Consider the following 84,220-nt stretch of genomic DNA (forward strand, 5'->3'; position numbering starts at 1 on the left):
CCTTGGGGTCGCGGTCCATGCCCGCCGGATCCAGCCCCCCCACCACCTCGGCGCCCATACGCAGCGCCTCGTCCATCAGCTCCAGCGTGCCCGGGCGTATGAGCAGCCCGCTCTGGGGAAAGGCGACGATCTCCACGTCGATCTCATTGCGGTACTGCTCGCGCGCTCGCATCACGCCCTCGATCGCCGCCAGGCCGATGTCCGTGTCCACGTCCACGTGGGAGCGGATGTGGCTGGTGCCGTCGGCGACCGACATCACGATCTGCCGCGCCGACTGGCGGTACGGGTCGATTCCCAGTTCGCGCTTCGCGGCGCGCTCGTTCTCGATCTTGTCGATCAGGCGCGGCCCCACCTCGTTGCGGTACCAGGGCATGCCGTAGAGGGTCTTGTCCAGGTGCGCATGCGCGTCGATCAGTCCAGGCAGCAGGATGGCGCCGCCGCCATCCACGACCGGCACGCCCTCCGGCGCCTGGCCGCCCAGCGCCTGGATGCGGCCGTCGCGCACCAGCACGGAGGTCATCTGGCCGCCGGCGGGGCGGACTCGGGTATACAGCGTTGCGTTTTCCATGGTTCTACTCTTGAAAGGCCGCGCTCAGCGCAGACGGGGATTCAGGGCGTCGCGCAGCCAGTCGCCCAGCAGGTTCACCACCAGCACGATCAGGCTCAGGTAAAGCGCGGGGAATACCACCACCCACCACTGCCCCGAGAACAGGAACTGGTTGCCCAGCCGGATCAAGGTGCCCAGCGAGGGCTCCGTGGGCGGCATGCCCACGCCCAGGAAACTCAGCGTGGCCTCGACCAGGATCGCCAGGCCAAGATTCAGGGTGGCCGTCACCATGACCGGCGTCAGCGTGTTGGGCAGGATGTGCGTCAGCATGATGCGCAGCGATCCCACGCGGATCAGGCGCGCGGCCTGGACGTATTCCTTGCCGCGCTCCACCAGGGCCGAGGCGCGCACCGTCCGCGCGTACTGCACCCAGTTGGTCATGGAGATGGCCAGGATCAGGATCACCGCCGACAGGGTTTCCCGCAGGCCGGGTGGCAGCAGCTGGCGGAACACCGCGGTCACCAGGATCGCGACCAGGATGGTCGGGATGCTCAGCAACGTGTCGCCCAGGCGCATGAGCGCGTTGTCGATCCAGCCGCCGAAGTAGCCCGCCGCCAGGCCGACCAGCAGGCCGATCGCCAGCGACAGCACCACCGTAGCCAGGCCGATCACGAGCGACATGCGCGAGCCGTACAGGATGGCCGACCAGACGTCGCGGCCCTGAGTGTCCGTCCCGAGCAGGAACTGCGGGTCCGAGCCCGCCTCCCACACGGGCGGCAGCTCCGCGTTCAGCAGGTCGAGCTGCGCCAGGTCGTAGGGATTCTGCGGCGCGATCCACGGCGCGAACACCGCCAGCAGCACCACGGCGATGAGCACGATGCCCGCCCCCATGGCCACGTAGTCCTGCCTGAGGCTCCACCACAGATCGCTTTGCAGGAACCGGGCGTAGCGGCCCCGGCCGCCCCCCGCCAGAGGTTTAGTGAGCATTGGCGCCTCCCTTGACGTGCTGGCTGCGCAGGCGCGGATCCACCACGCCGTACATCATGTCCACCAGCGTGTTCAGCGCCACGAAGATGAAAGACACGATCACCAGATAGGCGGCCATGACGGGAATGTCCACGAACATGACCGATTGGATGAACAGCAGCCCCATTCCCGGCCACTGGAACACCGTTTCCGTGATCAGCGCGAAGGCGATCAGGTTGCCGATCTGCATGCCGGTCACCGTGATGACCGGCATCAGGCAGTTGCGCAGCGCAAGCCGGAAATGCACCACGCGGTCGGGCAGCCCGCGCGCGCGGGCGAATTTGATGAACTCGGTGCGCAGCGTCTCCAGCATCTCCGCCCGCACCAGCCGCATGATCAGCGTGATCTGGAACAGCGCCAGCGTGATGGACGGCAGCACGAGCGCGGCGCGGCCCGAAGGCGTGAGCAGCCCGGTGGACCACCAGCCTATCTTCACGGTATCGCCGCGTCCGAAGCCGGGCAGCCAGCCCAGCTGGACCGAGAAGACCAGGATCAGCATGATCCCCACGACGAAGCTGGGCAGCGATATGCCCAGGATGGAAACGAACTGCAGCGCCTGCGCCGCGCGCGACTTGCGGTAGATGGCGGTCAGCACGCCCAGCGGCACGCCGATGACGAGCGACAGCAGCGTCGCCATCAGCACCAGCTCGAAGGTGGCCGGAAAACGTTCGGCAACCAGCGCGAACACGTCCTGCTGGTTGCGGTAGGAAATGCCGAATTCGCCCTGCGCGGCATTGGCCACGAAATGCACGAACTGCATGCCCACCGACGCATTCAATCCCAGGCGCTCGCGCAATTCGTCGCGCTGCGTCTGCGAGGCCTGCTCGTTGAGCATCATGTCGACGGGATCGCCGACGAACCGGAAAATCACGAAGGCCAGCAACGCCACCGCCAGCATGACGCCGGCCGCGTTGAAGACCCGCCTAACTATGAACGCCAGCATGTGCGTCTCCCATAGGATTCACTTCCTGGCCCGGGACCGCCCGCGGCGAACGCGGCGGTCCATACGGGCATCTCGGGCATCACTGCATGCGCACGGTCCACAGGCGCGCCTTGTTGTCCGGCATCTGCAGCACCTCGCCCACCTTGTCGCCCACCGCCCAGGCCATCGGCTGCTGGTGCAGCGGCAGGAAGCGCGCATCGTCGTGCAGGGTCTGCAGCACGTCCTGCATCATCCGGACCCGCTTGGGCCGATCCATTTCGGCGGCCGCCGCGTCGATGCGGGCATCCAGCGCCGCGTCTCCCCACTGCCCCCAGTTGAAGACGCCGGCCGGGCCCGTGCGCGTGTGCATCACCTGCAGCAGGATGGACAGCGCGTCGATCTGCGGCTCGTTGGCCCAGCCATGGATGGTGATGTCGAATTCCCCGCGCGAACGCTTGGGGTTCTGCAGAGACCGCGGGCCGCTGGCCAGCGTCGCCTTCACGCCGATGCGCGCCCACATGGAGGCAGCCGCCTGGCAGATCTCCTCCTCGTTGACGAACATATCGTTCGAGCACAGCAGCGACACCGTGAAGCCATCCGGGTAGCCGGCCTCGGCCAATAGCTTCTTGGCGCGCGCGGCGTCGAACGGCAGGCGTTCTTCCTGCTTCGTGTCGTAGCCCGGGATGGACGGCGCCACCAGCGCGCCCGTGGTGCGCGACAGTCCGCGCATCACCCGCTTCTGGATCAGATCCGGCGACAGCGCCATATAGAGCGCCTGCCGCACCTTCAGGTCCTTCAGCGGATTCTTGTCCGCGACGTTGGAGCCGACCAGCTTGTCGCCCAGGTTGAAGCCGAAGTACAGCGTGCGCAGTTCCGTGCTGGCCAGCACCTTCACGTTGGACGCCGCGCGCAGGCGGTCCAGGTCCTGCAGCGGCGCGTTCTCGGTGAAATTGATGTCGCCCGACAGCAGGGCCGCCACCCGGGTCGGCGCGGAGGCGATGGGCGTGAACTCGATGCGGTCCAGGTTGTGGCGCGGCTTGTCCCACCAATCCGGATTCACCACCAGCACGGTGCGCGTATCGGGGCGGTACGACTCCACCTTGAATGGGCCGGTGCCGTTGGCGTGGTGCGTGGCGTAGCCTTCTATCTTCTTCGCTGCGTCCGTGGGCTTCAGGCTGTTGTTGTCCACCAGCCACTGGCGGTTGAAGATGAAGATGTTGGTCAGGTCGTTGAGCATCAGCGGGTACGGATGCGTCATCTCGATGTCGACCGTGTAGTCGTCCACTTTGCGCACCGCCTTGAACGCGGGCAGGTTGCCCTTGAGCGGCGACGCGCCGTCCGACACCCGCGTCATCGAGGCCACCACGTCGTCCGCCGAGAACGGCGCGCCGTTGTGGAATTTCACCCCCTGGCGCAGGCGGAAGCGCAAGACCGTGGGCGAGGTGGCCTCCCAGGACTCGGCCAGCGCGGGCGTAATGTTGAACTTGTCGTCGTAGCGGATCAGCGCTTCGTACACATGGTTCAGGAACGCCAGATTGAACGTGCTGCCGTAGGAATACGGGTCCAGCGAATCCAGGTCCCGGGCGGCGCCCCACTTCAGCGTGTTGGCCGCGGATGCCCCCGCCACCGCCGATAGCGCGATCACGGCCCCGGCGGCCCATTTGAACAAAGTCTTCATGGCTGCAAACTCCCTTGTGTATCGGTCTGAACTCGCCGGGGTCGGGCCCGGCTCGATGGGTACGGCGGAAAAAACCGGGCGGCGCGGATCAGCGGACAAGGCTCAGCCGCTGCGCCCGCTCCAGGGACGCCAGCGCCAGCACCTGCGCCAGGGCGGCACGGTAGGAATCGATGATGGGAACCTCCGGCAGGCGCGGCAGGCTGGGCAGGTAGCCGGCCAGGGCCGCGCCGGCCACGATGACGACGTCCGCGCCCTGCTCCACCGCCGCCTCCAACGCCAGGCTGACCTGCAGCACCGACTCCGGCGAACGCGAAACGTAGTCCAGCGCATTGCCAGGCAGGGCCAGGATGCCGGCGCAGCGCGACTCCACTCCCAATTGGCGGATCTGCTCGCGCAGCATGCCGGGCCAACGCCGCCCAACCGTCACGATGGCGTAGCGGTCCCCGCGTTGCATGGCGGTCATGATGGAAGCTTCCGCCATGCCCACGACGGGCACGCCCAGGCGCTCGCGCACCGCTCCGATGCCCGGTTCGCCGAAACAGGCGAGCAGACAGGCGTCGAACGGGACGCTGGCCTGCGCGGCCTCCCGTTCCACGAGTTCGAGCACGGCATGGGCGGAGATGGCAGCTTCCGTCCGGCTAGCGATGTAGGCGGGGCCGAATCCGGCGGTCACGGCGTGGACATGGGCGGTATCGCCTAGGAAAGCCCTGGCCTGGCCGGCCAGGCTGCCGGTCAGCTCCGACGTGGTGTTGCCGTTGACCACCAGCAGCCGATAGGGCGAGGCGGCGGGCAGATGCGTAACGGCGGCTATGGGTACTGCGGACATGGTTGGCCTCGATATTTGTATACAAACACTATCGCTAAAAATCGTTATACCTACGATTTTTGTATAAATATTTGTATACGATTTGTGTTGCCAATGTACCGCTTGCGGCCCCGGCGGCAAGCTATCGCTTACCCTTATCCCGCGTTGTAGTATGCTTGCCAGCACCCTGAAAAATGCGCGCCGGCGCCAATTGCCGGAAATTCCTACACACTGAAAAATGCGCAGGCATAGGAGCCAACAAAAAGATGACGTCCTCCGCGCCGTCGGCAGATGCACCCGCCAGGAAAGACATCAGCCGCAATGAAATCGTATACAAAAATCTCCGCCGGGCCATCATCGAGCAGGCCCTCCTGCCGGGCGACAAGCTGCCCGAGGACATCATCGGCGAGCGATTCGGAGTCAGCCGCACCATCGTGCGCGGCGTGCTGACTCGCCTGTTCAGCGAGGGACTGGTGGATTTGCGGCCCAATCGCGGGGCCGCGGTGGCCCGCCCCAGCCTGGAGGAAGCGCACGACATCTTCGAGGCGCGCCGCTGCCTGGAAAGGGATGTCGCCCGCCGGCTGCTGCAGCACATCACCGAGGCGGGGCTGGCCAGGCTGGAGCAGCACGTGTCCCAGGAAGAGGAAGCCCGCCAGCGCAACAGCACGAATGAATCCATCCGCCTCTCGGGCGAATTCCACATCCTGATGGCCGAACTGTCGGGTAACGCGGTGTATGCGCGCTATGTGAACGAGATCGTGTCGCGCTGCTCGCTGATCCTGGCTCTCTACGGCCGCCCGCATTCCAGCGAATGCGCGGTGAGCGAGCACCGGGAAATCGTCGCCGGCCTGCGCGCGCGTGACGAAAAACACGTGCTCCACCTGCTCGAGCATCACCTGGAGGCCGTTACCGCCCGCGCGCTGCTGACCGCCGACGGGCCGGGAGTGCGCGATATCCGCAAGATCCTGGACCGCTACGGCACCTGAAAACGCGCGCGCAAGCGCGGACCGCCCATGAAAAAGCGCCCGGTCGGGGCGCTTTTTCGTTCTGGGGGCCTAGATTTCGCGTTCTTCCGTCTTGAGGTTGTTGTCGCGGGCGAAATCCACGACGAACTTGTAGGCCAGCGGTTCCAGGTCGCGCAAGCGCAGATCGACCACGATCCCGCGCACGCCATCGATCACGACGGGCAGCACATAGGGCGAATAGGTGAGATGGTTACCGGCACAGCCGGCGGGCCGGAACTGTGCCATTACGCCGGCGAGCCTTTCCGCCCAATCGCTGGGGCGAAAGCGGCTACCGGTTTCGGTAACGCCATGAATTACGAATTGTCTGACGCGAGTTGCCATGAGTTCTTCACTACAGCGCGCCTTTCACGAAAGCCGGATCTTCGGCGTGATCAAACATGCGCCCTGCGCCGCGAATTGTATATGATTGATCCTTTGCCCTCTTTCAAACAGCGCTTTCCCCTGGGAAGCGCGCCTGCGAGAGGGTCCGGTTGCGAGCCTGCCCCGGCTCGACCCGCCATACCCCCAGGAGGATCCGCGATGAGCTCGCCTCTGGCCAATATCTATGCCCGGCTGCCGGTGTCGTTCACGCACGGCCAGGGCGTCTGGCTCTGGGACGCCGAGGGCCGCAAGTACCTGGATGCGCTGGCCGGGATCGGCGTGTCCTGCCTGGGCCACGCCCACCCGAAGCTGGTGGCCGCCATCGGCGAGCAGGCCGCCCGCGTCATCCATACCTCGAACATCTACGAAGTCCCTCAGCAGACCGCCCTGGCTGCCCGCCTGACCGAACTCTCCGGCATGCAGGAGGTCGCGTTCAACAACAGCGGCTCCGAAGCCAACGAGGCCGCGATCAAGCTGGCGCGCTACTACGCCTACCAGCGGGGGAACAAGCACGCCCACATCATCACCATGGACTCGTCCTGGCATGGCCGCACCCTGGCCACGCTCGCGGCCACGGGCAGCGACAAGGCGCGCAAGGGCTTCGAACCCCTGCCCTCGGGCTTCATCCAGGTGCCCTACAACCAGCTGGACGCCGTGCGCGCCGCCGGAGACGCCGAGCCGCGCACGGCCGCCGTGCTGCTGGAGGTGCTCCAGGGCGAGGGCGGCATCCGTCCCTCCGACATCGCTTACCTCCAGGAACTGCGCCGCCTGTGCACGGAGCGCGGCTGGCTGCTGATGATCGACGAGGTGCAGTCCGGCATCGGCCGCACCGGCAAATGGTTTGCCCACCAGTGGGCGGACATCCGTCCCGACGTGATGACCTTGGCCAAGGGCCTGGCGGGCGGCGTGCCGATCGGCGCCATGCTGGCCGCCGGCCCCGCCGCCGGCGTCCTCACCCCGGGCAGCCACGGCACCACCTTCGGCGGCGGCCCCCTGGTCTGCGCGGCCGGGCTCGCGGTGCTGGACGCCCTGGAATCCGAGAATCTGCTGGACAACGCCCATGCCGTGGGCGCCCACCTGAAAGATGCGCTGGCCAGGGAACTGGCCGGCACGCCCGGCGTCACCGATATCCGCGGCCGCGGCCTGATGCTGGGCATCGAGCTCGCCCGCCCTTGCGGCATCCTGGCCATGCGCGCCATGGAAGCCGGCCTGCTCATCAACGTCACACGCGACCGCGTCATCCGCATGCTGCCGCCGCTGATCCTGAACCGGGAAGAAGCCGACCGGATCGTCGCCATCCTGGTTCCCCTCATCCGTCAATTCCTGGCCGAACAACCATAATCAACGCCCCGCCCGGGCCAAGAGCCTGGCGGGCCCAATGACCTGCGACATCACCATGACTCCTCCCACGACTCAAAACGGCCCGTTGCGGCACTTCCTGCAGTTCAAGGACTTTTCGTCCGCCGAGATCGCCTACGTGCTGGACCGCGCGCGCCTGATCAAGGACAAGTTCAAACGCTACGAACCCCACATGCCGCTGCATGACCGCACGCTGGCGATGGTGTTCGAGAAAGCCAGCACGCGCACGCGCGTGTCGTTCGAGGCCGGCATGTACCAGATGGGCGGCTCGGTCATCAACCTGACCTCCAACGATTCGCAACTGGGCCGCTCCGAGCCCATCGAAGACACCGCGCGCGTGATCTCGCGCATGGTCGATATCGTCATGATCCGCACGTTCGAGCAGACCCGCATCGAGCGCTTCGCCTCGCATTCGCGCGTGCCCGTGATCAACGGCCTGACCAACGAATTCCACCCCTGCCAGATCCTGGCGGACATCTTCACCTACATCGAGCACCGCGGCTCCATCGCCGGCAAGACGGTGGCCTGGGTGGGCGACGCCAACAACATGGCCTACACCTGGCTGCAGGCCGCCGAAATGCTGGGGTTCACGCTGCACGTGTCCACGCCGGCCGGCTACGAACTCGAAGCCTCGCGCATCGGCACGCCGTCCGACAAGGTGCTGCGCCAGTTCAAGGACCCCATGGAAGCCTGCAAGGGCGCCCACCTCGTCACCACCGACGTCTGGACCAGCATGGGCTATGAGGCCGAGAACGAAGAACGCCGCGCGGCGTTTGCCGACTGGTGCGTGGACGCCGACATGATGGCCACGGCCGCCGACGACGCCGTATTCATGCACTGCCTCCCCGCCCACCGCGGCGAGGAAGTCACGGGCGAAGTCATCGACGGCCCGCAAAGCGTGGTCTGGGACGAAGCGGAAAACCGCCTGCACGTGCAGAAGGCGCTGATGGAATTCCTGCTGCTGGGACAGGTGTAGGATAGGTGGAGCGCGAGAGTTCTTGAGCTAGAACACCGCGCTCCAGCGCGCGAAACCCATGCGGCCGCGCGCAGACTGTTTTTTTGGCCGATGCCGGGCACTGTCTGCGCGCGGCCGCATGGGTTTCGCGCGTTGAGCATCTAGGTTCTTGCGCAGGAACTGCCGCGCTGCACCCATCCTACAGCACTCTTCGGAACATCGTGCGGCGCGTGTTCCTGAACGACGGCCGCACGCGGCTGCTCCAGTCGCTGGCGCGCACGGCCAGCCATGCGGGACTGCCGAAGGTGTCCCGCGTGCGCAGGTCATAGCAAGCCAGGTAGCGCGGCCCTTCGTGCCTGCACTCGTAGCGCATGGCGCGCACCGTGCCCGGCACCGAGGCCAGTCCCGGCAGATGCTCCTGGTCGTACCAGGCGTTCAGGTCGGCCTCCGCCTCGGGCAGCACGTCGGTCTCCACCACGTAGTGCCATGGCGCATCCTCGCCGGCGGACGCGCCCTGCAGATACAGCGTCAAGTGCAGCACCCGGGCGCGGGCGCCCGGGAAGCTTTCGGCCAGGCGGGCCTGGAACTCCGGCAGATTGCCGGTGGGCCCGCGCAGATACACGTAGGTTTCCTCCTCGTCCAAGGCGGCGAAGGCGGAAACGCGGGCGCCCTCCAGCCCATGCGTCAGCCGCTCGGAAAGATCGCGGGCGCGCGGCTCGTCGAAGCGCTCGCCCAGGGACACCAGCAATACGGTTTCCTGCACCCTGTTCTCCTTTCAATGCCCGACGCGCAACGCCACCAGGAAGCGCGACACCATGTTGTATGCCCCGACGGTGGCCGCCAGTTCGACCAGCTGCGTATCATCGTAACGCTCCCGCAAGGGCGCGAATACGGCGTCCGGCACCTCGATGTCGCGGGTCATCGCATCCGTCAGCGCCAGCACCTCGGCCTCTCCTGCCGCCAGTCCGCGCACGGCGGCCGGCTCCGGGCCATCCCGCAATTGCTCGACCAGCGCCTGCGGCATGCCGGCGGCCAGCGCATGCGGCACGTGCGCCTCGAACTCGTAGGGCGCCCGGTTCAGCGTGGCCACCCGCAGGATGATCAGCTCGCGCAGGCGCGGCGGCAGCGAGGTCTTCTGGCGGATGGCGGTCAGCATGGCTTCCCAGCCCTCGACCACGGCGGGACTGTTCAGCAGCACCTGGTACAGCGGCGAAATGCGGCCGCGCGCGGCGGCGATGCGTTCTTCCAGCACGGCCAGCTCACCGCGGGTGCCCGGCGCGACGGGCGCGACTCGGCTTGCGCTCATGGCATCACTCCGGACGGATGTTCTTGCGCTGGATCAGCGCGGTCCACTTTTCGCGGTCGGACGCGATCAGCGCCGCCAGCTCCTGCGGACTGCCGGGAGCGGCCTCGGCGCCGAACTTTTCCAGGCGGGCGCGCACGCTTTCCGTTCCCAGCGCGGCGCGCACCGCCTGGTTAAGCTTGGCTATGGTGGCCGGCGGCGTGGCGGCCGGCGCCACAATGCCGTACCAGTTGTTGGACTCCACGCCGGGGATGCCCTGCTCGGCCAGCGTCTTGACCTCCGGCAGCAGCGGATGGCGCGTCGGCGCCGCGATCCCCAGGGCCTTCAGCTTGCCGCCCTGGATATGGCCGATCAGGCCGGGCACGTCGCCGAAAAAGCCCGAGACCTGGTTGCCCATCACGTCATTGATGACCGGCGCCGCGCCCTTGTACGGCACGTGCATCACGTTCGCCTTGCTGGCGTCGGCGAACATTTCCAGCGTCAGGTGCGGAATGCTGCCGATGCCCGAAGAGCCGATCGCCACCGATTGCGCGGCCGCCTGCGACTTCTTGACGAAGTCCGCCGCGTCGCTTGCCGGATTGGACGGATTCACCACGAACACCGTAGCGTTGTTCACCACCTTGGACACCGGCGCGAAATCGCGCGCGGGATCGTACGGCAGGTCCTTGTACAGTGCCGGGCTGATTGCCACCGCGCCCACGCTGGTCAGGAACAGCACCGAACCGTCGGCGGGCGCCTTGGCCACGTAGGCCGCGGCAATGTTGCCGTTGGCCCCCGCCTTGTTTTCCACGATGACCTGCTGCTTGAGCTCGCGGCCCAGCTGATCGGCCAGCACGCGGCCCACCAGGTCCACCGGACCGCCCGGCGGAAAGGCGATGATGAGGCGTACCGGCCCCTCGGCATGGGCGGCGCCCAGGGCGGCCAGGCCCAGCAGGCCGGCCGACAGCATTTTCTTGAACATGACGTCTCCTCGTTATGGAATTCGCTTACCGTTTGCGCGCCGCCGAATGGCGGCCGCGCGGACCGCCACCTACTGAAATCCGTACAGCCGCGCCGGGTTGTCCACCAGGATCCGCTGGCGCAGCGCCGCATCCGGGCAGGCCTGGAACAAAAGGTCCGCCAATTCGCCGTCGTCGGGCATGTCTCCCGACACGTTCGGGTGCGGCCAGTCCGTGCCCCACAGGCAGCGCTCGGGCAAGGCCTCCGCCAGGGCGCGCACGAAGGGCAGGCCTTCGGCGTATGGGCGGCGGCCGGACGCAATGCGGTCGATGCCCGATACCTTCACCCAGGCCTGCGGCACCTCAGCCAGGCCGAGCAAAGCGCGCATCGCCGGCGAATCCAGCCCGTCCGCCGCCTTGAGCCTGCCCATGTGGTCGATCACGAACGGTATGGGCAGCGCCGCCAGCCTCGGCAGCAGTTCCGGCAGCATCGCACCGTCCAGATGCAGGCACAGATGCCAGCGCAGCGGCGCGATCAACGCCACCACATGGTCGAAAACAGCGGGGTCGGGCGCGCCGCCCAGGTGGGGCACGAAATTGAACCGGGCTCCCCGCACGCCGCCTTCGTGCAGCCGCCTGACGTCCGCCTCGGCGGCATCCGCGCCCAGCAGCGCCACGCCGCGATAGCGGCCGCCGCTTGCGGCCAGCGCGTGCAGCAATGCGCTGTGGTCCGAGCCGTGGCAATTGGCCTGCACCAGCACCGCGCGTTCCACGCCCAGGCGTTCATGCAACGCCGCCATGGCGGCGTACGGCGCGTCCGGCGGCGTGTAGGACCGGCCTTCCGCATAGGGGAATACGTCCGCCGGACCGAACACGTGGCAATGCGCGTCGCACGCCCCGGGCGGCAAGGCATAGCGGGGACGGGACGGCAATGCAAGCGGAGGACGGCAATCGGGCACGGCGGCTTCCAGAGGGGTGAAAGCGTCATCGTCCCGGATTGCAGGCCGCCCAACAATGCTATATCTTTGATTTCAGATATAGAAATAATGCATATCAGATGGACCTGAAGCAAATCGAATACTTCCTGCGGGTGGCGGAACGGCGCAGCTTCTCCCGCGCCGCCGAAATGCTGGACGTGGCGCAGCCCACGCTCAGCCGGCAGGTCCGCTTGCTGGAACTGGAGTTGGGCCAGCACCTGCTGTACCGCAACGGCCGCGGGGCCGAGCCCACCGAAGCCGGCCTGCGCTTCCTGGAGCATGCCCGCGCGCTGCTGACCCTGGCCGAACGCGCCAAGGAAGACCTGCAAAGCCTGCGCGAAACCCCCACCGGGAAAGTCGTGGTGGGCCTGCCGCCCCGCATCGCGCGGGTTTTGACCCCGCCGCTCGTCCAAGCCTTCCGCCATGGCTTTCCCGACGCCTCCATCGCGGTGGCCGAGGGGCTGAGCGCCCAGGTGCGCGAATGGCTGCTGGCGGGCCGGGTCGACTTGGCCCTGCTCTACGACCCCGCCCCCTCGCCCCAGTTGGCCTATGAGTCGCTGTTTCGCGAGGAGCTGGTGCTGGTGGCCGCGGCCAGACACCGCCCGCCCCTGCCTGCGCGGATTGCCGTCGCGCAATTGGGGGACTATCCGCTGGTGGTCCCCAGCCTGCCCAACGCCATCCGCACCCTGGTCGAAAGCGTGTGCCGCGCCCAGGGCGTGCGGCTGACGATCGCCGTCGAAGTGGATGCGGTCCAGACCATCGTCGAGCTGGCCGCCCAAGGCGACGCCTACGCCATCCTGCCGCGCTCGGCGGCGCGCGGCCCGGCCGCGGAACATGAACTGTCTCTCTGCGACATCCACGGCCCGGCGATCACCAACGACCTGGTGCTGGCCAGCGCCCGCCACCGGCCATCCACGCGCCTGGCCGCCGCCACCGCGCAGCTGATACGCCAGCTGGACGTGCCCGCGCTGTTTGCGCCCCGGCCCGCAGCCCAAAAGGGTTAAAATAGGGCCGATTTTTCTTGTTTGGCGGCTAGGGGCTTTCAAAGTCTGCTGCCAAAGCCTGCTGTCAAAGTCCTGTTGGCGTCTCACCTCGAACAATGACCACTATCCTCCCGAACCTTCCGACCGGCCAGAAGGTCGGCATCGCCTTCTCCGGCGGCCTCGACACCAGCGCAGCGCTCCTGTGGATGCGCAACAACGGCGTCGTCCCCTACGCCTACACGGCCAACCTCGGCCAGCCGGACGAATCCGACTACGATGAAATTCCCCGCAAGGCCATGGCCTACGGCGCCGAAAAGGCCCGCCTGATCGACTGCCGCGCGCAACTGGTCGCCGAAGGCATCGCCGCCCTGCAATCGGGCGCGTTCCACATCTCGACCGCCGGCATCACCTACTTCAACACCACCCCCATCGGCCGCGCCGTCACGGGCACGATGCTGGTGGCCGCCATGAAGGAAGACGACGTCAACATCTGGGGCGACGGCAGCACCTTCAAGGGCAACGACATCGAGCGCTTCTACCGCTACGGCCTGCTGACCAACCCGGACCTGAAGATCTACAAGCCCTGGCTCGACCAGCGCTTCATCGACGAGCTCGGCGGCCGTTCGGAGATGTCGGAATACATGCGCCAGGCCGGCTTCGACTACAAGATGTCGGCAGAAAAGGCCTATTCCACCGACTCCAACCTGCTGGGCGCCACCCACGAAGCCAAGGACCTGGAGCACCTGAACTCCGGCATCCGCATCGTCAAGCCCATCATGGGCGTGGCGTTCTGGCGCGACGACGTCGCCGTCAAGGCCGAGGAAGTCACCGTCCGCTTCGAGGAAGGCCAGCCGGTCGCCCTGAACGGCGTGGAATACAGCGACCCGGTCGAACTGATGCTCGAAGCCAACCGCATTGGCGGCCGCCACGGCCTGGGCATGAGCGACCAGATCGAGAACCGCATCATCGAAGCCAAGAGCCGCGGCATCTATGAAGCCCCGGGCCTGGCCCTGCTCTTCATCGCCTACGAGCGCCTGGTCACCGGCATCCACAACGAAGACACGATCGAACAGTACCGCGAAAGCGGCCGCAAGCTGGGCCGCCTGCTGTACCAGGGCCGCTGGTTCGACCCGCAAGCCATCATGCTGCGCGAAACCGCCCAGCGCTGGGTTGCCCGCGCCATCACCGGCGAAGTCACCATCGAACTGCGCCGCGGCAACGACTACTCGCTGCTGAACACCGAATCGCCCAACCTCACGTACGCGCCCGAGCGCCTGTCCATGGAGAAGGTGGAAAACGCCCCCTTCACCCCGGCGGACCGCATCGGCCAGCTGACCATGCGCAACCTCGACATCGTCGACACGCGCGAGAAGCTGTTCACCTACGTGAAGACGGGCCTGCTGGCCTCGTCGGGCACCTCGCTGCCCCAGCTGAAGGACGCCAACAAGAAGTAATCGCCTCCTTCGAAAAAGCCCTCCGCGGCGTCAAGCGGAGGGTTTTTTTTGGCTGTTCCAAGATAAAGCCATTTCGCGGAACGTAGGATGGGTGAAGCGCGAGATCCTCCGCACAAAAATGCCGCCCTCCAACGCGCGAAACCCATGCTGTTGTGAAAGACTGTTTTCAGGCCGCCATCAACCACCGTCTGCTCGCAACAGCATGGGTTTCGCGCGTTGAAGGGCGGTGTTCTAGCTTAAGAACTCTCGCGCCGCACCCATTCCTACAGTTCGACCTGCATCCCCATCTCCACGACCCGGTTGGCCGGGATCTTGAAGAACTTGGTGCTGCGAGTGGAGTTGCGGGCCATGAAGGAGAACACCGCGCGGCGCCAGCGCCACAATGCCGGCTTCTTGGCCGCCACCACGGTCTGGCGCGACAGGAAGTACGACGTGCGCATCGGCTCCAGGTCGATTTCGGGGTAGGCCTCGGCCACCAGGCGCAGCGCTTCCGGCACGTCGGGATCTTCCTTGAAGCCGTAGTTGATGGTGGCCTGCCAACTGGAGGCGCTGATCTTCTGCACGGTGAAGCGCTCCTCGGGCGACACATAGGGCACGTCCGCCACCAGGATGGTCAGGAACAGCACGTGGTCGTGCAGCACCTTGTTGTGCTTCAGGTTGTGCAGGAGCGCCGGCGGCACGTTCCCGGAATTCATCGTCATGAAGATGGCCGTGCCGGGCACGCGGGACGGCGGGTACTCCTCCAGCTGCGCCATGAATTCCTTGAGCGGCTGCCGGTCACGCTGCTGCATCTCGGACAGCAGCCGGCGGCCGCGGCGCCACGTCATCATCAGGGTGAACACCACGATCGCCACCACCAGCGGCAGCCAGCCGCCTTCGTGGATCTTGAATACGTTGGCGGAGAACAGCAGCACGTCGAACAGCAACAGCAGGCCCAGCACCACGAACCACACCATGCGCTTCACGCCCGTGCTGCCTCGCGGCAGCACCGCGAAAGCCAGCACCGAGGTCGTCAGCATGGTGCCCGTCACCGCGAAGCCGTAGGCGGCGGCCAGGTTGTCGGAATTGCGGAACAGCAGCACCAGGACCAGCACCGCGCACAATAGCAGCGCGTTGACCTGCGGCAGATAGATCTGCCCTTTCTCGATGGCCGAGGTGTGCAGGATCTGCATGCGCGGCCAGAAGCCCAGCTGCACCGCCTGGCGGGTCACCGAGTATGCGCCCGAGATGACCGCCTGCGACGCCACGATCGTCGCGATGGTGGCCAGCGCCACCAGGGGCGCCAGCCCCCAGTCGGGAGCCATCATGAAGAACGGATTGCGGATGGCCTCGGGATCGCGCAGCAGTAGCGCCCCCTGGCCGAAATAGCACAGCGTCAGCGCCGGCAGCACCATGCTGAACCAGGCCCTGCGGATCGCCGGACGGCCGAAGTGGCCCATGTCCGCATACAGCGCCTCGGCGCCCGTCAGCGCCAGCACCACGGCGCCCAGCAGCACGAAGCTGATCCAGGGAAATTCGACGATGAAGCGCAGCCCCCACATCGGATTCAGCGCGGCCAGCACCTCCGGCGTCTGCCAGATCTGCCAGCCCCCCAGCGCGGCCAGCGTGCCGAACCAGAGCAGCATCACCGGGCCGAAAAGCTTGCCCATGGCCCCCGTGCCGTGCGACTGGATCACGAACAGCGCCACCAGCACCACCAGCGCGATCGGCACGACCCAGTTGTCGAGCTGGTGCGACACGATGCCTATGCCTTCCAGGGCGGACAGCACGGAAATCGCCGGGGTGATCATGCTGTCGCCATAGAACAGCGCGGCCCCGAAGATTCCGAGCACGATCAGCACCCAGCGCAGCTTGCCTTCGCGGGCGCGCACCGCCAGCTCCAGCAGCGCCAGCGTGCCGCCCTCGCCGCGGTTGTCGGCGCGCAGCACCAGCGTCACATACTTGAACGAGACCACCACCATCAGCATCCAGAACAGGATGGACAGCACGCCCAGCAGATGCGGCGGCTCCAGGTCGGTGTGCACGCTCAGGCCGGTAAGGCAGGCACGCAGCGTGTACAGCGGGCTGGTGCCGATGTCACCGTAGACCACGCCCAGCGCCCCCAGGATGAGCGCGGCCCGCGACGATGGCGCGTGCGCGCCTGCTGCGTGGGCGCCGCCCGAGGTGGGAGCGCCAACGGTATCCTGGCTCATGATGTGGGTTCTTGACGAGTGAGTTGGGCCCCCTTGCGCGGGCCGGGAAACACAACGGATAGCCGTGTGCCGGAAAAATCGGGACGGCTGGTGAGCTTCCACCAGGCGCCGTGCGCGTGCGCGATCTCGCGCACGATGGCCAGCCCCAGGCCCGAGCCGCCGGCCGTGACCGTCGGCGAACGGTAGAACGCCTCGAACACGCGGTCGCGCTCTTCCGGCGGTATCCCCGGGCCGTCGTCCTCGACGGTCAGGGACGGCGGATTGGCGCCCACGATCAGCGTGATGCGGCCCGTCGCGTTGCCGTAGCGCAGAGCGTTGTCGATCAGGTTGCCCAATAGCTCCGCCAACAGCAGGGGATCGGCGTCGATCCAGATGGGCGCGTCCGGCGCCACCAGGTCTAGCTCATAGTGCGCTTCGCGCACGCGGGGAAACCATTCGGCGCCGTGCGCCCGGACCCATTCGCACAGGTCGATACGCACGAAACTGTCCTGCGGGCGGGCGTTGGGATCCGCGCGGGCCAGCACCAGCAATTGCTGGCCCAGCCGGATCATGCGGTCGCTCACCGCCTTGATGCGCTCGGCCCTTGCCCGCACATCGTCGGGCAGCGGCCGCGCCAGCATCAGTTCCGACTCCAGCCTCAGGCCGGACAAGGGAGTACGCAACTGGTGCGCCGCATGGCCGATGAAGCGCCGCTGGGCCGCCAGCGAGGCGTCCAGGCGCAGCAGAAGGTCATTGGTATGGGTTACCAGCGGTTCGATCTCCACCGGCACGCCCGCCACCTCCAGCGGCTGCATGTCGTCGATGGATCGCTGCCGGATCTCCTCGGACAGATGGTTCACCGACCGCAGGCCCGAGCGCACGCCCTGCACCACTACCCAGGTGAACAGCGCGATCAGCGCGACCTGCCCCACCACCATCAGCCAGAAGAAGTCCTCGAGCATCCAGAGCGACATGTCGATCTTGTGCGTGATGACCCAGGTAGCGGCCAGGTCCAGCAGGACGAGCAGCAGGATGGGCGGCATCAGCCGGACGACCAGATGCCGCGCAAGCGAACGGGAGGGAAGTAAGGGGCGTGAAGCCGGGGGGGCGTTGGAGGTGCGTTCCTGCGTCATGGCGCGATGCCCTTCTTGCTCAGGCGATGGGATGCGCTCGGCCGGCATGTGACGGCCGCCGCCTGGCCGCGAAGCCGTCAGGCCGTTTCGACATCCAGCATGTAGCCAAAGCCGCGCACGGTCTGGATGCTGGCGCCCGTGCCTTCCAGGCGTTTGCGCAGGCGGTACACGTAGACTTCGACGGCGTTCTCGCTGAAATCGGCGTCCCAGGCGGAAAGCGAGTTCACGATCTGGCGCTTGGTCACGACGCGGCCCACGCGGGCCATCAGCATTTCAAGCACCGAGAGCTCGCGCACGGACAGCGACAGGCGCTGGCCGTTGGCGCGGACTTCGCGTCCGACTGTGTCGAACACCAAGGGACCGACTTCGATCAGGGGCTGAGCCTGTCCGGCGCGGCGGCGGCCGAAGGCGCGCACCCGCGCCGCCAGCTCGGGCAGCTCGAAAGGCTTGGTAACGTAATCGTCCGCGCCGGCGTCCAGGCCGGCGACGCGGTCGTCGAGGCCGTCGCGGGCGGTGAGGATAAGCACGGGAACCTGGTTGCCGTCCTGGCGCAATTGCCGCAGGACGTCCAGTCCGCTCATGCCGGGCAGGTTGAGGTCGAGCAGCAGGAGGTCATACGGCTGGCCTGCCAGGGCGCCCAGGACACGGTCGCCTTCGGTCAGCCAGTCGACCGCATAACCCTGGTCGGCCAGGAATTCCTGGAGCGCATGGCCCAGGGTGGTGTCGTCTTCGATTACCAGAACTCGCATGCCGCGATTCTAGCGCGATCCCGGCCGAAAGGGGGCGCGAAGTGCGCCCCCGGCCGGAATTCGTTCAGCGCGCGGACGGCGCCGGGGCAGCCCCGGCCGCGGCGGGAGCCGCCTCGCCCGCGGGCGCGCCGCCCGAAGGCGGGGTGGTGACGAACCCGATGCGCGTCATGCCCGAACGGCGCGCGGAAGCCATGACCTTGGCCAGCGTTTCGTAGCGGGTGTTCTGGTCGGCGCGGATGCGGATCTCGGGTTGCGGCTTGGTGCCGGCGATCGATTTGAAGCGGTTGGGCAGGTCGTCGATGTTGACCGGCTTTTCATCCCAGAACAGCGCGCCGCTGGCGTCGATGGCCAGGTCGACCGTCTTGGGCTCTTCCTCGATCTGCTCGGCGGCCACCTGGGGCATGTTGATCTTGATCGAGTGCGCCAACAGCGGCGCGGTGATGATGAAGATCACCAGCAGCACCAGCATCACGTCGATCAGGGGCACCATGTTGATCTCGGAGACCGCATGGCTTCCGGATCCTTTGCCCTCGAAGCTGCCAAAGGCCATTATTCGCTCCCGCGTTGGGCGCCGCCATGCTGGCGGCGCAGGGCACGCACCTTGCCGTCGGACAGCGCGACTTGCTGGCCCGTGGTCAGGAACGCGAAGAGATCATGCGCGAAAGCATCCAGGCGCGACAGGAACACGCGGTTGTTGCGCACGAAGGTGTTGTACGCCAGCACCGCGGGAATGGCAACGGCCAGGCCCAGGCCCGTCATGATCAGCGCCTCGCCCACGGGACCGGCGATACGGTTGATGGTCACGCCGTCGGACAGGCCGATGCCGACCAGCGCGTGGTACACGCCCCACACCGTGCCGAAGAGGCCCACGAAAGGCGCCGTCGAGCCCACCGAGGCCAGCACGGTCAGGCCGTTCTCCAGCTTGGCCGTTTCTTCGTCGATGACCTTGCGCATGGTGCGCGTGACGAAGTCGGAGTTGCTGCCGGACTCTTCCAGCTTGGTGGCGCCGAACTTGTTGTGGTGGGCCTGGGCATGCATGGCATGGCTGGCCAGGTGCGAGAACGGATCGCGCGCGCCGTGCGTCACGATCTCGTTTTCAACCTGCTCTAGCGAGCTGGCGTTCCAGAATTTGTTCAGGAAGTCCGCGGCGCGCTTGCGCATGGCGACGTTGCTGGCGGCCTTGACCAGGATCAGGTACCAGGTCACCAGCGACATCAGGATCAGGATGATGAACAGGGTCTTGCCCACGAAGTCGCTCTGCGCGACGAAGTGCAGAAAGCCCATGTCGGGCGTGGCGATGGGCGCGACAGGCGTGGGCGCGGCAGGCAGCGCGGCGGCGGCGCTGTGCAGCGCGTCGGCCGACTGCTGGAGCGCGCCGGCAGCCTGTTGAGTCGCTTCGCCGACCGCCGAGGCGGCTTGCGGAAGCGCGGGCGCGGCGGCGGCGGCGGCGGCGGGCGCAGCGGCGGCAGCCGGCGCGGCCGGGCTGGTAGTCGCCTGCGCCACCAGGGTGGCGCTATGCAGTGCGTTGGACATCTCAGTTCCTCATTACGAAATCGAACGGAATCTTGGCTTTGGCGGGATAGGCCACGCCATTACGGGTATAAGGCTTGAAACGGCCCTTGCGGGCGGCCGTCAGCGCCGACTCGTCCAGGCGCGGGAAGCCCGAGGACGTATCGATGGTTGCGCGTTCGACCAGGCCCTGCGTATTGATCTCCACCAGCACCACCACCCTGCCCTCTTCGCGCATGCGGCGGGAAGCCATGGGGTAATTCGGCATCGGACGCGCGCCCTGGAATTCGATGCTGGAAACCAGCACCGGCTGATCGGGCGGCGGCCCCTGCTGCGGCCCCTGGGGAGCCTGGGTACCTTCCGGCGCGCCGCTGGGCGGCGTTTGCTGAGGCGGCGTTTCGGGCTTGACCTCCTGCTTCACCTCTTGCTTGGGCTTGGGCTTGGGTTTTGGCTTGGGTTTCGGCTTGGGCTTGGGCGCCGGCTCGGGCGGCTTTTCAACCACGGGCTCGGGTTCCGGTTCAGGCTCCGGTTCCGGCTTGAGCTCGGGCTCCGGCTCTGGTTCGGGCTCGATCTCGGGTTCCGGTTCGGGCGGCGGTTCCGTGACAGGTTGGGGCACTTCGGGAGCGGGCTCCGCCTTGGCAATCTGGGGGATGGGCGCGTCCACCACGCTCACCATGATTGCCTCGGGCTCTTCCAGCTCGGGACGGTTCTCGGGCGCCATGAAGATGGCGCCGATCACCGCAGCATGAAGCGCGAGAACCGCGAAGCCAGCGGCAGCGCGTATACCGAACGAAGACCGCGAAGAATTCCAACCGCGTTGAAGACTAGGCATGAATCAGCCAGGATGCATTGACTTATCCGGCCCGCGGGAGAAAGACGCGCACGCCGGGGCGGCGCCGGCTGACCGGTACAAGCCAATAATAATATCTTAAATGCGAATGATTCGCACGTCCTATTTCGTCTGAGAAAAGCTTGCACGGCTGATCGAGATCAAACCCGGCAGGACTGGACTGGCCGAAAAAAGGGACGCGCAAAACAAAAAACCCGCCACGGCGACGTGTGCGGGTCTTCTGCGAAGTGCAATGCTTTTGGTGGGTGCTACAGGGGTCGAACCTGTGACCTACGCCTTGTAAGGGCGCCGCTCTACCAACTGAGCTAAGCACCCTTTCTTGATGCAGCCTCAAGACGAAATTCGCGAAAATCCGTACAAGCAACTGCCAACCGGGGCACTCAAAAGCAATACGCGGGCCGGAGTATACCGGACCGCGCACTTGTCGGCAAATCGCAAGCAAAACGCTCTGCGACCTGCCTGCCGTCCATTAGTTGACGGCGTCCTTCAGGGCCTTGCCCGGACGGAACTTCGGCACCTTGGCCTTCTTGATCTTGATGGTTTCGCCCGTGCGCGGGTTGCGGCCGGTGCGAGCGGCGCGGGCCGACACGGCAAACGTACCAAAGCCAACCAGCGTAACCGTACCGCCCTTCTTCAGCGTGGTCTTGACGGCACCGATCAGGGCGTCGAGCGAACGGCCGGCAGCAGCCTTGGAGATGTCGGCCTTGCTGGCGATGTGATCGATGAGTTCGGTTTTGTTCATGCAGGTGTACCCCTCACAAGGTGTGGAGTCTGCCGGAGATGCAGTCCATGGCCGTCATGATTGGACGCCACGAAAGACGCAAGACCCGACAAACGACGAACAGACAGTGGATAAACTTTTTTCTTGCGCTGCAAAGCACAACTTTTAAACTGCTGCGCCGCTTAGGATTCAATGGCATAAGCCTTCGAACCGTCAGCGACGCAGAGGTGTATTAGGCCTTGGCGTAGCGCGGCTGTCAAGCGAAAACCTCACGATAACCCGCGCCAATACTAGCTTTTAGCCGTTTTCGCAATAAACAGAAACGCGCAATTCGGCGTTTGCGCGACACTGCGTTACGACGCATCAATGTTGCGTCAGACGTCGGCCCATCGACGCAGCAAATTGTGGTAAATCCCGGTCAACTGCACGATCGACGGATGCCCCGCGGCATCCTGGTTCAAGCGCTGTATGGCCACGTCCATGTCGAGAAGCAAGGCGCGCTGGCTGTCTTCGCGCACCAGGCTCTGCATCCAGAAGAAGGAAGAAACGCGCGCGCCGCGCGTGACCGGGTTGACCTTGTGCAGGCTGGTGCCGGGATACAGCACCATGTGCCCCGCCGGCAGCTTCACCGCGCGCGGGCCGTAGGTATCGTCGATGACGAGTTCGCCGCCATCGTAGGAATCGGGCTCGGAAAAGAACAGCGTGGCGGACAGGTCGGTGCGCACGCGCTCGGCGGTGCCGGCGATGCCGCGCACCGCGTTGTCCACGTGGTAGCCAAAGGCCTCGCCGCCCTCGTACCGGTTGAATAGCGGCGGAAAGATCTTGCGGGGCAGCGCCGCCGACATGAACAGGTTGCTGCCGGCCAGCCGCTGCAGGATCAGGTTGCCCAGTTCCTGGGCCAGGGGATGCTGCTCCGGCAGCTGGCGATTGTGCTTCACCTCGGCGGACTGATGGCCCGCCGTCACCTTGCCGTCGACCCAATCGGCCGCATCCAGGCGGCGCCGAATCTCCGCGGCCTCTTCCGTCGTGAAAATTTCTGCGATTTGAATGAGCATGCGCCCCACCCCGTTTGCGTTGCGGACGCGGGCCGCAAGGCCGCCCGCGTGCCGCATTATCCCTTCAGACAGCCGGTCAGGGCCTGATCGAAATCAAACAGCAAATCGGCTTCGTCCTCGATGCCGACCGACACGCGGATGAGGCTGTCCGCGATGCCCATCTGCTTGCGGCGCTCCGCGCCCATCTCGTAATAAATGGTGTGCGCGGCAGGCAGGGCCAGGCTGCGGGTGTCTCCCAGGTGGGTCGCCATGAGCACCACGCGCAGGCGGTTCAGGAAGTCGAAGCAGTCCACGCCATCGGCCAGCTCCACGCCCAGCAGGCCGCCGAAACGCGAACCGAACAGCGCCGCCGACCGCGCATGCTGCGGATGGCTGGCCAGGCCGGGGTAATGCACCTTGGCCACGCCAGGATGCTCTTCCAGGAAGCGCGCCAGCGCCAGCGCGTTGGCGCAGTGCTTGGCCATGCGCAGGGCCAGCGTTTCGGCGCCCACCGCGATGCGGTGCGCCGGCTCGGCCGCCAGCGTTCCACCCATATCGCGCAGGCCCTTCTTCTTGATCTGCGTGAGCCCCCAGCCGGTGGCCGGGCCCTTGCGATAGGCTTCGTAGATGTTCGCATAGCCCGACCAGTCGTACAGGCCGGTATCCGTCACCGCGCCGCCCAGCGCATTGCCATGGCCGCCGATGTACTTGGACAGCGAATTCATCACCAACGAGGCGCCCACGGACGCGGGACGGAACATCCAGGGCGAGGTCAGCGTGTTGTCCACGACATAGACCAGGCCCTTCTCGCGGCAGATCTCGCCAATCACGGCCAGGTCGGCCACCTGCGTGCCCGGGTTGGCGATGGTCTCGGTAAAGACCATGCGGGTATTCGGCTGGATGGCGGCGCGCACCTGCGAGGAATCCGTCGCGTCCACGAAGGTGATCTCGACGCCCAGTTCCTGCAGCGTGCCGAAAAGGCTGTTCGTATTGCCGAACACGAACTGGCTGGAGACCAGGTGGTCGCCGCGGCGCAGCAGCGTGGTGAAGATGGCGGCCAGCGCGGCCATGCCGGTCGCGAAGCTCACCGTGCCCTTGCCGGCCTCCATCTGGCTGACCTTGGATTCCAGCGCGGTCGTGGTGGGCGTGCCCTGGCGCGCGTACGTAAAGCCGGCCTTGCCCTGGAACACCGCGGCGAGCTCGCGCGCGTCGTCGTACGCGAACTCCGACGAGGGATGCATGGGCTTGTGCACCGCTCCGTGCTCGACGGATTGCTTGCGGTCGGAATGGAGGATGGTGGTGGTAAAGCCGTTCTCGTGCATGATGGGCTGAGGCGATAAGAAAAAGATCTGCTGTCTAGCAGGGAATCGAAACGGGCAAATCAGGACCGGCGCTGGCGCACGGTTTCATACAGGCAGACGGCGCTGGCCACGCTGACGTTCAGGCTTTCCACCGAACCCAGCATCGGGATGTTCACGAGCTGGTCGCAGGTTTCGCGCGTCAGCCGGCGCATGCCCTCGCCTTCGGCGCCCATGACCCACGCCATCGGCTGGCGCGCATCGATCTGGTGCATGCTGTCGGGGGCCTGGTCGTCGGTGCCCACCAGCCACACGCCGCGGTCCTTCAGGCTACGCATCGTGCGGGCCAGGTTGGTCACCATCAGGTAGGGCACCGTGTCGGCCGCGCCGCAAGCCACGCGTTGCACCGTCGCGTTCAGGCCGACGGCCCGGTCGCGCGGCGCAATGACGGCGTGCACGCCGGCGGCGTCGGCCGTGCGCAGGCAGGCGCCCAGGTTGTGCGGATCGGTCACGCCATCGAGGATCAGCAGCAGCGGCGGGCCTTCGATCACGTCGAGCACCTCGTCCACGCCCACCGCCAGCTGGCGCTCGTCCGCCAGCGCCACCACGCCCTGGTGGCGGGTGCCGCGAGCCAGGCCGTCCAGACGTTCCATCGGCACCGGATGCAGGCGGCAGCCCGCCCTTTCGGCCTGCTCGATGAACGTCTGCATCCGCTTGTCGCGGCGCGACGCCTCTACATAGATTTCCCTGATCGATTCGGGGGCGTGGCGCAGCCGCGCGACAACCGCGTGAAACCCGGCCAGAACTTGGGTCGACGCCATAAATGCAATACCTTTAGATAAACGAATACCCGCCCCAGAGCGGGGCGGGCCACCGGACCAGGCCGGCAATAAACGCAATGTTACCCCTTATGGCTTGCCGTATGGCCCGGCCGCCCGACGGCGACCGGGCCATCGGGAGAGCTCAATGGCGCTTGTGCGTTGCCTTCTTGGCGGGCGCGGCCCGCTTCGAAGCCTTGGACGCCCTGGGCGGCTTGCTGGCCTTCTTGGCCTCGGCGCGCCGTTCCTTGGCGGTCTGGCCCTTCAGGGCGGCCGGCTTCGGGGAAGCGGCCTTCTTCACGCGCCGGGCCGGCTCGTCCGGCCCGCGGGCCGCCGCCTTGCGCAGCGCGTCGAAGCTCGTGCCCTGCACCAGGCGGAACTCGATGCGGCGAGCCTCCAGGTCCACGCGCGACACCTGCACCTGCACCTTGTCGGTCAGGCGGTAGCGCATGCCGGTGCGCTCGCCGCGCAGCTCGTGCAAGGCATCGTTGAACTGGAAGTACTCGCCGCCCAGCTCCGACACATGCACGAGCCCTTCGACGTGCAGGGTGTCCAGCGTGACGAAGATGCCGAAACTGGCGACGCCGGTGACGGTGCCGCTGAAGTCCTCGCCCACGCGCTCCTTGACGAACCAGCACTTGAGCCAGGCCTCGACATCGCGCGAGGCCTCGTCGGCGCGGCGCTCGCTGGCCGACAGGACCAGGCCCATCTTTTCCCAGATGGCGTGTTCGTGCTCGCGCTGGGTGCGGCCGATGACGACCGGCTGGTCGTCCAGGCTGGGCACGTAGCGCTGCCCTGCCAGCAAGGCCTTGATCACCCGGTGCGTCAGCAAATCGGGATAGCGGCGGATCGGCGACGTGAAGTGGCTGTAGCCCGGATAGGCCAGGCCGAAGTGGCCCATGTTGTCGGGGCTGTAGACGGCCTGCTGCATGGAGCGCAGGCACATGGTCTGCAGCAGCTGGTAGTCGGGACGCCCGCGCACCGATTCCAGGAAATCCCCGTAGTCCTTGGCCGTGGGCGTGTCGCCGCCGCCCAGCGACAGCCCCATCGTGCGCAGGAATTCGCGCAGCGACTGCAGGCGCTCTGGCGTGGGCCCTTCATGGATACGGTACAGGCCCGGATGCTTGCTGCGGGTCATGAAGTCGGCCGCGCAGGTGTTGGCGGCCAGCATGCACTCTTCGATCAGCTTGTGCGCGTCGTTGCGCACGGAAGGCACGATCTGCTCGATGCGGCCGAGCTCATTGCAGACGATCTTGGTCTCGACGGTGTCGAAATCGATGGCGCCGCGCTTCTTGCGCCCCTGCGAGAGCAATTGGAAGAGCTCGTACAGATGCTGGACCTGCGGCATGACGCTGCGCATGGCGTGCGCGGCCGGGCCGCCGGGCTGCTGCAGGGCGGCCCAGATGTTCGTATAGGTCGTGCGCGCATGCGAATGCATGACGGCGTTGTAGAACTGATAGGCCGTGACGGTGCCGGCCTTGGCGCCGCTGGCCGGGATGACCATGTCGCAGACCAGCACCAGGCGGTCGACGTCGGGATTCAGCGAGCACAATCCGTTGGACAGCGACTCCGGCAGCATCGGAATGACCCGGCGCGGGAAATACACGCTGGTGCCGCGCTCGATGGCATCGTCGTCGAGCGCATCGCCCGGGCGCACGTAGTGGCTCACGTCCGCGATGGCAACCAGCAGGCGCCAGCCGGGGCGCTTGCGCTGGCCCGTGCCAAGCTCCACGGGCTCGCAATACACGGCATCGTCGAAGTCGCGCGCGTCCTCGCCGTCGATCGTGATGAGCGGCACGTCGCGCAGGTCGATGCGATCCTTCAGATCGGACTTCCTGACTACGTCCGGCAGGCGCGCGGCCTGCTTGCGGGCGGCCTCCGAGAATTCGACGGGCACGTCGAACTTGCGCACCGCGATCTCGATTTCCATGCCGGGGTCGTCGATTTCGCCGAGCACCTCGGCCACGCGGCCCAGCGGCTGCGTGTGGCGGGTGGGCTGCTCCATGATTTCCACCGCGACCACCTGCCCATGCTGGGCGCCATTGGTGTCGCTGGGAGGAATCAGGATGTCGTGCTTGATGCGCTGGTCTTCGGGAACGACGATGGACAGCCCGTGCTCATGCAGGAACCGCCCCACCAGTTTGTTGGTGCGGCGCTCGATGACTTCGACGATGGTGCCTTCCGGCTTGCCCCGGTATTCGCCCGTGGGCTTGACCAGCACGCGGTCGCCATGCAGCACCTTCAGCATTTCGCGCGGCGACAGGAACAGGTCCGGCCCGCCGTCGTCGCGCAGCAGGAAGCCGAAGCCGTCGCGATGCCCCAGTACCTTGCCGGCGATGAAATCCAATTTGGTGGCCAGCAGCAACACGCCCTTGCGGTTGGGCATCAGTTGCCCGTCGCGCTCCATCGCGCCCAGCCGGCGCTCGAATCCCACCATCGTTGCGGCGCGCTCGATGCCCATGCGCTCGGCCAGCTCCACCGGAGACAGCGGCGAGCCCGCGGCACGCAGCGCTTTCAGGATGGCTTCACGAGACGGTACATCAGGATCGAAGTCCGGCGGCGCTTCGGGCAAGGATGTTGATCTGTTGTTATTCGATTCGTTATTCGATCGTTTTGCCAAAGCTAAAATTTCCGTATATAATGCGCAGCTTCTGTGGTTCGCCCAAGGCTGAACACTGAAGCAGAAAATGGTCAGAAGGGATTTGAAACCCGGATTTAAAACTCGGATTTGAAACCCGGATTGTAAATCCAACTGCACCCTGAGCGCATAATTTAGTTAATGTGTTTTAACTAAACCGATGCAACCAGAGCCGCAGCGTATCACATCATTCTGACAGTATCTCTCAGTGCCCAGGTGGCGGAATTGGTAGACGCGCATGGTTCAGGTCCATGTGCCGCAAGGTGTGGAGGTTCGAGTCCTCTCCTGGGCACCACGGAATTCCAATCAAGACCAGGCTTTTTCGTCTTGATAGCAACGGCTAAAGAGCCCCGAAAATCGCAAGGTTTTCGGGGCTTTCGCTTTTTCGGCCGCCCCTGCCCTCAACGCCAGGGCACTTTGCGATTCAAGTGGTGCCGCGCATACAGATCCGCGCCCATCCCGGCGATCTGTCCGTCGATCAGCGCTTCGAACGGTTTGAGCAAGGCATCGAAATTGTCCGGCGACTCGATGGCGTTCAGGGCATGCGTGACGGCTTCGATCGTGGACAAGGCGCCAGGCATGTCGGCATGGCGGACCCGGTAGCGCGTGGACAGCCCCGCGGGCAGCATCACGCGCGGCAAGGCCGCCAACCCGGGATTGATGTGCAGAAGCTTGCGCGCATGCCCCCAGGTGCCGTCCGGAACGATCAGCTGTATGGGCATGCCCAGATCTCGCCCATAACCTGGCGACAGCACCTCGGCATCCTCGCCGGGAAACAGCAGGCGCGGCGCATGGCCCGGCTCCGCCCAGTCGGCCGGCGAGAAATGCTCGCCCACCACGCGGCGCGCGCCGGCCAGGCCCAGCACGGTCAGCCGGGCGGTGTTCAAGGCATGGCGCGCTTCGCTGGGATGCTGGAGCACCACCAGGCGGGTGCGGCAGGAAAGCGAGGGGATCAGCTCGCACAGGCAGTGCGATCGGGGGCGCAGGCAGCGCGTGCAAAGAGGGCGAGGCATGGGGCGACACTATATCGAAAGTCGAAAAAAGCCCGCCCACATCGAAAAAGTTAAAAAAAAGCCACGCGACTTGCACACTTCAGAAAAAGTGTGCATAATCTCGTTCCTCTGCTGCTGAACACGAAACAACGCGACAGCGAAGCGAACTGCAAGGCACGGCAGAGAATGAAGTAAAAGAAGTGAAAGTAAAGCCCAGGTGGCGGAATTGGTAGACGCGCATGGTTCAGGTCCATGTGCCGCAAGGTGTGGAGGTTCGAGTCCTCTCCTGGGCACCAATTATTACATCACGAGGTACCTGCGTGATGCGCCAGAAAAACCCCGAATGCGAAAGCGTCCGGGGTTTTTTCTTTGTCCGCGCGCTTTTGCGCGGCGCCTTCCCTATTCCATCGATACGCCAGGCCGCCCCTGCGCAGCCTGGCGAACCCGCGCCCTATTTCAGCACGCGAGTCATGACCACGTGGGGAATGCCGGCCTCGACGAATTCCTCGCCCTCCACCTTGAATCCGTGGGCCTTGTAGAAGCCCGCCGCGTGCGTCTGCGCGTGCAGCACCAGCATGCGGTGGCCGTCGCCATGGCCCTGCTCGATCAGGGCGTCCAGCAATTGGCCGCCCACTCCCATTCCCCGGGCCTGCTTGTGAACCGCCATGCGGCCGATATGGCCATCGGGCAGCAGCCGCCCGGTGCCCATCGGCGTGCCGTCGGGGCCGTAAGCCACGGCGTGCACCGATACCGCGTCGTCATCGTCCAATTCGATTTCGGCCGGCACTTTCTGTTCGACGACGAACACCTCGTGGCGCACCGAATAAGCGTCCTCCCGCAGGCGGTCCCAGGTTCCCAGGGCGATACGCACCGTTGCTTGTTTGTTGGTCGACATGTCCATCCTCGCGTGCAGCAAATGAATAAAAGAATCCTACGCCGCATTTTCGCAGGGATGAAGATGGCTCAAAAGGGGGTACGATCGCGGCTTGCCCACGCTGCCCGTGCCCCGACATGCCGCCCGCCGCTCCCCCCGCCTGGCTGAAAGCCGCTCCCGCGCTTTTCCTGCTCCTCTGGTCCAGCGGCTTCGTCGTGCTCAAGGTCGGGCTGGCCTACGCCGACCCCATGACGTTCCTGGCGTTGCGCTATGCCTGCGTGGTCCTGATCCTGACGCCCGTGCTGCTGCTCGTGCGCCCGCCGCTGCCGCGCGGCGCCGCCGCCTGGGGCCATCTGGCGATGGTCGGCCTGCTGTTGCAGGCAGGCTACTTCTGCTTCACCTACCTGTCGCTCAAGCAAGGCATGTCGGCCGGGGGAATCGCGCTGATCACCTCGCTGCAGCCCATATTGATCGGCCTGCTGGCGCCCGCAATCGCGCAAGAGCGGGTCGACGCCCGGCGCTGGGCCGGCCTGGGCCTGGGGGTATCGGGCGCCGCGCTCGTGATCGTCGCCAAGGCGTCGATCGACGTGCTGTCGCCGCTGGGCCTGCTGTTTGCCGTCGGCGCCCTGCTGTGCATCACGGGCGGCACGCTGTACGAAAAGCGCTTTGGCACGCAGACCCACCCCGTCGCCTCCAACCTGGTGCAGTATGCGGTCGGCCTGGCCGCCACCGCGCCCCTGGCGTTCTGGCTGGAGCCGATGCGCATCGAATGGACGGGCCCGCTCTGGGCGTCGCTCGCCTATCTCGTCGTGGGCAATTCGCTGGTGGCCATTACCTTGCTGCTGACCATGATCCGGCACGGCGAAGCCTCGCGGGTGTCCGCGCTGTTCTTCCTGGTTCCTCCCTGCACGGCCGTCATCGCGCTGGCGATCCTGGACGAACCCATACCCGCGCTGGCGTGGCCGGGCATGGCCCTCGCGGCCTTCGGCATCCTGCTCGTCACACGCGCAAAGCCCGCTGGCGCGCGCTAGAATGAGCGCCCTCCCGCAAGCATATCCATGAACGCCGTCATTACCGCCGCCCTGCCGGTCTTCGCCCTGATCCTGACCGGCTGGCTGGCCGCCCGCTGGCGCATCCTGGGCCCGGCCGCCACCGACGCGCTGAACCGCTACGTCGTCTATCTATCGCTGCCCGCGCTGCTGTTTCGCGCGATGACGCAGGTGGACCTGGCGCAGACGGCCCACTGGGGCTTCATCGCCGCATTTGCGGGCGGCATCGCCGCCACGTTCCTGGCGTCGTTCCTGGGAGCCCGGCGCACGCAGAGCGCGCTGACCGACCGCAGCATCCAGGGCCTGGCCGCCTCCTACGCCAACGCCGGCTACATGGGCATCCCGCTATGCCTGGCGCTGTTCGGCGCGGAAAGCCTGGCGCCCGCCACCTTCACCACCCTGATGACCGCCAGCGTGCTGTTCGGCTTCGCCATCGCGCTCATCGAGTTCGACCGCCAGCAGGCGCCCAGCCTGCGCGCCACCCTGCTCAAGGTGGGACGCGCGCTGATGCGCAATCCGCTGCTGGCTGCCCCGCTGCTGGGCCTGGGATGGGCCTTTACCGGGCTGGAGCTGCCGGAGGGCCTGGACCGCTACGTGTCGCTGCTGGGAGCCTCCGCCAGTCCTTGCGCGCTGGTCACGATCGGGCTGTTCCTGGCGCAGACCGAAACATCCAGTTCCGGGCCGGGCGTATTCCGCCTGGTTGCCGGCAAGCTGCTGCTGCAGCCCGCCGTGACCGCGGTGCTGGCCTTCTACGTATTTCCCATGCCGCCCATGTGGGCCTGGACCGCCGTGCTGATGAGCGCCTTGCCCATCGGCACCGGCCCTTTCATGCTGGCCTCGATGTATGGGCGCGATGCGCGCGTGACCTCGCGCGCCATCCTGGTCAGCACCGTCGCGTCGGTGCTGACCGTCAGCCTGCTCGTCGCCTGGGTCAGCGCGCACCCGCTATCCTGAGCCCGATTCCATGCTGCTCGCCGCCGCCATATTCGTCCTCACCATTACCCTGGTCATCTGGCAGCCCAAGGGCCTGTCCATCGGTTGGAGCGCGGTGCTCGGCGCCGGGCTCGCGCTGGCCACCGGCGTAGTCCAGCTGGCCGACATCGCCGACGTCTGGCGCATCGTCTGGAACGCCACCGCCACCTTCATCGCCATCATCATCACCAGCCTGATCCTGGACGAAGCCGGCTTCTTCGAATGGTCCGCCCTGCACGTGGCGCGCTGGGGCGGCGGCCGGGGCCGGCTCCTGTTCGTCCTGATCGTTCTTCTGGGCGCGGCCGTTTCCGCGCTGTTCGCCAACGATGGCGCGGCCTTGATCCTCACTCCCATCGTCATGGAAATGCTGGTGGCGCTGGGCTTCGGGCCCGGCGCTTCGCTGGCGTTCGTGATGGCCGCGGGCTTCATCGCGGACACGGGGAGCGTCGCGCTCATCGTGTCCAACCTGGTCAACATCGTCTCGGCCGACTTTTTCGGCATCGGTTTCGGCGAATACGCCTCGGTGATGCTGCCGGTCAACGTGATGGCAGTGGCCTCCACGCTGGCCGTGCTGCTGCTGTTTTTCCACCGCAGCATCCCGCCGCGTTACGACGTGAGCCAACTGCCCGCGCCGGCCTCGGCCATCCGGGACCTCACCACCTTCCGCGCCGGCTGGGTCGTGCTGGCGCTGCTGCTGGCAGGCTTCTTCGTGCTGGAACCGATGGGCATCCCCGTCAGCGCGATCGCCGCGACGGGCGCACTGGGCCTGCTGCTGATCGCCGGCCGGCAGCACGTCGTGGGCACGCGGCGCATCATGCGCGAAGCGCCCTGGCACATCGTCATCTTCTCGCTCGGCATGTACCTGGTGGTCTACGGGCTGCGCAACGCCGGCCTGACCGCGCATCTGGCTCAGGTGCTGGACCGCTGCGCGGAGCACGGCCTGTGGGGCGCAGCGTTGGGCACCGGCGTCATCACCGCCTTCCTGTCGTCCATCATGAACAACCTGCCGACGGTGCTGGTGGGCGCGCTGTCCATTGCGGACACCAGCGCCACGGGGCCGGTAAAAGACGCCATGATCTACGCCAACATCATCGGCAGCGACCTCGGGCCCAAGATCACGCCGATCGGCAGCCTGGCAACGCTGCTGTGGCTGCACGTACTGGCGCGCAAGGGTTTGCGCATCACGTGGGGCTATTACTTCCGGGTAGGAATCGTGCTCACGCTGCCCGTGCTGCTGCTGACCCTCGCAGCGCTGGTGTGGCGGCTGCAATAGGCCCCCGCAGCAGGCATCAATATTACTTTTAGTTATTTAAAACTCATAAATTGATGCTTTGAGAGATTTGCTGCGCGCCTTAGACTTTCAACCATCCCACGGGTGCGGCGTCGCGCCCGTTTGCATTTCTATGTATTTCCCCCTCGGGACTCCCGCATGAGCACCAACGCCTCTACCCTCCCCCTGCCTTCCTCGGCTTTGCCGCCGATCCGGATCAACCGCAAGCCGCTGTGGATCGCCCTGCTGCTGGTGCTGGCCGGCGCGCTGTACCTGAACCAGACCGTCGGCTGGCGCCAAGGCGCGCTGTGGGTCGTCGGCGCCCTGCTCGGGGTCACGCTTTACCATGCCTCCTTCGGGTTCACGCAGGCCTGGCGCGTATTCGTGTCGGACCGCCGCGGCGCCGGATTGCGGGCGCAGATGCTGATGCTGGGCGCGGGCGTACTGCTGTTTTTCCCCTTCCTCGCCGCGGGTACCCTGTTCGGCCAGCCGGTCAGCGGCTTTGTGTCGCCGCCGGGAGTATCGGTGGTGCTGGGCGCCTTCCTGTTCGGCGTCGGCATGCAGCTGGGAGGCGGCTGCGCCTCGGGCACGCTGTTCGCGGTCGGCGGCGGCAATACCCGCATGCTGGTCACGCTGCTGTTCTTCATCGTCGGCTCCGTCATCGCGACCGCCAATTTCGGCTGGTGGTCCTCCCTGCCCGCACTTGCGCCCACTTCGCTCATCAAGGCCTGGGGCCTGGCGCCCGCGCTTATTGCGAACCTGGCCGTTTTCGCACTGATTGCCTGGGCCGTCACGGCGCTGGAGAAGCGCCGCCACGGCCACGTGATCTCGTTCGCCTCGCGCACCGCGCGGCCGGGCTCCCTGCTGCAAGGCCCCTGGCCGCTGATCTGGGGCGGCGTGGCGCTGGTCGCGCTGAACTTCGCCACGCTGGCGCTGGCCGGCCGCCCCTGGGGCATCACTTCTGCCTTCGCGCTGTGGGGCGCCAAGACGCTGGACGCCATCGGCGGCGACGTGGCCACCTGGGCCTACTGGGCCAAGCAGCCCTCGCTGGCCGCGCCGCTGCGCCAGGACGTCACGACCGTCATGGACATCGGCCTGATGCTGGGCGCGCTCGCCGCCGCCAGCGCCGCCGGCAAGTTCGCCCCCGTCTGGAAAGTGCCGGCCCGCTCTCTGGTCGGCGCGGTCGTAGGCGGCCTGCTGCTGGGCTATGGCGCGCGCCTGGCCTTCGGCTGCAATATCGGCGCTTATTTCAGCGGCATCCTGTCGGGCAGCCTGCACGCCTGGCTGTGGCTCCCGGCCGCCTTCGCGGGCAGCGCCCTAGGCGTGCGGCTGCGTCCGGTTTTCGGCCTGGCGGTCGAGAAGACGCCGCCGGCATCCAGCTGCTGAGAAACAGTATTCCAGCTACGTCCCCCCCTCGCGGGGGCCCGTAGCTGGTGTATGGTTGCTCCATCCCGAAATACGGAGATGGACATGAGCTGGATCTTCGGCCGCTACACGGCTTTTCTTTTGACTCTGGCAGGCGCGGCGGTCACCGCGGTCCTGGCCTTCTCAAGCTCGGCCTGGTGGCTGTGGATCGCCATTCCGCTGGCCCTTCTGGGCGCACTGGGCGCGTATGACCTGATCCAGCCCCGCCACGCCATCCGGCGCAACTATCCGGTCCTGGGCAATCTGCGCTTCCTCTTCGAGTTCATACGTCCCGAGATCCGCCAGTACTTCCTCGAAGACGACACGCAGGCTGCGCCCTTCTCGCGCGCGCAGCGCTCCATCGTCTACCAGCGCGCCAAGCGGGAGATCGACAAGCGCCCCTTCGGCACGCAGGAAGACGTCTACGGCGACCGCTACGAATGGATCAACCATTCCATGTCGCCCTCGCGCATCGACGACACGGACTTCCGCGTCACCGTGGGCGGCCCCGAGTGCACACAGCCCTATTCCATGTCGGCCTTCAACGTATCGGCGATGAGCTTCGGCGCGCTGTCGGCCAACGCCGTGCTTGCCCTGAACGAAGGCGCCCGCCAGGGCAATTTCGCGCACGACACCGGCGAGGGCGGCATCAGCCGCTACCACCGTCAGCCCGGCGGCAGCCTGATCTGGAATATCGGTTCGGGATATTTCGGATGCCGCGACGAGCACGGCGCATTCTCGGAAGAGGCCTTCGTCAAGAACGCCTGTACGCCACAGGTCAAGATGATCGAGATCAAGCTGTCCCAGGGCGCCAAACCCGGACATGGCGGCATTCTTCCGGCGGGCAAGGTCACGCTGGAGATCGCCGAGGCGCGCGGCGTCGCACCCTGGCAGGACTGCAATTCGCCCGCCACCCACTCGGCCTTCGACTCGCCCATCGGCCTGATGAAATTCGTGGCGCGCCTGCGCGAACTGTCGGGCGGCAAACCCGTGGGATTCAAATTCTGCGTGGGCCATCCGTGGGAATGGTTCGCGATCGTCAAGGCCATGCTTGAAACGGGCATCACGCCGGACTTCATCGTGGTCGACGGCGCCGAGGGCGGCACGGGCGCGGCCCCGGTGGAATTCGTCGACCACGTCGGCACTCCCTTGCGCGAAGCGCTGCGCCTGGTCCACAACACGCTGATCGGCGTGAACCTGCGGGACCGCATCAAGCTGGGCGCATCGGGCAAGGTCATCACGGCGTTCGACATGGCGCGCGTCATGGCCATGGGCGCCGACTGGTGCAACGCGGCGCGCGGCTTCATGTTCGCCATAGGCTGCATCCAGGCCCAGGCCTGCCATACCGGCAAATGCCCCACCGGCGTCACCACGCAGGACCCGCTGCGCCAACGCGCGCTGGTCGTGCCGGACAAGGCGCAGCGCGTGGCCAACTTCCACCGCAACACGCTGCATGCCCTGGCCGAACTGCTGGCCGCGGCCGGCCTGACGCATCCCGGCCAGCTCCGCCCGCACCACATCGCCCGCCGCATCTCGCCCAGCGAAATCCGGCTGCTGTCCGCGCTGTTCCCAGAGCTCGCGCCCGGCGAACTGCTGCGCGGCGAATTCCGGCACCAGGTGTTCCGCGCCGGCTGGGCCATGGCGCAGGCCAGCTCGTTCCAGCCTACCCACGACATCACCACGGCCCTCGCGCAGGAGCATGCCGCCCAGGCCGCGCCGGCGCACGCCTGAGCCGGCCGGCCCGGGCGCGGCTACAGCCAGCGCTCGAACATGCGCGAAAAGAACTCCATGGAGCGGTCGCCCACGCCCCGGGCCTTCCAGGCCTCGGGCGTGATGCGCACCGAATCGGCGACATCGCGCTGGAACAGCGCCTCCATTTCGGCCGCGAACTCCGGTCCCAGCACCACGGCGTTGATTTCGTAGTTCAAGGCGAAACTGCGCCAGTCCATGTTGCTCGACCCGACGGTGGACCACACGCCGTCCACCACCGCCGTCTTGGCGTGCAACAACGCGTCGCGCCGCTCGTAGAGCTTTACTCCCGCGTCCAGCAGATCGCTGTAATGCGAGCGCCCGGCGTGGAACACCAGCGACGAATCGCTGAAGCCGGGCAACACCAGCACCACGTCCACCCCGCGCCGCGCCGCCGCCGTCAGGACCTCGATAAAGGCAGGATCGGGAACGAAGTACGCCATGGTGATGTGGATGGATTGCTGCGCGCTCTCGAACGCGGACATCAGCGTCAGGTACACGGTGTAGCCATCGCTGCGGTCCGGCTGGTTCGCCAGTATCCGCACGCTCGTCGCGCCCGAGGGCGGCGCCACGTATGAGTCCCCGCCCTTGAGGGGCTCCTTGGACTGCGACTCCCAGCCCGCGCGGATGACCGCCTCCAATTGCGCCACCGCGGGCCCTTCGATTCGCAGATGCGTATCGCGCCAGGGCGCCGCCTTGGCATCGCCGGCCGCCTCCGCGTCCGCCTTCCCGGAGCCCGAACCCGAGCCCGAGCTCGCCCCGGGCGATGACTCATACACGCTGCTGACGTTGATGCCCCCCAGGTATCCGACCTTGCCGTCCACCACCAGCACTTTGCGGTGGTTGCGCTGGTTGGGCGACCAGCCAGCGCGGGCACGGGCCGGGTTGACCGGATTGAAGACCGCCACTTGCACTCCGGCATCGCGCAGGCGCTTGAACAAGGCGTCGGGCGTCTTGAGCGTGCCGACGGCATCGACCATCAGGGACACTTCGGCCCCGCGGTTGCGCGCCGAGATCAAGGCTTCGGCGAAACGCGAGCCTTCCGCGTCGTCATCGAAAATATAGGTTTCCATGTGGACGTACCGGCGCGCCTGGCCGATGGAGCGCAGCATGGCCTGGTAGGTGCTGGGCCCATCCGCCAGCAGCCTGACGCGGTTGCCCGCCACCAGGGGCGCGCCGCTGACCGCCTGTTCGACAGCCAGGTGGCGCGCCAGGAAATCGTCCTTGGGCGTTCCCGGGTCCGCGGCAATGCCTTGCCCGCGGCGATAGCTGTCGAGCGCGGCGTCGGCGGACAGGTGGGCCTGCTCTTTGCGCGCCTCGCGCTCCTGCGCGTCCGGGACGCTGGCGCAGGCGGCCAGCAGAACGACACAGGCCAGCGGCAGCGCGCTGGCCCATCGACGCATGCCAGACAGCCACGGAGACACGCCCGGCCCGGGCGGGGCCCGGCGCACGGCCGGAAGCGGCCACATGATGCGAGGGCTTAGCGCCGGCCGCCCGCCATCAGGCAGCACCCGAGCAACGCGCCGACCAGCGCCGCCACGCCCACCGACTTCCAGGCATGCTCATGCACGTACTCGTCGGCATAGGCGGAAGCCCGGCGCGCGCGCTCACGCGCCACGCCCTCCCACTCGCCCGCCGATTCGCGCGCGTCGGCCAGCTGGCGCCGCAGGCGCGCGCGTGCCGCTTCAATTTCGGAGCCCGTGTACGAAGCCGTCGAACGCAGCAGGTCTTCCGTACCCGCCAGCAATTCCTGGAAGCTGTCGCTTACCCGTTCGCGGTGCAAAGCCATTTCGGCGCGTTGATGCTTTCGATTCATGGTCGCTCCTTGTGATTATTTGGATGGTTGGGCCTGTCTCCGCGCACGACGGCGCGCTGCGTCAGGCCACGGCTTTCATTGTGGCCGCCATCCCTCCACACCGCCCGAGCTTTGGCAACCAGCCGTAATGCGATATTTCAGCGGAGCAGGCGCTTTCAGCAGCCGCTCATCCGCCGGCAGCCGCGCCGCTTGAGGCGGCCCAGGCCAGGGCGCCCGGCCGGCCCGGCCCGATTTCGTAAAAGTCCATTGCATTCAGCGGCTTAGCGCTTGACACCGCAACCCCAATCGCCGCCACAATAGACCTTTGCAATGCGCTTCACCCCCCTCAAAAAAGGATCTGAACGCATGGTTTCCCCTTCCAGGCTGTTTGCCCCCGCCGCTCCGGAATTCATCGCGCAGCACCTGCAGCACCCCAGCCCTGAACAGATCGAACTGCGCGACGGGCTGATGGACCATCCGGCCCACGTCGATCCCAAGTTCCTGTACGACGCGCTCGGCTCCGCGCTCTTCACGGCCATCACGCAATTGCCGGAGTACTACCCGACACGGTGCGAAGCGGAAATCTTCCAGCGCCACGGCGACGACATCGCCCGCCATATCGGGCCGGTGCAATCGATGATCGACCTGGGCGCGGGCGATTGCGTCAAGGCGGAGCGCCTCTTTCCCAGCCTGCGGCCCCGCCACTACGTCCCCATCGATATCTCCGCCGATTACCTCCAGTCAGCGGTGCGCCGCCTGCGGCTGTCGTATCCCGACTTGCGGATTACCGCCATCGGACAGGATTTCTCCCATGCACTGGAGCTGCCCGCCAGCATTCCGCCCGAGCAGCGCCTGTTCTTCTACCCCGGTTCGAGCATCGGCAACCTCAGCCCCGAGGACGCGCACGCCATGCTGCAGCGCATCCGCGGCCAATGCGAAGGAGGCGGACTGCTGGTCGGCGTGGACCGCGTCAAGGCGAGGCAGGTGCTGGAACCCGCCTACGACGACGCGCTGCACCTGACCGCCGCGTTCAACCTGAACCTGCTACGTCACGTGAACACCGTGCTGGACGCCGATTTCCACGTCGACGACTGGCGCCACGTGGCGCTCTTCAACAGTTCCCGATCGCGCGTCGAGATGCACCTGGAAGCGCAGCGGGCGGTCCGCGTGGCCTGGCCCGGCGGCCAACGCGAGTTCGACGCCGGCGAACGCATCCACACCGAGAATTCCTACAAATTCACCCCGCAATCCTTTGCCGGCCTGCTCGCCAGCGCCGGCTATCGCGATGTTGCGCACTGGTCCGATTCCCGCGGCTGGTTTTCTGTTTTCAGCGCTCGCGCCTGACGCGGGCTATCCCAACACGCCACTGGAGGATCGCCATGGAACCTGCGTGCCTGCTGACCCACCCCGCCACCGGGCCGTACGCGGCCGGCCAGGCGGGCCAGCATGACCGGTACGACGCCGTGCGCTCGACCAGCACCGCGCTGGCCGCCCCGCTGAGTCCCGAGGACTGCCAAGTGCAATCCATGCCGGACTGCAGCCCCGTCAAGTGGCACCTGGCGCACACCACCTGGTTCTTCGAGACCTTCCTGCTGACCCGCTTTCATCCATCCTATGCGGTGTTCCACCCGCAATACCGCATGCTGTTCAATTCCTACTACAACACCATCGGCGCCAAGCATCCGCGCCCGCAGCGGGGCCTGCTGTCGCGCCCCGCCCTGAGCGAGGTGCTGCAGTACCGCCAGCACGTGGACGGCGCCATGCATGCGCTGATTTCCCGGCTGGGCGGCAACGACCCCGACTTCGACGCGCTGCTGGAGCTCGGCCTGAACCACGAACAGCAGCACCAGGAGCTGATCCTGACCGACGTAAAGCACATGCTGTCGGCCAACCCGCTGCGGCCCGCCTACGTGGCGCCCGGCGCGCCCGCCCTGCCCCCGGCCACGCCCGCCGGCTGGACCCGATACGCCGGCGGCATCACCCGCATCGGCGACGACGGACGCGGCTTCGGCTTCGACAACGAAGGCCCCGCCCATGAGGTGCTGCTGGCCCCGTTCCACCTGGCCGACCGCCTGGTGACCCAGCACGAGTACCTGGCGTTCATCCGCGACGGGGGCTACAAGCGGCCGGAGCTGTGGTTGTCCCTGGGCTGGGACATCGTGTGCGCGCAGGGCTGGCAAGCGCCGCTCTACTGGGAGCGCCAGCGCGACGAATGGCGCGTCTTCACCCTGCGCGGCCTGCAGGACCTGGAACTGCAGGCCCCGGTCACGCACGTCAGCTATTTCGAGGCCGACGCCTACGCCCGCTGGGCCCGCGTGCGCCTGCCGCGCGAAGCAGAATGGGAACATGCCGCCCGCCAGTTGCCGGAAGGCGCACTCACCGCCCGCGCCAACATGCTTGAAAACGGCCATCTGGATCCCCGCCCCGCCCCCACGCGCAACGGTTCCGGCGGACCCGTGCAGCTCTTCGGCGACGCCTGGGAATGGACCTCCAGCGCCTATGACGCCTACCCCGGCTTCAAGCCCGACGCCGGCGCCGTCGGCGAATACAACGGCAAGTTCATGTGCAACCAATACGTGCTGCGGGGCGGATCCTGCGCCACGCCCCGGGATCATATCCGCCCCAGCTACCGCAACTTTTTCCCGCCCGAGGCCCGCTGGCAGTTCTCCGGCATCCGCCTTGCCCGGGACGCCTGACGCACTCCTGGAAATTTTCATTCCCAGCCGCTTGCGCATCGGAAAAACTTCATGCTAGAATTTCGTTCTTCGTTAATCACCGCTTGCAGCACAACAGCGGCAACGCAACGGCGATGAACGGAAGCAGTAGGAAGCAGTAATAGGAATAGGCAGTAAAAAAACGCGTGGCGCATTAGCTCAGCCGGTTAGAGCGACGGAATCATAATCCGCAGGTCCCCTGTTCGAATCAGGGATGCGCCACCAAAGAATTTGAAAGCATTTAAAGGCCCTCACTTCGGTGAGGGCCTTTTGCTTTCTCCGGCGGCCGCACTGCAATTGCGTATATTGATCTGGCCGCCATATCTCGATCTGACGCCATATCTCCATCTGACATCATGTCGGACTGAACTGCACCGCGTCGACCGCAGCGCTTCAGCCACCGCGTTCACGAGCGGCTTTGAAAAAGGAGCTCCCCATGTCCCCTACTCGCCGAACCGGTGAACTCGAGAAAATGCTCGCGGGCGCCCTCTACGATCCTGCCGCCCCCGAAATCCAACAGGAGCAGACCGCCACCATGGCGTGGCTCGCACGCTACAACTCCGCCATAACGCTAAGCCGCGTCCAGCGATTCGATCTCCTGCGCGAACGCCTGGGGTCGGTAGGCGCAGATGCAGTGGTACGGTCGCCGTTCCACTGCGACTACGGTTTCAACATCCGGCTGGGCAAAGGGGTATTCCTCAACTTCAACTGCGTGATCCTCGACGTGGTGGAGGTTGTTATCGGCGACGGTACGCAGATCGGCCCGGGCGTTCAGATCCTTGCCGCGGACCACCCCCGGGATGCATCCACGCGAGACGCGGGGCTGGAGTTCGGCCGTCCCGTGCGCGTAGGCAGCAACGTATGGATCGGTGGCGCAGCGATATTGTTGCCTGGCATAACGGTGGGCGACAACGCGATCATTGGCGCTGGCAGCGTAGTCACCCGCGATGTGCCCGCCGGTAAGACCGTGGCGGGCAATCCCGCCCGTCCGATCGGCGGCGTGCAATCCTGACCGAGGCGCTTCAATTACGCGGCGCGGCGAAACGCGGCCGTTGCACGCAGTTTGAAGATCCCTGGCTCGCTGGAAATCAGTCTCGACGAAGCGCGAGCCCGCACCGAACGCCGCAGGATTCCCGCTTTTGACCAAAGGCGGCAATTTGCCGAAAATGGCCAGGCACCATACTTCCGGAACATCCTTCGCCCAAAAGGTAGAAACAGGCATGTCGCAACTCATTTCGAGATTTACCGTGCTGCCGCTGGTCTTTACCGCAGCGTCTTTACTCGGCGGATGCGCCGCCCTCGATGAGATGGAGGCAGAAAATTACCGCAAGAAGTGCGATTCGCTAGGTATTTCAAGATCAAGCCCGGCGTACGACAACTGCATACTCCAGCAACAGGCCCTGGAAGAAGAGAGCATCCAGCACTCCATGGACAGGCAGTCCCGGCAACACAAGTAGCGGGCGTACACGGCGGGCTAGCACGGATACACCACGACCCGGTTCCTGCCCGCGTTCTTGGCGCCGTACAGCGCCTGGTCCGCGCGCTTCATGACTCCGTCCGTATCCTCGTCGTCCTCGGGCCAGCGGGCCACGCCGATGGAGATGGTGATATACCCCACGCCCTCGGGCATTTCAGTGCTCTCCACGGTCGCGCGGATCCGCTCCGCGACCCGCCGCGCAATGCCCTCGTCGCCGGCCGGCATCAATACCAGGAACTCCTCTCCCCCGACGCGGCACGGCGAGTCGCCGGCCCGGATGCTGGCGCGCATGAGGTCGCCCAGCATGATCAGGACCTTGTCGCCGGCGGCGTGGCCGAACGTATCGTTGACTCGCTTGAAGTGATCGATGTCCAGCGCCAGCACGGCGAACGGCTGCCGCGCGGACCTGAGCCGGGCGACCTCGCCTTCCACGCCGCGCCTGTTCAGGAGCCGCGTCATCGGATCGGTCAGGTTTTCCGTATTGAGCTCGGTAATCTGCCGCTGGTGCTGCGCCAGGGTCGCGTCGACCGCTTCACGCAGCTGCCGCGCCTCGAAGTACCACGGAGAGACGCTGCGCAGCGCCGCGCCGGCCTCGTCGCCACGCAGTTGCATGGCCCGCGCCAGGCGGGAAAGCGGCAGGGAGATCCAACGGGCCAGGACGTAGATCAGCAGCAATGCCAGCACCGCGGCTGGAATCGAATACAGCAGAGAGCGCCACAGCAGATCCTGCTGCGGCTCCAGCGTCACCTCTTCCGGCGTCTGCACCACCACGCCCCAATTGCCACTGCGCATCGGCGCGTAGCCGGCGAAGAACCGTTTGCCGCGCGTGTTTGTGACCGACATGGAGCCCGCCTCGCCGCGCCCCACCGCATCGACGACCACATTGCCGCTTTCGCTCGTCCCTATTCTTGCCTTGTCCCGGTGAACCAGGATTTTGCCGTGGGAATCGACCACATAGACATAGGACCCATCGTGATGGAAATGGACGTTTATCAGGCGGTCCAGTTCGTTGTCCCGCCTGAGGAACATCGCCGCGCCCACCAGGCCCAGGTACTGGCCTTTCGCATCGCGGATGGGCTCCGAGAACAGCACGGTCGGAAAGCCCTTGGCGGACAGGTACGCGGCCGAAACATGGCCCGCGACTTCGCGCCGGTCTATCTCGCCGCGATTCAACATGGCGGGCTTTTCGGTGAGTTCCGGCGCCAATGACTCGAAGGCGATGATTCTGTTGGCGCTGTCGGCAATGAAAGCCGCCACCACGCCGTCCGACTGCCTGGCGACCCTTGCGGCCTCGGCATCCAGCGCCGCCCGCGAATCCAGCATGGCGGGGATGCGGCTGGCGCTGACCTCCAGCTGGCGCTGTATCGACTCGACGTACAGGTCGACCGTCTCCGCCAGCTTGGCGGCATACGCTCCGTTGGCCTCCAGGGACCTGGCAATCAGTTGGTCTCTCTGGACGATCTGGGCCACGACCAGGGCGTTGATGAATGCAATCATCGCCGTCAGTACGGACAGGGCGACGATGAGGACCAAAAGCGTAACTCTCGATTTTCTCAAGCAATCACCCCACGCCCTGGCGACCGAGTACGAATCTGCTTTCTACCATCTATCGCGCGAAAAGCACATCCCGGCGCACATGCCGGCCAGCGCCTGCCCAGCGCCTCGCGGACCGGGGATGTCGAGCCGCGGCGCAGCCTTGCCGTTGCGCCGCGGCACGCGGGCGGTTCTAGGGCAGCCGCTGCGTATCGCGGCGCCTGCCTCCCCAGGTCGCCGCCAGGCTCGCCACGAACGCGCCGATGAGCATCGACGCGAAGCCCCATAACGCGAACGCGGCAGCGGCCTTGCGCGCGCTGTCCACGGCCTCCCTGGCCTTCTGGCGGGCCTCGTCGGCCGCCTTCCTCGCTTGCTGGATCGCCTGCTCGACCCGGCTCCGCGCCGCGCCGGGCTCGATGCCGGCCTGCGCGGCGACGACGCTTGCCACATAGTCCCGATCTTCAGGCGTCATGTCGCCGCGTCCCAGGCTGACCGCGACGATGCGGCCCACTTCCGCGCGGGCGTCGGCGCGGTCGCCCGCGGCATCGGGCCGGTCGGTCCGTAGCAGCATGTCGGCAAAGTAGTCGCTTGCCTGCTCCATTGCGCCGCTGCCCCCCGCCGCGGCGGTCGCGGTGGCCGCCGCGGTTGCCGCCCCGCCGGCCGCGGAGGCGCCCGTTTTCGCCACCCCCGAGGCCAGCGTGACGATGGACGCACCCATGAGCGCCGCGCTGACCACCGCGCTCACGGCCCACACGAGAAAGCCGTGCGCCGTATCGCGGAAATAGACCTCGTCGGCGTGTACGTCGACCCACTTGGTGCGCAAGCGGCCCGCGACATAGCCCGCTATCCCGTAGGCCACGATCTGAGTGAACAGCATCCAGGCGATCACGCCGATGCCGACGGCAGGGGCCGAAAGGCCTTCGTCTCCCCATGGAGAGACGGACAGGAAGCCCAGCCCTGCGCCGCCGGCGAACAGGGCAAGCGAGAGCGCCGCGGCGATGACCGCGCCGGCGAACACCGCCGCCCACGAGACGGCGGAGATCGCGGACTCGCGCGGGAGCGCGTCATTGGCGTAAGGCTGGTTCGACATCGATGCGTTTTCCATGGACTCTTCCTTGTTCATTGGGAGGGAGCGGCGGCGCTGCGCCGCCGCGGCGGGTAAGGGCCTGGATCAATGCCAGAAAAGCGCCAGCAGGATGATGATGGGGATGGGAACGCCAAGCAGCCACAACAGAATCGAACGCATGGAAGCCTCCTTGCATGGGCTGCGCGTTGCGCGCAGCGGGGTACATGGCTGTCAGGCCAGATCGATCGTGCGCGGATCGCTCGGATCCGGCCGGCGCGGAACGGACGGATCCTCCTCGGGCTCGTCCGGCGGCGGGTTGGGCACCGGCACCGACCCGTCGGGCGGCAGGTTGCCGGGAAGCGCGGGGTCGTCCGGAGGCAGGTCGTCGGGCAGGCCGGGCTCTCTATGCGTGGACTGGGACATGGCGGGTCTCCTCGATTGGCGCGGAATGCGCCCGCCTTTCCCAGCAAGCCTTGTTCCCGGCAGCGCCGCGCCGCTCGGCCCATTTGAAGTGCGCCCCGGAAAAAAGCCCTCTTTCGAGGGCTTGGAGACGTGTGCGGTCGGCTGGGTTTCAGGGCCTGGGCTTGGATTCCAGGCTTTTCTGGCCGCCATTGCCCAGGAATTCCAGCACGGCGGCCTTTCCGGCGGCGGAGGCCTCGTCCTGGCTGCCGTAGCGCTTCTCCGAGTAATTGGTGCTGCGCACATTGCCTGACTCGGGGTCGAACAAGGTGATGATCCAGGCGAACTCGCCGGGCATCAATTGCCTGACCTGCAACGTTGCGCGCGTGCCCGGACGCAATTTCTGCGGCATCTGGCGGCCTCTCGGGTGATTCGACGCCGCCATCGTAGCGCAAACCGGCCGCCGCCACGACATCGTGGGCCCATCCGGAAATGCTGCGACCGCACATGAATTTCATGCTGCACACCCCGCGGCAAATACGCCACAAACCGGGCGGAGCGCCTGGAAAACCCTAGGGCCCGCCACGCGAATACAGGCGCACAATCATTACAAACATATAGACCGCTCAGCGGCGCCGAATCCCTTTAATCAGGCGAGGACGGAGACAACATGACTCACGTAGCAGTGGTTATCAGCTGTTTGATGGTTATGGGTATCGTCGCGTTGGTGATTCAAACGATTCAAAGTGCGGGGCCCGAGCCCTGGCTGAAAGTATCGGCGGCGATCGTCAGTTCCCTGTTCGCTTCGCTTCTGCTGATCCCCCTTGGGTACGCGGTCGCGCAATCCGTGCTCTGATCCAGCAACTCCTCTCCATGACGCCATGATGCGCGCGCCCGGGGCTACCCGTTCCGGGCCGCCTTGCCGCGTGTTGCCGCCCAGCAGATCAACGAACCGGCCGTGACCATGGCCACGCCTTGCCAGAACGAGGCGGTCAGATGGGTCGAGAGCCACACGGCCGCGAAGAAGGTCGAGAAGACCGGCGTGAAGTACGACGCGGTGGCCAGCAAGGTCAGATTGCCCTTGAGTATTCCCACGTTCCACAGCGCGTAGCCTGCCGCCATGGCCCCGCCGGTCACGCACAGTTCGAGCGTGGCAGGCCCGGTGAACGTCAGCGCGGGCTCGCCGCCAAGCAGGTACTTGGCCCACAGGGCCGCCGCGGTCAACATGAAAAACAGCGCGACACCGTTCTTGCCGTCCGCGAATCGGCGCGTCACGTTGCAGTACAGGGCCCAGATGATGGCGCCGCTGAATGCCAATCCGTAACTGAGAGGGTTGCTGGACACGTTCGCGACGGTGCGTTCCCACGACAAGCCGCCCGATCCGCCGACCACCCAGACGATGCCGCCCAGCGATAGCAGAATGCCGGGCACTACCCACGCGCTGGCCCGCTGCCCGTTGATGAGCATGGCGAGGACCACCGTGAAGCACGGCCAGAGATAGTTGACGATACCCAGCTCGATCGCCTGCCCGCGGTTGGCCGCGAAGCCGAGGGAGAGCGACAGGCAGATTTCATACGCGACGAAAAGCACGCTGCCAACGACGAGGTACGACCGGGGAAAGGTCCGCAGCCTGGGAAATCCCAGCAGCACCACCAGGAAGATGGAGCCCACGGTATAGATGAGCGCGGCGCCGCCAACGGGGCCGAAGCTTTCGCTGACGCTGCGGATCAGGCCGACCACAGTGCCCCACAGCAGGACTGCCAGCAAACCTAAGGAGGTGGCCGTATTACGCCCGAAAGAAAATTGCATTACCGTTTCCGATTGCCCGTAGTTGCCCTCGCCTTGCCCTTCGGGCGGCGGGACGCCAAGCCGGGCAGTTTAGCGAAAACCCGGGCGCCCCTGGCGCCTCGCAAGCCAGGGGCCAGGGCTGGAAGCCCTCCCCGCCACGGCGACTAACAGGGAGAAAAAGCCGCATGACCATATCGATACGCAGATTGAGCGATGTTCTCGCCAGCACGGAATCGGGCCGGCTCTACCGCATAGAGGTTTTCCTGCACGCAGACGGCACGCACGCCGCGGCGCACCCGCCCGACGCGACACGCTACATCCTCCGGACCTCCGACGGCGAGCGCGTGCTTCCGCTGGACCGCAACCGATACCGCCTGAAATCGGGCGAGGTACTGACAGCCCTGCCCGCTCCGCGCCACGAGGCCTGAACAGGCTGCGCTACACGTCCGACACGACGCGCCGCTTGCCCTCCCCCTTGGCCTTGTATAGCGCCACGTCGGCGCGCTCCAGCAAATCCCGCGGAGCCATGCCGGACTGCGGAAACATGGCGACGCCCACGCTGGCCGATACGGCGGCGCGAATGCCGGGATAGGGTCGGGACAGGCACTCGACCAGCGATTCCGCGACCAGCCTCGCGTTCTCCTTGTTGGCGCCGATCAGCAGCACCGCGAACTCATCGCCTCCCAGGCGCGCCGCGACATCCGACACGCGCACCGCTTCGGCCATGCGCTCCGCCGCCTCTTTGAGCACCGCGTCGCCGGCCGCATGCCCGTGCATGTCGTTGACCGCCTTGAATCCGTCCAGGTCGATCGCAAGAATGGCGAACGATTCGCCGCTGCGCTGCGCCATCGCCAGCTCGCGCTGCACCAGTTCGCCGAACAGTACCCGGTTGCACAGGCCGGTCAACGGGTCGTAGTGCGCCAGGTGCTGCGCGTGGGCCAGCATGCGCGAGGCCTGCCGCATCGCGCCGCCCACCTCCGCCACCTCCTTGACCCGCGTGCCTGGCACCTCCACCACGCGCCCCTTGCCCAGCGCGAGCGCGGGCACGACCAGCCCCTGCACCGCCGAGGTCAGGCGGTTGGCGAGCCGCAGGGCCAGCCATAGCCCCAGACCGAAGGCGAACAAGGTGCCCAGGGCGATCCAGGCGATGGAGCGGTACAGGTCCGTCGTCACCAAGGCCATGGGCGCGCCGGCCGCGACGGTCCAGCCCGACAGCGACGACCGGCTGAACGCGGTATAGACCGGCGTGCCCTCCTTCGTGACCGTCTCCAGCGATCCCTCGCTTTCCTGCAGCACGGCGCGGGTCAGCGCGGGCACCGCCTTCTGGCCGACGAACTTCGACGTGTCGCGCGTGCGGGCGACGATGGTGCCGGAGCCGTCCAGCACGGCGGCGACCCAGCCGTCCGGCAAGGTCCGGCGGCCCAGCACGTTGCCGATGCGTTCGGGCAGTATCCCGACGTTCAGGCTGTAGACGACCTCGTCGCTGCGGATCACCGGCACGCCGAGAGCAATGGCGGGGCCGGCGTTGAGCCCGCCGGAGAACAGGCCCGTCAGCACCGGCGCGCGTGTATGGAAGACGCGCGCCAGCTCCGCGGGCGCGCCGCTCGCAGGCAGGGCATGGCCGAAAGGCACTTCCGTATTGACGAGCTGGCGGCCGTCCCTGTCGGTCAGGACGTAGTTGTCGACGATCTGGAAGTGCGCCGCTTCGCGCGCGCGTTCATGGAAGGCGGCGAGGTCGCCCGCGACGAGATCCGGAGAAGATGCGAGCATCTTCAAGCCGGCCTCGACGCCGGTCAGTTCCCGATCGAGAATCGCCGCGAGATTGCGCGCCAGGAAAATCGTGTCGCGGAAAATCCGTTCTTTCTGGATGACGTAGCTTTCGTAGACGGCCACCGACGCCACCACCAGCGCAGGCGAAATGCAGGCGACGACCAGGGCCAGCAGCCCCACGCGCATGGAGTAGCGGCGCGGCGCCCGGGGCTGCGCGCCGGTGACGCTCTGGCCGTCAGCCATGAGCGGGCCCGCCAAAGGGAGCCCTCGGGCTGCGGGACTGCGATCGGACTGACACCATTGAACTCATGCGCCTCCCGAAACGTCCGGCCCGGCCCTGCGCCGACGCGCGAACGGAAGTCAGAAATTATTACAGAAGCTCGCAATCGCACAATCCGCAACCCGCGTAGCGGACACAGGAGCGGCCGAATCCCGGCGTCCCCAATTTACTCCGAAAAGGCGTGCCCGGCCATGATCCTGCCCGCAGGCGGGCCAGGCCTGGCCGGGCGCGGTCCGGGGCCGGCCATCGGCAACGGCCTGCCGCGCCCGCCGGACGCTATTGCTCTTCCAGGTCCGGCGTGCCGGTGAACTGGCTCTTGAGCAAGGTCAAGGCGCCCTTCTCCGCCAGCGCCTCGTTGGGAAAGACATGCTTGGTGTCTTCCAGTATGGGAAAGCCGAAGACTCGCACCCGGGCGTGGTAGCCCTCTGGGGTCTCGGCGAATTCGATGTCGAAATTACGTTCTTCGATCCAGCCCGACCGATGCAGTTTCCATTCCATATGCAACACGCTCCTGATAGGCGAAGTCGACACGAAAGGCCCGTCCCAGGCGGGACCGGCGCTGCTACACCATACACCCGCGGCGAGGCGTACGGATGGCGCGGCGGCCATCCATTCTGCCCGCCGGGGCTACTTCTTCGCTGGCAGGCGCTCCTCGGCGGCGCCGGGGGAGGCTTCCGGCAAGGGGGCGAACAGATCCCAGCTCGCCATGAACAGCGCGGCGATCAACGGACCTATCACGAAGCCGTTCAGGCCGAACAAGGCCATTCCGCCCAGCGTGGAGATCAGCACCACGTAATCCGGCATCTTGGTGTCCTTGCCCACCAGGATCGGGCGCAGCACGTTGTCCACCATGCCGATGACCAGCACGCCGAACAGGATCAGCACGACGCCCTTCACGGTCGCGCCCGTCAGCAGGAAGTAGATCGCGACCGGCGCCCAGATCAGGCCCGCGCCCACCGCCGGCAGAAGCGAGAGAAAGCCCATGATCACCCCCCAGAGCAAGGCGCCCTGGATGGAGAGGATCGAGAAAATGATGCCTCCCAGCGCGCCCTGCGCCGCGGCGACGGCGACGTTGCCCTTCACGGTGGCGCGCACGACGGTCGTGAACTTGCGGAACAGATGCTGCTTGTGCGTGTCGCTCAGGGGCATGGCGCGCTTGAGCCGCGCCGACAACTGCGGGCCGTCGCGCAACAGGAAAAACAGCAGGTACAGCATGATGCCGAAGCTGATCACGAACTGGAACGTGTCCTGCCCGATGCTCAGCGCCTGCGTGGCCAGGAACTGGCTGGCCTGCATCGCCCCCGCGCTGAGCTTTTCCTGCAGGCTGGGAATGTCGGCGAGGTCGAAGCGCGCCAGCAGGTCGTGCACCGACGGCGGCAAGGCGGCCATGGCCTGCTGGAAATACGCGCCGAAATTCACCTGCCCGGACTTGATGCTTTGATAGAGGTTCGCGCCTTCGCGCACCAGCGATCCGCTGATGACGACCAAGGGCAGGATCACCAGCAGCAGCACGAGCAGCAGCGTGATCAGCGCCGCCAGGTTGCGTCGCCCGCCGATGCGCGGCACCAGGCGGCGCTGCAAGGGGGCAAAGATGATGGCGAGGATGGCGCCCCAGAAAACGGCCCCGTAGAAGGGCCACAGCAACCAGCCGAATGCGATGGTGACCACCACCAGCAGGAGCAGAAAGGTTCTGTAGTGCACGCTGGAAGATTGGCTCATGTTCCGTCCCAGGCACGGCAAGCGCCGCGAGACCCGCATTGTACAAAGCGCGGCGTCAGGGTTCGCCCCGCGCCATGCCGGCAGTCTGCGACAAGGTGGCGCGGGCCCGCTCCAGGCCATCCGATTGCGCATTCAGCCCTTGCAGGCGGAGGTTCAACTCCTGCTGGACAGTCGGCATCGTTACGAGCGCCTGTCCGTCCACGAGGAGGATGTCGTCCTCATGCGCGGCCACGAAATCCGCGATGCCCAGGGCATCGCGGGCGACCGCGTCCATTTTCGAAGCCGCATCCATGAGTTCCGCGGCGGGAGCGGTCACGGCCTCGTCGTAGACGCCGTCGTAGACGGGCGCGAGGTCGGGCGGCAGTGTCATGCCGGCCCGCGCCTTGTCCGCCTCGGCGCGCGCATCCTCGAGCTTGGCGGCATTCTCCGCCAGCGTCCTGCGCGCGGCCTCGAAGCGCGCCCTGCGCTCCACGATGTCGCCCACCGAGCGCAGGGTCTCCACCGCCAGCACGTCCCGCATGGCCACGGCGGCCTTCGCCATGGCCTGCTGGAAGTCGACGATCACGTCGTAGGCGTCGGCATAATCGCCCACGGCTTCTTTTTCCGGCTTGCTCAGCACGGCAAGAGGCACCAGGGACGCGCTGCTGATCCGGGATTGCAGCAGCTGGATGAACGCCGTGCGTTCCTGCGGCTCCTTGTTGACGCAGGCCGCGAGCAACAGCATCGACGCCGTCGCCAAGCCCAGAAGGCAAGCTCGCAGCAATGCCATGCCCATCCTCCTTGCATGCGGGTTTGCGAAAGCGGCGCAGCCCCGTTTCCGGGCAGCCCCACTCCCGCAGATTATCCCGAAGCGCCACGCGGCCGCTGCCGGCGGGCGGAATTTGTTGCCATCGAAGCGTGTTGACACAGGGCGCCTCACGCTTCTGCCGGGCAGGCCATCGCGCACCGGCGCGCCGGGTCGAAACCCGCCTCTTCTTCCAGGCGCAGGCGCGCCGCGAGCGGCGCCGGAATACTGTCCGCCCGCAGTTCGGAAAAACCGTGCCGCCGGTAAAAGGGCGCGTTCCAGGGCAACTCCCGGTCGGTGGTCAGCACCACAGACCGGTAGCCGGCAGCGCGCGCATGCGCGCGCACGGCTTGCAGCAAGGCGCGTCCCAGCCCGCGCCCCTGCCGCGGCAGGACCACCGCCATCTCTGCAAGATAAAGGTCCTCTTCCATGGGCTGGGTAAGCGCGAATCCGGCGGGCAGGCCGTCCTCGCCCTCGGCGATCCACAGCAGGCCGTCGGCCTGCGCCCGTGCCAGCACAGCCAAAGGCACCGGATCGTCGCCCGCGGCCCAGGCCATGGGGGTGCCCAGGAACCGCTTCCCGGCGGAACGTTCGATATCGGCCAGGCCGGCCAGGTCGGAGGAGCGTGCAAGTCTGATCATAGGCGTCGAAGTATGCACCATGCGGACCTGCCCTCCGTTCCCATAAAATAGTGTTTTCGGCCCCTGCGGCCGCACGTAACGCTGGCTTCTTCCCATGACTCAGAACGCTACCCCCGACACCTGGGGCTTCGCCCATCCCGATTGCCGCGGCGCAGCCGCCCTGCTGTTTTTCATGAATGACCTGGCGCGGGTGGTCAACCAGTACCTGGGGCATGGGCAATTGTCGGACGAGGCGCTGGCCGACGCGCAAAAGGCGGTCGACGCCCTGCTGGAGCGCTACGTGGAAATCCAGGCGGCGCCGGAAGCCTTCGACAACGAACGCATCGGCCTGGCGCTGGAAACGGAGCGCGGGCCCGACGGCCAAATGGGCGCGCAAGTGGCGCTGCGCATGTCTCCGCGCCTGGAAGGCCTGATCATCGAAGCCCAGCGCCAGGCCCGACCCGCCACCCATTGAAGCGGCACGGCGGGGCCAAAAAACCGGCCCAAGGCCGCCGCTCTTTCCATCCCTCAATAAAATGCTTGCAAAATACGCCAACTTGTCGTATCGTTAGTGGTTGAGTGCTTTTTGCGAAAGAACCTAAAGCGACTTACGTAAAGGTAAAGCTAAAGCGACTTACGCAAGCACGGGCAGGCACGGCACCAAGCACAATGAGCGTGCAAATAAAGGGGCCAATAAAAAAGGTGCCAATAAAATTGCATCTAGCACCGCTCCGCCTCCCGCACTCGACAGCAAGGCCGTTATCCGCGCCCATTCCCATCAGAAAACAAACGGCGCGGCACCCGAAACGCGGGCGGTCCTGCAAACAAGCCGCCCTGAAAACCAGCCACGGCTAAAGCAAACCTCGGCAAACCACGGCGAGCTGCGCACCACTGCCCCGCGGCGAGTTACGGCACGATCCCAGGCCCGACCACTTGCGCCGGAAAACGCATTGTTGCGCCAGCGCGCCATATGCCTGCAATGATGCCGCCCCAGACTGGGCGATGGCATGGCGGCGCGAAGTCCGTGCGTGAAGCATGAGAATGCGCAAAGGGTTCGCGGCTGTTATCAGGTAGTGTCATGGCAAGCTCACGGGCCATGGCAGAACCGGCTTTTCCCATAACTAGAAACCAAGAGAACAAACACCATGAATATCCATTTCACCACCTCGGACCTGATCCGACGTCCCGCCCACACCAAGCTGGACAACATGCCGATCCACGTCGGCGACATCGTCTACCTGAAACCGGTGGATGGCCCGGAAATCCGCGCCACGGTCATTTTCAACGCGCCGATCGACGGCACGACCACCTACACGACCGAAGTCGTGCCCTGCGGCGCGTCCGCGCAGAAGGCCCCGGGCCAGCGCATCCGCTTCCGCCACGAGCACGTGCATCGCATCGAACCGGTGCGCCGCGCCGCCCACTGAACGCGTCCCGCCCCACCCTTTTCCCAGGGCGGCGGGGCGGTTCGCGCGTGATAAAGTCCCTGGAAAACCAGGCCTTGGCGATCCCCAAATGCAGAACAATCGTCTCGCGGTCCACATCTGGGACCTCCCCACCCGCTTATTCCATTGGGCGCTCGTCGTCTGTATCGTCGGCGCCTTCGTCAGTGTGAAGCTCGGCGGCCTTTATATGGATTGGCACGTGCGCTTCGGCTGCACGGCCCTGGGCCTGATCCTGTTCCGGCTGCTGTGGGGAATCTTCGGCCCCCGCTACGCGCGCTTCGCGCAGTTCCTGCGCGGCCCGGCCGCCGTGGCCAACTATCTGAAGGGCGGCGCCGCGCCGGCCGGCCACAATCCCCTGGGAGCCTTGTCCGTCGTGGCGCTGCTGCTGGTCATCGGATTCCAGGCGGTGAGCGGCCTGTTCGCCACCGATGACATCATGACGCAAGGCCCTCTGTTCGGACACGTCAGCGCAGCCTTCGCCGGCGCCATGACATCCTGGCACAAACTCAACGAGTGGGTCATCATCGGCCTGGTGGCGCTGCACCTGGCCGCCGTGGCCTGGTACGCGCTGGTGCGCCGCAAGCGGCTGGTGCGCGCGATCATCACGGGCAAGGTCGACGCCAAGGACGTGCCGGCCGGCACGCCGCCCACACAGGACGGCCTCGCCGTCTGGCTGCGCGCCCTGGTGCTCGGCGCTTGCGTCACTGGCCTGGTGCTGTGGATCCGGTCGCTGGAAATCGCGGCCGACATGTCTTTTTCCTAACACCGTCCGCCCAGAAAGAAGCCCCTTGCACAAGGGGCTTCTTTTTTGCCGCCAGGGGCTTATTTCTTCTTGCGGTACGAGTCGTGGCAGGCTTTGCAGCTTGCGCCGACATCGCCGAACGCCGCGCGCAGCTTGTTCAGGTCGCCGGAATCGGCGGCAGCCGAAAGCTTGACGATGTTGTCCTGGAAAGCCTGCTGCTTCTGCTTGAAGCCGGCCGCATCGCTCCAGACTTCCGGACGGGCGTCGCCGCCCTCCGTACCCGGACCGAATGCCGCCCACGGCAGCGCCGACAGCGTCTTCAGCACTTCCACATTGGCTTTGATCTGCGCAGCGTCGTAAGGCGCCTGGCCCTTGACCACCGGCGTCATGCGGCCGAAGTGCGACGCCATCAGCGTCAGCGCCGACTGGCGGTACTTGACCGCATCCTCGGGCTTGGCGAACTGGGCGGAGGCGTTCGTCGCCAGCAGCGGCCCAACCGTCATACAGGCCAACGCGACGAGCGTGGACAACTTCTTCATTGCTATCTCCCGTAAGGTCAAACAAGATGCCGCGCGCACTGCGCGCGGCAGGGCGACTATACCGCCCGGGCCAATGCCGCCGCCAGCCCGATGTACGAGCGCGGGGTCATCGCCAGCAGGCGCGCCTTCGGTTCTTCCGGCAGCGCCAGGCCCTGGATGAATTCTCGCAGGCCTTCCTCGGTGATGCCCTTGCCCCGGGTCAAAGCCTTGAGCTGTTCGTAGGGCTGCGGCAGGCCATAGCGGCGCATGACGGTCTGCACGGGCTCGGCCAGCACTTCCCAGCACGCATCGATATCGGCATCGATGGCGGCGGCATTGACCTCGAGCTTGCCCAGGCCGCGCATGCAGGCATCCCAGGCCACCAGGCAGTAGCCCAGGCCCACGCCAAGGTTGCGCAGCACGGTGGAATCGGTAAGGTCGCGCTGCCAGCGGGAGACGGGCAGCTTGTCGGCCAGGTGTCGCAGCACGGCGTTGGCCAGGCCCAGGTTGCCTTCGGAGTTTTCGAAGTCGATCGGGTTGACCTTGTGCGGCATGGTGGACGAGCCGACCTCGCCTTCCTTCAGGCGCTGCTTGAAGTAACCCAGGGCCACGTAGCCCCAGATGTCGCGGTCCAGGTCCAGCACGATGATATTGGCGCGCGTGATGGCGTCGAACAGGGCCGACATCCAGTCATGCGGTTCGATCTGGATGGTGTGGCGGTTCTGGGTCAGGCCCAGGCCGGCCAGCACGCGCTGGCTGAACGCGGGCCAATCGATCTCGGGGTAGGCCGACAAGTGGGCGTTGTAGTTGCCGGTGGCGCCATTCAGCTTGGCCAGCGGCTCCACGGCCTCTACGGCGGCGATGGCGCGGTTCAGGCGCGCGGCCACGTTGGCGAATTCCTTGCCCAGCGTCGTCGGGCTGGCGGGCTGGCCATGCGTGCGCGACAGCATCGGCTGGTCGGCCTGGGCGATGGCCATTTCGTTCAGCTTGGCGGCAAGCTCGCGCAGGCGCGGCACCACGACTTCGTTGCGGGCGCGGGTCAGCATCAGCGCGTGCGAGGTGTTGTTGATGTCCTCGGAGGTGCAGGCGAAATGGATGAACTCGGCGGCGCGGGCCAGTTCGGCGTCATCCGCCACCTTTTCCTTCAGCCAGTACTCGACGGCCTTGACGTCGTGATTGGTGACGCGTTCGATGTCCTTGATCCGGGCGGCATCCGACTCGGAGAAGTCTCGCACCAATTGTTGCAGGCGCGCGCGGGCGGTCTCGGAAAAGGCGGGCAGTTCGGGCAGGCCCGCGTCGGACAGCGCGACCAGCCAGGCCACTTCGACTTCGACGCGGTGCGCCATGAATCCGGCCTCCGACAGCAGGCCGCGCAGCGCGTCGCCCCGGGAAGCGTAACGGCCATCCAATGGCGAAAGGGCGTTGAGTTGGCTGAGCTGATCGGCGATTTGCATGGTCTGGAAAGGAAAAAGCGGGGAATGAGCGAATCGGGCGATTTTATCATCCGGAAGCATGCAACATTGTGGCAAACTGGCGAAGATTCCGGCCTGTGGGCGGCCTGACCGCCATACGGCCTGCTATACTTCGGCCGCTTTCCGACTCCGCTTGTGACTCCATGAAACTGATCGGCTCGCTTACCAGTCCTTACGTGCGCAAAGTGCGTATCGTCATGGCCGAGAAAAAGCTGGACTACCGGCTCGAACTCGAAAACGTCTGGTCCGCCGACACGCAGATCCAAACGTACAACCCGCTGGGCAAGGTTCCGTGCCTGGTCATGGAAGACGGCGGCGCCCTGTTCGATTCGCGCGTCATCGTCGAATATCTGGACACCCTGTCCCCCGTTGCCCGCCTGATTCCCCAGCCGGGACGCGACCGCGCGGCCGTCAAATGCTGGGAAGCCATCGCCGACGGCCTCCTGGACGCCTGCGTGACCATCGTCAAGGAAAACCAGCGCCCCGAGGCCCAACGCAGCCCGGAATGGATCGAACGGCAGTATTCCAAGATCCATGCCAGCCTCGACGCCATGAACAAGAGCCTGGGCGAAAACGCCCATTGCATGGGCATCAACTACAGCCTTGCGGACATCGCCGTCGGTTGCGCGCTGGGCTACCTGGACCTGCGCTTCGCCTCGCTCGACTGGCGCGCCAACCACCTGAACCTGGCCCGCTTGTACGACAAGCTGTCCCAGCGCCAATCGTTCATCGACACGATACCTGGATAGGTCCCCCCCCGAAGCGCTGCGCGCTTCCCCCCAGGGGGGCGCCGCTACGGACCGGCGGAGCCGGATCCGTGCGGCCTCGCTTTGGCAATACCTCTTTCCGCCGGGCCATGCGGCCCGACTTTCAGCCGGTAAAGGTCTGCCAGGCCTTGAAGAGCATGTAGGCGGCCAGCGCGAAGAGCAGGCATGCGAACACGCGCTTCAGCGTCTGCACCGGAAGGCGGTGCGCCATGCGCGCGCCCAGCGGCGCCGTCAGCACGCTGGTGCAAACCAGCGCCAGCAACGCGGGCCAATAGATATAGCCCAGCATGCCCGGACGCGATTCGCCCGAGGCCAGGCCGGACGCGACGTAGCCCACGCTGTTGGCCAGCGCGATGGGAAAGCCCAGCGCCGCCGAGGTCGACACGGCATTGTGCAGGGCCACGTTGCACCAGACCATGAACGGCACCGACAAAAAGCCGCCGCCCGCGCCCACCAGGCCGGACAGGAAACCGATGCCCGCACCGGCCGCGCTGGTGCCCACGACGCCGGGCATCTGACGGCTGGGCTTCGGCTTTTTGTTGCGCAGCATGCTCCAGCCGGAATACCCGACGAACAGCGCGAAGAACAGCGACAGCCACAGCGTGCTCAGCGCGGCGAACACAGCGCCGCCTGAGAACAGGCCGCCGATGATGATGCCGGGCGCCATCGCCCAGACGATGTTCCACTTGATCGTGCCCCGCTGCTGATGGGCCCGGACGCTGGAGATCGACGTGAAAAGGATCGAGGTCATCGACGTGGCGATGGCGGCGTGCACCACCAGTTCCGCGGGCATGCCCTGCCAGGTGAACAGCATCGTCAGGAACGGCACCAGCAGCATGCCGCCGCCGATGCCCAGCAGGCCCGCGGCAAAGCCGACCACGCCGCCCAGCACCAGCAGGCAAATCAACATCGTTACATCCACAACGGTCTCCTATTTCTTCTTGGTCATGAACAAGGCCCCTGGAGCAGCGCCCCAGGGGCCTTGGAAAAAGTGGGCGCCCCGCCGGGCGCCTGCCGGCGCATCGCCTACACGATGATGCCGCCTCCCAGGCAAACCTCGCCATCGTAAAGCACGGCGGACTGCCCTGGCGTCACCGCCCACTGGGGCTCGGTGAAATCCAGCGCGAAGGCCGCGCCCGTGGCGCCGTCGAGACGGCACGCCGCATCCGCCTGCCGGTAGCGCGTCTTGGCGCCATAGGCGCCGGACGCCGGCGGACGGCCCGCGATCCAGCTGGCGTCCTGCGCCCGCAACTCGTTCGAAAGCAACCAGGGATGGTCGTGCCCCTGCACGACGTAGAGCACGTTGCGCTCCAGGTCCTTGCGAGCCACGTACCAGGCCTCGGCCGTGCCGTCTTCGCGCTGCCGCCCCTTCACGCCGCCCACGCCCAGCCCCTTGCGCTGGCCCAGTGTGTAGAAGGACAGCCCCTCGTGGCGGCCGACCGTCGTCCCTTCGGGCGTCATGATCGGGCCGGGTTCGGTCGGCAGATAGCGGTTCAGGAATTCCCGGAACGGCCGTTCGCCGATGAAGCAGATCCCCGTCGAATCCTTCTTGGCGGCATTATGCAGGCCGATCTCGTGCGCGATGCGCCGCACCTCGGTCTTGTGGATTTCGCCCAGCGGAAACAAGGTGCGCGACAACTGCGCCTGGTTCAGTCGGTGCAGGAAGTAGCTCTGGTCCTTGGAAGCGTCCAGCGCCTTGAGCAGCTGGAACTCCGTGCCGCCGCCCTCGGCCGGCACCTCGCGCACCCGCGCGTAGTGGCCCGTGGCGATGCGCTCGGCGCCCAGCGCCATGGCGTGGTCGAGGAAGGCCTTGAACTTGATCTCGGCATTGCAGAGCACGTCCGGATTGGGCGTGCGTCCGGCGGAGTACTCGCGCAGGAATTCCGCGAACACGCGGTCCTTGTATTCGGCGGCGAAGTTGACGAACTCGAACTCGACGCCGACGAGGTCCGCCACGCTGGCCGCGTCCAGGAGATCCTGGCGCGTTGAGCAGTATTCGGAATCGTCATCGTCTTCCCAGTTCTTCATGAACAGGCCGACGACCTCGTAGCCCTGCTGCTTGAGCAGCCAGGCCGTGACTGAAGAATCGACCCCGCCGGACATGCCGACGACAACGCGGCCCTTATTGGATTTTTGACTCATGATGGCGCTATTTTAAATCGGAGCGGGCTTCTTCCTGCGGCTGCGGCTCCGCAGCTCGCGACACTTCCATCAGCCACGTGCGGAAGGCCTGCAGCGTGGGCAGGTTGGCCTTCTGTTCGGGATAGCACAGGTAGTAACCCATGCGCGCCCGGATGGGCAGCTGGATGGCGACGGCCAGCTTGCCGTCGCGCAACTCGTCCTCGATCAGGCAGCGCGGTATCAGCGCGACCCCGAAGCCCGCCGCGGCGGCCTGGGACAGCAGCGCGTACTGGTCGAAGCGGGCGCCCTCCAGGCTGCGGCGCGTGTCGCAGCCGGCCTGCTCGAACCAGTCGCGCCAGCCTTCCAGCGCCGAAGTATGGTGCAGCAGCGGATACGCCAGCAGGTCCGCCGGCGACGCACAGCCTCCCGGGATCAGCCGCGGGCTGCACACCGGCAGGATTTCGCGGCCGACGATGTAGTCCGCCCCGCTGCCCGGCCAGATGCCCTCGCCGAAGCGCACGGCCGCGTCGAGTTCGGGCGTGGAAAAGTCGTAACCTTGACGGTGCGGCAGGAACTCCACGTGGATATCCGGCCGCAGGCGCATGAAGGCGGTCAGCCGCGGAATCAGCCAGCGCGCCCCGAAGGTCGGCATGCAGGTCAGGTTGAGCGTGCCCCCCTGCCCCTGGTGCGCGATCAGCTCCACCGTGGCGGCTTCGATCTGGCCGAGGCCGGCCTGGATCTTGGTGAGGTAGCTGCGTCCGGCCTCCGTCAGGACCAGGCCTTGCCTGATCCGCAGGAATAGTTCGATGCCTACGAACTCCTCCAGATGTTTCACTTGTTTACTGACCGCGCCCTGCGTTACGCATAGCTCCTGGGCCGCGCGCGTGAAACTGCTGTGCCGCGCGGCGACTTCGAACGCCTGGAGATCCGTTAAAGAGGGACAGAAACGCCGCATAAATATCGCTCCCCACGGCTGCCGTGGGCTCCTTGGCCGCCGTGGGGCCGTTCTAAGCCGGGGCCGAGGGAAGACAGGTCCCCGCGCCGGTCACGAAACACAAATTGTTTCAGGTCAAGCAGCAAAAACAGCGGCTTTGGCGGCCGCCGCCTAAAGAGGCATGAAAAAAAGTCATAGCTTACGGAGAAACTTTCGTTTGCGCAAACGGGGCCGTCAGGAAAGAATCGTTGCGTTTGCGTCTGCCTTTGCGCATCCGCTTTCCAATTCATTAGGGGAATCCATGCAACGCCGTAAAGTTGTCCTGGGCCTGTGCGTCGCCGCCGCGACCCTGGCCACGCCGCTCACCTCGGGTATCGCGCACGCTGAAGACGCGTACCCGTCCAAGCCCATCCGCCTGATCGTTCCCTTCCCGCCCGGGGGCACGACCGACATTGTCGGCCGCCTGTTCGCCGACAAGCTGAGCAAGGAACTGGGCCAGACCGTCGTCGTGGAAAACCGCGGCGGCGCCGGCGGTTCGATCGGCAGCGCCTTCGTCGCCAGCAGCGCGCCGGACGGCTATGTCCTGGGCATCGCCACCGTCAGCACGCACGGCATCAACCCGGCCATCTACCCGAACCTGCCGTTCGATGGCGAGAAGGACTTCACGCCCATCTCGAACCTGGCCGCCGTGCCGAACATCATGACCATCAATCCGAAGGTCCAGGCCAAGAACATCGCCGAGCTCATCACGCTGGCCAAGAGCGAGCCGGGCAAGCTGACGTACGCGTCCGCCGGCAACGGTTCGGTCTCGCACATGATGGGCGAACTGTTCAAGATGGCCTCGGGCACCAACCTGATGCACGTTCCGTACCGCGGCGTGGGCCCGGCGCTGAACGACGCGCTGGCCGGCCAGGTCGACGTCATGTATGACAACCTGCCTTCCACGCTGCCGCACGTGCAGTCCGGCCGCCTGATCGCCATGGCCGTGGCCTCGCCCAAGCGCGTGGCGTCCCTGCCCGACGTCCCCACCTTCGCCGAAGCCGGCCTGCCCGCCGTGAACGACGCGTCGTGGTTCGGCCTGGTCGCCCCGGCCAAGCTGCCGGCGCCGGTCCTGGCCAAGCTGAACGCCGCCGTTCAGAAGGTCAGCGCCGAAGCCGACGTCAAGACGCGCCTGGAAGCGCTGGGCGCCGCGCCCGCCGCCAACACTTCGGCCGAATTCGGCGCGCAGATCGCCGCTGAAATCGCCAAGAACAAGCGCATCGCCAAAGAAGCAAACGTGAAGATCGACTGATCGATCTTCGATCCCCGCCGCCCTCCGGGGCGCGGGGATCTCCGATTCACGAACGCACCACCCCCTTATGCGAATTACCCAACCCCTGTCCTACCGGCTCGACCTCCCGCAGCAATATCCCGATTCGGAATCCTCGGCCCCGCTCGTGCTGGACTCTCCGCACAGCGGCACCGCCTACCCTCCCGATTTCGCGGCCGCGGTGGACTTTGGCGCACTGCGCACTGCCGAGGACACCTGGGTTGACGATCTTTGGGGCGACGCGCTCGAGATGGGCGTGCCCATGATCGCCGCGGCCTTCCCGCGCGCCTACATCGACGCCAACCGCGCCCCCGACGAGATCGACGAACTGCTGCTCGACCAGCCCTGGCCCGACGCGCTGAACGCCTCGCCCAAGGTCAAGCTGGGCAAAGGCCTGATCTGGCGCATGCTCGATGACGGCACCCCGCTGTACGACCGCAAGCTGACGGTCGAGGAAGTCCGCCACCGCATCGATGCGTGCTGGAAGCCCTACCACGCCGCCCTGGGCCGCGTGCTGGACGACGCCCACCGGAAGTTCGGCAAGGTCTGGCACATCAACTGCCACTCGATGCCCAGCGTGGCCGGCGCCTTCGCGACCGACCGCCCCGGCCTGGTCCACCCCGATTTCGTGCTGGGCGACCGCGACGGCAGCACCAGCGATCCCGCCTTCCGCGAATTCATCGCCGCCTGGCTGCGCGAGCGCGGCTATGACGTCACCGTGAACGATCCCTACAAGGGCGTGGAACTGGTGCGCGCCTTCGGCCGCCCGCAGGAAGGCCGCCACAGCCTGCAGATCGAGATCAACCGCAAGCTCTACATGGACGAGGTCACGCTGCGCCCGTCCGAAAACTACGGCCGCCTGAAGGCCGACCTGCGCGACCTCACTGCCGCGCTCATTACCTGGACTCGCGCGCAAACGGCTTGACGCCGGACGTTTGCGCGCAGTGCCGGCCAGCGGCGTGGTAAGCCTGGCCGGATAATGGGTTGAAAAACCCCGCCCCATGGTTCGCCATGGGGCTTTTTTTTGGTTCATCGCGCAGGGGCGGTGGAATGGAGCTGTTGCTTGTGGAGGTGTCTGACACCCGGGAACGCCAATTCGAACTTGGCGGCCTGCCAGTAAGGGTGTCAGACACCTGAAACGCAGGGGTGTGAGACACCTGGGATTTGCTGGTGTCTGACACCTTGAACTTGCCAGTGTCTGACACCCCTACGAGACGCCCGCCCGGACGGAAGCCGGCGCACCACGGGTGTCAGACACCACCGCAACATCACCCCGCCGCAGATCTCAGGCGCTCGTCCACCACCTCGATCCAATGCCGCACCGGCGTATCGGTGCCGCTTTGCAGATGGCCGATGCAGCCGATGTTGGCGGACAGGATCACGTCCGGCCCGCCGGCGGAGATGGCGCTCAGCTTGCGGTCCCGCAACTGCAACGCGATCTCGGGATTCAGCACGGAATAGGCGCCTGCCGAGCCGCAGCACAGATGCTTGTCGGCGAACGGCTGCAATTCGAAACCCAGGTCCGCAAGCAACTGCTCGGACAGCGGCCGCAGCCCTTGCCAATGCTGCAGGGTGCAAGGCGGATGGAACGCCGCCCGGCCGCCCGCGGGCAGGCGCGAGCGCAACTGTTCCGCATGCGGCGCGACGATCTCGGCCACGTCCTTCACCAGCGCCACGATGTCCGCGGCCTTCTGCGCATAGGCGGGGTCGTGCCGCAAGTGATGGGCGTACTCTTTCACCATGGCGCCGCAGCCCGACGCATTCATGACGATGGCCTCGACCTTGCCATCCTGCACCAGCGGCCACCAGGCGTCGACATTGGCGCGCATCTGCTCCAGGGCGGCATCCTGCGCATCCAGGTGGAAACTGACGGCGCCACAACAGCCCGCCCCGGGCGCGATGCGCGCGCCGATGCCGACGGCGTCCAGCACGCGTATGGTGGCCGCATCGATGGTAGGCATCATGGCGGGCTGCACGCAGCCGGCCAGCATCAGCACCTGCCGGGCATGCCCGGCCACCTGCGGCAGCGCGCCCGCATCGCGGCGTTCGGGCACCTTGCGTTTCAGCGATTCCGGCAACAGCCCGCGCACGGCCTGCCCCACCCGCATCGCCGGCGCGAACAGCGGCGACATCATGGCCTTGCGCAGGATCGTGCGCTTCGTCCTGTCGCCCCAGGAGCGCGGCACGCGCTCGTCCACGATCTTGCGGCCGATGTCCACCAGGTGCCCGTACTCGACGCCCGAGGGGCACGTGGTTTCACAATTGCGGCAGGTCAGGCAGCGGTCCAGATGCTGCTGGGTGGACTGCGTGGGCTCGGCGCCCTCCAGCACCTGCTTGATGAGGTAGATGCGCCCGCGCGGGCTGTCCAGTTCGTCGCCCAGCACCTGGTACGTCGGACAGGTAGCCGTGCAGAAGCCGCAATGCACGCAACGCCTCAGGATGGCGTCGGCTTCGTTGCCCAGATCGGTATCGCGTGCCCAGGATGCAAGCTTGGTTTGCATGATGCCTTATAGCTCCAGGACCAGGCGGCCGGGATTGAACAGGCCGGCCGGATCGAGCTCTTGTTTGAGCCGGCGCGTGATCGAAGCGATCCCTGGCGCCAGCGGATGGAATACGCCGTCTGCCGGCGGCCTGCCGTGGCCGGTGCGGAACAGCGTCGCATGCCCGCCCAGCCGCGCCGCGGTTTCGCGCAGCATGGCCGCGTCATGCACGCCTGTCAGCCAGCGCTGCCCACCGCCCCATTCCAGCAGGGTCGGGCCCAGCCCGAGCGCGGCGGCCGTGGGAGGCAGGGCAAGGCGCCATAACGGCTGCCCGGGCGTGAAGAACGCGTGGGTCTGCTCGCGCAGCGACCGCCACCACCCTGCCGCCGCCTCGGACGCCATCGGCGTGCCGCCGATCGACTGGCGGGCGCTGGCGACGGCCGGAGGCGCGCCCGACAGGCGCACGGCCATCGCGCCTTCCGCCTGGCTGTCGTCGCCGGTCCAGCTGGTGGCGGAAATCGGCAAGGGCTTGCCGCGCCACAGGGCGAAGCTGGCCAGCGCCTGCGCCTGCGTGGCCGGCAGCACCAGCGTCAGTTCCTCCATCGGCCGGGGCACGACCTTCAGCGACACCTCGAGGATGGCGCCGAAGATGCCGTGCGATCCGGCCAGCAGCCGCGACACGTCGTAGCCGGCCACGTTCTTCATGACCTCGCCGCCGAACGAAAGAATGCGCCCTTCCGAATCCAGCAGTTGCGCGCCCAGCACGAAATCCTTCAGCGCGCCCGCGCTCATGCGGCGCGGCCCCGAAATACCGGCCGCCACGCAGCCGCCCACCGTGGCGGCCGGCGAGAAATGCGGCGGCTCGAAAGCCAGCATCTGGCCGTTTTCGGCCAGCACGGCCTCAAGTTCGGCCAAGGGGGTTCCAGCACGCACCGTCACGACCAGCTCGGATGGGTGATAGCTGACGATGCCGCGATAAGGCGTCATGTCCAGCAGGCAATGCCCGTCCTGCGGCGTTACCGGACGGTAATTGCCATAGAACGCCTTGCTGCCTCCACCCATCACGAACAGGGGTTTATGGCCCGCACGGGCCGTCATGACCTGGTCGCACAACTCCGACAGGACGAAATCCATAGGGGATGCGTCCTAGAAGCGGGCGAGATCGGGGAAGCGCAACTCGCCCGCATGGACATGCATCTTGCCGTATTCGGCGCAGCGGGCCAGCGTGGGAATGACCTTTTCAGGATTGAGCAGGCACGGCGGGTCGAACGCCCGCTTTACCGCCAGGAACGCGTCGAGTTCTTCGCGAGAGAATTGCACGCACATTTGATTTATCTTCTCCATTCCCACACCGTGCTCTCCGGTCACGGTCCCTCCTACCTGCACGCACAGTTCAAGAATGGCGGCGCCGAATTTCTCGGCGCGCTCCACTTCGTCCGGCTTATTCGAATCGAACAGGATCAACGGATGCAGATTGCCGTCGCCTGCATGGAACACGTTGGCGCAGCGCAGCCCGAATTCGTCTTCCATCTGCTCGATGGCGCCCAGCACGCGCGCCAGGTGACGGCGCGGAATCGTGCCGTCCATGCAATAGTAATCGGGCGACACCCGTCCCGCGGCAGGGAACGCGTTCTTGCGGCCGGCCCAGAACTTCAGGCGTTCGGCCTCGGACGCGGAAACCTGGCAGCGCGTGGCGCCCGCCGCGCGGAACACGGCCTCCATGCGCGCGATTTCGTGCTCGACCTCTTCGGGCGTGCCGTCCGATTCGCACAGCAGGATGGCTTGCGCATCCATGTCGTAGCCTGCCTGCACGAATGGTTCGACCATATGCGTCGCGCGCCGGTCCATCATTTCCAGGCCGGCGGGGATCATGCCCTGGGCGATGACTTGCGTGACCGCGTTGCCGGCGGCCTCGACGCTGGAAAAGCTGGCCATGACGACCTGCGCGCTGGCCGGCTTGGGAATCAGCTTGACGGTCACCTCCGTGACCACGCCCAGCATGCCTTCGGATCCTATGAAGACGGACAGCAAATCCAGCCCGGGCGCATCCGGCGCTTCCGAACCCAGTTCGACGATATCGCCGTCGATGGTGACCACGCGCACGCGCAGCACGTTGTGCACGGTCAGGCCGTACTTGAGGCAATGCACCCCGCCTGAATTCTCGGCGACGTTGCCGCCGATGGAACAGGCGATCTGGCTGGAGGGATCGGGCGCGTAGTACAGGCCATAGGGCGCGGCGGCCTCCGAGATAGCCAGGTTGCGCACGCCCGGCTGGACGATGGCCGTCGCGCTCGCCAGATCGATGTGCTTGATGCGGTTGAATTTCGACAGGCCGAGAAGCACGCCCCGGCTGTGCGGCATGGCGCCGCCCGACAGCCCGGTGCCGGCGCCGCGCGCTACGATGGGCGCGTTCAGCCGCTTGCAGATGCGCATGACGGCCTGCACCTGCTCTTCGGTTTCGGGCAGGGCCACGACCGCCGGCAGCACGCGATAGAGGGAAAGGCCGTCGCACTCGTAAGGGCGGGTGTCCTCTTCGCGGAACAAAACGCAGTGCGCGGGCAATGCCGCCGCCAGGGCCTCGACGAGCTGCTGCAAAGAGTAAGGCGCCTGCACTTGTGCCAGGCCAGTTTCGACCAAAGAATTCATGACCGCAACAATAGCGCGAGCGCCCGCTATAAGCAGGCCGGGATTTACCCGCATCGGCGGTCCGCTCACGCACAGATAAGTAACCAGCCGTAATCGGCGAAGCCGCCTGGCGGCGCGTCCCGGCGGCCCCGGCGCAAGAAAGCCGACGGCTGCCCGCCGGTTTTCGGAGTGAAGGCCGCGCCTTCCTCAGGCCTGCCAGGAGACGATCTTGCCCGGGTTCAGGATGTTGTTCGGATCGAACGCGTGCTTCAGGCTGCGCATCAGGGCCAGGGCGTCCTCGCCGTGCTCCTCGGCCATGAACTGCATTTTGTGCAGGCCCACGCCATGCTCGCCGGTGCAGGTGCCGTCGGCCGCGATCGCGCGGCGCACCAGATTATGGTTGATGGCTTCGGATTCCTGCCACTCCTCGGCGCTGTCGGCATCGAGCAGCATCAGCACGTGGAAGTTGCCGTCGCCGACGTGGCCCACGATGGTGTAGGGGAAGCTGGCGCGGTCCAGTTCCTCGACCGTGTCGCGCACGCAGTCCGCCAGGCGCGAGATCGGCACGCACACGTCCGTGGTGCTGGCGCGGCAGCCAGGGCGCAGTTGCAGGCCCGCGAAGTAGGCGTTGTGGCGCGCGGTCCAGAGGCGGCTGCGGTCTTCGGGACGCTCGGCCCATTCGAAGTCCATGCCGCCATGGTCTGCCGTGATCGCCTGCACGGTTTCGGCCTGCTCCTGCACGCCCGCCGGGCTGCCGTGGAATTCGAATACCAGCAGCGGGGTTTCGCGCAAGCTCAGCTTGCTGTGTAGATTCACCGCGCGCACGCTGGCCGCGTCCATGAACTCGACGCGCGCGACGGGCACGCCCATCTGGATGATTTCGATCACGCTCTGCACGGCGGCGTCGAGCGTGGGGAAGTTGCAGACCGCGGCGGACACGGCCTCGGGCTGCGGATACAGGCGCACCGTGACTTCAGTGATGATCCCCAGGGTGCCTTCGCTGCCCACGAAAATACGGGTCAGGTCGTAGCCCGCCGACGATTTGCGCGCGCGCCCCGCCGTGCGGACGATGCGCCCATCCGCCGTCACCACCGTCAGCGACATGACGTTTTCGCGCATGGTGCCGTAGCGCACGGCGTTGGTGCCGGAAGCGCGCGTGGCCGCCATGCCGCCCAGGCTGGCGTCGGCGCCGGGATCGATCGGGAAGAACAGGCCGGTGTCGCGGATTTCTTCGTTGAGCTGCTTGCGCAGCACGCCCGCCTGCACCGTGGCGGTGAGGTCCTCGGCGTTGACCGCCAGCACCTTGTTCATCTGCGACAGATCCAGGCTGATGCCGCCCTGGATCGCCAGAATGTGGCCTTCCAGCGACGAGCCCGCGCCATAGGGAATCAGCGGAACCCGGTGTTCGTTGCACAGTTTGGCAACCTCGGCCACCTCTTCGGTCGTGTGCGCGAAGACGACGGCGTCCGGCAGCATGGCCGGATAGGGAGACTCGTCGCGGCCGTGATGCTCGCGCACGGCGGAAGACTCGGACAGACGGTCGCCAAAGCGCGCGCGCAAGGCATCCAGACAGGCAGCCGGCACCGGGCGGCGCAACGTTTCAGCGTGCAGGGGAGCGTTCATGATCAGCGTGTTCTCGGGTTCGTTAATCCGATTATTCTACGCCGCTGCGGATGCTGCGCCGCAAACCGCCATGCGTGGCGATCCGCGGCGCGCTCCGCGCATTTACTTGCCGGAGGTCAGCGCGACCCGGCGGCGCTCACGCACGGCGTGGGCCAGGCGCTCGAGCACGGCGACGGAAGCATCCCAGTCGATGCAGCCGTCGGTGATGCTCTGGCCGTAGACCAGCGGCGTGCCCGGCACCATGTCCTGGCGGCCGCCCAGCAGGTGGCTTTCCACCATGACGCCCACCAGCCGGGCATCGCCCGCCTCCATCTGGCGCGCGACGTCTTCCACCACCTGCGGCTGATTCTCGGGCTTCTTGCTGCTGTTGGCGTGGCTGGCGTCGATCATGATGCGCTGGGCCAGGCCGGACTTGGCCATGTCCTGGCAGGCCGCGTCCACGCTCTGCGCGTCGTAATTGGGCGTCTTGCCGCCGCGCAGGATGACGTGGCAGTCCTCGTTGCCGGCCGTCGACACAATGGCGGAGTGCCCGCCCTTGGTCACCGACAGGAAATGGTGCGGCTGCGAGGCCGCCTTGATGGCGTCCACGGCGATCTTCACATTGCCGTCCGTGCCGTTCTTGAACCCCACCGGACACGACAGGCCGGAGGCCAGCTCGCGATGCACCTGGCTTTCCGTCGTCCGAGCCCCGATCGCCCCCCAGGAGACCAGATCCGCGATGTATTGCGGGGTAATCATGTCCAGGAATTCGCAGCCGGCGGGCAGCCCCAGGCTATTGATGTCCAGGAGCAGTTCCCGGGCAACCCGCACGCCCTTGTTGATGTCGAAGCTGCCGTCCAGGTCGGGATCGTTGATCAGGCCCTTCCAGCCCACCGTCGTGCGCGGCTTTTCGAAATAGACCCGCATCACGATTTCCAGGTCGGCGCTCAGGCGGTCGCGCACAGGCTTCAGACGTTTCGCATATTCAATGGCCGCGCGCGTGTCGTGGATGGAGCAAGGACCGATCACGACGATCATCCGGTCGTCCATGCCATGCAGGATGCGATGCATCGCCTGGCGGGCGGCGAACACGGTATCGGACGCCTCCTTGGTGCAGGCGAACTCGCGCATGACGTGCGCGGGCGGATTCAGCTCTTTGATTTCTCGAATGCGAAGGTCGTCGGTATTGTGTGACACGGTACTGCTCCTGGGTTGCCCGCCGTCGGGGACCGTTCCCGAGGGATTCCTCAACCGGCGGCGCAAAAAAAGCCGCCAGTTCGCTGGCGGCTTTTTTGGGGGGATTCTTTCCAAACTTCAGATTGAGCGCGTCCCTTCCTCCGCCAGCGGCTTCAGAAAACCATAAAAGTAAAAGTAAAAAGCGGGGGACGCGAATTTCATGGGGAACGACTCTAGCACAGTTTTTTCCAGCCGTCAGTTTTTTTCGAGACGCGGCATGGGGGGCAACGCCTCGCCGCCGGGCCGCCCCAAGGCGAGGCTGCCCCCCTCGGGGGGGCAGCTAGCCCGCGCAGCGGGCGCGGCGTGGGGGGCAACCTACGCCGTACCGCCTACGGTCAAGCCTTCCATGCGGACCGTCGGCATGCCTACACCCACGGGGACGCTCTGGCCGTCCTTGCCGCAAGTGCCCACGCCGGAATCCAGCTGCAGGTCGTTGCCGATCATGGTGACGCGGTTCATGGCGTCTGGGCCGTTGCCGATCAAGGTGGCTCCCTTGACCGGGTAGGTCACCTTGCCGTTCTCGATCATGTAGGCCTCGGATGCCGAGAACACGAACTTGCCGTTCGTGATGTCGACCTGGCCGCCGCCGAAATTGACGGCGTACAGCCCGCGCTTGACGGACGACACGATTTCCTCGGCCGGCTTGTCGCCGGCCAGCATGTAGGTGTTGGTCATGCGCGGCATCGGCAGGTGGGCGAACGACTCCCTGCGGCCATTGCCGGTGGCGGAGGTTTTCATCAGCCGCGCGTTCAGCGTGTCCTGCATGTAGCCGCGCAGGATGCCGTCCTCGATCAGGACATTGCGCTGGGTGGCGTTGCCTTCGTCGTCGATGTTGAGCGAACCGCGGCGGTCCGGGATCGTGCCGTCGTCCACCACCGTGACCCCCTTGGAGGCCACGCGTTCGCCGATGCGGCCGGAAAACACGCTGGATCCCTTGCGGTTGAAGTCGCCTTCCAGCCCGTGTCCGACCGCCTCGTGCAGCAGGATGCCCGGCCAGCCCGAGCCCAGCACCACGGTCATCTCGCCTGCCGGCGCGGGACGCGCCTCCAGGTTCACCATGGCTTCGTGGACGGCGCGCTCTACATAGCCTTGCAGCATCTCGTCCGTGAAGTACGCCAGGCCGAGGCGTCCGCCGCCTCCGGCGTGGCCCATTTCGCGGCGGCCGTTGCGTTCGGCGATCACGGTCAAGGACAGGCGCACCAACGGACGCACGTCGGCGGCCAGGCGGCCATCGCTGCCTGCCACCAGGACCACGTCGTATTCGGCCCCCAGGCCCGCCATGACCTGGATCACGTGCGGATCCCGCGCGCGCGCCATGCGCTCCACCCGTTCGAGCAGGGCCACTTTCTCGGGCGCGCTCAGCGAGGCGACCGGATCGATGTCTGCGTACAGGCTGCGGCCGATCTCGGCTTCGACCTGCGCCGCCACTTTCACCTTGCCGGCGCCGCGGCGCGCGATGCCGCGCACTGCATGGGCGGATGACAGCAGCGCTTCGGGCGACAGCGAATCCGAATATGCGAAGGCGGTTTTCTCGCCGCTCACGGCGCGCACGCCGACACCCTGGCTGATGGAGAAACTGCCCGTCTTGACGATGCCCTCTTCCAGGCTCCAGCCCTCGCTGCGCGTGTACTGGAAATACAGGTCGGCATAGTCGACCTTGTGCGTGAAGATCTCACCCAGCGCGCGCGCCATGTCAGCCTCCGTCAGCCCCCAGGGGTCTAGCAGCAGCGATTTGGCGGTGGCGAGGGAAGCAATGGCGGGATCGATGATTTTCATGGGACTCTATTCAGGGACGGCGGCGCGCAAGCGCGCCTGCAAAGGCGCTCAAGACCATATCGTAACGCCGACACAGGCTCGGCGTCCCGGGCCTGCCGGAAAAACCCCGGCCCGCCCGCGGCCGGCCGAGGCGCCGGCAAGCGGGGCGTGGATTATCTCCTATGCCACAGATGAGGCCGAAATATTACATATCAAGTTAAGCAAATTTCGAGCGAGCGCCGTTTTAAGGAAATGCTTTCGCGGGTCCGACGGCATCATTACGCACATTCGCGCGGCCGCGCCGAGGGGCCATTGCGCACGCATTTGCGCACTCGTCATACAACCTGACATGAAAATGAAACCAAAGAGATTGCGCCGCCGGATTATGCTTTCCGGGGCGCTCTCAAAGGCCGCGGATCCCAAAATGCCCGGCATCGGGCAATACAGGCAGCCGTTCATGACGAGTCATCAGACTACTTCTAGGAACCCCTCGGTTTATCCCCGGTCCAATTGCGGCGCCGCACTACCGGGATTGCGGCTCTCCGTAGTACCCGCCGCCGGCGCATTGCCGCAAAATCAGTCGTTTGCAGAGGAGGCAGGGCACCGTTCGTCCGCCTCGTGAACCAATACCGGATTTGTTTCAAGTTGTCCCAAATACGGGAATACCATTCCCAATAGTTGCTTCCGGCATCGGCGGCAAAAGCGGAAATGACCCTTGGCTCTTTTGATACAAAGTAATTAGTCCTAAAACCAGGAAGTCAAGGCGTAATTTATGTATTATGCGAAGCACAACAAATACACATAACTTCGCCGGCGATTAAAAGCAGTTCCATAATCAGGAATAAACCATGGCCCGAGAAACCTACGCAGCACTGCAAGCAAAGATCGAAAAGGAAATCAACAAGCTACAGAAGAAGGCTGAGATCCTCCAAACCAAACGCCGCAAGCCCGTGATCTCGTCGATCATCACGTCGATGCGCGAGTACGACATCACGCCCGAGGAGATCATCGCAGCCTATGGCGCCGGCAAGGCTACGCGCGCCACCACCGGCGGCCGCCGCAAGGCCAGCCCCGCGGCCCGCCCGGCCAACGCCGCCAAACGCGCCGTGGCGCCCAAGTATCGCCATCCGCAAACCGGCGAAACCTGGAGCGGCCGCGGCAAGGCGCCCCGCTGGCTTGCCGCGGAAGAAGCCGCCGGCGCCACGCGCGACAGTTTTCTTATCAAAGAATAAAACCTATTTGAAAGTAAGAAATAAAATCGGCGCACCATTTTGGTGCGCCGATTTTTTTATTTATGCAGCTGGCTTCGAGGCCAGTTGGAACTTATTGGACGGGAAACTCGATTTCGCGCTCCGCGCCATTATTCCCGGGAAAATTATCAAATATTGCGCGCACCAGATAGGGCATGGTGCGCATGAAATCGTCGCGTTCGCTCAGTATGTAAGCCGTTGAACGGTATACCTCGGCGCCGCCGCGCTGCGTATCGTGGATCTGCAGCGTGAGCGCATTACGCTGGACGACCATGGGCACATCCACCCAGTCCGGCCCCCAGTAGCCGTAGCCCGCGCCCCACGGGCGGGGGCCATAAAAACCGCCATAGCCATAGCCGCCATAGAAATACGGATCATATGGGCGCCGCACCATTACCTGCGTCTGCGTGGTTCCGTAACGGAACGAGACATCAAAACGACCCTTGGCGCCGGGTTTCGCCTCGACCAGGCCGGTCGGGCCAATACCGGCGCGCACCATGTCCTGGTAGGACTGATATTCGAGATTATTGTTTTGGGATGGATCGGCGGCCACGAACTGATAGGTCTGCCCCTCCACGCCGGCGGGCCATTGCTGGAAGGACGTCACTCGCGCCGATACCGTTGGAGCAGCGCAGCCCGTCAACGCAAGCGCCCCCAGCACGACGAGCACGCCGGCCCAACGGCCCGCATTGAACATAGACGACCTCGACATTCTGAGACTCCTTCCGCGCGCGACCGCGCATGATACTGAGGTTTGACCGACCCCGTCCCGAAAAGTTTACGTCAGCTCACAAGGCGCCAGGCGGCGCGGCGAATCCAGCCACTACAATAGGCTCCTCGTTCATACAGGACTGCAATCCCATGCGCACAGACACGCCCGTAACCGTATATCGCAAGGATTACCAGCCCTACCCCTACGACATTCCCGAAGTCGCCCTCGCGTTCGACCTCGCGCCCGACGCCACCGAAGTGCGCAGCGTGATGCAGGTGCGGCGCAAGCCCGGGGCCGGGGCCGACGCCCCCCTGATCCTCGACGGAGAAGACCTGGAACTCGTCTCGGTAGGGGTGGATGGCGCGGCCTTGCCTGCCGATCGCTACCGCCTTTCCGAGCACCGTCTCGAAATCCACTGCCTGCCGGCCAGCTCCACGGTGGAAATCGTCAGCCGCTGCAAGCCTTCCGCCAATTCCACGCTGATGGGCCTGTACGTGTCGGGCGGCAATTTCTTCACGCAATGCGAGGCCGAGGGCTTCCGGCGCATTACCTGGTTCGCCGACCGCCCCGACGTCATGTCGCGCTACCGCGTGACCCTGCGCGCCCTGCCCGAATACCCGGTGCTGCTGTCCAACGGCAACCTGGTCGCTTCGCGCCAACTGCCCGATGGCCGCAACGAGGTCGAATGGGAAGACCCCTTCCCCAAGCCCTGCTATCTGTTCGCGCTGGTGGCCGGCAAGCTTACGCACCGCGAAACCACCGTGAAGACCGCCAGCGGCCGTAACGTGCTGCTGCAGGTCTATAGCGACCCGGGCTCCGAGACCAAGACCGAATGGGCCCTGGATTCGCTCGTGCGCGCGCTGCGCTGGGACGAAAGCCGCTTCGGCCTGGAGCTGGACCTGGACCGTTTCATGGTGGTCGCCGTCCATGACTTCAACATGGGGGCGATGGAAAACAAGGGCTTGAACATTTTCAACGCCGCCTATGTGCTGGCCGATGCCGACACGGCTACGGACGCCAACTACGAGGGCATCGAATCCGTCATCGGGCACGAATACTTCCACAACTGGACCGGCAACCGCGTAACCTGCCGCGATTGGTTCCAGCTGAGCCTGAAGGAAGGCCTGACGGTTTTCCGCGACCAGGAGTTCAGCGCCGACATGATGGCCCACGGTATGGAGGCGGCCGAGGCGGCCAGCGCCCGCGCCGTCAAGCGCATCGACGACGTCGTGGCGCTGCGCGCCGCCCAGTTTCCGGAAGACGCCGGCCCCATGGCCCACCCCATCCGCCCGGAAAGCTACCAGGAGATCGGCAATTTCTACACGGCCACCGTGTACGAAAAAGGCGCCGAAGTCATCCGCATGCAGCACACCCTGCTGGGCGAGGAAGGCTTTCGCGCCGGCATGGACGAATATTTCCGCCGCCATGACGGCCAGGCCGTCACCTGCGACGACTTCGTCGACGCCATGGAATCCGTCTACGTGCGCCAGCATCCGGGCCGCGACCTTTCCGTGTTCCGCCGCTGGTACCGCCAGGCCGGGACGCCGCGCGTGACCGTCAAGCTGGACCACGACGCCGCCGCCCACCGCTGCACGGTGACGCTTACCCAGGAATGCCCGCCGGTCGGCGTGGAAAAAAAGGCCGGCGCCGACTACGTCAAGGCGCCCTATCACATCCCCTTCGCCATCGGCCTGCTGGACCGCGAAGGCCGGGCGCTGACGCTGCGCCATGAGGGCGAAACCCGCGAAACGGCGCTGCTGGAACTGACTACGCAAAGCCAGCAATGGGTCTTCGAAGACATCGCCGAGCGCCCCGTGCCGTCGCTGCTGCGCGACTTCTCTGCCCCCGTCATCGTCGAGTATGCCTGGACGGACCAGGAACTCGCCCTGCTTTCGGCCCATGACGGCAATCCGTTCGCGCGCTGGGAAGCCGGCCAGGAATTCGCCACCCGCCAGATCCTGGCCCTGGCCGAGGCCAGCCAGGCCGGCAAGACGCTGCGGGCGGACGCCTCCTTCATCGAGACGTGGCGCGCGCTGCTGACCGATCCGGCGATCGACGCCGCCTACCGCGCCCGCGCCCTGGCCCTGCCCTCGGAGAAGACGCTGGCGGAGCGCATGCGGCAGGTGGATCCGCCCGCCCTCGCCGTGGCGCGCGACTTCCTGCGCGCCGAACTGGGCCGCCAGCTGGCCGCCGAATTCCGCCAGGCCTACGAGGCCAACCAGACCCCGGGCGAGTACAGCCCCGCGCCGGTCCCGGCCGGCAAACGCGCCCTGAAAAACCTGGCGCTCAACCACCTCATGGCCGCGGGCGAACCCGACGCCCAGGGCCTGGCCGAACAGCTCTATGGCCAGGCGGGCAACATGACGGACAGCATGGCGGCGCTGTCCACCCTGATCAATTTCGGCCAGGGCGAGTTTCCGCGGCAGGCGCTCGCCGCCTTCTACGACAAGTGGCGCGACAACCCGCTGGTGGTGGACAAATGGTTTGCCTTGCAGGCCGCCGCGCGCTCGACCACGGTGCAGGGCGCGCGCGAGCTCATGCAGCACCCCGCCTTCACGCTGCGCAACCCGAACCGCGCCCGCGCGCTGGTTTTCCAGTTCTGCCTGAACAACGCCCGGGGCATGCATCACCCGGACGGCTCGGGCTACGCGTTCTGGGCCGAGCAGGTGCTGGCGCTGGACGCGCTCAATCCGGAAATCGCCGCCCGCCTGGCCCGCGCGCTGGACAACTGGTCACGCTTCGTTCCCGCCCTGCGCGCGCCCATGCAGGCCGCGCTGCAACGGGTTCGGGCGCACGAAGGCTTGTCGCGCAACGTGCAGGAAATCGTATCCAAGGCTTTAGAATTCGCAGCATAGGGAGATCCTTTTGAAACGTAAAACACTGACCCAATACCTGGTGGAGCAGCAGCGCTCCGCCCAAGCCCTTGCGCCGGAAGTGCGACTGCTCATCGAAGTGGTCGCGCGCGCCTGCAAGGCCATCAGCCATGCCGTGAGCAAGGGCGCGCTCGGCGGCGTCCTGGGCAGCCTGGAAAGCGAGAACGTCCAGGGCGAAGTCCAGAAGAAACTGGACGTGCTGTCCAACGAAATCCTCCTCGAAGCCAATGAATGGGGCGGCCACCTGGCGGCCATGGCGTCGGAGGAAATGGAAACCATCCACCTGATCCCGAACCGCTACCCCAAGGGCGAATACCTGCTGTTGTTCGATCCCCTGGACGGCTCGTCGAACATCGACGTGAACGTCTCGATCGGCACCATCTTCTCGGTGCTGCACGCTCCCCACAACGTGTCGGGCGCCCCCGTGTGCGAACAGGATTTCCTGCAGCCCGGCGACAAGCAGGTCGTGGCCGGCTATGCCGTCTACGGGCCGCAGACCATGCTGGTGCTGACCATCGGCAACGGCGTCGTGGGCTTCACGCTGGACCGCGAAATGGGTTCGTGGGTGCTGACGCACGAGGATATCCGCGTGCCCGAGGACACCAAGGAATTCGCCATCAACATGTCGAACATGCGCCACTGGGCCGCCCCGGTGAAGCGCTACGTCGACGACTGCCTGGCCGGAAAGACCGGCCCCCTGGGCAAGGACTACAACATGCGCTGGATCGCCTCGATGGTGGCGGACGTGCATCGCATCCTGACCCGCGGCGGCATCTTCATGTACCCCTGGGACGCCCGCGAGCCCGGCAAGGCCGGCAAGCTGCGCCTGATGTACGAAGCCAACCCCATGAGCTTCCTGATCGAGCAGGCAGGCGGCGCGGCCATCAACGGCGAGCAGCGCATCATGTCCATCCAGCCCGAAAAGCTGCACCAGCGCGTGAGCGTGATCCTGGGCTCGAAGAACGAAGTGGAGCGCGTGGGCCGCTACCACGCCGAAGACGCGTAGCATGGGCGAAGCGCGAGCCCCTCTACGCAAGAACGCCAGGGTTCAACGCGCGTAACCCATCGCCGATGCCGGCCACGGCATCCCCCAAAAGCAAAGCCCCGGCTCACAATGAGCCGGGGCTTTGACATTCCGCGCTACACAAGCACGGTCACTTGACCTGCTCGATCGACTTCACGTCGTCCTTGTTGATCTGGACCTTCTTGCCGTCCTTGTCGTATTCGTACATGCCGGATTCCTTGTCATACTGGGGCTCGTCGGGCGTCACGGTCGAGCTGCCGTCCCGCTGCTGAATGACCGAGGGGGACGAGCATCCGGCCAGCACTCCTAATCCGGTCACAGCCAGGGCAAGCGTCATGGTCTTCAGGTTCATGGGCGTGTTCTCCGAGTGTGAATGTAGATTCACTGTATCTGACGCGGCCGGCCCATACGTGACGGGTTGTGGTCAAAATGCATGAGAACGTAATCCGTTCGTCCGCGCCCGGACGCGCGCAGAACAGCGCTGTGCGCCTTGGGGCGGTTCTGGCCCGGGAAACGAAAAACCCCTCGCAGGCCGGGCCTCCGAGGGGTTGCACACTTACACATGCGGCAAGCGGCCTTTACACCTTGGCGTGCGCCTCGATGAAGCGGCGCACTTCGGCCAGGTCGCAATCCATCACTTCAACGCGCTGCGGCAGGGATTCCAGATCGGCCAGATTGCCCGGAGGCGTCGCCGGACGGCCCAGCGCCTCTTCGATGGTTTCCGAGAACTTCGCGGGCAAGGCGGTCTCGAGGACCAGCATCGGCACGCCGGGCTCGACGAACTCACGCGCGACCTTGACGCCATCGGCGGTATGCGGATCGATCAGCACGCCGGTCTCGTCATACACCGAACGGATCGTGGCCAGGCGGTCGTCGTGCGAGCTGGCGCCCGACACGAAACCGTAGCGGGCCTCGAACTGCGGCTTCAGGTCCGAGAGATCGAACGAGCCGTCGCGGGCCAGGGACTCCCACAGCGCCTTGACGCGGCCGGCGTCGCGGCCCACCAGGTCGAACACGAAGCGCTCGAAGTTCGACGCGCGCGAAATGTCCATGGACGGGCTGGACGTGGCGTAGGTCTGCTCGGCGGGACGCGGGCGATACACACCGGTACGGAAAAACTCTTCCAGCACGTTGTTCTCGTTCGTGGCGAGCACCAGCCGGCGGATGGGCAGGCCCATGCTGCGCGCGATGTGGCCCGACAGGATGTTGCCGAAATTGCCCGAGGGCACGGCGAACGAGACTTGCTCGCCCGACTTGCCGGTGGCGCGCAGCCAGCCGTGGAAGTAATACACCACCTGGGCGGCGATGCGCGCCCAGTTGATGGAGTTCACCGCGCCCAGGCGGTAGCGGGTCTTGAACGCCAGGTCGCCCGCCAGCGCCTTGACGATGTCCTGCGCCTCGTCGAACACGCCGCGCACGGCGATGTTGTGGATGTTCTCGTCCTGCAGCGAGTACATCTGCGCGCGCTGGAAGGTGCTCATGCGGCCGTGAGGCGACAGCATGAACACGGCCACGCCGCGCTTGCCGCGCAAGGCGTACTCCGCCGCCGAACCGGTGTCGCCGGAGGTGGCGCCCACAATGTTCAGCGTCGTGCCGCGCTTGCCCAGCACATATTCGAAGACCTGGCCCAGGAACTGCATGGCCATGTCCTTGAACGCCAGCGTCGGCCCCTCGGACAGGCCCAGCAGCGACAGCCCGCCGTCCAGGGGACGCAGCGGAACGATGTCTTCGCTGTTGAATATTTCTTGCGTGTAGGCGGCGCGGGTCAGGCGGCGCAGGTCGTCCGCCGGAATGTCGGTGGCGAACAGCGACAGCACTTCGTACGCCAGATCGGCGTACGACAGGCCGCGCCACGACTCGAGGGTCTCGGCCGCCACCTGCGGCAATTGCTCCGGCACGGCCAGGCCGCCATCCGGCGCCAGGCCTTCCAGCAGGATGTCAGAGAATTGCAGCGGCGTCATGCCGCCGCGGGTGGAGATGTAGTTCATGTCAGATTTTCCACTCGCAGGCGCGTCACTTTCGAACGCACGAACGGCAATGCCTCGATGCGCTCGATCGCCTGATTGACGTTGCCTTCGACCGCCTCATGCGTCAGGAAGATGATGTCCGCGCCGCCGATGTGCGACGGCTGCTGGATCATCGAGCCGATCGAGATGGAGCGGTCGGCCAGGATGCGGGCGATATCGGCCAGCACGCCGGGCTGATCGTCCACCCGCAGGCGCAGGTAGTACGAGGTATTGACCTGCTCGATCGGCAGGATCGGCGTGTCCGACATCGCGTCCGGCTGGAAGGCCAGGTGTGGCACGCGGTTGCCCGGGTCCGCAGTGTGCAGGCGGGTCACGTCGACCAGGTCGGCCACGACGGCCGATGCGGTGGGCTCTTCGCCCGCGCCCTGGCCGTAGTACAGCGTGGGGCCGACGGCGTCGCCCTTCACCAGCACGGCGTTCATCGCGCCCTCGACGTTGGCCAGCAGGCGCTCGGCCGGCACCAGCGCGGGATGCACGCGCAATTCGATGCCGTCGGCGCGCCGCTTGGTGATGCCCAGCAGCTTGATGCGGTAGCCCAGGCGCTCGGCATGCTCGATGTCTTCGGCGGCCAGCTGCGAAATGCCTTCGATGTGGGCGCGGTCGAACTGCACCGGCACGCCGAAGGCCAGCGAGGCCAGCAGCGTCAGCTTGTGGGCGGCGTCCACGCCTTCCACGTCGAACGTCGGGTCGGCCTCGGCATAGCCCAGGCGCTGCGCCTCGGCCAGCACGTCGGCGAACGGCAGCCCGCGCGACCGCATTTCGGACAGGATGAAATTGGTGGTGCCGTTGATGATGCCCGCCACCCACTGGATGCGATTGGCCGTCAGGCCTTCGCGGATCGCCTTGATGATGGGGATGCCGCCGGCGACGGCGGCTTCGAACGTCACCATCACGCCGCGCTCGTGCGCGGCGGCGAAGATCTCGTTGCCGTGCTTGGCCAGCAGGGCCTTGTTCGCGGTCACGACGTGCTTGCCGTTGGCGATGGCTTCCAGCACCAGCTCGCGCGCCAGCGTATCGCCGCCGATGAGTTCGACGACGATATCGATTTCCGGATCGCGCACCAGGGCGCGGACATCGGTATCGACCAGAATCGAATCGCCGACCCGGGCGCGGGCCTTGGCCACGTCGCGCACGGCGGCGCGGGTCACTTCAATGCGGCGGCCGGCGCGGCGGGCGATTTCTTCGGCATTGCGCGACAGCACGCTCCACGTGCCGCCGCCAACCACGCCGAGGCCCAGCAGGCCCACCTTCATGGGTTTCATCGCGGCGCCCTCTGCGGGCGGGCGTTGAGGGGAATTCATTTCAGTTCTCCATAATGCTGTACGAGAGATGCCACACCCTATGCGGGGTTGCCCCCTATCGGGATGCCGCGGATCCGGCTCCGCCGGTCCGCAGGCATGCCCCCTTGAGGGGGAAGCGCGCAGCGCTGCGGGGGTGGGTTCATTCTCTAGCGCAGCAATCCGTCCTTGCGGAACATGTCCTTGATGCCGCGCACCGCCTGGCGGGTGCGCTGCTCGTTTTCGATAAGAGCGAAGCGCACGTATTCGTCGCCGTACTCGCCAAAGCCGATCCCGGGAGACACGGCCACTTTCGCATCCGACAGGACACGCTTGGCAAATTCCAAAGAGCCCATCGCCCTGTAGGGTTCGGGGATCTGCGCCCAGATGTACATGGACGCCTTGGGAATCTCCACATTCCAACCTGCTTCATGCAGGCCGCGCGCGAGCACGTCGCGGCGGCTCTGGTATTGCGCCACGATCTCGTTCACGCAATCCTGCGGGCCATCCAGCGCGGCGATGGACGCCACCTGGATCGGCGTGAATGTGCCGTAGTCGTGATAGCTCTTGATGCGCGCCAGCGCGTTGACCAGCTCGCGGTTGCCGACCATGTAGCCGATGCGCCATCCGGCCATGTTGTAGCTCTTGCTCATCGTGAAGAACTCGACGGCGACGTCGCGCGCGCCGGGCACCTGCATGATGGACGGGGCCACGTAGCCGTCGAAGGTGATGTCGGCGTAGGCCAGGTCGTGCACGACCAGGATGTCGTGCTCCTTGGCCAGCGCCACCACGCGTTCAAAGAACGACAGGTCCACGCATTGCGCGGTCGGGTTACTGGGAAAGCCCAGCACCATCATCTTGGGCTTCGGGATGGATTCGCGCACGGCGCGCTCGAGTTCCTCGAAGAAATCCACGCCCGGCGTCATGCGCACGGAACGGATGTTGGCGCCGGCGATGACCGCGCCGTAGATGTGGATCGGGTAGCTGGGGTTCGGCACCAGCACGGTGTCGCCGCGGTCCAGCGTGGCCAGCATCAGGTGGGCCAGGCCTTCCTTGGAGCCGATCGTGACGATGGCCTCGGAATCCGGATCGAACTCCACGGCGTAGCGGCGCTGGTACCAGTCGCAGATCGCCTTGCGCAGGCGCGGGATGCCCTTGGACACCGAATAGCCGTGCGTGGTGGGACGCGTGGTGGCTTCCACCATCTTGTCGACGATGTGCTTGGGCGTTGCGCCGTCCGGATTGCCCATGGACATGTCGATGATGTCTTCGCCCCGCCTACGCGCCGCCATCTTGAGCTCGCCGGTAATGTTGAAAACGTACGGGGGCAAACGCTCAATGCGGGAGAACTTCCTCATGATGGGAATCCTTAGGGGCGATAAAAGGGCAAAAAACCAGGGCGCGGTCGCGCGAAGGGGAAAAGGGAGCCTGACGGCCGCCGCGCCACACGATTGCAGCGCAGCAAAACCCTGTAATCTAGCGCAAGGACGCCTGGGCGGCAAATGGGAACAAAACGGGGTCAATTTCCCCCCTTTTTCCTCCGCTGAACCGCCCCTTTGCGGGATGCGCGGCCGGCGCGGGGCGCCCCCTCCGCCGGGCCGTGGATACCCTGCAACATGGCGACATGTTGATGCGCTATTATCAGGCACATAAAGCTGGAGTTTTTATTGAAGCTGCATACCGATCCTGCGACGGCCGCCCTGAATACCGTCACCGCCTACGGTGATGGCTATATCGAGGTCAACCAGGTACGTTTTTCCTCCTCGGTCGCGTTCGGCCCCGAGGGCGAAGTTGCCCAATGGCCCGTCGAGTCGCCGGCCGACATCACCCCTACCCTCTTGCTCCAGGCGGCCGGCTTGTCCGAGCCCGTCCGTGATCCCCTTGCATTCCTGGACGAACCGGAAGCCGCCTCCGCGGGGCGCCCGGCGAACGCGCCCGAAGTGCTGCTGGTGGGCACGGGCGGCCGGCAACAGTTCCTGCGCCCCGATGTGCTGCGCCCCCTGCTGGCGATGGGCATCGGCGTCGAGATCATGGACACCCACGCCGCCTCCCGCACCTACAACATCCTGATGGCTGAGGGCCGGCGCGTCGTCGTGGCCCTCATCCCTCCCAACGGAGATTCCCAGCAATGACGCCGACCATAGGCAAGCCCGCCCCGCTATTCACCGCTGAAAGCACCATAGGTCCGATCAGCCTCGAGCAATGCCAGGGCCGCGCCGTGATCCTGTATTTCTACCCCAAGGACAACACTCCTGGCTGCACCACCGAAAGCCAGGATTTCCGCGACCTGCACGCCGAATTCCTGGCGGCCAGCGCCGTGGTCATTGGCATCTCGCGCGATTCGCTGAAATCGCACGAGAATTTCAAGACCAAGTACGAACTTCCTTTCCCCCTCATCTCCGACGCCGACGAAACCGTGTGCAATCTGTTCGGCGTCATCAAGCAGAAGAACATGTACGGCAAGCAGGTGCGCGGCATCGAACGCAGCACCTTCTTGATCGATGCCTACGGCGTTTTGGTGCAGGAGTGGCGCGGGGTGAAGGTCCCGGGCCACGCGAAGGAAGTCCTGCAAGCCGCGAAGAGCATCGGCTAGCCGCTAGCTCAGGTAGACCCGTCAGGCGCTAAGCCGGCCCACACTGGAGAGTGACGCATATGCCGCTTCCGAAGTTGCCCACCCGTCCCGCAGCCATCCTGACCTTCCCCTCGGGCGAACCTGCCCGGGCGCAGGCCCGCACGACCAAGACCGCCGCTGCGCGGTCGAATACCCAGGCAGTCCTCGCCGAGGACGACGAGGACGTGCTGGCCGTCCAGCCCGAACTCGAAGGCCTTGCCGCTCCGGCCCGCAAGGCGCAGGTTCCCGTCCCCGCCCGCCAGGTGCCGCCGCCCGCGGCGCCGGCCGTGCGTCCGGCGGCCCGCCAGGCCAAGCCGGCGGCCGCGCCCGCCAAGCGCGCCAAGCCGCGCGCCCAGAACGAGCCCCGCAAGCTGTTCGTCCTGGATACGAACGTGCTGCTGCACGATCCCAGTTCCCTGTTCCGCTTCGAAGAGCACGACATCTTCCTGCCGATGATGACGCTCGAAGAGCTGGACCACCAGAAAAAGGGCATGTCGGAAGTGGCGCGCAATGCGCGCCAGGTCAGCCGTTCGCTGGACGCGCTGGTGCAGGACGCCACCCAGCTCGATGAAGGGCTGGAGCTGGCCAAGCTGGGGAACAAGGACGCCACCGGGCGCCTGATGTTCCAGACCACGGCCATCCACAGCACCCTGCCGTCCGACCTGCCCATGGGCAAGGCCGACAACCAGATCCTGGGCGTCGTCCGGGCCCTCCAGGAAAAGTATCCGCAGCGCGAGGTCGTGCTGGTGTCCAAGGACATCAACATGCGCCTTAAGGCCCGCGCCCTGGGCATGGCCGCCGAAGACTACTTCAACGACCACGTCCTCGAAGACTCGGATCTGATGTATTCGGGCGTAATGCAGCTGCCCGAGGACTTCTGGAACAAGCACGGCAAGGATGTCGAATCCTGGCAACAGGGCGGCACCACCTTCTACCGCATCCACGGCCCGCTGTGCTCGCAGTTCGTGGTCAACCAGTTCGTCTACTTCGAAGGCCAGATGCCGCTCTACGCGCAGGTGCGCGAGGTCAGCGGCAAGATGGCGGTGCTGGCCACGCTGCGCGACTACACCCACGGCAAGAACAACGTCTGGGGCATTACCGCGCGCAACCGCGAGCAGAACTTCGCCATGAACCTGCTGATGAACCCGGAATGCGACTTCGTGTCGCTGCTGGGCCAGGCCGGCACCGGCAAGACGCTGCTGGCGCTGGCCGCGGGCATCACGCAAGTGTTGGAGACCAAGCGCTACACCGAAATCATCATGACCCGCGTCACGGTGCCCGTCGGTGAAGACATCGGTTTCCTGCCGGGCACGGAAGAGGAAAAGATGTTGCCCTGGATGGGCGCGCTGGAAGACAACCTGGACGTGCTGAACATGGGCGACGGCGAAGGCAACGGGGATTGGGGGCGCGCCGCCACCATGGACCTGATCCGCTCGCGTATCAAGGTCAAGTCCTTGAACTTCATGCGCGGCCGCACCTTCCTGAACAAGTACCTGATCATCGACGAGGCGCAGAATCTTACGCCCAAGCAGATGAAGACGCTGGTGACTCGCGCCGGCCCGGGAACCAAGGTGATCTGCCTGGGCAACATCGCCCAGATCGACACGCCCTACCTCACCGAGGGCAGCTCCGGCCTGACTTTCGTGGTCGACCGCTTCAAGGGCTGGCCGCATTCAGGGCACGTCACGCTGCAGCGCGGCGAGCGCTCACGCCTGGCCGATTACGCCGGGGATGTATTGTGAGCCCCCACGCCGCGCCCACTGCCGTGGGCTAGCTGCCCCCCGAGGGGGCGGTTTCCCCTTGGGGCGGCCCGGCGGGGAAACGGTGAGCCCCCACGCCGCGCCCACTGCCGTGGGCTAGCTGCCCCCCGAGGGGGCGGTTTGTACAGACCGGGGACATAGGTAACAGGTGTACGGGAACATGGGTAACAGG

At 66.0% G+C, this 84,220-nt stretch carries 79 protein-coding genes and 4 tRNA genes (1 of these 83 cut by a window edge); 31 read left to right on the forward strand and 52 right to left on the reverse strand.

Going from position 1 to position 84,220, the window contains the following annotated elements; all coding sequences use genetic code 11:
* From JL37_RS11625 to JL37_RS11645, 5 genes are all read right to left on the reverse strand, one after another.
* Window positions 1-568 carry the start of an amidohydrolase family protein gene (locus JL37_RS11625; RefSeq protein WP_043544244.1) on the reverse strand. 626 nt of this gene lie to the left of the window's left edge, so 568 of the gene's 1,194 nt are visible here — the first part of the coding sequence; the start codon lies at window positions 566-568; its stop codon lies off the left edge, out of view.
* Window positions 569-592: 24 nt separating this feature from the next.
* Entirely contained in the window at window positions 593-1,534 is a 942-nt protein-coding gene (locus JL37_RS11630) for an ABC transporter permease (RefSeq protein ID WP_043544246.1), read from the reverse strand.
* Window positions 1,524-2,516 carry an ABC transporter permease gene (locus JL37_RS11635; protein ID WP_043544248.1) on the reverse strand — a complete coding sequence of 331 codons (993 nt, stop codon included), beginning with the start codon at window positions 2,514-2,516 and terminating at the stop codon, window positions 1,524-1,526. Before JL37_RS11635 ends, JL37_RS11630 begins: the two co-directional genes overlap by 11 nt.
* 79 nt (window positions 2,517-2,595) lie before the next feature.
* Window positions 2,596-4,173 carry an ABC transporter substrate-binding protein gene (locus JL37_RS11640; RefSeq protein WP_043544249.1) on the reverse strand — a complete coding sequence of 526 codons (1,578 nt, stop codon included), beginning with the start codon at window positions 4,171-4,173 and terminating at the stop codon, window positions 2,596-2,598.
* An 88-nt stretch (window positions 4,174-4,261) separates the two neighbouring features.
* Window positions 4,262-4,999 carry an aspartate/glutamate racemase family protein gene (locus tag JL37_RS11645; protein ID WP_052097120.1) on the reverse strand — a complete coding sequence of 246 codons (738 nt, stop codon included), beginning with the start codon at window positions 4,997-4,999 and terminating at the stop codon, window positions 4,262-4,264.
* 245 nt (window positions 5,000-5,244) lie between these two features.
* Between JL37_RS11645 and JL37_RS11650 the strand changes: the two genes are divergently transcribed.
* Entirely contained in the window at window positions 5,245-5,964 is a 720-nt protein-coding gene (locus tag JL37_RS11650; protein WP_043544250.1) for a GntR family transcriptional regulator, read from the forward strand.
* A 69-nt stretch (window positions 5,965-6,033) separates the two neighbouring features.
* Here JL37_RS11650 and JL37_RS11655 read toward each other — a convergent pair whose 3' ends face one another.
* Window positions 6,034-6,324, reverse strand: coding sequence for a DUF3579 domain-containing protein (locus tag JL37_RS11655; RefSeq protein ID WP_043544251.1), 291 nt, complete (start codon window positions 6,322-6,324; stop codon window positions 6,034-6,036).
* Between the two features lie 198 nt (window positions 6,325-6,522).
* Here JL37_RS11655 and JL37_RS11660 point away from each other — a divergent pair, with 198 nt between their 5' ends.
* Both JL37_RS11660 and argF read left to right on the forward strand, forming a co-directional pair.
* Window positions 6,523-7,704: an aspartate aminotransferase family protein gene (locus tag JL37_RS11660; protein ID WP_043544252.1), complete on the forward strand. Its 1,182-nt coding sequence runs from the start codon at window positions 6,523-6,525 to the stop codon at window positions 7,702-7,704.
* 55 nt (window positions 7,705-7,759) lie between these two features.
* Window positions 7,760-8,698, forward strand: coding sequence for an ornithine carbamoyltransferase (gene argF / locus JL37_RS11665; RefSeq protein ID WP_043544354.1), 939 nt, complete (start codon window positions 7,760-7,762; stop codon window positions 8,696-8,698).
* Between the two features lie 178 nt (window positions 8,699-8,876).
* Here the strand turns inward: argF and JL37_RS11670 are convergent, their stop codons facing one another.
* From JL37_RS11670 to JL37_RS11685, 4 genes are all read right to left on the reverse strand, one after another.
* Window positions 8,877-9,440: a DUF4286 family protein gene (locus tag JL37_RS11670; RefSeq protein ID WP_043544253.1), complete on the reverse strand. Its 564-nt coding sequence runs from the start codon at window positions 9,438-9,440 to the stop codon at window positions 8,877-8,879.
* A gap of 12 nt (window positions 9,441-9,452) precedes the next feature.
* On the reverse strand, window positions 9,453-9,983 hold the full coding sequence (locus tag JL37_RS11675; RefSeq protein WP_043544255.1) for a carboxymuconolactone decarboxylase family protein: 531 nt from the start codon (window positions 9,981-9,983) through the stop codon (window positions 9,453-9,455).
* Window positions 9,984-9,987: 4 nt separating this feature from the next.
* Entirely contained in the window at window positions 9,988-10,941 is a 954-nt protein-coding gene (locus JL37_RS11680) for a tripartite tricarboxylate transporter substrate binding protein (RefSeq protein ID WP_043544256.1), read from the reverse strand.
* Window positions 10,942-11,010: 69 nt separating this feature from the next.
* Entirely contained in the window at window positions 11,011-11,877 is an 867-nt protein-coding gene (locus JL37_RS11685) for an amidohydrolase (protein WP_197064596.1), read from the reverse strand.
* A 98-nt stretch (window positions 11,878-11,975) separates the two neighbouring features.
* Between JL37_RS11685 and JL37_RS11690 the strand changes: the two genes are divergently transcribed.
* The gene (locus JL37_RS11690; protein ID WP_043544258.1) at window positions 11,976-12,899 is read left to right on the forward strand and encodes a LysR family transcriptional regulator; all 924 of its coding nucleotides are present in this window, start codon (window positions 11,976-11,978) and stop codon (window positions 12,897-12,899) included.
* Window positions 12,900-12,994: 95 nt separating this feature from the next.
* Window positions 12,995-14,332, forward strand: a complete 1,338-nt coding sequence (argG, locus tag JL37_RS11695) for an argininosuccinate synthase (protein WP_043544259.1) — start codon at window positions 12,995-12,997, stop codon at window positions 14,330-14,332.
* A 263-nt stretch (window positions 14,333-14,595) separates the two neighbouring features.
* Here the strand turns inward: argG and JL37_RS11700 are convergent, their stop codons facing one another.
* From JL37_RS11700 to rnr, 12 genes are all read right to left on the reverse strand, one after another.
* On the reverse strand, window positions 14,596-16,524 hold the full coding sequence (locus JL37_RS11700) for a potassium transporter Kup (protein WP_043544260.1): 1,929 nt from the start codon (window positions 16,522-16,524) through the stop codon (window positions 14,596-14,598).
* Window positions 16,521-17,636, reverse strand: coding sequence for a HAMP domain-containing sensor histidine kinase (locus JL37_RS11705; RefSeq protein WP_231570332.1), 1,116 nt, complete (start codon window positions 17,634-17,636; stop codon window positions 16,521-16,523). The genes JL37_RS11700 and JL37_RS11705 overlap by 4 nt, the downstream gene beginning before the upstream one ends.
* Window positions 17,637-17,713: 77 nt before the next feature.
* Window positions 17,714-18,385 carry a response regulator transcription factor gene (locus JL37_RS11710; RefSeq protein WP_043544263.1) on the reverse strand — a complete coding sequence of 224 codons (672 nt, stop codon included), beginning with the start codon at window positions 18,383-18,385 and terminating at the stop codon, window positions 17,714-17,716.
* Window positions 18,386-18,449: 64 nt separating this feature from the next.
* Window positions 18,450-18,935, reverse strand: coding sequence for a biopolymer transporter ExbD (locus JL37_RS11715; RefSeq protein WP_043544264.1), 486 nt, complete (start codon window positions 18,933-18,935; stop codon window positions 18,450-18,452).
* Window positions 18,935-19,918: a MotA/TolQ/ExbB proton channel family protein gene (locus JL37_RS11720; protein ID WP_043544266.1), complete on the reverse strand. Its 984-nt coding sequence runs from the start codon at window positions 19,916-19,918 to the stop codon at window positions 18,935-18,937. Before JL37_RS11720 ends, JL37_RS11715 begins: the two co-directional genes overlap by 1 nt.
* Window position 19,919: 1 nt before the next feature.
* Window positions 19,920-20,726, reverse strand: coding sequence for an energy transducer TonB (locus JL37_RS11725; RefSeq protein WP_043544268.1), 807 nt, complete (start codon window positions 20,724-20,726; stop codon window positions 19,920-19,922).
* Window positions 20,727-20,983: 257 nt separating this feature from the next.
* Window positions 20,984-21,059 (reverse strand) — tRNA-Val (locus JL37_RS11730).
* Between the two features lie 154 nt (window positions 21,060-21,213).
* The gene (locus JL37_RS11735; protein WP_003812968.1) at window positions 21,214-21,486 is read right to left on the reverse strand and encodes an HU family DNA-binding protein; all 273 of its coding nucleotides are present in this window, start codon (window positions 21,484-21,486) and stop codon (window positions 21,214-21,216) included.
* Between the two features lie 353 nt (window positions 21,487-21,839).
* Window positions 21,840-22,520 carry a Fe2+-dependent dioxygenase gene (locus JL37_RS11740; protein WP_043544355.1) on the reverse strand — a complete coding sequence of 227 codons (681 nt, stop codon included), beginning with the start codon at window positions 22,518-22,520 and terminating at the stop codon, window positions 21,840-21,842.
* Window positions 22,521-22,576: 56 nt separating this feature from the next.
* A complete protein-coding gene (locus tag JL37_RS11745; protein ID WP_043544270.1) occupies window positions 22,577-23,821 on the reverse strand; it encodes a cystathionine gamma-synthase family protein in 1,245 nt (414 codons plus the stop codon).
* Between the two features lie 59 nt (window positions 23,822-23,880).
* Entirely contained in the window at window positions 23,881-24,618 is a 738-nt protein-coding gene (gene rlmB, locus JL37_RS11750; protein ID WP_043544271.1) for a 23S rRNA (guanosine(2251)-2'-O)-methyltransferase RlmB, read from the reverse strand.
* Between the two features lie 142 nt (window positions 24,619-24,760).
* Window positions 24,761-27,235, reverse strand: a complete 2,475-nt coding sequence (gene rnr, locus JL37_RS11755; RefSeq protein ID WP_043544273.1) for a ribonuclease R — start codon at window positions 27,233-27,235, stop codon at window positions 24,761-24,763.
* A gap of 228 nt (window positions 27,236-27,463) precedes the next feature.
* Between rnr and JL37_RS11760 the strand changes: the two genes are divergently transcribed.
* Window positions 27,464-27,548, forward strand: a tRNA-Leu gene (locus JL37_RS11760).
* A 106-nt stretch (window positions 27,549-27,654) separates the two neighbouring features.
* Here JL37_RS11760 and JL37_RS11765 read toward each other — a convergent pair.
* Entirely contained in the window at window positions 27,655-28,266 is a 612-nt protein-coding gene (locus tag JL37_RS11765; protein WP_043544275.1) for a tRNA-uridine aminocarboxypropyltransferase, read from the reverse strand.
* A 190-nt stretch (window positions 28,267-28,456) separates the two neighbouring features.
* On the opposite strand from JL37_RS11765, the gene JL37_RS11770 reads away from it, so the two are divergent.
* Window positions 28,457-28,541: transfer RNA gene (locus JL37_RS11770), tRNA-Leu, on the forward strand.
* A 155-nt stretch (window positions 28,542-28,696) separates the two neighbouring features.
* Here the strand turns inward: JL37_RS11770 and JL37_RS11775 are convergent.
* Entirely contained in the window at window positions 28,697-29,146 is a 450-nt protein-coding gene (locus JL37_RS11775) for a GNAT family N-acetyltransferase (protein ID WP_369798545.1), read from the reverse strand.
* Window positions 29,147-29,256: 110 nt separating this feature from the next.
* Here JL37_RS11775 and JL37_RS11780 point away from each other — a divergent pair, with 110 nt between their 5' ends.
* The 5 genes from JL37_RS11780 to JL37_RS11800 all read left to right on the forward strand — a co-directional run bounded on the left by JL37_RS11780 (window position 29,257) and on the right by JL37_RS11800 (window position 35,545).
* A complete protein-coding gene (locus tag JL37_RS11780; RefSeq protein WP_043544276.1) occupies window positions 29,257-30,150 on the forward strand; it encodes a DMT family transporter in 894 nt (297 codons plus the stop codon).
* Window positions 30,151-30,177: 27 nt separating this feature from the next.
* Complete coding sequence (locus tag JL37_RS11785; protein ID WP_043544279.1) at window positions 30,178-31,122, forward strand: AEC family transporter; 945 nt, start codon at window positions 30,178-30,180, stop codon at window positions 31,120-31,122.
* A 10-nt stretch (window positions 31,123-31,132) separates the two neighbouring features.
* Complete coding sequence (locus JL37_RS11790) at window positions 31,133-32,413, forward strand: arsenic transporter (protein WP_043544280.1); 1,281 nt, start codon at window positions 31,133-31,135, stop codon at window positions 32,411-32,413.
* A gap of 156 nt (window positions 32,414-32,569) precedes the next feature.
* Window positions 32,570-33,796 (forward strand): YeeE/YedE family protein, encoded by a 1,227-nt coding sequence (locus JL37_RS11795; protein ID WP_043544281.1) that lies wholly within the window; start codon window positions 32,570-32,572, stop codon window positions 33,794-33,796.
* An 84-nt stretch (window positions 33,797-33,880) separates the two neighbouring features.
* Window positions 33,881-35,545 carry an FMN-binding glutamate synthase family protein gene (locus tag JL37_RS11800; protein WP_043544284.1) on the forward strand — a complete coding sequence of 555 codons (1,665 nt, stop codon included), beginning with the start codon at window positions 33,881-33,883 and terminating at the stop codon, window positions 35,543-35,545.
* A 20-nt stretch (window positions 35,546-35,565) separates the two neighbouring features.
* Here JL37_RS11800 and JL37_RS11805 read toward each other — a convergent pair whose 3' ends face one another.
* Together JL37_RS11805 and JL37_RS11810 are read right to left on the reverse strand one after the other, a co-directional pair.
* On the reverse strand, window positions 35,566-36,966 hold the full coding sequence (locus JL37_RS11805) for a phospholipase D-like domain-containing protein (RefSeq protein ID WP_231570333.1): 1,401 nt from the start codon (window positions 36,964-36,966) through the stop codon (window positions 35,566-35,568).
* A 77-nt stretch (window positions 36,967-37,043) separates the two neighbouring features.
* Entirely contained in the window at window positions 37,044-37,379 is a 336-nt protein-coding gene (locus tag JL37_RS11810; RefSeq protein ID WP_043544285.1) for a YqjD family protein, read from the reverse strand.
* A gap of 345 nt (window positions 37,380-37,724) precedes the next feature.
* Between JL37_RS11810 and egtD the strand changes: the two genes are divergently transcribed.
* From egtD to JL37_RS11835, 5 genes are all read left to right on the forward strand, one after another.
* Window positions 37,725-38,702 (forward strand): L-histidine N(alpha)-methyltransferase, encoded by a 978-nt coding sequence (gene egtD / locus JL37_RS11815; RefSeq protein ID WP_043544286.1) that lies wholly within the window; start codon window positions 37,725-37,727, stop codon window positions 38,700-38,702.
* Window positions 38,703-38,737: 35 nt separating this feature from the next.
* Window positions 38,738-40,054, forward strand: a complete 1,317-nt coding sequence (gene egtB / locus JL37_RS11820) for an ergothioneine biosynthesis protein EgtB (RefSeq protein WP_043544287.1) — start codon at window positions 38,738-38,740, stop codon at window positions 40,052-40,054.
* A gap of 166 nt (window positions 40,055-40,220) precedes the next feature.
* Window positions 40,221-40,297 (forward strand) — tRNA-Met (locus tag JL37_RS11825).
* Window positions 40,298-40,508: 211 nt separating this feature from the next.
* A complete protein-coding gene (locus JL37_RS11830) occupies window positions 40,509-41,084 on the forward strand; it encodes a sugar O-acetyltransferase (RefSeq protein ID WP_043544288.1) in 576 nt (191 codons plus the stop codon).
* Window positions 41,085-41,211: 127 nt separating this feature from the next.
* Window positions 41,212-41,529: a hypothetical protein gene (locus JL37_RS11835; protein WP_156124288.1), complete on the forward strand. Its 318-nt coding sequence runs from the start codon at window positions 41,212-41,214 to the stop codon at window positions 41,527-41,529.
* A gap of 17 nt (window positions 41,530-41,546) precedes the next feature.
* Here JL37_RS11835 and JL37_RS11840 read toward each other — a convergent pair whose 3' ends face one another.
* The 4 genes from JL37_RS11840 to JL37_RS11855 all read right to left on the reverse strand — a co-directional run bounded on the left by JL37_RS11840 (window position 41,547) and on the right by JL37_RS11855 (window position 44,959).
* Entirely contained in the window at window positions 41,547-43,106 is a 1,560-nt protein-coding gene (locus tag JL37_RS11840; RefSeq protein ID WP_043544291.1) for a sensor domain-containing diguanylate cyclase, read from the reverse strand.
* A 169-nt stretch (window positions 43,107-43,275) separates the two neighbouring features.
* Window positions 43,276-44,187: a hypothetical protein gene (locus JL37_RS11845; protein ID WP_052097123.1), complete on the reverse strand. Its 912-nt coding sequence runs from the start codon at window positions 44,185-44,187 to the stop codon at window positions 43,276-43,278.
* A gap of 192 nt (window positions 44,188-44,379) precedes the next feature.
* Window positions 44,380-44,571 (reverse strand): hypothetical protein, encoded by a 192-nt coding sequence (locus tag JL37_RS11850; protein ID WP_043544292.1) that lies wholly within the window; start codon window positions 44,569-44,571, stop codon window positions 44,380-44,382.
* A gap of 148 nt (window positions 44,572-44,719) precedes the next feature.
* Window positions 44,720-44,959: a hypothetical protein gene (locus tag JL37_RS11855; RefSeq protein ID WP_043544293.1), complete on the reverse strand. Its 240-nt coding sequence runs from the start codon at window positions 44,957-44,959 to the stop codon at window positions 44,720-44,722.
* A gap of 258 nt (window positions 44,960-45,217) precedes the next feature.
* Here JL37_RS11855 and JL37_RS11860 point away from each other — a divergent pair, with 258 nt between their 5' ends.
* The gene (locus JL37_RS11860) at window positions 45,218-45,403 is read left to right on the forward strand and encodes a hypothetical protein (protein ID WP_043544294.1); all 186 of its coding nucleotides are present in this window, start codon (window positions 45,218-45,220) and stop codon (window positions 45,401-45,403) included.
* Between the two features lie 44 nt (window positions 45,404-45,447).
* Here the strand turns inward: JL37_RS11860 and yddG are convergent, their stop codons facing one another.
* Complete coding sequence (gene yddG, locus JL37_RS11865; protein ID WP_043544295.1) at window positions 45,448-46,356, reverse strand: aromatic amino acid DMT transporter YddG; 909 nt, start codon at window positions 46,354-46,356, stop codon at window positions 45,448-45,450.
* A gap of 164 nt (window positions 46,357-46,520) precedes the next feature.
* On the opposite strand from yddG, the gene JL37_RS11870 reads away from it, so the two are divergent.
* A complete protein-coding gene (locus JL37_RS11870) occupies window positions 46,521-46,763 on the forward strand; it encodes a hypothetical protein (RefSeq protein ID WP_043544297.1) in 243 nt (80 codons plus the stop codon).
* 10 nt (window positions 46,764-46,773) lie between these two features.
* Here JL37_RS11870 and JL37_RS11875 read toward each other — a convergent pair whose 3' ends face one another.
* From JL37_RS11875 to JL37_RS11895, 5 genes are all read right to left on the reverse strand, one after another.
* Window positions 46,774-48,348: a sensor domain-containing diguanylate cyclase gene (locus JL37_RS11875; RefSeq protein WP_043544298.1), complete on the reverse strand. Its 1,575-nt coding sequence runs from the start codon at window positions 48,346-48,348 to the stop codon at window positions 46,774-46,776.
* 313 nt (window positions 48,349-48,661) lie between these two features.
* Window positions 48,662-48,883, reverse strand: a complete 222-nt coding sequence (locus JL37_RS11880; protein WP_043544300.1) for a hypothetical protein — start codon at window positions 48,881-48,883, stop codon at window positions 48,662-48,664.
* Window positions 48,884-49,012: 129 nt separating this feature from the next.
* Window positions 49,013-50,104, reverse strand: a complete 1,092-nt coding sequence (locus JL37_RS11885) for an AI-2E family transporter (RefSeq protein WP_043544303.1) — start codon at window positions 50,102-50,104, stop codon at window positions 49,013-49,015.
* A gap of 55 nt (window positions 50,105-50,159) precedes the next feature.
* Window positions 50,160-50,873 (reverse strand): DUF3053 family protein, encoded by a 714-nt coding sequence (locus tag JL37_RS11890; RefSeq protein ID WP_043544360.1) that lies wholly within the window; start codon window positions 50,871-50,873, stop codon window positions 50,160-50,162.
* Window positions 50,874-51,019: 146 nt separating this feature from the next.
* On the reverse strand, window positions 51,020-51,529 hold the full coding sequence (locus JL37_RS11895; protein ID WP_043544306.1) for a GNAT family N-acetyltransferase: 510 nt from the start codon (window positions 51,527-51,529) through the stop codon (window positions 51,020-51,022).
* A 94-nt stretch (window positions 51,530-51,623) separates the two neighbouring features.
* On the opposite strand from JL37_RS11895, the gene JL37_RS11900 reads away from it, so the two are divergent.
* The 3 genes from JL37_RS11900 (at window position 51,624) to JL37_RS11910 (ending at window position 53,716) form a co-directional block, all read left to right on the forward strand.
* On the forward strand, window positions 51,624-51,983 hold the full coding sequence (locus JL37_RS11900) for a hypothetical protein (RefSeq protein WP_043544307.1): 360 nt from the start codon (window positions 51,624-51,626) through the stop codon (window positions 51,981-51,983).
* A 670-nt stretch (window positions 51,984-52,653) separates the two neighbouring features.
* The gene (locus JL37_RS11905) at window positions 52,654-52,935 is read left to right on the forward strand and encodes a hypothetical protein (RefSeq protein ID WP_043544308.1); all 282 of its coding nucleotides are present in this window, start codon (window positions 52,654-52,656) and stop codon (window positions 52,933-52,935) included.
* 88 nt (window positions 52,936-53,023) lie between these two features.
* Window positions 53,024-53,716, forward strand: a complete 693-nt coding sequence (locus tag JL37_RS11910; RefSeq protein ID WP_043544309.1) for a cytochrome b/b6 domain-containing protein — start codon at window positions 53,024-53,026, stop codon at window positions 53,714-53,716.
* Window positions 53,717-53,775: 59 nt separating this feature from the next.
* On the opposite strand, the gene JL37_RS11915 is transcribed toward JL37_RS11910, so the two are convergent.
* Both JL37_RS11915 and purB read right to left on the reverse strand, forming a co-directional pair.
* Entirely contained in the window at window positions 53,776-54,234 is a 459-nt protein-coding gene (locus JL37_RS11915) for a cytochrome c (protein ID WP_043544310.1), read from the reverse strand.
* A gap of 56 nt (window positions 54,235-54,290) precedes the next feature.
* Window positions 54,291-55,667 (reverse strand): adenylosuccinate lyase, encoded by a 1,377-nt coding sequence (purB, locus tag JL37_RS11920; RefSeq protein WP_043544362.1) that lies wholly within the window; start codon window positions 55,665-55,667, stop codon window positions 54,291-54,293.
* 161 nt (window positions 55,668-55,828) lie between these two features.
* Here purB and JL37_RS11925 point away from each other — a divergent pair, with 161 nt between their 5' ends.
* Window positions 55,829-56,434, forward strand: coding sequence for a glutathione S-transferase (locus JL37_RS11925; RefSeq protein WP_043544311.1), 606 nt, complete (start codon window positions 55,829-55,831; stop codon window positions 56,432-56,434).
* Window positions 56,435-56,555: 121 nt separating this feature from the next.
* On the opposite strand, the gene JL37_RS11930 is transcribed toward JL37_RS11925, so the two are convergent.
* The 3 genes from JL37_RS11930 to gcvA form a co-directional block, all read right to left on the reverse strand.
* Complete coding sequence (locus tag JL37_RS11930) at window positions 56,556-57,374, reverse strand: sulfite exporter TauE/SafE family protein (protein ID WP_043544314.1); 819 nt, start codon at window positions 57,372-57,374, stop codon at window positions 56,556-56,558.
* Between the two features lie 104 nt (window positions 57,375-57,478).
* On the reverse strand, window positions 57,479-58,594 hold the full coding sequence (gene mnmA / locus JL37_RS11935; protein ID WP_043544315.1) for a tRNA 2-thiouridine(34) synthase MnmA: 1,116 nt from the start codon (window positions 58,592-58,594) through the stop codon (window positions 57,479-57,481).
* A gap of 7 nt (window positions 58,595-58,601) precedes the next feature.
* Window positions 58,602-59,528 carry a transcriptional regulator GcvA gene (gene gcvA / locus JL37_RS11940; RefSeq protein ID WP_043544316.1) on the reverse strand — a complete coding sequence of 309 codons (927 nt, stop codon included), beginning with the start codon at window positions 59,526-59,528 and terminating at the stop codon, window positions 58,602-58,604.
* A gap of 280 nt (window positions 59,529-59,808) precedes the next feature.
* Between gcvA and JL37_RS11945 the strand changes: the two genes are divergently transcribed.
* Window positions 59,809-60,798 (forward strand): tripartite tricarboxylate transporter substrate binding protein, encoded by a 990-nt coding sequence (locus JL37_RS11945; RefSeq protein WP_043544318.1) that lies wholly within the window; start codon window positions 59,809-59,811, stop codon window positions 60,796-60,798.
* A gap of 67 nt (window positions 60,799-60,865) precedes the next feature.
* Window positions 60,866-61,741, forward strand: a complete 876-nt coding sequence (locus tag JL37_RS11950; protein WP_043544319.1) for an N-formylglutamate amidohydrolase — start codon at window positions 60,866-60,868, stop codon at window positions 61,739-61,741.
* 343 nt (window positions 61,742-62,084) lie between these two features.
* Here the strand turns inward: JL37_RS11950 and glcF are convergent, their stop codons facing one another.
* The 6 genes from glcF to tldD form a co-directional block, all read right to left on the reverse strand.
* Entirely contained in the window at window positions 62,085-63,317 is a 1,233-nt protein-coding gene (gene glcF / locus JL37_RS11955) for a glycolate oxidase subunit GlcF (RefSeq protein WP_043544321.1), read from the reverse strand.
* Window positions 63,318-63,323: 6 nt separating this feature from the next.
* Entirely contained in the window at window positions 63,324-64,430 is a 1,107-nt protein-coding gene (gene glcE / locus JL37_RS11960; protein WP_043544322.1) for a glycolate oxidase subunit GlcE, read from the reverse strand.
* Between the two features lie 12 nt (window positions 64,431-64,442).
* Window positions 64,443-65,942 carry an FAD-linked oxidase C-terminal domain-containing protein gene (locus JL37_RS11965; RefSeq protein WP_043544324.1) on the reverse strand — a complete coding sequence of 500 codons (1,500 nt, stop codon included), beginning with the start codon at window positions 65,940-65,942 and terminating at the stop codon, window positions 64,443-64,445.
* 186 nt (window positions 65,943-66,128) lie between these two features.
* Complete coding sequence (locus JL37_RS11970; protein ID WP_043544325.1) at window positions 66,129-67,544, reverse strand: FAD-binding oxidoreductase; 1,416 nt, start codon at window positions 67,542-67,544, stop codon at window positions 66,129-66,131.
* Between the two features lie 102 nt (window positions 67,545-67,646).
* Window positions 67,647-68,720 carry a 3-deoxy-7-phosphoheptulonate synthase AroG gene (aroG, locus tag JL37_RS11975; protein WP_043544326.1) on the reverse strand — a complete coding sequence of 358 codons (1,074 nt, stop codon included), beginning with the start codon at window positions 68,718-68,720 and terminating at the stop codon, window positions 67,647-67,649.
* A 354-nt stretch (window positions 68,721-69,074) separates the two neighbouring features.
* Entirely contained in the window at window positions 69,075-70,535 is a 1,461-nt protein-coding gene (gene tldD, locus JL37_RS11980; RefSeq protein ID WP_043544327.1) for a metalloprotease TldD, read from the reverse strand.
* An 827-nt stretch (window positions 70,536-71,362) separates the two neighbouring features.
* Between tldD and JL37_RS11985 the strand changes: the two genes are divergently transcribed.
* Entirely contained in the window at window positions 71,363-71,746 is a 384-nt protein-coding gene (locus JL37_RS11985) for an H-NS family nucleoid-associated regulatory protein (protein WP_043544328.1), read from the forward strand.
* Between the two features lie 91 nt (window positions 71,747-71,837).
* Here the strand turns inward: JL37_RS11985 and JL37_RS11990 are convergent, their stop codons facing one another.
* Window positions 71,838-72,476, reverse strand: coding sequence for a DUF4136 domain-containing protein (locus JL37_RS11990; RefSeq protein ID WP_081955049.1), 639 nt, complete (start codon window positions 72,474-72,476; stop codon window positions 71,838-71,840).
* A gap of 149 nt (window positions 72,477-72,625) precedes the next feature.
* Between JL37_RS11990 and pepN the strand changes: the two genes are divergently transcribed.
* Together pepN and JL37_RS12000 are read left to right on the forward strand one after the other, a co-directional pair.
* A complete protein-coding gene (gene pepN, locus JL37_RS11995; RefSeq protein WP_043544330.1) occupies window positions 72,626-75,331 on the forward strand; it encodes an aminopeptidase N in 2,706 nt (901 codons plus the stop codon).
* A 10-nt stretch (window positions 75,332-75,341) separates the two neighbouring features.
* Window positions 75,342-76,355, forward strand: coding sequence for a class 1 fructose-bisphosphatase (locus JL37_RS12000; protein ID WP_043544331.1), 1,014 nt, complete (start codon window positions 75,342-75,344; stop codon window positions 76,353-76,355).
* A 148-nt stretch (window positions 76,356-76,503) separates the two neighbouring features.
* Here the strand turns inward: JL37_RS12000 and JL37_RS12005 are convergent, their stop codons facing one another.
* The 4 genes from JL37_RS12005 to alaC all read right to left on the reverse strand — a co-directional run bounded on the left by JL37_RS12005 (window position 76,504) and on the right by alaC (window position 81,035).
* Window positions 76,504-76,725, reverse strand: coding sequence for a YgdI/YgdR family lipoprotein (locus JL37_RS12005; protein WP_043544333.1), 222 nt, complete (start codon window positions 76,723-76,725; stop codon window positions 76,504-76,506).
* A gap of 226 nt (window positions 76,726-76,951) precedes the next feature.
* Window positions 76,952-78,361, reverse strand: coding sequence for a threonine synthase (thrC, locus tag JL37_RS12010; protein ID WP_043544334.1), 1,410 nt, complete (start codon window positions 78,359-78,361; stop codon window positions 76,952-76,954).
* A complete protein-coding gene (locus tag JL37_RS12015) occupies window positions 78,358-79,662 on the reverse strand; it encodes a homoserine dehydrogenase (protein ID WP_043544336.1) in 1,305 nt (434 codons plus the stop codon). The genes thrC and JL37_RS12015 overlap by 4 nt, the downstream gene beginning before the upstream one ends.
* Window positions 79,663-79,847: 185 nt before the next feature.
* Window positions 79,848-81,035, reverse strand: coding sequence for an alanine transaminase (gene alaC / locus JL37_RS12020; protein ID WP_043544338.1), 1,188 nt, complete (start codon window positions 81,033-81,035; stop codon window positions 79,848-79,850).
* A gap of 309 nt (window positions 81,036-81,344) precedes the next feature.
* Between alaC and JL37_RS12025 the strand changes: the two genes are divergently transcribed.
* Genes JL37_RS12025 through JL37_RS12035 form a run of 3 tightly spaced genes read left to right on the forward strand, consistent with a single transcriptional unit; the run spans window position 81,345 to window position 84,030 of the window.
* Complete coding sequence (locus JL37_RS12025) at window positions 81,345-81,809, forward strand: Mth938-like domain-containing protein (protein WP_043544340.1); 465 nt, start codon at window positions 81,345-81,347, stop codon at window positions 81,807-81,809.
* Window positions 81,806-82,270 carry a peroxiredoxin gene (locus JL37_RS12030; RefSeq protein ID WP_043544341.1) on the forward strand — a complete coding sequence of 155 codons (465 nt, stop codon included), beginning with the start codon at window positions 81,806-81,808 and terminating at the stop codon, window positions 82,268-82,270. The genes JL37_RS12025 and JL37_RS12030 overlap by 4 nt, the downstream gene beginning before the upstream one ends.
* Window positions 82,271-82,329: 59 nt before the next feature.
* Window positions 82,330-84,030 (forward strand): PhoH family protein, encoded by a 1,701-nt coding sequence (locus JL37_RS12035; RefSeq protein ID WP_043544343.1) that lies wholly within the window; start codon window positions 82,330-82,332, stop codon window positions 84,028-84,030.
* Window positions 84,031-84,220 lie beyond the last annotated feature (190 nt).

The organism is Achromobacter sp. RTa, from assembly GCF_000757485.1.
GTDB lineage: Bacteria > Pseudomonadota > Gammaproteobacteria > Burkholderiales > Burkholderiaceae_B > Achromobacter.

Bases quoted from the DNA above. Each gene is read 5' to 3' on its own strand.
- JL37_RS11630 (WP_043544246.1), bottom strand. From the start codon at position 1,534: ATGCTCACTAAACCTCTGGCGGGGGGCGGCCGGGGCCGCTACGCCCGG.
- JL37_RS11635 (WP_043544248.1), bottom strand. From the start codon at position 2,516: ATGCTGGCGTTCATAGTTAGGCGGGTCTTCAACGCGGCCGGCGTCATG.
- JL37_RS11640 (WP_043544249.1), bottom strand. From the start codon at position 4,173: ATGAAGACTTTGTTCAAATGGGCCGCCGGGGCCGTGATCGCGCTATCG.
- JL37_RS11645 (WP_052097120.1), bottom strand. From the start codon at position 4,999: ATGTCCGCAGTACCCATAGCCGCCGTTACGCATCTGCCCGCCGCCTCG.
- JL37_RS11650 (WP_043544250.1), top strand. From the start codon at position 5,245: ATGACGTCCTCCGCGCCGTCGGCAGATGCACCCGCCAGGAAAGACATC.
- JL37_RS11655 (WP_043544251.1), bottom strand. From the start codon at position 6,324: ATGGCAACTCGCGTCAGACAATTCGTAATTCATGGCGTTACCGAAACC.
- JL37_RS11660 (WP_043544252.1), top strand. From the start codon at position 6,523: ATGAGCTCGCCTCTGGCCAATATCTATGCCCGGCTGCCGGTGTCGTTC.
- argF (WP_043544354.1), top strand. From the start codon at position 7,760: ATGACTCCTCCCACGACTCAAAACGGCCCGTTGCGGCACTTCCTGCAG.
- JL37_RS11675 (WP_043544255.1), bottom strand. From the start codon at position 9,983: ATGAGCGCAAGCCGAGTCGCGCCCGTCGCGCCGGGCACCCGCGGTGAG.
- JL37_RS11680 (WP_043544256.1), bottom strand. From the start codon at position 10,941: ATGTTCAAGAAAATGCTGTCGGCCGGCCTGCTGGGCCTGGCCGCCCTG.
- JL37_RS11690 (WP_043544258.1), top strand. From the start codon at position 11,976: ATGGACCTGAAGCAAATCGAATACTTCCTGCGGGTGGCGGAACGGCGC.
- argG (WP_043544259.1), top strand. From the start codon at position 12,995: ATGACCACTATCCTCCCGAACCTTCCGACCGGCCAGAAGGTCGGCATC.
- JL37_RS11700 (WP_043544260.1), bottom strand. From the start codon at position 16,524: ATGAGCCAGGATACCGTTGGCGCTCCCACCTCGGGCGGCGCCCACGCA.
- JL37_RS11705 (WP_231570332.1), bottom strand. From the start codon at position 17,636: ATGACGCAGGAACGCACCTCCAACGCCCCCCCGGCTTCACGCCCCTTA.
- JL37_RS11710 (WP_043544263.1), bottom strand. From the start codon at position 18,385: ATGCGAGTTCTGGTAATCGAAGACGACACCACCCTGGGCCATGCGCTC.
- JL37_RS11715 (WP_043544264.1), bottom strand. From the start codon at position 18,935: ATGGCCTTTGGCAGCTTCGAGGGCAAAGGATCCGGAAGCCATGCGGTC.
- JL37_RS11720 (WP_043544266.1), bottom strand. From the start codon at position 19,918: ATGTCCAACGCACTGCATAGCGCCACCCTGGTGGCGCAGGCGACTACC.
- JL37_RS11725 (WP_043544268.1), bottom strand. From the start codon at position 20,726: ATGCCTAGTCTTCAACGCGGTTGGAATTCTTCGCGGTCTTCGTTCGGT.
- JL37_RS11735 (WP_003812968.1), bottom strand. From the start codon at position 21,486: ATGAACAAAACCGAACTCATCGATCACATCGCCAGCAAGGCCGACATC.
- JL37_RS11740 (WP_043544355.1), bottom strand. From the start codon at position 22,520: ATGCTCATTCAAATCGCAGAAATTTTCACGACGGAAGAGGCCGCGGAG.
- JL37_RS11745 (WP_043544270.1), bottom strand. From the start codon at position 23,821: ATGCACGAGAACGGCTTTACCACCACCATCCTCCATTCCGACCGCAAG.
- rlmB (WP_043544271.1), bottom strand. From the start codon at position 24,618: ATGGCGTCGACCCAAGTTCTGGCCGGGTTTCACGCGGTTGTCGCGCGG.
- JL37_RS11765 (WP_043544275.1), bottom strand. From the start codon at position 28,266: ATGCCTCGCCCTCTTTGCACGCGCTGCCTGCGCCCCCGATCGCACTGC.
- JL37_RS11775 (WP_369798545.1), bottom strand. From the start codon at position 29,146: ATGGACATGTCGACCAACAAACAAGCAACGGTGCGTATCGCCCTGGGA.
- JL37_RS11780 (WP_043544276.1), top strand. From the start codon at position 29,257: ATGCCGCCCGCCGCTCCCCCCGCCTGGCTGAAAGCCGCTCCCGCGCTT.
- JL37_RS11785 (WP_043544279.1), top strand. From the start codon at position 30,178: ATGAACGCCGTCATTACCGCCGCCCTGCCGGTCTTCGCCCTGATCCTG.
- JL37_RS11790 (WP_043544280.1), top strand. From the start codon at position 31,133: ATGCTGCTCGCCGCCGCCATATTCGTCCTCACCATTACCCTGGTCATC.
- JL37_RS11795 (WP_043544281.1), top strand. From the start codon at position 32,570: ATGAGCACCAACGCCTCTACCCTCCCCCTGCCTTCCTCGGCTTTGCCG.
- JL37_RS11800 (WP_043544284.1), top strand. From the start codon at position 33,881: ATGAGCTGGATCTTCGGCCGCTACACGGCTTTTCTTTTGACTCTGGCA.
- JL37_RS11805 (WP_231570333.1), bottom strand. From the start codon at position 36,966: ATGCGTCGATGGGCCAGCGCGCTGCCGCTGGCCTGTGTCGTTCTGCTG.
- JL37_RS11810 (WP_043544285.1), bottom strand. From the start codon at position 37,379: ATGAATCGAAAGCATCAACGCGCCGAAATGGCTTTGCACCGCGAACGG.
- egtD (WP_043544286.1), top strand. From the start codon at position 37,725: ATGGTTTCCCCTTCCAGGCTGTTTGCCCCCGCCGCTCCGGAATTCATC.
- egtB (WP_043544287.1), top strand. From the start codon at position 38,738: ATGGAACCTGCGTGCCTGCTGACCCACCCCGCCACCGGGCCGTACGCG.
- JL37_RS11830 (WP_043544288.1), top strand. From the start codon at position 40,509: ATGTCCCCTACTCGCCGAACCGGTGAACTCGAGAAAATGCTCGCGGGC.
- JL37_RS11845 (WP_052097123.1), bottom strand. From the start codon at position 44,187: ATGGAAAACGCATCGATGTCGAACCAGCCTTACGCCAATGACGCGCTC.
- JL37_RS11850 (WP_043544292.1), bottom strand. From the start codon at position 44,571: ATGTCCCAGTCCACGCATAGAGAGCCCGGCCTGCCCGACGACCTGCCT.
- JL37_RS11855 (WP_043544293.1), bottom strand. From the start codon at position 44,959: ATGCCGCAGAAATTGCGTCCGGGCACGCGCGCAACGTTGCAGGTCAGG.
- JL37_RS11860 (WP_043544294.1), top strand. From the start codon at position 45,218: ATGACTCACGTAGCAGTGGTTATCAGCTGTTTGATGGTTATGGGTATC.
- yddG (WP_043544295.1), bottom strand. From the start codon at position 46,356: ATGCAATTTTCTTTCGGGCGTAATACGGCCACCTCCTTAGGTTTGCTG.
- JL37_RS11870 (WP_043544297.1), top strand. From the start codon at position 46,521: ATGACCATATCGATACGCAGATTGAGCGATGTTCTCGCCAGCACGGAA.
- JL37_RS11875 (WP_043544298.1), bottom strand. From the start codon at position 48,348: ATGGCTGACGGCCAGAGCGTCACCGGCGCGCAGCCCCGGGCGCCGCGC.
- JL37_RS11880 (WP_043544300.1), bottom strand. From the start codon at position 48,883: ATGGAATGGAAACTGCATCGGTCGGGCTGGATCGAAGAACGTAATTTC.
- JL37_RS11885 (WP_043544303.1), bottom strand. From the start codon at position 50,104: ATGAGCCAATCTTCCAGCGTGCACTACAGAACCTTTCTGCTCCTGCTG.
- JL37_RS11890 (WP_043544360.1), bottom strand. From the start codon at position 50,873: ATGGCATTGCTGCGAGCTTGCCTTCTGGGCTTGGCGACGGCGTCGATG.
- JL37_RS11895 (WP_043544306.1), bottom strand. From the start codon at position 51,529: ATGATCAGACTTGCACGCTCCTCCGACCTGGCCGGCCTGGCCGATATC.
- JL37_RS11900 (WP_043544307.1), top strand. From the start codon at position 51,624: ATGACTCAGAACGCTACCCCCGACACCTGGGGCTTCGCCCATCCCGAT.
- JL37_RS11905 (WP_043544308.1), top strand. From the start codon at position 52,654: ATGAATATCCATTTCACCACCTCGGACCTGATCCGACGTCCCGCCCAC.
- JL37_RS11910 (WP_043544309.1), top strand. From the start codon at position 53,024: ATGCAGAACAATCGTCTCGCGGTCCACATCTGGGACCTCCCCACCCGC.
- JL37_RS11915 (WP_043544310.1), bottom strand. From the start codon at position 54,234: ATGAAGAAGTTGTCCACGCTCGTCGCGTTGGCCTGTATGACGGTTGGG.
- purB (WP_043544362.1), bottom strand. From the start codon at position 55,667: ATGCAAATCGCCGATCAGCTCAGCCAACTCAACGCCCTTTCGCCATTG.
- JL37_RS11925 (WP_043544311.1), top strand. From the start codon at position 55,829: ATGAAACTGATCGGCTCGCTTACCAGTCCTTACGTGCGCAAAGTGCGT.
- mnmA (WP_043544315.1), bottom strand. From the start codon at position 58,594: ATGAGTCAAAAATCCAATAAGGGCCGCGTTGTCGTCGGCATGTCCGGC.
- gcvA (WP_043544316.1), bottom strand. From the start codon at position 59,528: ATGCGGCGTTTCTGTCCCTCTTTAACGGATCTCCAGGCGTTCGAAGTC.
- JL37_RS11945 (WP_043544318.1), top strand. From the start codon at position 59,809: ATGCAACGCCGTAAAGTTGTCCTGGGCCTGTGCGTCGCCGCCGCGACC.
- JL37_RS11950 (WP_043544319.1), top strand. From the start codon at position 60,866: ATGCGAATTACCCAACCCCTGTCCTACCGGCTCGACCTCCCGCAGCAA.
- glcF (WP_043544321.1), bottom strand. From the start codon at position 63,317: ATGCAAACCAAGCTTGCATCCTGGGCACGCGATACCGATCTGGGCAAC.
- glcE (WP_043544322.1), bottom strand. From the start codon at position 64,430: ATGGATTTCGTCCTGTCGGAGTTGTGCGACCAGGTCATGACGGCCCGT.
- JL37_RS11965 (WP_043544324.1), bottom strand. From the start codon at position 65,942: ATGAATTCTTTGGTCGAAACTGGCCTGGCACAAGTGCAGGCGCCTTAC.
- JL37_RS11970 (WP_043544325.1), bottom strand. From the start codon at position 67,544: ATGAACGCTCCCCTGCACGCTGAAACGTTGCGCCGCCCGGTGCCGGCT.
- tldD (WP_043544327.1), bottom strand. From the start codon at position 70,535: ATGAAAATCATCGATCCCGCCATTGCTTCCCTCGCCACCGCCAAATCG.
- JL37_RS11985 (WP_043544328.1), top strand. From the start codon at position 71,363: ATGGCCCGAGAAACCTACGCAGCACTGCAAGCAAAGATCGAAAAGGAA.
- JL37_RS11990 (WP_081955049.1), bottom strand. From the start codon at position 72,476: ATGTCGAGGTCGTCTATGTTCAATGCGGGCCGTTGGGCCGGCGTGCTC.
- pepN (WP_043544330.1), top strand. From the start codon at position 72,626: ATGCGCACAGACACGCCCGTAACCGTATATCGCAAGGATTACCAGCCC.
- JL37_RS12005 (WP_043544333.1), bottom strand. From the start codon at position 76,725: ATGAACCTGAAGACCATGACGCTTGCCCTGGCTGTGACCGGATTAGGA.
- thrC (WP_043544334.1), bottom strand. From the start codon at position 78,361: ATGAACTACATCTCCACCCGCGGCGGCATGACGCCGCTGCAATTCTCT.
- JL37_RS12015 (WP_043544336.1), bottom strand. From the start codon at position 79,662: ATGAAACCCATGAAGGTGGGCCTGCTGGGCCTCGGCGTGGTTGGCGGC.
- alaC (WP_043544338.1), bottom strand. From the start codon at position 81,035: ATGAGGAAGTTCTCCCGCATTGAGCGTTTGCCCCCGTACGTTTTCAAC.
- JL37_RS12030 (WP_043544341.1), top strand. From the start codon at position 81,806: ATGACGCCGACCATAGGCAAGCCCGCCCCGCTATTCACCGCTGAAAGC.
- JL37_RS12035 (WP_043544343.1), top strand. From the start codon at position 82,330: ATGCCGCTTCCGAAGTTGCCCACCCGTCCCGCAGCCATCCTGACCTTC.